The sequence below is a fragment of the Nocardia sp. NPDC057455 genome (assembly GCF_042802775.1).
In the GTDB taxonomy this organism is placed as follows: domain Bacteria; phylum Actinomycetota; class Actinomycetes; order Mycobacteriales; family Mycobacteriaceae; genus Nocardia.
Genome location: NZ_JBHVDM010000010.1, coordinates 1 through 111,841 on the forward strand (window position 1 = coordinate 1; position 111,841 = coordinate 111,841).

The window sequence follows — 111,841 nt, forward strand, 5'->3', positions numbered from 1 at the left end:
GAGCTTACTCGACAGCGTCGCGGCGTGGTTCATCCCGCGCCGCGGAAGATGAGGTGTCGGCAACGGCACAGCATCCCGCGTCGGTGAGCGTGAGGATCGCGTCCTCGATCTCCGTGACGACCGACGGCTGGATGCCCTCGGTCGGCTCGTCCAGGATGAGCAGCTTCGGCTCGGTGATCAGCGCTCGCGCGATGGCGAGTTGCTGGCGCTGGCCGCCGGACAGCAGGCCCGCCTTCCGGGCGAGCAATTCGCGCAGCGCGGGGAACAGGTCGAGCGATTCATCGACCAGCGCCTTGCCGCGTTTGCGGCCGTCCGCGACCACCTGCAGATTCTCCGCGGTGGTCAGTTGCGGGAAACTCTGCTGTCCCTGCGGCACGTACGCGATCCCGCGGCGCACCCGCCGCGACGGCGACAGTTCGGTGATGGTCTCCCCGTCGAACTCGATCCGGCCCGACTTCGTGCCGATCAATCCGACGGCTGTGCGCAGCAGTGTGGTCTTCCCCGCGCCGTTGTGCCCCATCACGGCGACCACGCTGTCGTCCGGGACGGTCACCGAAACACCGTGGATGACTTCGGTGCGGCCGTAGCCGGAGTGGATATCGGTGAGTTCAAGCATCGCTGTCCCCTTTCCGGGATGACTCCGGGCTCGGCGCGGTCGAGGCGTGCTCCAGTTCGGTTCCGACGGCCGCGGCGGTGCCGAGGTAGACCTCCTGGACCTTCGGGTCCGCCTGCACCTGTTCGACGGTCCCCTCGCTGAGCACCTTGCCGCCCGCGAGAACGGTGACCGAGGTGGCGAAGGAACGCATGAAATCCATGTCGTGCTCGACCACCACGATCACGCGGTCACCGCCGATGCGGCGCAACAGGTTTCCGGTCTCCGCGCGTTCCTCGGCGCTCATGCCGGCCACCGGCTCGTCCAGCAGCAGCACCGACGCGTTCTGCACCAGGAGCATGCCGATCTCGAGCCATTGCTTCTGCCCGTGCGCGAGTACCCCGGCGGGCTTGTCGCGAAGACCGGTCAGACCGGTGGTCTCCAGCGCCTCCTCGATCGCGGGGAGCACCGACTTGCGTCGGCGCAGCATGGTGAGCGCCGAGCGGCCCGCGCCGGCGGCGATGTCGAGGTTCTGCAGAACGCTGAGCTGCTCGAACACGCTCGCGGTCTGAAACGTCCGTCCGACGCCAAGCCGGGCGATTCGATGCACCTTCTCGCCGAGCAGTTCCACGCCGGTCTTCTGCGCCGATCCGGTCGCCGGGACCAGACCGGTGATCGCGTCGATGAGCGTCGTCTTGCCCGCGCCGTTGGGGCCGATGAGGAAGCGCAGATCGCCCTGCAAGACCGTGAGATCGACATCGGTGACGGCCTTGAAACCGTCGAAACTCACCGACAGGCCGCGAATCTCCAAGTACTCGCTGGACATTCCGGCGTTGCCGCCGAGCTTGGGTTCGTGTGACGTCTCGGTCATCGCGATTCCACCTTCTCCGTCGCGGATTCCGGCAGCGCCTCGACCACCACGGCCGCGGGCGGGTTCGCAGTACGCCGGAACCGGTTGTCCAGCAGCCCTTTCAGCATGGGCCACAATCCGGCCAGGCCCGCAGGGACGAATCCGACCACCACGATGAACAGCACGCCTTGCAGATACGTCCACCCCGAGGGGAACTCTTCGGACAGTGCCGTCTGCGCCCACGCCACACCGATCGCGCCGAGCACCGGCCCGAGCAGGGTGGTCCGGCCGCCGATCGCGACGCCGATGAGAAACGCGATGGACGGGACGACGCCGATATCGGCGGGGGAGATGATGCCGACGATCGGAGTGAACAGCGCACCGGCGACGCCCGCGAAGAACGCGGCGACCACATAGGCGACGATCTTCACGTTCGCCGGGTCGTATCCCAGGAAGCGCACCCGCTCTTCCTGGTCGCGCACCGCGACGAGCAACTCGCCGTACCTGCTGTGCATCAATTGCCGCACCAGCGCGACCACCACCAGTAGCGTGCCCGCTGCGATGAAGAACAGCATCTGCCGGTTGACCGGGTCGGACAGCTTGAACCCGAAGAACGCGCGAAAATCCGACAGGCCGGTGAATCCGCCGATCGCCTGCTGGCCGGTCAGCAGGATGGCCAGCGCGGCGGCGAGCGCCTGACTGAGGATGGCGAAGTACGCGCCCTTCACGCGGCGCTTGAACACGCCGTAGCCGAGCGCCGCCGCGACCAGCGCGGGCAGTACGAGGATGCCGAGTAGCGCCACCGGGGCCGACGCGAACGGTGTCCAGAACGACGGCAATTCGCGAATGCCCGCGATCTCCATGAACTCCGGCACGTCGTTGCCGAGCCGGGCGGCGTCGGCCATCTGCAGATGCATGGCCATGATGTAGGCGCCGATGCCGAAGAACACGCCCTGTCCGAGGGTGAGCATTCCCCCTCGGCCCCAGGCCAACCCGATGCCCACCGCGACGATCGCGAAGCACAAGAACTTCGCCAGCAGGTTGAGCCGGAAATCGCTGAGCACCGCGGGCGCGACCGCGAACAACAGGACCGCGGCGACGGCGAATCCGGCCAACGCGGTGAGCGAGGAATGCGCGCGCCACCGTTGTACGAGCGTGGTCATGCCAGACTCCTTGTCCGGACGGTGAACAAGCCCTGCGGACGGACCTGCAAGAAGATCACGATGACGACGAAGACGACGACCTTCGCGATGGACGCGGTGGTCGAGTATTCGATATAGGAATTGAGCAGGCCGAGCGCGAACGCCGCGATCACCGTGCCCTTGATCTGGCCCAGCCCGCCGATGACCACCACGAGGAACGCATCGATCAAATAGCTCTGGCCGATGGTCGGGCTGGTCGAGCCGATCAGGGTGAGCGCGACGCCGGCCACGCCCGCCAGACCCGAGCCGATGAAGAACGTGCTGATATCGGTGAAACGGCTCGACACACCCGAGGTTTCGGCCAGGCCGCGGTTCTGCACCACCGCGCGAATACGGCGGCCCAGCGGAGTCGCCTGGAGCACCGCGGCCAACGCGATCACCGCGACCACCGCCAGGACGAGGATGAAGATGCGCGTCTTCGGCACCACCGCCCCCAGGATCGTGACGCCGCCGCTGAGCCACTCCGGCGCGATGACGTTCTTGGCGGGTGCGCCGAAGGTGTCACGGGCCAGCTGTTGCAGTACCAACCCGACGCCGAAGGTGACCAGCAGTGTGTCCAGCGGCCGGTCGTACATCCAGCGGATCAGGCCCATCTCCAGTGCGGCGCCGAGCAGACCGCCGACCAGGAAACCGATCAGCAGCGAGACGACGAGCGAGAGTCCCGCCGACGAGATGAGCTTCTGCACAACGTAGGTCGTGTAACAACCGGCCATGATGAACTCGCCGTGCGCCATGTTGATCACGCCCATCTGCCCGAAGGTCAGCGAGAGACCGAGCGCGGCGAGCAAGAGAATCGATCCCAGACTCAGCCCGGTGAAGAGCTGTCCGATCACAACGTCCATGGAAAAGTGCTCCTGTGTTGTCCGGCTGTCCGATGCTGTCCGCGGCCCCCCTCATTGCGCGCTCCGCGTGAGCGCCCGGCGACTGCGTCGCCGGGCGGCCACCGGTAGCTGGGCCGCGGACAGCCGCGGACTACTTCAGGCCCTTGGCCCAGTCGTAGGACTTCAGGTAGGGATCCGGCGTGACGGCCTTGCCGGAGTCCCACACGGTGTAGATGAGCCCGTCGGGGCGGATCTCACCGATGCGGGCGGTCTTGGTGATGTGGTGGTTGGAGCCGTCGATGGTGACCAGGCCCTCGGGCGCCTCGAAGCTGACGCCGTCGGCGGCGGCCCGCACGTCCTCCACCTTGAACGACCGGGCCTTTTCGACGGTGTTCTTCCACAGGTAGACCGAGGCGTAGGCGGCTTCCATCGGGTCGGAAGTGGGCTTGTCGGTGCCGAAGGCGGCCTTGTAGTCGGCGACGAACTTCTTGTTCACCGGGGTGTCCACGGTCTGGTAGTAGTTCCACGCGGTGAGCTGCCCGGCGATGTGCTGGGCGCCGATGCCTGCCACCTCTTCCTCGGCGATGGACACCGAGATCACCGGCATGTCCGCGGCTTTGAGGCCCGCGTTGCTGTACTCGCGGAAGAACGCGACGTTGGAGTCGCCGTTGAGGGTGTTGAACACCGCGCCCGCCTTGGCCGAGCGGACCTTGTTCACGATGGTGGAGAAGTCGGTGGAGCCGAGCGGGGTGTAGTCCTCGCCCTTGATCTCGATGCCGTTGGCGGCGGCGTACGCCTTGATCTCCCGATTGGCGGTCTGCGGGAAGACGTAGTCACTGCCGACCAGGTACAGGGAGGTGATGCCCTTCTGCTTCAGGTAGTCCAGTGCCGGGACGATCTGCTGGTTGGTGGTCGCGCCGGTGTAGAAGATGTTCTTGCTGTCCTCCAGGCCCTCGTACTGGACCGGGTAGTAGAGCAGCGAGTTCAGGCTCTCGAATTTCGGCTTCATCGCCTTGCGGCTCGACGAGGTCCAGCCGCCGAACACCGCGGCGACGCAGTCGGAGCTGATCAGCTTCTCCGCCTTCTCCGCGAAGGTCTTCGGGTCCGAGGCGCCGTCCTCGAGCACCAGATCGATCTTCTTGCCGAGTACGCCGCCCGCGGCGTTGATCTGGTCGACGGCCAGCTTGGTCGAGTTCGCGACGGTGACCTCGGAGATGGCCATCGTGCCGGACAGGGAGTGCAGCGAACCGACCTTGATCGTGTCCTTCGAGGTGTCGACGCAGGACGCGGCGCCGGAGCCGGAGCTCGACGCGTCGTCCTTGGCGCCGCAGGCGGTCAGCAACAGGCCGGCGAGCGCGACGGCGGTGGGCACCGCCATGGCTCGGACCAAACGCCTGGAGCGATGGGGGGCACGGGAATCTGGCATGGGGCGAACCCTCTCCTCATCAGGTGTTGCCACGGCGTCGGCTGGGCGCCGCATCGAATACCGCCGTCTTCGCCCCGCTCACGGCTGTAGACGGGGCTGTATACAACGGCTGTATCCGTTCTGCGAACGGTAGATAGAAGTTGTTGCGCCGGAATATCTCTCGATGACAAGTCCGTTTCGTCTGTTTCGCCCGCGTGAACCTTTCCCGGAAACGGGCGGTGAACAGTTGTGAGGTTCTGGCAAACCCGCTGGCCGGGGCGGATGTGGCTACGGTTGCGTAGCGTCGCCGCGATGCGGCACGCTTCGACTCGTACGACATCTGAACCGTCCCAAGCCGCGGCGGCGGGCCGCGGACTCGAGTCGAGGAGGACCAGATGGGCCACTACAAGGCGAACTTGCGGGATATCGAGTTCAACCTGTTCGAAGTGCTCGAACTGGACAAGCTCCTCGATACCGGCGCCTACGGCGACCTCGATTCCGACACCGCCCGGGAGATCCTGTCGGAGGTCCGGCGCCTGGCCGAGGGGCCGGTGGCGGACTCCTTCGCGGCGGCCGATCGCGATCCGGTGGCCTACGACGCGACGACCTTCTCGGTCTCTGTTCCGGAGCCACTACGTAGGACCGTCGCCGCCGTGCGCGACGCGGGCTGGAGCAGGCTGGGCCTGCCGGAAGGCATGGGCGGCACCCCCGCGCCCGCGGCGCTGGTGTGGGCGGTGGCCGAGATGATCACCTGCGCCAATCCCTCGGCCTCGTTCTTCAACATGGGCCCGGTCATGGCATCCGTGCTGTACAACGTCGGCACCGAGCAGCAGCGGCAGTGGGCTGTGCTCGGCTTCGAGAAGGGCTGGCAGGGCACCATGGTGCTGACCGAGCCCGACGCCGGATCCGACGTCGGCGCGGGTCGAACCAAGGCGATCCGCCAGGAGGACGGTTCCTGGCACATCGAGGGCGTCAAGCGCTTCATCTCCGGCGCGGAGGTGGGTGACACCGCCGAGAATGTCTTCCACCTGGTGCTGGCCCGGCCGGAGGGCGCCGGACCCGGTACCAAGGGCCTGTCGCTGTTCTATGTGCCGAAGTTCCTCTTCGACCCCGAGACCTTGGAACTCGGCGAGCGCAACGGTGTGTATGTCACGGGCGTCGAGCACAAGATGGGCCTGAAATCCTCGCCCACCTGCGAGCTGACGTTCGGCGGCCACGGCGTCCCGGCCAAGGGCTGGCTGGTCGGTGACGTGCACAACGGCATCGCGCAGATGTTCCAGGTGATCGAGAACGCGCGCATGATGGTCGGCGTCAAATCCTCCGGCACTTTGTCGACCGGTTATCTCAACGCGCTCGCCTACGCCAGGGAACGTGTCCAAGGCGCGGATCTGACCCAGATGACCGACAAAGCCGCACCGCGCGTGGCCATCACCCGTCATCCGGACGTGCGTCGTTCGCTGGCCATGCAGAAGGCGTACGCGGAGGGCCTGCGCGCGGTGTACCTGTACACCGCCGCGCACCAGAACGCCGATGTGGCACAGCTCGTTTCGGGCGCCGACCCCGATCTGGCGCACCGGGTGGACGATCTGCTGCTGCCGATCGTCAAAGGCGTCGGTTCCGAGCGGGCCTACCGGTACCTCACCGAGTCGTTGCAGACCTTCGGTGGTTCCGGCTATCTGCAGGACTACCCGATCGAGCAGTACATCCGCGATGCGAAGATCGACTCGCTCTACGAAGGCACCACCGCCATCCAGGCGCAGGACTTCTTCTTCCGCAAGATCATTCGCGACAAAGGTACGGCGCTCGGTCACGTCAACGCGCGGATCGCGGCCTTCCTGGACGCGAAGACCGGACGGTTCGACGCCGAACGCGCCCTGCTGCGCACGGCCGCGGAGGACGTGCAGGCGATGGCCGCCTCGCTCACCGGCTTCCTGATGGCCGCCCAGCAAACGCCCACCGAGCTGTACAAGGTCGGCCTGGGCTCGGTGCGCTTCCTGCTCGCCGTCGGCGACCTGCTCATCGGCTGGCGCCTGCTGGTGCAGGCGGAGATCGCGGCCGCCGCCCTGGCCACCGACGCACCGGAGAAGGATCGTGCCTTCTACGCCGGAAAGGTCGCCGTCGCGAGCTTCTTCGCCAAGAACGTGCTGCCGAAGCTGGCCGCGGTGCGCGGGATAGTCGCCGCGCTCGACGACGACATCATGAACCTGGACGAAGCCGCGTTCTGAGTTGAACGGCCGCGACTTCGGCGCCGCGAACGGGCGCATGCTCGGTCTCGCTTCGCTCGAAACCGGGACTCGAGCTGCGCCGGGTTGCGTCGGCATTCGAGGTGTTGGACGACGTGGGCGCGCCCCGCGCGGGTGAAGGCCGCTGGACCGGCATCGAGCGCGCGGTCTGGGTGGTTGCGGGCTGCGCTGGCGTCGGCCCTCGACCGCGTGCCATGTCGACCATCCGGGGTGGTTTGCGGTCACCGGGTGGTCGGCGGGGGCGGCGTCGTGTCAGGTCTCCGACTGGGAGAGCAGTTTGAGCACCACGGGGCGAGACAGTGTGCCCGACACCTGTCTGGCGAGCTGGTTGGCGCTCGTGCCCGCGGCGTGGGCGGCTTTCAGGGCGGTGGCGAGTTCGGTGCGGGCGGCTTCGGCGGCGGCTTGGGCGTCGCGGAGTCGTTGAGCGGCGCGGTCCACGTCGGGCTGCTCGTCGTCACTGGTCAATCCATTGATCAGTTCGATCTCCGGGAGGCGGGTTTCCCGCTCGCCCGGGGACGCGGCGCGGCGCATCGCCGCCCTGGCGAACTCCATCAGGAACGCCCGGGTGGTGTCCCTGTCGCCGGCGGCCTCACCGAGCAGCAGTTTGGTGGTTTGCGGAACCGCGAGTGACCAGTTGGCCAGGCCGCACAGGGCCAGCAGCAGGCGGCCGGCGTCGGCGGAGTCGACGTCGAACTGCTCCTGTGCGCGGTCGAATTTGCGCACGTAATGCGCGGCGCGCCAGCCATCGATGTCGTGCGCGTCGGCGCCGCGATGCAGCGCCTCCCAGAGCATCAAGCGCAGCAGTTGCGGGTTGTCCCGGTGGTAGTCGTACAACTTGCCGACATACGCGCCGGGTTCGGTGTCGGCCAGCGGTTGCACCACGTCGATGAACTCGCGCAGCGTGTCGATCAGGATGACGTCGAACAGCTTGTCCTTGCTGCCGAACAGTCCGTAGATGCGCTCCTTGTTGACGCCGGCCGCCTCCGCGATCCGGTCCACCCGCGCGCCGGCCAGCCCATACTGCGCGAACTCGTCGCGGGCGGCGCGCAACAGGGCCTGCCTGGTCGCGTCACTGCGTTTCATCGTGGCCGTCATAGCGGCCACTTTACCATCGCATTAAACCAACTATTTGGTTGACAGACGCTCGGCGCAGGCCTACCTTCGAGCCATGGCAATGTCCACCTTTCAGTCCGCGGCTCCGGCCCGGACGCGCCGCCAGGCCACCTCGGCGCGGGCCCACACCGGACGCACCCTGCCCTTCTTCGTCCTGGCCGCATTGCTGGCCACCGGCCAGATGTACGTTCCCATCCCCCTTTTCACCGCCATGCAGGCCGACTGGGGTGTCGGTTCGGCGGTGACGACCTGGATCATCAGCGCGTTCGCCTTCGGCTACGCCGGTGGCTTCGTCCTGTTCGGGCCGCTGTCGGATCGCTACGGTCACCGCCGGGTGCTGGTCATCGGGATGCTGGTGGCGGCAGTGGTCACACTATTGACCGGTCTGGCGTTCAGTGCCCCGCTGGCCGTCGCCCTGCGGGTGGCGCAGGGTCTGGTGGTCGGCTCGATTCCGCCCGCGATCATGGCTTACGTGGCGACCCGCATCGCTCCCGCGCACCGCGCCGTGGCCACCATGTCGGTGGCCACGTCGTTCCTCGCGGCGACGGTGATCGCGCAGATCGTGTCGCAGTGGATGGTCGGCGCGTTCCCGTGGCGCACGGTGTTCGTCGCCTCCGCGATCGTTTTCGCCGTACTGGCGCCTGCGTTGCGCTCCGCATTGCTGGCCGACGCGCCTACCGGCCGGGACAAGCCGCTGCGGCACAGCTACGCCGCGATTCCCGCGGTGCTGCGCATCCGAGCGCTGGTGCCGATGCTGATCGCGGGCGCGATGAGCATGGCGGTGATGGTCGGGGTCTACACCGGCCTCGAACTGACCGGGGTGGTGCGGGGCTCGGGTGAACTGCTCGCGCTGCGCGCGGGCGCGCTGCCGGTGATGATCGCGCTGCCCCTGCTCGCGGTGCCGCTGGCCCGGCTGTCCAAGCACGGTCAGATCGTGCTGGGCGTACTCATCGCCGCGACGGCGATGGTAATCGCGACCTTCGAGGGGACCCATCCGCTCGTGCTGGCCGTCCTGCTGGCCGTGCTGGTCGGCGGGCTCGGCATCATCGCTCCGGCCGTGCTGCAGAGCGCGGGCGAACTGGGCGGTGAATCCCGCGCCGCCGCCATGTCGGTCGCGATGTTCAGCTTCTACGTCGGCGCGACCATCGGCCCGCTGGTCGCCGCCGCCGCGGCGCCTCACGGCTTCGCGACCCTCGCCTGGACGCTGGCGCTGTTGCTGGTCGGCGCGCTGGGTATGACGGTGGCCGGTCTACGGATGCAGCGAAGGGCGCGAGCCGCCTGACCGAACATGACGCTACTTCAGCACATAGGGCGATACGGAACTGCGATGTTCGCTGATGTCGAGCACCTTGCCCAATGGCGGGAACGCGCGCTGCGGGCAGTTGGCCCGTTCGCAGACTCGGCATCCCGCACCGATCGGCGTCGGCTGCACTTCGTCGAGGTCGATGCCGTCGGCGTAGATCACCCGGGCCGCGTGCCGCAGTTCGCAGCCGAGCCCGATGGCGAAGGTCTTGCTCGGCTGGCCGAACCGGGTGGCGCGGCGTTCGACCGTCCGAGCCACCCACAGGTATTTGCGGCCGTCGGGCATCTGGGCGATCTGTGTCATGATCTTGCCGGGATAGGCGAAGGTCTCGTAGACGTTCCACAGCGGGCAGGTCCCGCCGCTGGCGGAGAAGTGGAAGCCGGTCGCGGACTGGCGCTTGGACATGTTGCCCGCCCGGTCGACCCGCACGAACGAGAACGGCACCCCGCGCAGCGACGGTCGCTGCAGCGTGGAGAGCCGATGACAGATGGTTTCGTAGCTCTGCGTGAAGAACGCCGACAGCCGCTCGATGTCGTAGCGGAAGTCCTCGGCCACCTCGTGGAAATGCGTGTACGGCAGCACCGTCGCCGCGGCGAAGTAATTGGCCAGTCCGAGCATGGCCAGCTTGCGGGCGTCCTCGGACGCGAAATTGCCCTCCTCGACCAGCTTCTCCAACAGCTCGCCGCATTCGAAGTAGGCCAGCTCGGCGGCCAGTTTGAAGGTGCGCTGCCCGCCGGACAGATGCGGCGCGATCTCCAGGGTGCGGGTTTGCGGGTCGTAGCGGTGCAACACGCCCTCGCCGAGATCGATGCGTTCGGTGATCCGCACGTCGTGCGCGCGCAGGATCCTGGCGATCTCGCTGTTCACGTCGCCGCCGTGGAAACGGATGCGCGCGGTGAGGTCCTCCGCGGCGGTGTCCAGCTCGTGGATGTAGTTCTGGCGCTGGTAGAAGTAGTCGCGCACTTCCTCGTGCGGTTTGCTGATCGCGCCGCTGCCCGCGCTGTCGGCGAAGCGGTCCTCGGTGGCCGCCGCCAGCTGGGCGGAGGTGTTGCGGTAGCGGTTGTGCATGTTGACCAGCGCGCGGGCCATGCTCGGATGCGCCGAGACCATGTCCGCGATCTCCTGGGCGTCGGCCTCGATGCCCAGCTCCTGGTCCATCACGACCTCTTGGAGTTCCGCGATGAGCCGGGTGTCGTCCTGCGCGGAGAAGAAGGTCGTGTCGACGCCGAACACGTCGCTGATCTTCAACAGCACCGGGACGGTGAGGGGGCGCACGTCGTGCTCGATCTGGTTGAGGTAGCTCGCCGAGATCTCCAACTGCTGGGCCAGCGCGATCTGGCTCAGCCCGCGTTCGGTCCGCAGCTGACGCAGCCGAGCGCCGACGTAAGTCTTGGCCATGCGTCCAGTTTATGGATGGTTTCGCATCCATGCCAATCAGCGATTAACAGTCCTCGCAGGCACGTGTCATACCCGGCGGCTACCGTCGGCAGGGTGTTGTTCGCGGATGTCGTCGTGGCCTCGGAGACCGTGCGCGCGACCAGGTCACGCAAGACGAAGATCGTCACGCTGGCCGGGCTGCTGGCCTCGGCCGCTCCGGACGAACTCGCGCCCGTCGTGGCGTGGGCGTCCGGCGAGCTACCGCAGGGGCGGATCGGCACGGGGTGGCGCACGCTCACCACGCTCGACCGCCCGCCCGCGCCGGTGGCGACGCTGACGGTAGCGGCGGTGCACGCCGCGCTGAGCGAGCTGGCCGGTACCTCCGGCGCCGGGTCCGCCGCCCGGCGCAAGGAGCTGCTCGGCGCGCTGTGGTCCGCGGCGACGGCGGGCGAGCAGAGCTTCCTGGTGCGCCTGCTCACCGGGGAGCTGCGTCAAGGAGCACTTACCGCCGTGGTCGCCGAAGCCGTCGCCGTCGCCGCGGGCGTGCCGCCCGATCTGGTGCGCCGGGCGTACATGCTGTCGGGGCGGTTGCCGGTCACCGCCGTCGCGGCGCTGACCGGCGGCGTCGCCGCGCTCGCGGAGTTCCGGCTCGAAGTCGGCCGTCCGATCCAGCCCATGCTGGCCTCGCCCGGTGCGACGCTGGACGAGGCGCTGATCGAGTTCGAGGGCGAGGTGAGCGTCGAGCACAAGCTGGACGGCGCCCGCATCCAGGTGCACCGGGACGGCGACCGGGTCCGGATCTTCACCAGGACGCTGCGGGAGATCACCGCGGGCGTGCCCGAACTCGTCGAGCTGGTCGCCGGCCTGGACTGCACGAGCGTCGTGCTGGACGGGGAGACGCTGGCGCTCACCGACGCCGGGCGGCCGCGTCCGTTCCAGGAGACGATGAGCCGTTTCGCCGAGGTGAGTTCTACCCGGGAGCTGCTGCTGCATCCGTACTTCTTCGACTGTCTGCACCTGGACGGCCGGGACCTGCTCGACGCTCCGCTGTCCGAGCGGCGCGCCGCGCTGACGAAGGTGGCGGGTGCGCACGCCATTCCGGCGCTGCTGCGGCCGGATGCCGAGGCGGCCGCCGAATACTTCGACGGCGCGCTGGCCGCGGGCCACGAGGGCGTCATGATCAAGTCGTTGACCGCGCCGTACGCGGCGGGCAGGCGGGGCCGGGCCTGGCAGAAGATCAAGCCGACGCACACGCTCGACCTGATCGTGCTCGGCGCGGAATGGGGCTACGGCCGCCGCACCGGCTACCTGTCGAACCTGCATCTCGGCGCCCGCGACCCGGACGGCGGCGAGCCGGTGATGGTGGGCAAGACCTTCAAAGGACTCACCGACGCGCTGTTGCACTGGCAGACCGCCGAATTCCCGCGCCACGAGCGCTCGCGCGATCAGCACACCGTGTACCTGTGGCCGAGGCTCGTGGTCGAGATCGCGTTGGACGGCGTGCAGACCAGTCCGCGCTATCCCGGCGGTGTCGCGTTGCGCTTCGCACGGGTGGTGCGCTACCGCCCCGACAAAGAACCTGCCGACGCGGACACCATCGACACCATCCGCGCGCTGCTGCCGTGACCGTCGCGGCGATGTGAAGCGCGCTCGCTCCCGCGCCGGGTGCGTGTCGGGCGTGCGCGGCGAATCCCGCCACTGTAAGGATGGCAGCGCAAGGTTCCGGATGGCCGCCACGATGCAATGGTCCGGCCGGTTCGTACCTCCGGACAAGGAATCGGCGGGTGGGTGGGACGATGCGAATTGTGCTCTGCGGACGTTATGTCCGGCTGGTAGCGGCGTTGCTGGGCGCTTTGGCGGTCTGCGCGGTCGGTACGCCCGTACTGGCGAATCCGATCGAGCAGTTCCTCACGCCTTCGCGCGAGTACTCCGGGATCCTGCCCACGCCGCTGGGCGATCCGTTCTACACCCCGCCGCCGGAATTCGAGAACACCCCGCCGGGGACGGTTCTCGCGTCCCGTCCGGGCGGTACCGGCCTGACCGCGTTCCCGTTGCACTCGACCGAACTGCTGATCCGGTCCACCGACTCCAAGGATCATCCGGTCCCGGTGGTCGCGACGTTGCTCGTACCGCGAACGCCGTGGACCGGGCCGGGGCCGCGACCGGTGCTGTCGCTCAATCACGCGATCGACTCGCTCGGGCATCGGTGCGCACCGTCCTACGAGCTCAAGAACCAGTTGTGGGCCGAGTTGTGGGGCGCTCAGATTCCGTTGTCCAAGGGCTACGCCGTGCTCGTGCCCGACCACCAGGGCCCGCGGCAGGCGTACGGGGCGGGGCTGATGGCCGGGCACGCGGTGCTCGACTCGATCCGCGCCGTAGTGCGAACGCCGGAGCTCGGATTGCGACCGGATGCTCCGACGTTGGTCACCGGATACTCCGGCGGCGCCATCGCCAGCGGATGGGCCGCCCAGCTGGCCCCGGCGTACGCGCCCGAGCTGAATCTGGTGGGCGCGGCGTTCGGCGGCGTGCCCGCCGACTTCGGCATGCTGCTGTCCACCATGAACGGCCGCAACGCCGCGTCCGGCGTCTTCTTGGCCGCGACGCTCGGCTTGGCGCGGGAGTATCCCGAGCTGCTGGGCCTGATGAACGACAACGGCTGGCGACTGGCCCAGATCGGCAAGGACCTGTGCATGACCGCGGAGGAGTTCGGTGGTGTCGTGGCGCCGATTCCGGTACAGGCGCTCACCCATGCCGCCGCGCCCACCGAACTGCCGATGGTCAGGGAGATCCTGGCCGCCAATCGGCTGGGCGCGAGCGCGCCGACGGTGCCGGTGTTCCTCTATCACGCCACGCACGACCCGTGGGTGCCGCTGACCGGGGCGGAAAAGCTGTACGCGGACTGGTGCGGCGCCGGGACGCCGGTGGACTTCCAGGTCTATCTCGGCGAACACTTCCTGGTCGGCCTCAGCGGCATCCCCGGCGCGAACTCCTGGATCGACGATCGGTTCGCCGGCAGGCCGGTCGCCGCGCGGTGCACCCGATCCGGCTGAACAGGGCGAACCAGACTGGTCCAGGTCGATCCGCGGCAGTTTCGGTGACCGACATGGTCCTGCCATCCGGGGGTGCAGCACACTGGAGGCGTGACCGTCGAATTACTGGTTCTCCTGATCGTCATCGTCACGGCGCTCGCATTCGATTTCACGAACGGTTTCCACGACACCGCCAACGCGATGGCGACCTCGATCGCCACCGGTGCGCTCCGGCCGCGGGTGGCGGTCGCGCTCTCGGCGGTGCTGAACCTGGTCGGCGCGTTCCTCTCGGTGGCCGTGGCCGCCACCGTGGCGAAGGGCATCGTGCGACTCGACGCCGTCGGCGGCCAGGATCTGATCGTCATCGTGTTCGCCGGTCTGGTCGGCGGGATCCTGTGGAACCTGCTCACCTGGCTTTTCGGTCTGCCGTCGAGTTCGTCGCACGCGCTGTTCGGCGGCCTGATCGGGGCGACGCTGGCCGCGCTCGGCTGGAGCGGGGTGATCTGGGCGTCCGGGTCGGACGGCGTGCTCACCAAAATCATTCTCCCCGCTGTGCTCGCGCCCGTCATCGCCGCGCTGGTCTCCGCGATCGGCACCTGGCTGGTGTACCGGATCACCCGCGGCGCCGACGAAGGGAAGGTCACCGAGGGCTTCCGCTGGGGTCAGATCGGCTCCGCCTCGCTGGTCTCGCTGGCGCACGGCACGAACGACGCGCAGAAGACGATGGGCGTGATCTTCCTCGCGCTCGTCGCGCACGGGACGCTCACCAAGGACGACGACCTGCCGCTGTGGGTGATGGCCGCGTGCGCCGTGGCCATCGCGGCGGGCACCTACCTCGGCGGCTGGCGGATCATCCGCACGCTGGGCAAAGGCCTGGTCGAGATCGACTCGCCGCAGGGCCTCGCGGCGGAATCCGCTTCGGCCGCGATCATCCTGACCTCGGCTCATTTCGGATTGCCGCTGTCCACCACGCAGACCGCCACCGGCGCGATCCTCGGCACCGGCCTCGGCAAGGGCGCCGAGGTGCGCTGGGCCGTGATGGGGCGGATGGTGGTCGCATGGTTGCTCACGCTGCCGCTGGCCGCGGTAACCGGGGCGATCTGCTGGGCCATCGCCCACGTCATCGGCGGGCTGGCCGGTGTGCTCGTGGTCTTCGGCATCCTGATCGGGCTGTCGACACTGATGTACCTGCGGTCGCGGCGTGATCCGGTGCACACCGGCAACGTCAACGAGTGGCCGGGCGACGGGAACGATCCGCCCACGCCCGCCCCGCCCGCCGCAGGTGCGACGTCGGCGGACAAGAACCGTTCGGCCCAGGTGTAGGAGGATTCAGCGTGCACACTCTCGTCACGAATCTGAACTCGCTGTGGAAAGTCGTCGTCGCAGGGCTGGTGCTCGGCGCGGGCCTGCCGATGATCTTCGCGATCGGGGTGCGGTTCTGGTCCATGGCCGTGACAACCGACGCCGGTACGGGCACTGTGCGGCGCAATCATCCCGCCCTCGCGGTCGCGGTGGCGTGCTTCGCGCTGGTCGTCGTGGCGATCGTCAGCGGCATTCTCTACACGGCGAAAGCGTTCATCGCGACCAGATTCGGCATCCATTTGTTCGGGCAGGCGTGAGGAGTGCCAGTGTGACCGATCCAGTGAAACCAGCTCCGCTCCGGCCGAAACTGCTCGGCAAAGTCGTGGGCTGGCTGCGCGCGGGTTACCCGCAGGGTGTTCCGCAGTCGGATTATGTAGCCCTGTTCGCTGTGCTGCACCGGCACCTCACCGACTACGAGGTGGTGGCGATCGCCGAGGAGCTGGTCGCTTCGAATCCGGACAGCACGATCACTCACGCGGAGATCGAGCAAGCCATCGCCCGGTTCGCCAAGGAACAGCCGGACGAGGGCGACGTCGCTCGCGTCGCCTCCCATCTGGCCGCGGGCGGCTGGCCGCTGGCCGATCCGCCCGCCGACTCCGACTGACCGAGCCGCCGCCGATGCCACCCTTCCTGCACGCGATCATCGGCTGGCTGCGTACCGGATACCCGGACGGCGTCCCGGAATCCGATTACATCCCGCTGCTCGCCCTGTTGCGCCGACGCTTGTCCGACGAAGAGGTGGCCCGAATCGCCGCCGAGCTGACCGGCTTCGGTGGGATGGACATCGACCAGACCGACATCCAGGTGCTGATCACCAAGATCACCAACGACATGCCGTCCGAAGCCGACGTGGCCCGGGTGCGCGCCCGGGTCGAGGCCAATGCCTGGCCGAATCCGGACGATGCCTGAGTCATGGCTTGTCGCGCGGGCCGCTGAGGTAGGGCAGGCGGCGCACGCCCGCCGCGACCTCGTAGGCGAGATCCTCGTAGCCGAGGGCGAGTTCGGCGAGGCGCTCCCAGGCGTTGTGCACGGCCCATTCCGGTGCGCCGGAAAGGATCTCGTACGCGCAGGCGGAGAACTGGGCGAGCCGGTCGACCACCATGCCCACGGTTTCGGTGTGCATGTGCGCGCCGCCGTGTGGCGGCGGCGCCTCGGTGGCGACCCAGCGGTCGATGACCAGGACGAGGCGGGCGCGGTGCCGGTCGATGTCGTTGGATCCGCTCGGGTCACAGCGCAGGCGGCGTCGATGTAAACCCGCGAGTAGGTGGGCGGATTCCAGGATCGGGTGTGCCCGACGCGGCGCGGTGCGGCAGGCATGCAGGACGAGTTCTTTGGTCGGCAGTGGTTCCACTGCGATAACCCCCTGGATCGAATGGTCGCGCCGGGCGTCACGCGAGACGCGAAGAATCATCGACGATGCCGGCCGCCCGGACGCGGCAATCGGTACCGAGTGCGCAACGGCCCGGTGTCCCAAGGCGATTCGAGGACGACGAGGCCGACGGCCTCCAGCGGCGTGAGCCCGATGCGGCGCACCAGCTCCTCCGTCAGCGAAACCATCTCCGCCGCTTGGATAGCCGCCGTCGCTTGCTCCGTGGTCACCATCCGCCCACGCAGATAGGACACCACCCACGCGTCGTCACTGACCCGCCGCGCCTGATGCGGCGTCTGGTCACTCACCATCCACATCCGGTCGACGACATGCACAGACATCAGAACCCCCTTCATCCCCGCCGAGCGGGGTCGTTCGAGAAGCCCCGCTGTGATGCGCAACACAAGCAGCGTAGGTGCGAGACCACTGATAGGTCAACTTGACCAGTCAATTTGACAAGCTTGCCTCCCTGTGAATGCGGGTACGGTCATCTGCACGAACAGCCGGAAGGACTCATCGGACGATGGCGCCACTCTCGCCCACGGTCGCGCGCTGGGAGCTCATGCTCCGAATCAAGCGCCGCCGCAACGAGTTCGACGTATCCGCGTCCGTCATCGCCAAAGAGCTCGGCTTCACGCTGTCGTACTGGTCGAAGGTGGAGAAAGAACGCGTCCTGGCTGAGGACAAACTGCGAAATCTGATGAGCCTGCTCGAATTCGACCCGCAGGAGCGCGAGGAGATGTTGCGGCTGCGCGACATCGCGAAGCGACGCGGGTGGTGGTCGGAGTACGCGGGGTTGCTGTCGGACGAGGTGATACGACTCTACGGATTGGAGCACGGGGCGCAGAGCATTCGTAGTTACACGAGCATCTTGATTCCCGGTCTCTTGCAAACCGAGGACTACGCGCGGGCGGTGATCGCCAACGACCGGGCGCGAGTGCGGCAGGTGGAAATCGAGCGTTGGGTCGAAGTTCGCATGCGACGTCAGCAGCGGCTCACCGGATCGGAGCCGCTACAGGTCGCCGCGATCGTCAACGAGGCCGCGCTGACCCAGCGCACGGGAGGTGTGGCAGTGCTGAAAAATCAGCTGTCTCATCTTCTTTCGGTTACCGATACGCACGTCGACACAGTCGACGTTCGGGTTGTACCGTTCGACGCGCCAGGTGGTGTACTGCTGACCGGTGCGTCGTTCCACCTGCTCGGGTTCGACAGCGCACTCCTTCCCGACGTGGCGTGGACCGAGACACTGGTCCATCTCGGAGTGATCGAGGAGAGCGAACCGGTGCGTCACCTCGGGACCATGTTCGCCACCACTCTCGCCGAGCATGCGCTCTCGCGGAACGAGTCGATAACGTTGATCGAACGCAGACTCGCCGCGCTGTAGCGTGATCGGTATGGGGAGCGCGGTCGGCTGGTTCAAGTCATCACATTCGAACGACAGCACCGCCTGCGTCGAAGTCTGCTTCGACGGCGGTCGAGTCCTGGTGCGAGACAGCAAGTTCCATGAGTCGCCGAAAGCATCGCCTATCCTGGCGTTCACGCCGACCCAGTGGGCAGCATTCACCGCAGCGATCCGCACCCAACTCCCCTGACACACCTCCCAGCCGACTCTCAGCTCCACAACACCGAGCACTCAGCTCCACCGGGAAGAGTGTCCCCGTCGATGCGAAGCGATCCATCGACATCTCCACCGGTGGACAACTGCCCTGCCCACCACCGAACCGGCCGACGGCGCGCAAACCCCTCGCACGCGCCGCCGGCCGTTTCCTTCCGCGAGTGGCACATGGCTGTGGCAAAACGCGAGAGGGCCGCACGATGGTGTGCCACTCGTCAGAGATCGGCACCGTGGCGGCGGAGGGCTGCACGGGCTCGGGCGGTGATGGTGTGGGGGCGGTGGGTGAGGAGAGCGGCGCTTACGCGGATGAGGGTCCAGCCGAGGGATTCGAGGGCGGCGGTGCGGTCGATGTCCCAGGCGCGCTGGTCGCGGTTGGTCCAGTGGTGGGCTCCGTCGTATTCGACGCCGACTCGCCATCTATGCCAGCCCATGTCGAGGCGTGCGAAGGTCATTCCGTCCGGGCCCGGAACGCGAATCTGGGTTTCCGGTGCGGGTAGTCCGGCCTGCCGGAGCAACAAGCGCGTGCGCGTTTCCTGAAGAGACTCCGCACCGCCGTCGATATAGGGCAGCGTCCGGCGCAGGCTCGTAGCGCCGCGTGCACGCGGGTGACGATCGGCCAGCCGCTCGATGTCCGGGATAGTCAGCCGGGTGGCGTTGCAGAGGGCATCGACGACTTCGACCGCCTCGCCGAAGTCGAGTCGTCGTGCAAGGTCGAACGTGGTCCGAGCCGGTGTGGTGCAGCGGAAACCGCCCACCGTGCACACTTCGCCGGCGGGGATGGCGTCCCGGTAGACCAGCACGTGCCGTGGCGGCCGGGCGCGAGTGGGTAGCGTGATCTCGGCAGGCTTGTCATCCAGCCACAGCGTCCCGTGCATAGCCGCCGCGGAGAACCCGACCAAAACCCCGGAGCCTTTCGCCCAATGCCCGGCCGCTTGTGCGCGGCCCCGCGCATCCAGCCGAATCCCCCTCCGGACATACACATCCGGATGCACCCGCTCGAAATCCTTCCGCAACTCCCAGGCACTCACCACCCCCGCCCGTACCGCCCAACTTCCCGGAAAAACCTCCCCGACTTCCCCCATACCCCCATCCTCCCCACCACCCCCGACATATCTGGCGAGTGGCACATGGCTGTGCCAAAACGCGAGAGGGCCGCACGGTGGTGTGCCACTCGTGGACGTCAGGCGGTGGGCATCCAGAGGAGGTGGAGGAAGTGTTCGACTTCCGATTGGACGGCGACGCGGGCGGGGGTGAGGTATTTGCGTGGGTCGGAGAGGTCGGGGTCGGTTGTCAGGCGCTCGCGGATGGCGGACGTCATGCGGATATTGAGGCGGGTGGCGATGTTGATCTTCGTCATGCCGTGGTCGACGGCGGCGCGCAGGCCGTGATCGGGGACGCCGGAGGAGCCGTGCAGCACCAGGGGGACGGGGACCTTCGCGGCCAAGTGGGCGATCAGGTCGTTGTCGAGTTCGGCGGTGCGAGTCTGCATGGCGTGCGAGGAGCCGACGGCGACCGCGAGTGCGTCGACGCCGGTGGCGTGTACGAACTCGACCGCCTCGTCGGGATCGGTGCGCGCGCCGGGCGCGTGAGCGCCGTCCTTGCCGCCCACCGCACCGAGTTCGGCTTCGATGTGCACACCGCGTTCGTGGCACCACGCGGTGATCGCGGCGGTGGCGGAGACGTTGTCGGCGTAGTCGAGGGCCGAGCCGTCGTACATGACCGAGCGGATGCCGAGATCCACCGCGATATGGATCAATTCGGCGCTGGTGGCATGGTCGAGATGGACCGCGACCGCCGCGTCGCTGTCGGCGGCGATGCGCAGGCAGGCGAGTGCGAGCGGGGCGATGCCACCGTGATAGAGCGCGGTGTTCTCCGATAGTTGTAGGACCACCGGCCGTTTCGCCGATTCCGCGGCGGCCACGATCGCCTCGGCGTGCTCGAGGGTGATCACGTTGAACGCGCCCAGTCCGCCCGGACGGGCCGCGGCGATCAGTTCGGGGATCGAGGTCAGCGGCATAGCGCGTGCTCTCGCGAGAATGCGCGGCCCGTCCGCGCTTGCGAACCTTCCTGGTTGGTTCGGCTCCGTCGGAGTGTGAAGGTGTGGCGATGTGCGAGCGGAAAAGGTCCGCCGATCCCGCGTCCGGCGCGGCGCGCCACCGGCCACGATCGCGGCGGTACGGGCGAGGCCGTACCGTTCGTAGTCGGCTTGCCGCAGGCTGGGAACGTGGTCGTCGGAGTGTCGACGCTGCGCCGCGTTCGCCACGCGAACCGTGCTTGTGATGGTGGGGTCGGGATTCCGTAGTTCGGTCGTGTCGCTCGAGCAACCCGCTCGCCACCGTGGCTTGTCGGCTCGCACGGCCGGCGGCCGACCAGAAAGGAGTGGTGGACGGCTGTCACGGGGCGGCCTCCTGCGGTGCTGGTAGATCCAGTTCTCGAATCCGGACGGTCGGGGTGAGGCGGGTGCGCAGGCAGCGGTCGATCTCACCGGCCACCGGGACGACCACGGCAGCCGCGGAGGTCGCGACCGCGTCGGCGAGCAGGGCGGGCCAGTCGGTGCGTGATTCGGACGAGAGGGCGGCGATCACGGCCGCCACCGCGGCATCGCCCGCGCCGGTGGGATTGCCTGCGAGCGGCTCGGCCAGTGCCGCCGACCACGCGCCGTCGGCGGTCACGGCGGTGATCCCCTCGGGGCCGCGGGTCGCGATCACGGCGCGCACGCCCTGATCGATCAGCGGCTGCACGGCGCTGACGATGTCGTCGGCGGTCACGGGCTCCGCGCCGGTGAGGCGCTGGAGCTCGCTCTCGTTCGGCGTGAGCACGATGCCCGGCACCTGGGCGGCCAAGCGCAGCGCGTCACCGTCGACGTCGCAGATGGTCGGCACGTCCGCCGCGATGGCGGTGCGGGCGATCTCGGCGGGCAGCGAGGGGTCGATGCCGCCCGGCAGCGAACCGGAGATGACCAACCCGGCGATGTCGGTCAGCAGGCCCGCCACCCGGACGGACAACTGCTCGGCGGCGTGCGGATTGGAGACCCGCGCGCCCGGCTCCCACAGCGCGGTGGCGGTGCCGTCCTCGGACTCGCTGATCACTACCGTGCGGCGCACCCAGGGCAGCGCGTGCACGAAGTCGACCGGCATCTCCAAATCGGCGGCCGCCGCGAAGGCGTGATCGGAGAACCCGGTGGCTCTGGCGTACTTGCCGAGCTGATTCAGCACCCGGGTCACGTTGATGCCCTTGCCGCCGATGCGTTGCTCCACCGACCGGACCCGGTGGGCCTGCCCGCGTTCGAAACGTTCGACGCGATAGGTCATGTCGTACGCGGGATTCATTGTCACGGTGAGGATCACCTCAACCACTGTCCTCGTCTGAGCACCCTGCGCAAGTGGAGATTGTCACTGACTGTCAATATATCGGCGAACTGGCCGGGCCGCAGGTCACCGACATCGGCGAGCCCGAGCGCGGCGGCCGGAACCGAGGTGGCCGCCGGCACCGCGTCCCGCAACGGGACACCCGATTCGCGTACGGCGCGCGCGACGCACTCCAGCAGGGTGCTGACGCCGCCCGCGATAGACCCGTTGGCGACCCGTGCCACTCCGTCGCGCACGGTCACCGGCTGCGGGCCGAGCCGGTATTCGCCGTCGCCGAGGCCTGCCGCCTGCATGGCATCGGTGACCAGCGCGACGCGCCCCGGCGCGGTCGCGAACACCAGCGCGGCGAAGCCGGGGTCCACGTGCACGCCGTCGCCGATCAGCTCCACGATCGCGTCGCCCGCCGCAGCGGCCACCAGAGCCGCGGCGATCGGGCCGGGGTGCCGGTGGTGCAGCGGCGGCATGCCGTTCGCCAGATGCGTCACGAGGCTTGCCGATCCATTGGGTCGCAGAGCATTCCGGAAGGACGCATAGTCGGTGTCGCTGTGGCCGAGCGCGACGACCACACCGTTGTCGGCCAGCCGCTGTGCGACGGCCGCGTAACCGGGACGCTCCGGCGCGAGAGTCATCGCGCGCAGATGCGCGCCGCCCGCGCTCAGCAGCCGGTCGGTCAGTTCGGGATCGGGGTCGCACAGGTATCGCGGATCCTGCGCTCCGCAGCGCGCTTCGGACAGGAACGGCCCCTCGATGTGAATACCGCCGAGCACGCCTTCCTCGGCGAGTTCGCGCAACGCGGCGGTCTGCGCCACCATGTCCTCGACAGGACCGGTGACCACGCTCGCCACCACTGTGGTCGAGCCGTGCGCATGGTGCGATTGGGCGGCGGACCGTGCGTGCGCGCCGTCGACGGTATCGAATCGATAGCCGAATCCGCCGTGATTGTGAATGTCCACAAGCCCCGGCAACACGGTCCCAGAAAATGGCGGCTCAGGTAAATCGCGATGCGCCGCGCGCCACTGCGCGAACGACCGCACCGCCTCGATCCGCTCCCCGGAGATCATCACCACGCCGTCGTCCAGCGCGACGCTCGCCGAGACGATGCGTCCCCGGATCGTCAGCTCTGTCATGTCAGTGCCTCTCGGCTCGCGGTTCGGATAGCGTTCGCCGGGCGGAAGCGGTCGGCGGAGTACGCGCGCGGTGGTGGCTTCAGCCGTACGCGACGGTCAGCGTGCCGCGCGGCGGATGCACCCGTCGCACCACGGCGGGTCGGCGGTTGAACGATCGCGCCGCCCGGATTCGAGTCCGAGAAGTTTCCGCCATCTCGTCGACCGTCGGACCCACGGACTGGACGTGGACGCAGATCACGTTCGGCATCGGCCCGGTCGGCTCGGCGACGAAATCGACCCCGTTCCGACCAACGCCCGGGAAGGTGCCGGTCACAGATCGGTTTCCGACGTGGTGTCATGCCAATGCTCCGTGGCGGGCGAAGAGGGCGGCGCCCGCGAGGCCCGCACGAGCGCCGAACTCGCCGAGCACCACTCGGGGCGTGGGGACCAAGCGGAGGCGGTCGGATAGTGCACGGTGCAGTGGGTCGGTGAGCGCCGCGCCGGCTCCGGCGAGCCCGCCGCCGAGGACGACCAGTTCGGGGCAGGCCGCGTGCACGATGCCGACCAGCCCGTCGGCGAGCGCGTCGACCGCGTCCTGCACCACGGCGGCCGCGTCCGGGTCGGTGGACACGAGCGCGAAGACTTCCGCCGCGCCACCGCTCTCGCGCCCGGTGCGCCGGGTGTAGGCCCGCGCGATGGCCGCCCCCGAGGCGACCGTCTCGACGCAGCCGGTATTGCCGCAAGGGCAGGGCAATCCGCCCACGCGCCGCACCGGCACGTGCCCGTACTCGCCGACCTGCCCGTAACTGCTGCGCACCAGCCGTCCACCGACCGCCAGCGTCCCCGAGATGCCGGTGCCGAGGATGACGACGCACACGTTCTCGTAGCCCTGCCCGGCGCCGTACCGCCATTCCGCCCAACCGGCCACGGCCACATCGTGTTCGATCAGCGTCGGCATACCCCAGAGCTCGGCGAAGCGGTCGCCCACGTGCACGTCCCGCCACCCGACATTGCTGCTGAACACCGCGATCGACCGGGCGGTGTCGACGATGCCGGGAAGGACGACGGCAGCCCGGCGCACCCGACGACGGTCGGCTTCCGGCAGTTCCGCCAGCAATCGTTCGCCCAGTTCACCCACCGCGTCGAAGGCTGCCGGACCGTGTGGCGTGGCGACCGTGCCCACGGCCGAGGCCGCGCCCGCGGCATCGGTGACTTCGCCTTTGATGGTGGTGCCGCCGACATCCAATCCGAGGACGAGCGCGTCGCCCGGCAGCGCAGCCGCATCGGCCGCTGTGCTCGGCACTGCGGTGCGCTGCCCGGCCGAGCCCCGCCGTGTGGTCAGCCGGTCGTCGGGGCGCGCGCGGTCCGCCCCCGCACTGCGCGGTCCGGAGACGGACTCGCCCGCCGACGTCCGCGGCTGTTCGGTTCCCATTCTCGGCACAGTAGCTCGTGCCGACTCCTGCGCCCTTGCGCGCGCGGCCTGCGGAGATGTCGTGCCATCGTGCGAGGATTCGGTCCCCACTCCCGGGGCCGGTGATGCTGGGCGTTCGGATCGACCCACGGATGGTGGTGTGATCGTCGGCGCGGCGGTGTGGTCGGTGCCTGCGACCGGTGTGATCGCGGGCTGTCGCGGTTCGACGCGCTGGGGCGGCGTGGCGGTGCGCGTGGCCGCGAGCGGCTGGTGCATCACGGGCGGCGTGGCGGTGCGCGCGGCCGCGAGCGGCTGGAGCATCACGGTCGGCGGTGCGAGTCGGCTGTGCGGGTCGCGCTTCGCCGGGTCCGCCATCTGCGCTACCCGCCCCCGGCCGACGTTCACCGCACGCCCGCGATCATGACTTCAGGACCACCGAGCGATTCAGGCCGCGCGGGTGGTCGGGGTCGAGTCCCGAGTCGGCGGAGCGCAGGAGACAGAGCCGGTGCACCCGGATCAGGTCTGCCATCGGGTCGATGTCGCGGTGTTCCAGGTGGGCGCCGGTGGCGGTGACGTCGGTGGCGAAGCCCGGCTCCAGTGCTCCGAAGGCCCAGACCGCGCGTCCGGGCGCGGAGATGGCGATCGGGCCGTGGCGGTACTCGGTCGCCGGATACGCCTCCGTCCAGGACTGGCAGGATTCGCGCAGCTTGAGCGCCGCCTCGTCGGCGATGGCAGCCGCGAATCCCATGCCGACGAAGCTGATCTGCTCGGCGCTACGAACCGCCGCCAGCGATTCGGCGGGATCCTCGGCGAGCACCGCGCGAGCCTGGGCGATCACCGGCGTCAGATCCTCGCCCAGGTGGCTGCGCAGGATGGCGAGGGTGGTCGTCGCGAAGCGCGTCTGCACCACCGACCGCTCGTCGACCCGGTCGATCAGGATCGGGTCGCCCAGGTCGAGCACGGGCGTGCCGGGACTGGAGCAGATCACCGCGCGGGGGACGTGCGCCGGGATGTCCCGCATGGCGCGCACCACCTCGGTGGTCGTGCCGGAGCGGCAGATCACGAGGTAGCGGTCGTATCCACGCGGGCGGACCGCGCTGGCGGGCCAGGCGTCGGTGATCCCAGCGCCCGCGCCCTCCCGCAGCGCCGCGATCGCACACGACATGAAATACGAAGTGCCGCAACCGATCACAGCGACGCGCTCGCCCGGCCTCGGCAGCGCGGCGTGATGATCGGCGGCGATGGTCGCGGCGTGCGTCCAGTCGTCCGGCTGGGTGGCCACCTCGGTGGCCAGATGCGGCTCTGGTGTGCGGGCAGAAGTAGGCACCGGAACAGCTAAATCCTCGTGATCGTTTATGTCAAATTTACGAGCAAATCGGTCACATATGATCACGATCCGGGCTAGATTGAGGCGCACGGACCGTGCGTCCTCCCATCATCGGCGGCTCCGCTGGCGCCGTGTGGGTAAATCTGAAAGGTTCTGCTCGTGAAAAGACCATTTCGTCGCGTACTTGCCGGAGTCGCGCTGGTCACCGGCGTCGCGCTGACCCTCTCGTCCTGCGGGTTCGGTTCGAAAGACGCCGCGGACTCCGCCACCACGATCAATTTCCTCGCACCCGCCTACAGCGACGGCGCCACGGGCACCAAGGCGCTGTGGGACGGCATCATCGCCGAATTCCAGAAGCAGAACCCGGGCGTCACCGTCAACTTGCAGATGGAGTCGTGGAACTCGATCAACGACGTGGTGCGCACCAAGCTCCAGTCGCCGTCGACCACCCCGGACCTGCTCAACATCGACGCCTACGCCAGCTTCGCGGGCGACGGCCTGCTCTACCCGGCCACCGACATCGTCTCCGCGCCGGTGCTGGCCGACATCCAACCGGCTTTCGCGCAGAACGCGGCACTCGACGGCACCCAGTACGCGCTGCCGCTGTTCGCCTCCACCCGCACGCTGTTCTACAACGCCGAGCTGTTCGCGCAGGCGGGCATCCCCCGGCCGCCGAAGACCTGGGCCGAGTTGACCGACGCGGCGAAGAAGATTCAAGCGCTCGGCGGCGGCGTCTCCGGGTACGGGCTTCCACTCGGCAGCGAGGAGGCGCAGGGCGAGACCTCCATCTGGACCTTCGGCGCGGGCGGGTCCTGGGCCGACGGCGACCGGATCACCGTGGACACCCCCGAGAACCTGGAGGGTGTACGGGCCATGCGTGAACTCATCGATGCCGGTGCGACTCAGCCCAATCCGGGCGCGACCGACCGTAAGGACGTGATCAACGCCTTCATCCAGGGCAAGATCGGCATGATCGAAGCGCTGCCGCCGACCATCGGCCAGATCCTCGCGAAGAACCCCGGCCTGCGGTACGCGACCGCGCCCTCCCCGACCAAGACCGGCACACCGGTGACGCTCGGGGTAGCCGATCACCTGATGGCGTTCAAGAAGGACGGCGCCAAGGCCGAGTCGATCAGGAAGTTCCTCGACTTCTTCTACTCGGCCGCGGTGTACGCGGACTTCGTCAAGCACGAGGGCTTCATCCCGATCACGCACAGTGCCGCGACCGCGCTCGCCGAGGACCCGGTGACCAAGGCATTCGCCGCCACGCTTCCGGTGGCGCGGTTCTATCCGAGCAACAACCCGAAATGGGCAGCGGCTCAAGGCGCCATCCGCCAGCAGATGGGCACCATCGGGCAGGGCGCGGACCCGGCCCAGGTCTTGCGCCGGATCCAGGAAGCCGCGAACTGACGTGCGGCGCAGAGGAATAGTGGCGGCGTTGCCGTGGATCGGACCTTCGCTGGTGCTGATCGCGGCCGTCGTCGCCTTCCCCGCCTGCTACATGGTGTGGACCAGCACCAGGGACCTCAGCGCCTACGGCCAGGACCGCGGCAACGCCGGACTGGCCAACTATCGGACCCTGTTCGGGATCTCGGAACTCGGTTCGGTGCTGGCTCACACGGTGGTCTGGGTGATCGGCGTCGTGCTGATCACCCTGGTGCTGTCCGCGGCGCTGGCCCAGTTCCTGAACAAGGATTTCCCCGGACGCACCGCGGTGCGGATGGCGATTCTGGTGCCGTGGGCGGCGTCGGTGGTGATGACGACGACGATCTTCTACTACATGCTCGATCCGGACGTCGGCATCGCGAACCGGTTCCTGGTCGACATCGGGCTGCTCGACCGCGGTTACGGTTTCACCAAGCAGCCGACGCAGGCGTTCCTCGTGGCGATGGGCGTGGCGGTGTTCGTGTCGGTGCCGTTCACGACCTACACGATTCTCGCCGGGCTCCAGTCGATTCCGGCGCAGATCGATGAGGCGGGGCGAGTCGACGGCGCGGACGCGTGGCAGCGCTACCGCTACCTCACCCTGCCGCAGTTGCGTCCGGCGATCGCGGTGGCGACCATCATCAACATCATCAACGTGTTCAACTCGCTGCCTATCCTGCAAGTGATCACGGGCAGCATCGCGGGGTTCTCGGCGGACACCACGACGACGCTCACGTTCAAGCTGATCCGGCAGAACCAGCAGATCGACACCGCGGCGGCGATGAGCGTGCTGAACTTCGCGCTGATCATAGTCGTCATCGCGATCTACGTTCGGCTGGTCCGCCCGACCCGGGAGATCGACCGATGACGGCGCAGGCCGAGGCCATCGAGCAGGCCGTCCCGTCGGCGACCCGCGCCGGACGACGCCGCTGGGAGCTCACCGCGATCGGCGTGGTGCTCGCCGTGCTGTTCCTGCTGCCGTTCGTCGTGATGGTGCTCGGTTCGCTGAAGAGCAGGGCAGAGATCCTGCGCATCCCGCCGACGTATCTGCCGCAGTCCTGGCATCCGGACAACTACGCGACGATGTGGGACACCCCGGAGACGCCGCTGCCGTTCAACCTCGTCAGCACGATCATCATCGCGGTCTGTGCCACCGCGCTGGTGCTTGCCGTGGCGATACCGGCGGGGTATTACACGGCGCGGCACCGGTTTCCGGGGCGCGCGGTATTTCTCGGTGTGGTGCTGGTGACCCAGATGTTGCAGCCGACGGTGCTGGTCACCGGGTTGATCCGCGAGTTCTTCGCGCTCGGCATCAACGACACCTGGCTGGCGATGATCCTGGTGAACGCGGCGTTCAACCTGTCCTTCGCGGTGTGGATCCTGCACAGTTTCTTCGCCGCGATCCCGGTGGAGATCGAGGAGGCCGCGATGCTCGACGGACTCGGCCGCGCGCAGACGCTGGTCCGGGTGAGCCTGCCGCTGGTCTGGCCGGGCGTCGTCACGGCGACGATCTTCGTGGTGGTGGCGTGCTGGAACGAATTCGCCGCCAGTCTGGTCGTGCTGACCACGCCGGAGAACCAACCGCTGTCGGTGGCGCTGACCAAGTTCGTCGGCCAATACGACACCGCGTGGCAATACGTGTTCGCGATTTCCACTGTCGGCATCATTCCGGTGGTGCTGCTGTTCGCGCTCATCGAGAAGCGTCTGGTGGCCGGACTGACCGCGGGCAGTGTGAAATAACGTGCGAGCGCCGGACCGCCCGGATGCCGGAATCGCCACGGCACCAGCGTTCGACGCGCTGACCGAGGGTAGCCGCGCGGTAGCATCGAACGGTGACATGGCGGGAGCGCGGACCCAAGGACGGTCGCAGCTACGGCGGGCTGTCCAAGGAGCAGCGGGTTGCCCAGCGGCAGACCCGCCTGATCGATGCCGCCCTCGAACTATTCGGCACCCAGGGTTACGCGGCCACCTCGATCGAACGCCTCTGCGCCCTGGCGAACGTCTCCACGCGCAGTTTCTACGAGGACATGGGCAGCCGCGAGGCTCTGCTCATCGCCTTGGCGAATCGCATCACCTCCCGTGCGCTGGAATACGCGCTGGCGGCCCTGGCGGCGACCGAGAACGAGCCCTTGCCCATACGCGTGGTGGCGAGTTTCCGCGCGTACCTGGGCGTGACGTGTGCCGATGCCCGGTGCGCGCGCGTTTGCTATGTCGAAGTGGTCGGCGTGAGCGCCGCGGTGGAGGAGTGGCGCAGGCAGCAGCGCCGCTTGCTGTCGTCGTTGCTGATCAGCGAGGCAGAACGCGCCGTCGGGCGGGGCGAGACCGGCCCGCGGCGTTTCGACCTCTTCGCGCTGGCCGTGATCGGGGCGGTCACCTCGCTCGCCCAGGAATTGGTTCAGAGCACCGAGCCGGAGGCGACGGTGAGCCTGGACGAGATCTGCGCGGAGATCGCCTACTTCGTGAATTCCGGCCTCTCCGGCACGCGCGTCGATCCGCCGACGGAAACCGGGGCCGGGCGAATCCCCGTCGCGCTTCCGCAGCGACCCTCCGTCGAGGCCGATGTGTCCTGAGCCGGTCTGCCGCGGTCGTGGGGGATCGCTCCGGTCGGCACACGCGTGTGGTCAGATTGTTCGCGTGCTCGCCGAAACAGCAGGTTTCCCGCGCGACCGGGGCGGTGTGAGATGACCGGACCGCCCGATCGTCCGCAACGGTGGAACCGGTTGCTGGAACTGCTCGCCGAAGCCGGACGCCTCTCGGTGGAGGAAGCCTCCGAACGGCTCGGCGTGTCCGCCGCGACGGTGCGCCGGGACTTCACCGCGCTCGCCGAACAGCAACTGGCCACCAGGACGCACGGCGGCGTGGTGGCCACCTCGGTGGCCTACGACCTACCAGCGCGATACCGGCAGAGTGCGGGCGAGGCCAAGCAGCGCATCGCCGAACACGCTGCCGCTCTGGTGAATCCGAACGCCGTGGTGGGCATGAACGGCGGCACCACCACCACGGCGGTGGCCAGGGCACTGGCCGGGCGCACGGATCTCGGGTCGACCGCTGACGAGCAGTTGACCATCGTCACCAACGCGCTGAACATCGCGGGCGAGATGGTGCTGCGGCCGCACATGCGCACGATCGTGCTCGGCGGGGTGGCCCGGCGGGAGTCCTACGAACTGCACGGGCCGCTGGCCGAACGGGCGCTGGCCGAATTGCGGCTCGACGAACTCGTGCTCGGCGTGAACGCGATCTCGGTCGCGGGTGGCGCCCAGTGCAGGCACATCGACGAGGCCGGGGTGACCACCGAGATGGTGCGGCGTTCCGGCCGGGTGATGGTGGTGGCCACCGGCGACAAGCTCGAGCGCACCGCCCTGGCCCGCATCTGCGGCATCGAGCAGGTGCAGGTGCTGGTCACCGACACCGGTGCGGATCCGGCGGCGGTGGAGACGATCCGCGCGGCGGGTGTACGGGTCGACGTGGTGTAGGCGCGGGAATTCGGTGGGACGCCGTCCGAAAGCTGCCGGCACTGCCGGCTTGTGGCGCGACCAGGATGTCGGGGGAACCGTTCGCCGGCCGGTGTTTCGGCGAATCTACTTCGCGGCTGCCGGTGCCAGGGACCGCGAAACCTCGGCGGCGGGGCGGATGCTGCGTCGCCAGACCAGGAACCCCCAGGCCACGAAGCCCGCGTAGACGAGGTACAGGGCGGCCGACGGGTAGTAGCCCGCCCGCACCAGCAGCGGAATACCGACCAGGTCTACCGCGATCCAGATCAACCAGAATTCGGCCAGCCCTCGGGCCATGCCGTAAGTGGCCAGGACCGAGCCGGTGAAGATCCACGCCTCGGCCCACGGGCCGTAGGAATCCAGCCACGCGAAGAGTTGGGCGAAAACCGCCGTGCCCGCGAGCATCGCGGCCACGAGGATCACGCGTTCGCGCGTGCTCGCCCAGCGCGGGTCGACGCCGCGATGCTCCAGGCCGGTTTCCCGCGCCGCGTGCCGGTACCAGCTCCACCAGCCGTACACGCTGACCGCGACGAACATCAGCTGACGTCCGGCCTGCCCGGCCATATTCAATTGCTGCGGGGTGTGGAACACCCCGCCGACGAACACGGTGAACAGTAGGGCGTTCCCGGCGATGCCGACCGGCCAGGCCCAGACGCGCCGCCGCATGCCGCCGATCGCGGAGGCCAGGCCGAAGCCGTTGCCGATCACTTCGCGCCAGAGGATCTCCGAGCCCGCGATGTGCAGCTTGGCGTCGAGCAGCGTGAGGATCGGGTTCACCTGTCGTGTAACCCGCGGCGAGGCGTATCTCATCCGATCGGATCGCCCCGATTCGAAATCCACCCCGCCGCCGCGGTGCGGACCGTAACGATTGCGCAATCCGGCGACGCGATTCGCAACGTCCGTGCAATGGGGTGCTCTTATCGTGGCCGTCATGAGCACGGAGAGCGGTACCGCCGGGGGGACCGGAATTCATCTCAGCGGATTGACCAAGTTTTTCCGGGTCGGGCGGAAGACCGTGCAGGCGCTGGCGAGCGTCGATCTGCACACCGAGCAGGGCGCGTTCCTGTCGCTGCTCGGCCCGTCCGGCTGCGGCAAGTCGACGGTGCTGCGCATCCTCGCCGACCTGGAGACGCCGACCGCGGGCACGGCGCTGATCGATGGCGCGACGCCCGCCGAGTTGCGCGGCCGCCACGCGTTCGGCATCGCGTTCCAGGATTCGGCGCTGTTGGCGTGGCGGTCGGTGGCCTCGAATATCGCCTTACCGCTGGAGGTCGCGGGTATCAAGCCGGAGCCGGGGCAGATCGATGACCTGATCCGGCTGGTCGGACTGGAGGGCTTCGAGAAGGCCAAGCCCGCGCAGCTGTCGGGTGGGATGCGTCAGCGCGTCTCGATCGCGCGGGCGCTGGTGGTGCAGCCGACCGTACTGCTGCTGGACGAACCGTTCGGAGCGCTCGACGACATGACCAGGCAGCGGCTCAACCTGGAGTTGCTGCGGATCTGGACCGAGAAGCCCGCGACGACGCTGATGGTCACCCACGGCATCGCGGAGGCGGTGTTCCTGTCCGACGTGGTGGCCGTGATGAGCCCGCGGCCGGGGCGGGTGCTGGAGCTGGTCGAGATCGATCTGCCGCGCCCACGGCTGCCGGAGATGATGCGGACCCCGGAATTCCACAAGCTGCACGACTATCTGTCGGAACTGCTGTTCGGGACGTCGGGAAAGGGAGGAGTCGCGTGAACGCGCCGCAACCGGAACGCTGTCTGCGATACGGCAAGCCGGGGCGGCAGCGGCCCGGTGCGCACACCAGGCCGGTGCGCCGACATTCGCCGGGATGCTGTATCCGTCGAACGGGCGGTGTGGCATGAAGCGCTTCGCGGGCGTGCTCGGCGTACTCGGACTGGTCGCGGGGTGGTGGGCTCTCGCGGCGCTCGAGGTCGCGGGCGGCACCATACCCAGCCCCTGGCAGGTGCTGCACACCATGTACACCGACGGATGGGACCTGTACGGCCCCAATTTCCGGATCACCGCGCTCGGTGCGCTGCAGGGATTCGTCTGGGGCAACGGCTTGGCCATCGCGCTGGCCGTCCTGATCGTGCTGGTCCCGCCGATCGAGTCGCTGGCCACCCAGCTGGCGATCCTGAGTTATTGCACACCGCTGCTCGCGCTGGGCCCGATCATCCTGGTGGTCTTCGGCGGACGCACGCCGACAGTGTTCCTCGCCGCGATGTACTGCTTCTTCACCACGATGGTCGGCACCGTCGCCGGATTGCGTTCGGCCGACCGGACCAGCCTGGACTTGGTGCGCGCCTACGGCGGCGGGCGCGGGCAGCAGCTGTACCGGGTGCAGGCGATCTCGGCGCTGCCCAGCACGTTCGCGGCGTTGAAGATCGCCGCGCCGTCGGCCGTGCTCGGCGCGATCATCGGCGAGTACCTCGGCGGTGTGGACAGCGGAATCGGGGTGGCGCTGACCGCCGCGCAGACGTCCTACAACGTGCCACGCACCTGGGGCATGGCGCTGGCCGCCGCGGCGCTGGCCGGACTCGGCTACGCGCTGGTGGCGCTGGCCGCCCGGCTGGCCGCGCCCTGGACCGGGCGGGAGGCGCGATGAGCATTCGGACGCAACAGGTTACGGAGGACGCCCGATGAATCTCCTGCGACGGATCGGCCTCTTCCTGTTCCCGCTGGCCACCTCGCTGCTGCTGATGCTGGTGATCTGGTACGTCTTCCTGAAGATGTTCCCGCAGGTCGGCCCTCGGGTCGGCAAGACGCCCGGCGATATCTGGACCTACTTGGTGACGGCGCCCAACGCCGCCACCGCGCGGCAGGCGATCCTGGATGATCTGCAGATCACCTTGCGCGACGCGGCCATCGGGTTCGGCGCGGGCATGCTCGCCGCGCTGGTGGTCGCCGCGCTGTTCGTGTCGTTCGCCGCGGTCGAGCAGACCTTCCTCCCGGTGGCCGTGCTGCTGCGCTCGGTGCCGCTGGTGGCGCTCACGCCGATCATCGTGCTGGTGTTCGGCCGTGGCCTCGCCGGCGTCGCGGTGCTCGCCGCGATCGTGGTGTTCTTCCCCGCCTTGGTCATGATCATGGCGGGGTTGCGCAACGCGCCGCGGCAGGCGCTGGAACTGGTGGCCGCGTACGGCGGTTCCCGCTGGACCGGGTTGCGCATGGTGGCCGTGCCCGCGGCGTTGCCCTCGGTGTTCGCCGCCGCGCGGATCTCGGTGCCGGGCGCGCTGATCGGCGCGCTGCTGGGGGAGTGGCTCGGCAGCGGGACCGGCCTGGGCGCGGGTCTGATCCGGGCGATTCCGACGTTCCAGTACAGCAAGTTGTGGGCCTCGATCGTCATCGTCACGTTGGTCTCGGTGGTGCTCTACGCGATCGTCGGTGTGGTCGAGAACCTGGTGCTCGCACGGTTCGGTCCGGAAGCGGGACGACTCTGACCGAGCGGCCCGGCCCGGCGATACCGCGCGAATCCGCGCCCGGAACGCCAAAGTAAAGAAAATGAAACGCGCTACACCTAGATTCGGCCCATGACACCCGCGCAACGCTCCACGTCCGGGCACCTGAACCGACGCTCGTTCCTCCGTTACTCCGCGTTCACCGGCGCCGCGCTCGGTGGTGCGGGGGCGCTGGTCGCCTGCGGGAACGCGGGCGACTCGTCGGGCGGCACCACCGAGGACGGTTCGAAGTACGGCGGCGTCGCGGTGCAGCTGTCCTGGCTGAAGAACATCGAATTCGCCGGCGAATACTTCGCCGATTCGAAAGGCTATTTCAAGGAAGCCGGTTTCGGCTCGGTCGACCTCGTCGCGGGCGGCGCGGCCAGCACTTCGGTGGAGGCCGGACTGGACACCGGGAAGGTGTGGCTGGGCTTGTCCGCGCCGCAGACCACCGCACCGGCGATCCTGGAGGGGCTGCCCGCCAAGATCGTCGCCACCACCTATCAGAAGAATCCGTTCGCGATCGTGTCCGCCGCTGCGCGACCCATCCACTCGCCCCAGGACATGAAGGGCCGCAGGATCGGTGTGCAGGACACCAACCAGCTGATCTTCCAAGCGCTGCTCACCGCCAACGGGCTGAAGCCGGGCGATGTCACCGTCGTGCCCGCGCAATACGACCCGACGCCGCTGGCCAACGGGGAGGTCGACGGATGGGTCAGTTACGTGACGAACGAACCGATCACACTGGCGGCCAGAGGTTTCCAGAACACGCACTTCTTGTTCGCCGACTTCGACCTGCCGCTGGTCGCGGAGACGCTGACGGTCGCGCAGTCCACCATCGACAAGGAGCGCGACAAGCTGAAGGCCTTCCTGGCCGCCGAGATCAAGGGCTGGAAGGACGCGGTGGCCGACCCGGCCGAATCGGCCCGGCTCGCGGTCGAGGTGTACGGCAAGGATCAGAAGCTCGATCTCGCCGAGCAGACGAAAGAGGCTCGCGCGCAGAACGATCTGGTGGTCTCGGCGGACACCGCCGCCAATGGTTTGCTCTCCATGACCGACGCGCTGATCGAGCAGAATATCGTCGCGCTGCGCGCCGCGAAGATAGATATCAAGGCCGCACAGCTGTTCGACCTGTCCGTGCTGCGCGAGGTGTACGCCGAAAACCCCAGCCTGAAATAGTCAGATGCTCAGTCCGACAGCGGTTCGCGATGTGATCGGGAATTCACCGCTGTGCGGGTCGGCCGCTCGCGCCGGTTGCGCGGCGCGGGCGGCCAGCAGTTCGGCGGCGATCGCCACGGCCATCTCGGGGGCGGTGCGCGCGCCGATGTCCAATCCGGCGGGCGAGTGCAGCCGTGCGAGCGTCTCCGGGCCGAAACCGCCTGCCTGGAGATCCTCGATCCGCCGTAGGTGCACCTGGCGTGAGCCCATGGCGCCGAGATAACCGAGCTCGGGTAGTCGGAGCGCCACGGTGAGCAGCGGGATTTCGAACATGGGATCGTGCGAGAGGACGACTATCGCTGTGCTGCTGTCGATCTCACCGGCCGCGGTAAGTGTGTTGAGGTAGCGGTGCGGCCAGTCGACCACTACCTCGGCGCCGGGAAACGATTCCGGGGTGGCGAAATTGGGGCGCGAGTCGCAGATCGTCACCCGGTAGCCGAGCAACCCGGCCTGCACGGTCAGTGCGGCGGCGAAAGAATTCGCGCCGAAGATGATCAGCCGCGGCGGCGGGGCGAAGGAGGACACGAAGACGTCCGAATCCGGTAGCGCGACCAGTTCGGTGGCGTGTCGCTTGTCGGTGATCAGGTGCTGGCCGATCAGGTCGGAGTCGGAGTTCCAGACCACCGTGAAGACGGTGACCCTGCGGTGCGCCGCGATCTCGGCGGCGACATCCGGGAACTCCGGGAAGTGTCTTCGCGAGAACGGTTCGGTGAAGACGTCCATCATCCCCTCGCCGTTCCCGCCCGCCTCCAGGCCGGTGGCTACGCCGAAGCGGTGCATCGCGCGACGGCCGGTGCGTGCCGCCTGGAGCACCGCCTCGTACGCGATCTCCTCCAGTCCGCCCGCGGCGACCGATCCGTAGACGCCCCCGTCGGGGTCGACCAGCATCGCCGAGCCCACCGGTAACGGGGCGGCGCCCACGGTGCGCACGATGGTGCCGAGCCCGCCGGTCCGGCCCGAGTGCCACACCCGCAACAGGTCGTCGACGATGTCCCGCATCAGCTAGCTCCGATCACCGTGCGGTCGTGGCCGGGAAGTCACGATCGACGCCCGTCGCCAAATCGTCGCACGTGACGCACACCATATCGTTTCTGCCGGTCAAATAGGTCCGGGCTCCGGAATCTCCTGCTGCCGACCCACAAACCGCATTCCAGTGCTTGTGAGCTATAACAACAGGGTGTCCGGGTGTGTGATGGAACACAGCACGTGCCAGGCCGCCGGGGGACGCCAGCGCGGCGGAGAGCACCCGGGCGACCACGTCGGCTCCGACATCGGGAGTGTCCACCGGCATGATCGCGGCGTAGCGTGCGGGAGTCCCCGCCGCGGCGATCAGGCCCGCCCGCAGCGATGCGCTCATGCCGGTGGCCCAGTCCGCGGCCCACACGTGCCGCACGCCCGGCGGCAGGTCGACGATCCGCGGCGTCGGGCCGGTCGCGCCGAGGACCACGATGACCGGGTCACACCCGCCGTCGCGCAGCGCGGTGACGGTCGCTCGCAGCCAGGCGCCGCCCTCGGCGAGCACCTTGGGTTTTCCGTAGCGGGTTCCGGCGCCCGCGGCGAGGACGACGCCCGCGCAGGGCGCGACGGCGGGACGATCGAGATCGGCCATGGCTGAAACGGTAATACCGCGCGGTCTGCGCCGCACGAGTTGCCGGTGCTCAGACGCCCGCGCGAGCGACACGCCGAAGGCGCTCCCGACCCTTCCGGTGGCGGCCCGGTTGGTCGTATCCGATGCTGGTCCGATGACGGATCAGCGATCCGGGCTCGCGGGGTTCGACGCGCTGTCCGAGGATGCGGCCTACCGGGCGGTGCTCGGCTGCTGCTCGTCGCCGGGCTTCGCGCGGTCGCTGGTCGCCGGCCGTCCGTACCGGAGCGTCGACGCGTTGCTCGACACGGCGGACGAGGTGTTGGCGCGGCTGCCCGAGTCCGAACTCGACCTCGCCCTGGCAGGGCATCCCAGGATCGGGGAGCGGCCGCGATCGACGGCTTCGGCGCGGGAGCAGGCCGGGGTGGCGGGAGCGGCCGACGCGGTACGCGCGGCGCTCGCGGAGGGCAACCGTGCCTACGAGGAGCGGTTCGGGCACATCTATCTGGTGTGCGCGAGCGGAAAGTCGGGCGAGGAACTGCTCGCGCTGCTCACCGCCCGGCTGCGCAATGATCCCGAAACCGAAAGGCGAATCATGCGAACAGAATTGGGCAAGATCAACCGGGTCCGGGTGCACGCTCTGCTGGCGGAGTGGTCGTGAGTGAGTGTAGCGAGCGAACGGCCGGCGCAGCCACGTTCGTGGCCATGACGGAGCCGAGCGCCGGCGAGGCGCAGTCATGAGCACGCTGAGCACACACGTGCTCGACGCGGTGCGCGGTGCGCCCGCCGCGGGCGTCACCGTGACGTTGTACCAGCGGGACCGGCGGCTCGATTCAGGCGAAACGGATGCCGACGGACGGATCGGCGCACTGGGCGAAGCGCTCGAACCCGGAACCTATCGGCTGGTGTTCGACACCGGCGCCTATTTCGCGCAGCGGGAAGTCGAAACCTTCTATCCCGAGGTGAGCATCGCGTTCGCCGTGACCGAGCAGCGGCACTATCACGTCCCTTTGCTGTTGTCGCCCTTCGCCTTTTCCACCTATCGAGGGAGCTGAGCCGAGCATGGAACTGACCGGGCCGATCGTGCTGACCGACCACCGATACGGCAAGGCGGAGAACCGGATCGTCCGGATCCACCGGCAGACCGCACGCCACGAGATCCGCGACGTGAACGTGTCCACGGTGCTGCGCGGCGACTTCGCCGACGCGTACGTCGCGGGCGACCAAGCGAAGGTGCTGCCCACCGACTCACAGAAGCAGACCGCCTACGCCTTCGCGAAGCAGCCGGGACTGCGCGCCATCGAGGACTACGCGCTCGCGCTGGCCGATCATTTCGTCACCGAGATCGAACCGGTGCGCAGCGCGCGCGTCGAGGTCGACGAATACGCCTGGCAGCGCGTCTCGGTCGGCGGCGTGGAGCACGACCACACCTGGGTGCGCCGAGGGCCCGAAGTGCGCACCGTGGCGGTCACCGTGGCCGGGAGCGGCAGCGAGCGGCGGGCCTGGGTCGTGGGCGGGGTGAAGGATCTGACCATCCTCAAGTCGACCGGGTCGGAGTTCGCGGACTTCCTGACCGACGAGTTCACCGTGCTCGCGCCGACCCATGATCGGATGCTGGCCACGTCACTGATCGCCGAGTGGCGGTTCGCGGACAGCGCGGGCGTCGACTGGGACGAGGTCTACACCGGAGTGCGCGCGCGGTTGGTGGAGACCTTCGCGACGCTGCACTCGAAGGCTATGCAACAGACGCTGTTCGAGATGGGCAAGGCCGCGCTCGCCGCCTATCCGGTGCTGGCCGAGATCCGGCTCGCCGCGCCGAACAAGCACAACTTCGACTACGACCTGACCCGCTTCGGCATCGAGAACCGCGGCGAGGTGTACCACGCCGACGACCGGCCCTACGGGCTCATCCACGCCACCGTGGCGCGCGCGGACGCACCGGAAGCGGGGCCCGCGTGGACCAGGTGACCGTCGTCGCGAACTGCGCCGTCGCGACGGTCGACGCGGACGGGACCGAGTACACCCGCGGCCACGTCGTCGTGCGCGGCAACCGGATCGACGCGGTCGGTGCGGGGGATCCGCCGGACCTGGGCCCGGACGCGCGGCGGATCGAGGGGCGTGGCTGCCTGCTGACTCCCGGGCTGGTGAATACCCACCATCACCTCTACCAATGGATCACCCGCGGCCTGGCCACCGACCACACCTTGTTCGAATGGCTCACCACGCTCTACCCCGTCTGGGCGGGTATCGACGAGGACGGAGTGCGCGTGGCGGCCACGGGTGCGCTCGCGGCTCTCGCGCGCACCGGGTGCACCACCACCACCGATCACCACTACATATTCCCGCGCGACGGCGGCGACCCGCTCGCGGCCGAGATCACCGCGGCGGCGCGGGTCGGCCTGCGGTTCCACCCCTGTCGCGGCTCGATGGATCTGGGGGCGAGCGCGGGCGGGCTGCCGCCCGACCACTTGGTGGAGCGCTTGGACGACATCCTCGCCGCGAGCGCGGCGGCCATCGCGCGCTGGCACGACCCGTCGTTCGATGCCATGCTGCGGATCGCGCTGGCGCCCTGCTCGCCGTTCTCGGTCACGGCGGACCTGCTGCGCGAATCGGCGGCGCTGGCTCGCGCCACCGGTGTCCGGCTGCACACCCACCTCGCCGAGACCGTGGACGAACAGGACTACTGCGCCGACACTTTCGGCTGCACACCGGCGCAGTACATGGAGCGGTTGGGCTGGTTCGGTTCCGACGTCTGGTACGCGCACGCCGTCCACCTGGACGATGACGCGATCGCCGCCATGGCGGGAACCGGCACCGGCGTGGCGCATTGCCCCACCTCGAACGCGCGGCTCGGCGCGGGTGTCGCGCGCACCGCCGACCTGGTGCGCGCGGGCGTCCCGGTGGGGCTCGGCGTCGATGGTGCGGCGAGCAACGAGGCCGGTTCGATGATCGAGGAGCCGCGCCACGCGTTGCTGTGGGCGCGCAACCGGGGCGGGCCGCGAGCGATGACCGTGCGTACCGCGCTCGAACTGGCCACCATGGGCGGCGCGCGAGTGCTGGGCCGGGCCGCCGAGATCGGATCGATCGAAGTGGGCAAGCTGGCGGACCTGGCGTTGTGGCGCCTGGACACGGCCGCGCACGCCGGGATCGAGGATCCGGTGACCGCGCTGGTGCTCGGCTCGGCCCCCCAGCTGGCCGCGCTGCTGGTGAACGGACGCGAGGTGGTGCGCGACGGCGAGGTGCGGACGGTGGACACGGAGGTGGTCGCGGGCGAGGTGGCGCGCGCGCAGGCGGCGTTGGCCGCGAAGGCGGGTTGAGCGGCTCGCGCGGATCGGTCACCGGCGAGCCTGCCGAAAAGCGGACCGGCTTACCCGGACGGGGTGCCGTCGTCGCACGGTCCGTGCTGGTCGAGGTAGGCGGGGCGGACAGCTCGTCCACCTCCTCGACCGTGTGGTCAGCAGCACCCAGCGCACGGTGGCGCTGTCGGCGGCGGCGAGGACGGGAAGAGGCTGTCGGCGCGCGACTGTCCGGTACCCGCGGCGCAGGATCGCAGCGCCGATCTGGGCGAGGTGTCGTGCCTGGTCAGGCGGGACGAGCAATACTGAAGCAAGGTCGGCTCGGACGGCCCGTCGATGCGGGCGGAGCTGTGGTGTTGTGGATGGCACGCCCGCTCGGCCGGGGTGGTTCCCGGCCGCGGACGGCCGTCGTGCGGCGAGGTAACGGCCGCGCAATCCGACGCGCGTCGCGCGCAATATGGCGGCAACCGACTGGCTCTACGGTGACGGAGAGGCAGGAACGAGGTGAGACGTGGACCTGGACACGATCCGCGAGGTGGTGATCGCCCGCGAGCGGGAGGACCTGGCCGTGCTCGGCGCTTCGACTGCGGTGCTCGCCGGAGGGACCTTCCTGTTCTCCGAGCCGCAGGATCAGCTGGTGCGCCTGGTCGACATCACCGGCTTGGGATGGCCCGCGTTCGAGATCGGGGACGACGGACTGGAGATCGCCGCGACCTGCACCCTGGCCGAGTTCGCCGGCGCCGCGCCGGGACGTGAGCTGGGGATGCCGGTGTTGCACGACCCGTGGCCGGGGACCGCGCTGTTCGCGCGATCCTGCCGGGCGCTGCTGGCCTCGCACAAGATCTGGCGCAGCGCTACCGTCGGGGGCAACGTCTGCCTCGCGCTGCCCGCGGGCGCGGTGCTCGGCGCGCTGGTCGCGCTCGACGGGATGGCGATGGTGTGGGCGGCCGACGGCGCCGATCGGCGTATCCCGATGCGAGAGTTCGTCCTCGGTCCGGGGCGCACGGTGCTGCGGCCCGGTGAGGTGCTGCGCTCGATTCGCCTGCCTCGGTCGAGTTTGCTGGCACGCACCGGCTTCCGGAAGATCGCGCTCGCTCCGCTCGGCCGGTCGGGCGCCGTGGTGATGGGGCGGCGGGAACGCGACGGCCGCAGCGCGGTCACCATCACGGCCGCCACGACCAGGCCCGTCGTCCTGGATTTCGCCGCCCCGCCCGGCGACGGTGCGGTACGCGACGCTCTGAGCATGATCGATCCCGCGCTGTGGTTCGACGATCCGCACGGGTCGCCGGAGTGGCGCGAGCACGTCGCGGGGATGCTCGCCCGTGAGGTCGCCGCGGAATTGCGGGAATTCTGATGCGATTCGAGGTGGACGGCAGGACCGTCGACATCACGGCGCGGCCGGGCCAGTGCCTGCGGACAGCGCTGCGCGAGAACGGCGTCCTCGCGGTGAAGAAAGGGTGTGACACGGGCGATTGCGGGGCCTGCTCGGTGCTGGTCGACGGAATGACGGTGCACTCCTGCGTCTTTCCCGCCTATCGCGCCGCCGGACGGTCCGTCACCACCGCCGCCGGGCTCGGAACGCCCGAGCACCCGCATCCGGTGCAGCGCCGGTTCGTCGACAACGCTGGATTCCAATGCGGGTTCTGCACCGCGGGCATGGTGGTCACGGCCGCGGGATTGGGGTGCGGCGACGACGAGCGGATCGCCGTGCCGGCTGACGAACTCGCGGAGTTGCTGAAAGGCAATCTCTGCCGCTGCACGGGCTACCGCGCCATCCGTGCCGCGCTGGGCGAGCCGCCCGATCCGGGCGACTCTGCCGCCTTCGCTCCTGATGGGACCGTGATGACCGCCGGTGGCGCGGGAGTCGGCGTGTGGGCCGGGGTGCCCGGCGGCGAGCCGCGTACTTCGGGCGGTTCTGCGGCTTGCCCTCCCGATGGGATCGTGACGACCGCCGGAGGTGCGGGAGCCGGAGTGTCGGCCGGGGCGCGTACTTCGGGCCGTTCTGCGGCTTGCCCTCCCGGCGGGACCGAGACAAGCACCGGAAGTGCGGGGGTCGGCGTGCCGGGCGGGGTGCCCGGCGGCGAGCCGCGTACTTCGGGTGGTTCTGCGGCCTTCCCTCCCGGTGGGATCGTGACGACCGCCGGAGGTGCGGGGGCCGGAGTCGGCGCGTTGGCCGGGCCGCGCATCGTCTCCGGGAGCGAGCCGTTCACGCTGGACCTGCCGGAGGTCGGCTCCCCCACCGAGGACCTACCGCGAACGAACGATGCCGCCACCGTGCCGCCGATCGCCCCGCTGCACATCGCGGTGCTGACCAGTCCGTACCCGCACGCGCGCATCCGCTCGATCGGTGTCGCCGCGGCCGTGGCGCTGCCAGGCGTGCACGCGGTATTCACCGCTGCCGATGCGCCGGACGTGCCGTTCTCCACCGCACGACACGAACTGCGCACCGATGATCCCGACGACACCTACGTGCTCGACCGGACCGTTCGGTTCGTGGGGCAGCGGGTGGCCGCGGTGGTGGCCGACAGCGTCGGGATCGCCCGCGAGGCGTGCCGCCTGCTGGAGGTCGACTACGAGGTCCTGCCCGCGGTATTCGATCCGCGCGACGCGCTGCGCGCCGAGGCGCCGAAACTGCACGCGGACAAACCGGTTTCGGCCCGGATCGCCGATTCCGGCCGCAACCTCGTCGCCGAGCTGCACGGCGAGGTGGGCGACGTCGCGGCGGGACTGGCCGCCGCGGCCCACGTCGTGCGCGGCGTCTGGCATTCGCCGCGGGGGCAGCACGTGCACCTGGAGACACACGGCGGGGTCGGCTGGCTGGATGACGCCGGACGGCTCGTCATCCGGTGCAGCACCCAGGTGCCGTTCCTGGTCCGCGATGAATTGTGCCGCCTGTTCGGGCTGTCGCCGGGGCAGGTGCGGGTGTTCGCGGCCAGGGTCGGCGGCGGGTTCGGCGCGAAACAGGAGATGCTGGCCGAGGACTTGATCGCGCTGGCCGTGCTGCGGACCGGCAGGCCGGTGCAGTACGAGTTCACCCGCGCCGACGAGTTCGTTTCCGCGACCTGCCGCCATCCGATGCGAGTCGAGGTGACGGCGGGGGCCGACGCCCACGGTGTGCTGACCGCCTTGGCCGTAGACGTGCTCGCCGACACCGGCGCCTACGGCAATCACAGCGGTGGGGTGATGTATCACGGCGTCGGCGAGTCGGTGGAGCTGTACCGCTGTGCCAACAAGCGGGTCGACGCGCGAGCGGTGTACACCAACAATGTTCCTTCGGGCGCGTTCCGCGGCTACGGCCTGGGCCAAGTGATCTTCGCGGTGGAGTCGGCGCTGGACGAACTCGCGCACGCGCTCGGCGTGGACCCGTTCGCATTGCGCCGCCGCAACGTCGTGGTGCCCGGTGACCCGTTCGTCGGCGCCGCGGTGAACGAGAGCGACCTCATGTTCGGCAGCTACGGTCTGGACCAGTGCCTGGACCTCGCCGAACGCGCGCTGCTGCGCGGCAACGACGTGCACGCGCCCGGCCCGCAGTGGCGGGTGGGCACCGGCATGGCCGCCTCGATGATCGCGACCGTCCCGCCGCGTGGTCATCGGTCGTCGGCGACGGCCTCGCTGTTGCCCGACGGCCGCTACGAGATCCGGGTCGGCACGGCGGAATTCGGCAACGGTACGACGACGGTGCACGCGCAGCTCGCGGCCACCGCGCTGGATGCCGACCTCGCCCGCATCGTGGTCCGGCACGCCGACACCGACCTGGTGGACCACGACACCGGCGCGTTCGGCTCCACCGGCATCGTGGTCGCGGGCAAGGCGGTGTACGCGGCGGCCTGCGCGTTGCGCGGCCTCATACTGGCCAGGGCGCGCGAATTGACGGGTGTCCCGCAGCGGGACTGCGTGCCCGCCTCCGGCGGCGTGCGCTGCGGCGACCGGCTGCTCACCGCGGCCGAACTGCTGACCGGCGGCGACCTCACCGCCCACGCCGAGCACGGGGGCAGCCCCCGGTCGGTGAGCTTCAACGTGCACGCCTTCCGCGTCGCCGTGCATCCCGGCACCGGGGCCGTGCGTATCCTCCAGTCGATCCAGGCCGTCGACGCGGGCACCGTGCTCAACCCGGTGCAGTGCCGTGGGCAGGTCGAGGGAGGTGCGGCGCAGGCCGTCGGCACGGCGCTGTACGAGGACATGCGCAGCGCGGACGGCGTGGTGGGCGCCCAGACCCTGCGGCACTATCACGTGCCGCAATTCGCCGACGTGCCGCGCACGGAGGTCTACTTCGCCGAGACTTCCGACGCGCTCGGTCCGCTGGGCGCCAAATCGATGAGCGAGTCGCCGTACAACCCGGTCGCCCCCGCGCTGGCCAACGCGATCCGCGACGCGGTCGGCGCGCGGCTGTACGGGTTGCCGATGACCGCGGACCGGGTCTGGGCCGCGCTGCGGGAGAAGGGGTCACGATGACGAAGGTGCCGGAGAACGTCCGTGCGCGGATCGAGTCGATGCTCGACACGGTCGATACCGAGCTGCGCCGCAGGTATCCCGGTTCGAACGGCCGCGCGCAACCGATCCACACCGTGTACGTCCCGGCCGACCGGGTCGCCGAGGAGACTCCAGGGGAGTGGGGCGCGGCCGCGGTCGAACTGCTCGACCGCCACCACGATCTGCTGACCGCGCTCGACGCGACCGGCTCGCTGCCCGACGTGCGCAAACGGCTGGAGGCGAGTCCGGTTCAGGATCTGCGCATCGACTTCGAGGACGGCTACGGCCTGCGCGCCGACGCCGAGGAGGACCGCGCGGCCACGGCGGCGGGCGCGGTGCTCGCCGCCTGGGCGCGGCGCTCCGGAGGGCCGGCGAACAGTGGCATCCGGATGAAGGGCCTGGGCCGCGGGGAGCGTCGTCGTGCGCTGCGCACGCTGGATCTCGTGTTGGCGGGCGCGGGCGGTGTGCCTGCGGGATTCGTCTTCACCGTGCCGAAAGTACGTGCAGCGCAGCAAGTTCCGCCTCTGGTGCAACTGTGCGTGGGGCTGGAGCGCGCGTACGGCATCGCCGAGGGCAGCCTGCGCTTCGAACTCCAGATCGAGAGCCCACAGGCGATCCTGGCGGCGGACGGCACCGCGCCCGTGGCCGCCATGCTGACTCTGTCCGAAGGCCGTTGCAGCGCGTTGCATTTCGGTACCTACGACTACACCGCCGCCTGTGGCGTCGCCGCGCCGGACCAAGCGCTCGACCATCCGGCCGCCGATTACGCCAAGACGGTCATGCAGGTGGCGGCCGCGCAGACCGGGGTGTGGGTGTGCGACGGTTCCACCCAGATCGTGCCCGACGCCGACCCGGAAGCCGCACTGCGCAACCATCACCGGCTGGTCGCCCGGGCGTTGCGGCGGGGGTACTACCAGGGCTGGGACATGCATCCGGGCCACCTGGTCACACGCTGGCTGGCCACCTACGACTTCTTCCGCCGGGCGATCGATGTCGCGGCGCCGCGCCTGCGCGACTATCTGGCCCGGCGCGGCGGCGACGTCGTGGACGAACCCGCCACCGCGGAAGCGCTCGCCGCCACCGTGCTGCGGGGTATCGAGTGCGGCGCTCGCCCGGACGCGGGGGCGCCGGAACTCACCGAGGCGGTCCTGCGCGCGCTGGTGGCCCGCGCGCCGATCCCGACGGAGGCGACGTGATCGGCCATCCGAACGGGGCGGTCCCGAAAGACACAGGAGGCGCGATGCGGGGCGACGACGAGGAGATCACGCTGTTGCCGGATCTGGCGGTCCGGCCGCTCGGCGGTTCGGTGATCTGGGCGAACGACGAATTCTTCGCGGACAAGGAGAATCTGATCAGCCCCGGTCCCGCGCAGTACCAGCCATCCAGTTTCGGGCACAAGGGCCAGATCTACGACGGCTGGGAGACCCGCAGGCATCGCGGCCGACCGGGCGACGATTCCGCGATCGTGCGGCTCGGTGTGCCGGGCGTGATCCGCGGCATCGTCGTGGACACCGCGTGGTTCAAGGGCAACTACCCGCCCGCCGTCTCGGTGTCCGCACTGGAGATCGAGGACTATCCGCCCGCGGAGAGCATTGCCGCGCGCGACGATTGGGTGCTGCTGGTCGATCGCTCCCCGGTGACGGGCGACAGCCGCAACCTGTTCGCGGTAGAGAACGAGAAGCGCTGGACACACGTGAAGCTCACCATGCACCCCGACGGCGGCGTCGCCAGGCTGCGGGTGCACGGCGAGGGGCGGCCCGATCCTCGCCTGCTCGGACTCGGCCCGCTCGATCTGGCCGCGCTGGAGAACGGCGCGCTGGTACTGGACTGCTCCAATCGCTTCTACAGCTCGCCCAACCACATGCTGTACCCCGGCAACGCCCGGTCCATGGGCGAGGGGTGGGAGACCGCCCGCCGCCGGGACGACGGCAACGACTGGGTGCGCATCCGGCTGGCCGGACCGGGACTGATCCGGCTCGCCGAACTCGACACCTCCTACTTCCTGGGCAACAGTCCGGGCGCGGCTCGGCTCACCGGCCGCACCAACGACGGCACCGAGCTGGAGCTGCTGCCCCGCACCGCGCTGCAACCCGACACCAGGCACCGGTTCCCGGTCGCGCCGATGGCGGCGTCCGTGGAAGAGGTGCGCCTGGATATCTACCCGGACGGCGGGCTGGCGCGGCTGCGCCTGTACGGCGAGCTCGGCGCATGAACGAGCGGAAGTCGATACCGCGCATCGCGTCTGCCGGATTCGAGTGTCGGGCAGGTGCAGTGGTGAGGCATGTGCAAGGGCGGGTGGTGGAGTGTCGGGCAGGTGCAGTGGTGAGGCATGTGCAAGGGCGGGTGGTGGAGCGTCGGGCAGGCGCAGTCGGGTGCAGCGGGGCCCGAGGGTGGCGGCGGAGTGTCGGCGGCGACCCGTCGTGAGCGGCCAGGTGCGAAGGCGGCAGCGGAGCGTGGATGAGGCGCAGTCGTGAGCAGGCAGGACCGCGGGTGGCGGGACGTAACAGTCGAAGGCGCAAGAGATTTCGTCGGTTACGGCCCGAACCCGCCGGACCCGCGCTGGCCGGGTGAGGCGCGGATCGCGGTTCAATTCGTGCTGAACTACGAGGAGGGCGGCGAGAACAACGTCCTCGACGGTGACGAACACGCGGAGACGTTTCTATCGGAGATGACGCCTGCGGAAGCGTTCCCGAACCGTCATATGAGCATGGAGTCGCTCTACGAATACGGCTCCCGCGCCGGGCTGTGGCGGGTGCTGCGCGTCTTCGAGCGACGCGGGTTGCCGCTGACGATCTTCGCGGTCGCCCGCGCCGTGCAACGCAATCCGGAGGCGGTGACCGCCTTCCGTGAACTGGGCCACGAGATCGCCTGCCACGGTCTGCGCTGGAAGTCCTACCAGCTCACCGACCGGTCTACCGAACGCGCGCACATGGCCGAGGCGGTGCGCATCCTGACCGAGCTGACCGGCGCGGCGCCGATGGGCTGGTACACCGGCCGCGATTCCCCGCACACCAGGGAATTGGTGGTGGAGCACGGCGGTTTCGTCTACGACGCGGACTCCTACGCCGACGACCTGCCCTACTGGATGCGCGTGCGCGGCCGCGACCACTTGGTGGTTCCCTACACCCTGGACACCAACGACATGCGCTTCGCCTCACCCGCAGGCTTCCCCACCGGCGAGCAGTTCTTCGTCCACGTACGCGACGCCTTCGACGTCCTCTACCGCGAGGGCGCCGAAGGCAGCCCGAAAATGCTCTCGATCGGCCTGCACTGCCGCCTCATCGGCCGCCCCGCCCGCACCGCCGCCCTGGAACGCCTACTCGACCACATCCAGTCCTACGACCAGGTCTGGATCACCCGCCGCATCGACATCGCCGACCACTGGCGCGCCACCCACCCACCCCCTTCCTCCTCCGATGATCCATGAGTGGCACAAGGCTGTGGCAAAACGCGAGTAAGGCTCTCGCTGATGTGCCACTCGTGAGCCGAGGTCGCGGCGTGGGTCGGGCCGGGCGCGTCATGGTGGACTCAGCGCGGCCCGCATCGGCCGGGGATGCCTTCAAGGGGCGTTCGGAGTTAGCTGCGGGGGTCGCGGGGCCGAAGGGTGACCATCTCGATGTCGCGCCGCTGCGCCGGTCGCCGGTGCGCATCGTTCCCGCCTGTGGGCGCGCCACACCCCGGCAGGTCTTCGATTATAAGGCGGCACAGGAACTCGCTGCCCTGTGCGGCGAGCCGGTGGTGGAATTCCCCGGCGGGCATAACGGCAACCTGACTCACCCGACCGCGTACGCCGCCAGGGTGTGCGAGATCTTCGGGGAGCCGGAGTAGGCGTGCGTACCGCCTCGCGGGCGGGCCTCCGCGTATCGGGCCCGCTCGCCGACGGGTGGCCTGGCCCACACGATGGGCACCTGCCAGGACTTGTGAAGGTGCTCACAGTGCGGAATGCCGGGCCCGGCCGAGGCGGGGCCGCCCGTCGATCGCTAACAGTACGAGCGTTACGCTAAAACCCCACGTCAGCGCTACCGGCTAGTAGATTGCACCTTTGCAATTTGGTGGCAAATTTTGCAGAGTTAGCAAAGGCAGCCGAAAACCTAGCTCAGATTCACACTAACAACAGGTAGACGGCTATTTCTTCGTGTGCCATCGTGTGGAAGTACACCCCAAGGGCCTAGCAAGCCTGCAAATTGCCGCTCCAGCAGTACGAGCTGCCTCGTAGCTCGACCGGGCGGCATGGACCGAACTAAGAAGTGGAGTCACAGATGTCGACCACCGGCACCCCGAGGACCGCCGCGGAAATCCAGCAGGATTGGGACACCAACCCCCGCTGGAAGGGCGTCACCCGTAACTACAGCGCGGAGCAGGTGTCGAAGCTCCAGGGCACCGTCGTCGAGGAGGCCACCCTCGCCCGCCGCGGCTCGGAGATCCTGTGGGATCTCGTCAACAACGAGGACTACATCAACTCCCTCGGCGCCCTCACCGGCAACCAGGCGGTCCAGCAGGTCCGCGCCGGTCTGAAGGCCATCTACCTGTCGGGTTGGCAGGTCGCCGGTGACGCGAACCTGTCCGGCCACACCTACCCCGACCAGTCGCTGTACCCGGCCAACTCGGTTCCGTCCGTGGTCCGCCGCATCAACAACGCGCTGCTGCGCGCCGACGAGATCGCCAAGGTCGAGGGCGACACCTCCGTCTCCAACTGGCTGGCGCCGATCGTCGCCGACGCCGAGGCCGGCTTCGGTGGCGCGCTGAACGCCTACGAGCTGCAGAAGGCCATGATCGCCGCCGGCGCCGCCGGTGTGCACTGGGAGGACCAGCTCGCCTCCGAGAAGAAGTGCGGCCACCTGGGCGGCAAGGTGCTGATCCCGACCCAGCAGCACATCCGCACCCTGACCTCCGCGCGTCTGGCCGCCGACGTCGCCGACGTGCCGTCGGTGATCATCGCCCGCACCGACGCCGAGGCCGCCACCCTGATCACCTCGGACGTGGACGAGCGCGACCGTGAGTTCCTGGACGGCACCCGCACCCCCGAGGGCTTCTTCGGTGTGAAGAACGGCATCGAGCCCTGCATCGCGCGTGCCAAGGCCTACGCGCCCTACGCCGACCTCATCTGGATGGAGACCGGCGTGCCGGACCTCGAGGTCGCGCGCAAGTTCGCCGAGGCCGTCCGTAGCGAGTTCCCGGACCAGCTGCTGGCCTACAACTGCTCGCCGTCCTTCAACTGGAAGGCCCACCTGGACGACGCGACCATCGCGAAGTTCCAGCGTGAGCTCGGCGCGATGGGCTTCAAGTTCCAGTTCATCACCCTGGCCGGCTTCCACTCGCTCAACTACGGCATGTTCGACCTGGCCTACGGCTACGCCCGCGAGGGCATGACCGCCTTCGTCGACCTGCAGGAGCGCGAGTTCAAGGCCGCCGCCGAGCGTGGCTTCACCGCCATCAAGCACCAGCGTGAGGTCGGTGCCGGCTACTTCGACACCATCGCCACCACCGTGGACCCGAACACCTCCACCGCGGCGCTGAAGGGCTCCACCGAAGAGGGGCAGTTCCACTGAGTCGCGCCTCCGCGCGGCGTGTCCGCGGCCCTGTGCATCTCGCGGGCCGCGTACGACGCTCGATGGCCTCGCGTGTGGGTGGTTGCGTAAGCAGCCGAACTCATGAGCGGATGCCTACAACTGGTGCTCGCTAGGGAAGTGAGGTTCCCGACGTGAATACCGACATTCCTCTACTCCGGTAGGGGTGTACTGCCCTCCCCGCTGAACAGCCCCGGCGGGGAGGGCATCCCTATACCTTGGACCATCGAAGGGCGCGCTCACACCGGAGCGACACCTTCGCAGACCAGCCACCCCAGAGCCAGACAACCCAGCAGGAGCGGGACGTGAGCAGCGAAAAGATCCAACGCGTCGGCATTATCGGCGCCGGCCAGATGGGCGCAGGAATCGCGGAGGTGTGTGCCAGGGCGCACGTCGATGTGCTCGTGTTCGAGCAGACCCGGGAACTGGCCGCGGCCGGTCGCGCGCGCATCCTCCGGTCCCTCGATCGCGGCGTGAGCAGCGGCAAGATCACCGAGCGCGAGCGCGAACAGGCCGCCTGGCGTCTGCGATTCACCTCCGACCTCGGCGACTTCGCCGACCGCCAGCTGGTGGTCGAGGCGGTGCTGGAGGACGAGAAGGTCAAGACGAGCATCTTCGCCGAACTCGACAAGGTCGTCACCGACCCCTCGGCCGTGCTGGCCTCCAACACCTCGTCCATCCCGATCATGAAGATCGCGGTCGCCACGGCGAACCCCGAGCGCGTGGTCGGCATGCACTTCTTCAACCCGGTCCCGGTGCTGCCGCTCGTCGAGCTGGTCACCACGCTGAAGACCAGCGAGTCGGTCTCCGTACGGGCCGAGGCATTCGCCGGTGAGGTGCTCGGCAAGCAGGTCGTGCGCTCGGCCGACCGCTCGGGTTTCGTGGTCAACGCGCTGCTGGTGCCGTACCTGCTGTCGGCGATCCGCATGGTCGAGTCCGGCTTCGCCACCAAGGAGGACGTCGACAAGGCGATGGTGCTCGGCTGCGCCCACCCGATGGGTCCGCTGGCACTGACCGACCTGGTCGGCCTGGACACGGTCAAGTCGATCGCGGACTCCATGTACGGCGAGTTCAAGGAGCAGCTGTACTCGGCTCCGCCGCTGCTCATGCGCATGGTCGAGGCGGGACTGCTCGGCAAGAAGACCGGCGCGGGTTTCTATCAGTACAGGGCCTGATCTGCGGCGCCGCGTGTTCGCGGCCCCTGGGTGTTTCGCGTCCGAGCGTCCGCTGCTCGCGCCTGCGGCGCATGCGCAACGGACACTCGGACGCGAGATGGGCCGCGAACGGTGCTCGTAAAACTCGCACTCGACGGGGCGGGAAGGCGAGAACCTCGCGATTGCTGTCGAAGTGCGCCGAGGCAATGGCTCGCTGCGGTGGCCGCGGCGCTGCCCGACCTCGATGCGGAGTCGAGCAGAAGTAGGTGTTGCCGAGCCGGTGACGGCAATCGGCATAAGCTGCACAACGACCGGGCCATGTCGACGGCTCGGCTGGGTATCCACAGCGCAGTGCCGGATCGACCCGTCGATCTCGGCGGGCCGTGCAGGTGATCGAAAGAAGGTATCCCGCTCATGGTGAACGTGACCGACGGCTACGGGTCGAGCATTCTCGGCTATCCCAGGATCGGGCCGCACCGCGAGCTCAAGCGGGCGCTGGAGGCCTACTGGCACGGATCGCTCGACCGCGAGGAACTGCTGGCGGTGGGTCGCGAGATCCAAGAGACCCAGTTCAACGAACTGGCCGCCACCGGCCTGACCCAGGTGCCGGGCAACACCTTCTCGTTCTACGACCACGTGCTGGACAACGCGCTGCTGTTCGGTGCGGTGCCCAGGCGCTTCGAGCCCTACCGCGACGGCCTGGACCCGCTGGACTTCTACTTCCTGATGGCGCGGGGCCGTCCGGATCTGCCGCCGCTCGAGCTGGTCCGATTCTTCGGCACGAACTACCACTACCGCCAGCCGGAAGTGGACGCGGGCACCGAATTCTCGCTGCATCCCGAGGCGTTGCTCGACGAATTCGACCGAGCGAAGGCGGTCGGCATCGAACTGCGGCCGGTGGTGCTCGGCCCGGTGTCGCTGCTGCTGCTGTCGAAGGCCGGGCACATCCCCGGTGAGTCCGGCGGATTCGACACCCTGAGCCTGCTGGACAAGCTGCTACCGGTCTACGAGGAATTGTTCGAGATCCTCGCCAAGCGCGGCGCCACCTGTGTGCAGCTGGACGAGCCCGCGTTCACCAGCGAGCGCACACCCGCCGAGCTGGCCGCGTTCGAGGCCACCTATCACCGGCTGGGCAAGGCTCCGCTGCGCCCGCGCATCCTGGTCACCGGCCAGTACGGCGATTTCGGCGAGGCGCTGACCATCCTCGCGAGCACCAACATCGAGGCGATCGGCCTCGACCTGGCCAGCTTCCGGATGCGCCCGGAGGATCTGGCCGAGGTGCCCGGCATCCGCCGCAAGCGCCTGTACGCGGGCGTGATCAGTGGCCGCAACGTGTGGCGCGCGGACCGCTACGTCGTGCTGGAATACCTCAACGAACTGGCCAAGGTGTGCCCCGACCTGGTCGTCTCGACCGGGACCACGCTGCTGCACGTGCCCTACGACCTGCTGATCGAGTACGACATCGAGGGACACGTCGCCGACCGGCTCGCGTTCGCGAAACAGAAGGTGGGCGAGGTGGTCTCGCTCGCCAAGGCGCTCACCGAAGGCCCGTCGGACAAGTGGCGCAAGCGGCCCACCGAAGTGCACTTCAAGCAGAAGCACGCGGTGCGGCAGCGGGTCTACGCGGTCACCCCGGACATGCGCTCGCGGGAGCCCTATGAGGTGCGCCGGGAAGCCCAGCAGCGCAAGCTGAACCTGCCTCCGGTGCCCGCGACCACGCTCGGCTCCTTCCCGCAGACCGCCCGCATCCGCCAGGCGCGCTACGAACTCGGTGAGGGCCGGTTGTCCTACGAGGAGTACCGCAAGCGGATCGAGGCCGAGATCGAGGCGACCATCCGGTTGCAGGAGGACATCGGCCTGGACGTGCTGGTGCACGGCGAGCACGAGCGCAACGACATGATCCAGTACTTCGCCGAGCTGCTCGACGGCTTCGCGACCACCCGCTTCGGCTGGGTGCAGGTGTACGGATCCCGCTGTGTGCGGCCGCCGATCATCTACGGCGACGTGGCGCGCCCGGCCCCGATGTCGGTGGAGTGGATCAGCTACGCGCAGTCGCTCACCGACAAACCGGTCAAGGGCATGGTCACCGGGCCGGTCACGATGATCGCCCGATCCTTCGTCCGGCAGGACCAGCCGCTGCACGAGACCGCCGATCAGGTGGCGCTGGCCATCCGCGACGAGGTGGTGGATCTGGAGAAGGCGGGCATCGCGATCATCCAGGTCGACGAGCCGGCGATCCGGGAGATGCTGCCACTGCGCCCGGAGGGCCGCGCCGAGTACTTGCGCTGGGCGATCGGCGCGTTCCGGTTGGCCACCTCCGGGGTGCGAGCCGAGACACAGATCCATACCCACATCGGTTACTCCGGCCGCGCCGAGGTGGTGGAGGCGATCGAGGAACTCGACGCCGACGTCACCGCCATCGTGGCGACCCGCTCGATCGAGTGGGTGCTGCGGGCGCTGAAGGAAGACTGCGCCTCCGGACACGGACTCAGCCACGGCGTCGGCCCCGGCGTGTACGAGAGCCGGTCCGCGCGCATCCCGGACATCGACGAGCTGGACGAATTGCTCACCGCGGCAGCCGAAGCAGTGACACCGCAGCGATTGTGGGCCAATCCGGACGGCGGTCTGAAGACCCGGCACTACTGGCAGCTCGAGCCGTCGCTGCGCAATATGGTCGCCGCCGCGCGCCGCATCCGCAGGCGAGTGGAATCCGCCGACTAGGCGCCACCGCGCACCGAGGGCCGTCTCCGTTCGACCGAACGGTGACGGCCCTCCGCCTTTCGCCGCCCATTTCAGTTCAGTACGTACTGTATTGTTTCGAGTATGCACATCGACGACAGCTGGCCGGACGCACTGCGCGTCGTGCAGGTCCGGATCGCTCGCCCCACCGACCGGCTCGACGAGGTGGTGCGCTTCTACGTCGAGGGGCTCGGCCTGCGCGAGCTCTACCGATTCCAGAACCACGCCGGTTACGACGGAATGATGCTCGGTTTGCCCGGGGCCGGATACCACCTGGAATTCACCACGCATGTGGACGGCAGCCCCGGCGACGCGCCGAGCGAGGAGAACCTGCTGGTGCTCTATTTCGCGAGTGAGTCGGACCTGTACGACGTGGCACAGCGGCTCGGTGAGTTCGGCGTCGAACCGGTGCCCGCGGAGAATCCGTTCTGGGCGGCCAACGGCGGCTTGACCTTTCCCGATCCGGATGGCTGGCGGGTCGTCCTGATGCCGCGGCCGGTCTTCTGATGGCGGGACGAACCCGCGACGACCGCATCGACGCCGCGGTGCTCGACGCCGCGCGCGAGCTGCTCGACGAGGTCGGGTACGCCGACCTGTCCATCGGCCAAATCGCGGGCAGGGCGGGCCTGCACCGTCCCGCGATCTACCGTAGGTGGCCGTCGAAGCGGCACCTGGTGGTCGACGTGGTCGCCGGTCTGCTCGGCCTGCAACCGACCCAGGACACCGGTGACCTGCGCGCCGACCTGACCCGCGCCATGCGTGATCTCGTCGCCGCACTGCGCGACACCTCGCTGCACCGCGTGCTGCCCGCACTGGTCGCGGATCTGGCGGGTGACGAGCGGTTGCGCGCCCACTTCCTGGCCACGGTCTTCGAACCGCGGCGGCGGACCACCGCCACGGCGCTGCGCTCGGCCATCGCGCGCGGCGAAGTGGATCCCGGCATCGACCTGGATTTCGTGCTGGACTCGGTCGCCGCGCCGATCTACTACCGCGCGTTGTTCGGACATCTGCCCTTGACCGACGAACTCGCCGAACAGTCGGTCGCGGCGGTGCTCAGCGCGATCTCCCGCTGACGGGGGGCAGTGCGCTCAACGTGGCGAGCACGTCGGTAGCGGCATCGGCCACCGCGTCCGCCTCGGCGATGGCCAGCGCGGCCGCGGTGGCGGCCCGCACGCGCGGCAGCAGCGCCAAGCAGGCCGCGGCCGCGGCGCGGTCGGCCGTTGTGATTTCGGCGTCGTCCTCGGCGGCGGATTGCCATGCCGCGGTGGCGATCACCTCGTGCAGCCAGTTGAGCAGCTCCACGCGCAGCGGTTGCGGCTCGCGCAGCCAGGCGCGGGCGTAGGTCACCTCGGTGCGCTCGTGCAGCAGGGCGCCGAGGACGACTTCGGTGGCGGGCGCGGTGACGGAGTAGATCGACCCCTGGTGCAGGACGGCGGAGAACAGGAAGACGACGCCGCGCACCTGGTCGTCGACGTCCGCGCCGATCAGATCGGCGAGGATGGCCGGAGCGTCGCCCGCGGACCCGTTGGCGTGCGCCAGCTCCGCCCAGTCCGTCTCGTGCAGCACGGTCGCGGCGCGTTCGTGATAGGTCGGCGCGAGCGCGGCCGCCGCACGGGTGCGGGCTTCGGCATCCGCCGAATCGAGCGCACGCTGGAAGGCCGCCAGCGCCACGTCCGGCTCGCCGAGCCGCTCGCTGAACACCCCGACTTCGAAACTGGCCCGCGCGGCGATTACGGGATCGTCCGATTCCGCCATGGTCCGGCTGACCTCCCTGGCTCCCGCCCAGTCACCCGCCTCGCCGAGATGCTGGACCAGATCGCCCGCGACGACGAGCGCCTGATCCGCGGGCCAGCCGTCGATGACGGCGCGATAGGCGGCCTGCACACCCGCCAAGTCGTCCTCGGTGCGCAGGAGGTAGGCCAGGTTGGACAGGGCGAGACGTGCGATATCGCCGGGCCCGGCGTCGATGGCGTGCTGGTAGGCCGTGCGCGCCGCGTCCGAGTCTCCGCGCTTGGCCCGCGAGTAGCCGAGATTGATCCAAGCCCGGGGTGCGGCATCGGTATGGCCCGACGCGGCGGCGCGCTCGTACATCGCTTCGGCCGCCGCGGTGTCGCCGCGCTCGGCCAGCAGCAAGCCGAGGTTGTAGGCCGCGCGCGGCGCCGCGTCTTCGTGGCCGGAGTCGACCGCGACGTGGTAGGCGCCTTCCGCGGCCGGCTTGTCACCCGACGCGCTGAGCAGCCCGCCGAGCTCCGCGGCGGCCAGCGGCGCCCAGTTCGGATGGCCGGAGGCGATGGCGATCTGGAACGCCTCGCGCGCGGCCGCCACGTCGTTGCGCCTGCGGTGCATCTTGCCGAGGTCGAAGGCCAGGTCCGGCGGCCGCTTCAGCATTGTTCCCATCCAGCCTCGGCACCGAATGGTGCGAATCGTTTCCGAGAAGTTGTACATCGGCGCGCGATCCCTGGCTACCCATGGTGTGGGATGCGCCGGTCACCGGCCCCGGGTTCACTCCGCGGGCGGGTTGTGGCGGCCGGCCAGGCGAAGGGTCAACTGTCTGGCGAACTTTCGCCGCCGCCTGGGCGGACCCGAACGCTCGATGTCGGCCTCCACCTCGGCCGGGACGTCGTAGCGACGGATATAGGCGCCGGCGAACGCCTGTACCGTTGCGGTGACCGGGATGGCGAGCAGTGCGCCGGTCGCGCCGAGTAGCGCCGCGCCCGCCAGTACCGCCCCGAACGCGACGGCCGGGTGCATGTCCAAGGTGGTCGCGGTGATGCGCGGTTGCAGCACGTAGTTCTCGAATTGCTGGTAGAGCAGGATGAACCCGAGAATCCACAGCGCGGTGCTCGGGCCGTGCACCAGCCCGACGATCACCGGCAGCGCACCGGCGAGATAGGTGCCGACCGTGGGGATGAACTGGGAGACCACGCCCACCCACAGCGCTAGGGCGAACGCGGACGGCACGTCCAAGATCCGCAGCATCACGTAGTGCGCCAGCGTCGAGACGAGCGCGAGCAGTGCGCGGGAATAGATGTAGCCGCCGGTCTTGTCCACCGCGATGTCCCAAGCGCGCAACACGTGCCGCTGGCGTCGCGGCGGCAGCAGCGAACAGACGGCCGTGCGGATCCGGGGCCCGTCGGCAGCGAAATAGTAGGTGAACAGCAGGATGCCGAGGCCCTGGAAGAGTGCGCCGAGTGCGGCGGTGCCGATGCCCCAGACATTGCCCGCCAACCCGGTGAGGTATCCCTCCAGGGTCGAACTCCAGTCGGTGGCGTACTTCTGGATGTCGGTGCTGGACAGATCCTGATGGAAGGTGTGGTTGATCCACTCCACGCCCCGGTCGGCGTATTCGGGGGCGTTCTTCACCAAGGTGGTGACCTGCTCGACCAGCAGGGCGCCCAGCGTCCAGAGGAAGCCGAAGACGAGGGCGGTCAGGACGAGGAACACCAATCCGGTCGCGGGACCACGCCGCATGCCGCGCCGTGCCAGCCAGTTCACCGCGGGTTCGATCGCGAAGGCGAGGAACAGCGAGACCAGCAGAACCGTCAGCAGGCCCCGCAGCCGCTCGAGCACCCAGAAGGCCGCCAGCAATCCGGTGATCGTCGCCGCGGCGAGCAGGAACGCGCGCGGCAGCCACGGCGGCATGCCGCGGGCGCCGTCGGCGGCTGGCGTCTCGTCCTCGTCCTGCACAGGCACACCGCCAAGGTACCCACGCCGCGACCGGTTGACGGCCGGACATCGCCGGGCCGCGCCGGTACGGCGAGCAGGCTCACATGGTCGAGACGTCGATGACGAACCGGTAGCGCACGTCGCTGGCCACGACCCGGTCGTAGGCGCCGTCGATCTCGTCAGCGGCGATCAGCTCGATCTCGGCGCCGATGCCGTGCTGGGCACAGAAGTCCAGCATCTCCTGGGTCTGCGCGATGCCGCCGATCGTCGAGCCCGCCAGCGAGCGGCGGTACCCGGCGAGGTTGAACGGTTTGACGCTCATCGGGTGCTCGGGGAGACCGAGGATCACCAGCGTGCCGTCCAGGTTCAGCAGGCGCAGGTAGTCGTCGATGGGCAGGTTCGCCGACACGGTGTTGAGAATGAGGTCGAACCGGCCGCGCAGCTCGCGGAAGGTCTGCTTGTCGCTGGTCGCGTAGTAGGCGCTCGCGCCGAAGAGCTTGCCGTCGTCCTGTTTGCTCAGCGAATGGCTCAGCACGGTGACCTCGGCGCCCATGGCCGCCGCGAGCTTCACCCCGACGTGGCCGAGCCCGCCCATCCCGATGATCGCGACCTTCTTGCCCGGTCCGGCCCCCCAGTGCCGCAACGGCGAGTACACCGTGATGCCCGCACACAGCAGCGGCGCGGCCACATCCAAGCCGATGCTTTCGGGGATGGCGACCACGAAGTTCTCGGTCACCACGATCTGGGTGGAGTAACCGCCGAGGGTGTGCCCGCCGGGCTGCACCGCCGGGTCGACCGTGCTGTTGTAGGTCATCGTCGCGCCCGCGGTGCAGTACTGCTCCTCGTCGGCGAGGCACGGCGCGCAGACCCCGCAGGAATCGACCATGCATCCGACGCCGACGCGGTCGCCGACCTGATGCCTGGTCACCGCGGCGCCGACCGCGGCGACCACGCCCGCGATCTCGTGGCCCGGCACGCAGGAATAGCGGGTTCGGCCCCACTCGTTACGGGCGGTGTGGATGTCCGAGTGACAGATGCCCGCGAATGCGATGTCGATCAGCACGTCGCGCGGACCCAGGTCCCTGCGTTGGATCGTGACCTTCTCGAACGAGCCATCAGGGGTGGGCAGGGCGTAGGCGGCGGCTGTGCTCATGAGGACATGCCTACCGTCGCATGGGTGCGATTGCCAACTGTGACACGAAAAAGACCCGCTCACGGCATATTTTTCGGCGCGGTCCCCGGATCGGTGATCTTCGGCGGCGTTCTCCGGCGACAATGTATTCGGTGAGCGGTTCGGCCGAGGCGGGAGTGCCATGGACGATCAACGGCAGCAGTGGACCGGGACGCGGCGCGCGCCGCGTGGGGGCCGGGTGCTCGTGCTGGCCGTCACCCTCATGCTCGCGGTCGCCGCGTTTCTCGGATATCGCGGCGAAATGGCGGATCGCGATCGGCCCGGCCCCGCCGGGACCGCGGCCACGGTCGCATTCGCTCCGCCCGAGGCGCTGGACCCCGGGCTCGTCACCGCGGCGGTGCGACCGGCGCTGGTCAACATCAATGCCTCGACCGAGCGGTCCGGACCCGGCGCGGCGGGATCGGGCATCGTCCTCACCGCCGACGGCGAGGTGCTGACCAGTCATCACGTGGTCAAGGGCGCGGACACCGTGACCGTCACCGACGTGGGCAACGGCAAGGTCTACGACGCGGAGGTGCTCGGCTACGACGCCGAGGCCGACATCGCGCTGCTCGACCTGGCCGCGGCCACCGAACTGCCCACAGCCACCATCGGCACGTCGGCGGGACTGCGCGTGCGCGAGGAGGTGCTGGCCATCGGCAACGCGGGCGGGACCGGCGGTACGCCGACCGCGGTGCACGGCCCCCTCACCGATCTGGACAGCGCGATCGTGGCGGTCAACGCCGCCGATCTGTCCCGCAAAGCGCTCAGCGGAATGCTGGAGGTCGCGGCGGCGGTCACGCCGGGCCAGTCCGGGGGAGCCCTGGTCGATAGGAACGCCTCCGTGGTCGGCGTCATCGCCGCGGCGTCGGGCGACGGAGCGCGTGCGGCCGATCATCCGGCGAACGGCTACGCGGTACCGATCGACGCCGCGATGCGGGTGGTCCACCAGATTCGCTCCGGCAGTCCGACCGACACCGTGCACATCGGACCCACGGCCACGCTCGGTGTGCTGGTCTCCAACGCACTGCCGGTCGGTACCGGCGCCCGCGTGGACGCGGCGCTCTACGGCATGCCCGCCTATGCCGCCGGTCTGACCTCCGGTGACGTGATCATCTCGATCGACGACCGCGCCGTCACCAACGCGCAGTCCCTGCGCAGCGCGCTGAACACACACAAGCCCGACGACACCATTCGATTGGGCATCACCGGCGCGAGTGGCCGGCGCACGGTACCGGTGACGCTGGTCGCGGGCCCGCCGAACTGACTCGGATCAGACCAGCGACAACCAGTAGTCCTGGAAGCGCAGGAACACCAGCAGCAGCACGACCGCGAAGAACAGCGCGACGATGGTCCAGCGCCACTCGGCGAGCACGCCGAGCGGACCCCGGGAACGCCCCCACAGCTGATCGGTGCTCACCGCGAGCAGCGGCGTGATGATCGCCCAGACCACCATGCAGTACGGGCACAGCGCGTTGATCCGGTACAGACTCTCGAAGATCAGCCAGCAGATGAAGCCGAGCCCCAGCAAGTTGCCCAGCCACAGTCCGCCCCAGACCCAGCGCGGGAAGCCGACCCCGGCCACCGACAACGCTGCCAGCGTGACGACCACCGTGAACCCCACGACGCCGATCAAGGGGTTGGGGAACCCGAAGACCGCGGCCTGGTCGGTCACCATCACCGACCCGCAGGACAGGATCGGGTTGATGCTGCACGACGGCGTGTAACCGGGATCGGTGAACAGCTTGAACCGTTCCACGGTCAGCGCCACCGCGGCCAGCCAGCCGGCCAGCCCGCCGATCAACAGGACCCAGGCGGCCCGGGGCCCCGCGGTGATCATTGCCCCGCGGCGGCGCTGATCACGGGGGCGAGAGCGCCGGTGCCGAAGATGTCTTGGCTGGACTCGATCTTCTTGCCGTTGACGAACACCGAGGGGGTCGACTGGATGCCGCTTCCCAGCACTTCCTTGGTGTTGGCTTGGATGTACTTGTCGTACTTGTGGTCGGTGATGCACTGGGCGACCGCGTCGTCGGTGTAGCCGGCGCTCTTGGCGATCTGGACCAGCTGGTCGTCGGACAGACCCGCGCCGCCCTCCGGCGGCTGCTGCGCGAACATCGCCTTCAGCCAAGCCTGGTACTTCGACGGGTCGGCCTCGGCGACGCAGTAGGCGGCGTTGGCCGCCCGCGAGGAGTACCGCGTGGTGGAGGCCTTGTCCAGGAAGGCGATCACGTTGTATTCGACGACCGCCGTGCCGTTGGTCACCGCGTCTTCGAGCACCTGTCCGTTGGCGGCCTCGAAGGCCTTGCAGGCGGGGCACTGCAGGTCGGCGACGACGCGCACGGTGACCTTCGCGTCCGGCTTCCCGATCCGGACGGCGCCGTTGTCGGTGATCGAGGCGGGCACGGCGCCCGCGTTCGTGGTGCCCGTCGCCGCGATGGACGGGGTGGGGCCGGGATCGTCGTTGCGGGCCTTCTTCACCGCGATACCGATGCCGATCGCCGCGATCAGCGCGACGAGCACGGCGGCGACAGCCACCTGGATCAAGATCTTGCGGTTGCGGTCGGAGCGTTCCGCCGCCAGCAGCGGGTTCGACTTCCCACCCTGGTTTTTGCTCACCGTGCGCTCACCACGCCTTTCGCTCGCCGGACGGTTCCTGCCGCCACGATCGTAGATGCGCAGGCCACCTGCCCGCGTGATCGGCCCACAGTGGTCATCATGGTCGGCTTACCTGAGAGATTCCGAAACATTCGTCCCGCCACCGGTGATACCGGTCCTCTCACGCCGGAGGCGGCGTTGTCCGGCGCGGCGTGAGGCCGGTGAGGATCAGATCCACGGACTCCCGAGCCAGGCCGGGCGGCAGCTCACCGCCCAGTTGTGTGACGTGCAGATGGACCAGGCCGCCCAGCGTCAGCATGATCAGCCGGGGGTCCACCGTCGCCGCCACGTCCCCGCGGGCGATGGCCCGCCGGACGATCTCCTCCGACGACGACAGCCGCCGGAACCAGAACTCGCGCCGGATCGCCTCCACCTCGGGGTCGGCCTCGGCGGTCACGGTGCCGCGGATCAAGCCCCCGCCCGAGGGAGTTTCCGCGAAGCGGATCAGATCGCTCATGAACCGCTCCAGATCGCCGCGCAAGGACCCGGTGTCCGGGAGTGGGATCTGTTCGCCCACCCGCGACAGCAATGCGTCCAGGAGCAAACGGGGCAGCGATTTCCACCGTCGGTAGATCGAGGTCTCGTGCACACCCGCGTCCGCCGCGACATCGGCGATCCGCACTCCGCCGATGCCGGTCGACTCGATGCGGGCCAGCGTCGCATCGAGCACGGCCTTCTGTAACCGCGCACCGCGGATCTGTGCGGGGGAATCACCCATGCGGCGATTATCGCAAGTGCTCTTGCGTTCCTCGGTCGCGGAGCCCTAGCGTGGATATCGCAAGTCGACTTGCGATAGAAGGTGAGAGTGGCATGGAGCATGGGTTGGCGCCCTCGGGACGCTGGCGTGGCGAGGCCCGCGGTGCGGTCGTGATATTCCGCGGAATTCCCTACGCGCGGGCCGAGCGGTTCGGCGCCCCGGAGCCGGTCGCGGCGCACGACGGGGTGTACGAGGCGACGCGCCGGTACGCCATCGCACCGCAGTTGCCGGGACGACTCGAGGGAGTGATGGGGCGGGCGGACGCTCTGCAGCAGTCGGAGGACTGCCTCGCGCTGACCGTCACCACCCCCGTCGGCGCCGAACCGGGCAGCTGCCCGGTGCTGGTGTGGTTGCACGGCGGCGCCTACCTCGCGGGCAGCGGGCAATGGAATCTGTACGACGCGGACCGGCTGGTGCGGGAGACCGGCGTCGTGGTGGTGTCGGTGAGCTACCGGCTCGGCGTGCTGGGCTACCTTCGCGCACCGGGCCTCTGCGCGGGCAATCTCGGTCTGCGCGACCAGATCGCGGCGCTGCGGTGGGTGCGGGAGCACATCGCCGAGTTCGGCGGCGACCCGGAGCGTGTCACCGTGGCGGGACAGTCGGCGGGCGCGCAGTCGGTCGTCGCGCTGCTGGGGATCGCGGAGGCTCGGCGGTTGTTCGCCCAGGCGATCGTGCAGAGCGCGCCGTTCGGCGTCGGTTTCCAGAGCCACCGGCGGGCCGAGCGGGTCGGGGCGATGTTCCTCGCCGAACTCGACGCCGATCCGCGCACCGCTCCGGTGTCCGACTTGCTCGCGGCGCAAGGACGAACGGTCCGCCGGATGGCCGGACCCGCCGCGCTGAACGCCGCGCCGCCCTTCTTGCCCGTGGCCGATGCGGGCCCTCTGCCCGACGAGCACGCCTGGCGGCAAGCGGTACGAGACGCGGCCACCGCTGTGCCGGTGCTGCTCGGGTGCACGGCAGAGGAGTCGCGAGCGTTCTACGGCGGCCCGCATCCGGTCTTCGGCAGGTTACGGCGACTGCCGGTGACGGGCGCCCGGCTCGACGCGGCGGTACAGCACCTCATCGGACGAAAGGCATTCGAGCGCGGGCTGTTCCGTTTCGCCGACGAATTGGCCGATGCCGGGGCGCGCGTGTACTGCTTTCGGGTGGGACGGCTCCATCCCGCGAATCCGTACGGCGCCTGCCACTGCATCGATCTGCCACTGCTGTTCGCCGACGGGGACGCCTGGCACACCGCTGCGATGCTGGCGCCCCTGACGGCGGCGGAGATCGACGCGCTCGGCCGCCGCACCCGCGGCTATTGGGGCGAATTCGTGCGCACCGGACGGATCGATGACACCGGCTGGACGCCGCACCGGTCGGGCTCGCGCACCGTCGGGCAGCTGCCCTGAGCGGGCATGCGCTCCGACCAGCGCTAAGCCTGCGCCAAGCGCCGCTTCTGCTGCTCCACATCGAACGTCGGCAAGGGCCAGTCGAGCCGCAGCCGTTCCAGGGCCGCGATCAGCAGTTCGGTCACCGCGAGCCGGGAGAACCACTTGCGATCGGCGGGCATCACATGCCAGGGCGCGTACTCGGTGGACGTGCGGTCCAGCATCGCCTGGTATGCCTCCTGATAGGCGGGCCAGTACGCGCGCTCGTCGATGTCGGCCGGGTTGAACTTCCAGAATTTGTCCGGGCGTTCCAGCCGCTCGGCCAGCCGCCTCTTCTGTTCGTCGAGCGAGACGAACATGGCCACCTTCACCAGCGTGGTGCCCTCGTCCACCAGTTCCCGCTCGAACGCGTTGATCTCGTCGTAGCGTGGCTCCCACACCGTCGGGGGCACCAGGTTGTGCACCCGCACCACGAGCACGTCCTCGTAGTGCGAGCGATCGAATACGCCGAGCTGACCCGCGCGCGGCAGCGCTTTGCGGATGCGCCACAGATAGTGATGGCGCTGCTCCTCCTGCGTCGGCACGCCGAACGCGGCGTGGTCGACGCCTTGCGGGTCGACCGAACCGATGACGTGCCGGACGATGCCGCCCTTGCCCGCGGTGTCCATGCCTTGCAGGACCAGCAGCACGCTGCGCCGTTCACCGGACCGGCCGTTGGCGTACAGCTTCTCCTGGAGATCCGACAGCACCTGGCTGCGTTCGGCGAGCAGGGCGACGCCCGTCTTCTTGCCACCGGTGAACCCCGGCGTCCCCGAGGTGTCCAGCTCGGCTACTCGCAAGCCGTCGGCTTTCATGGCCTCGGCCGGACACACCGTCCACTGTTCAGGCATAGTCCTCACCCTAACCACGCGGTCGTTCCGCCCGGTCACACTTGCGCGAGCCGCAGCAGCTGGGTGGCGAACTCCTCGTCCGACACGGGGGTGAGGATGAGATCGTGCGCGGTGGTGAGCAGGTAGCGACCGTCGCCGGTGAAGTCCAGCCAGGTGCGATGGCGGGTGGGCGGGGACATCGGATTCTCGGGCTCCACCGTGACGGTGATGAAACCGCGTCCGTCCACCGGCTTGCGCAGTGTTTGGCGGAATTTCGCCGCCCCGCGATGTCCATTGGTGACGAACGGCTCGGTGCGGTCCGGACTCAGCACGGCGTCCTGCGGCTCGCGCATCGGGGCGAGCTTGCCCGGCCGCGCCGAACCGATGATCTGCACCAGGCGTTCGCCCACGGCACGGGCATGGCACATCTGTACGGTCACCCGGTCCGGGGTGGCGACGAGGATGCCCGCGTGGTTGTGCACCACCGCGGCGAACGCGAGAATCCGTTCGGCCTCGGCGTTGTCCCCGTCGCGCGCGAGCGCGGAGCGTTCGCCGGAGACGGTGATGGTGGTCGCGTCGTTGCGCGCGCAGAGCATCAGTGCGGCGGCCAGGTCGGGGTCGGCTTGCCGGGCGAAGCGCTGCGGCAAACGCAGGGCGTGGTACTCCGATTCGGTCCGCGCCGTGGCCGAGGGGACTATGTTGACCGGGTAGGGCCTACGGTCCAGGCTTGTTTCGTTCGTCCAGACATGCGTGAACTCGTCCGGGGTCAGCACCCATTTCACCGCGCGCCGCCTCCACGGACGGAGTTCGGATCGCCGGATGCGTTGTCGGCCGCCGAACCTTCGTGCGGCCGGGGGAATCGGGGAACGCGGTCGCCGGTGGCGGGCATCGTCGGGGTATAGACGTAGGTCATCGTGTCCCGGACATCCGCCTCGATGTCTGCCGCCGCACTATCGTGTTCCATCCTACGTTTTCCACCGTAAACCGCCTCGGCGGCCGGGTCCGCCAGCGGCCGATACCGCTGCGGCGGCGCGATCGCGCCCCGGACCGTTTGCGCGGCATCGCTATTCAACTCCATCAGCCGAGCGACCGCCCGACACACGTCGTGCGCGTCTCCGCCCGCGCGGACGAACTGCCTGGTCGCGCCCACGGCGGCGTCGGCTGCCCGGCCGGACCAGCGCGCGAATTCCCGGTTGGTGGCATCGGAGAAGGCTTGGAACGCTTCGGCCACCGCGGCGGCGTTCGCCTGCCATGCCTCGGCGATACGGCCGAGCGCCGCCGGGTCGAGCGGTTCGTGCACCAGATCCCAGATCTGCTGATGGGTGTAGGCGCCGAACAGTTCCCGATCCGGCGCGTAGGCGGGATCGGTCGCCCCGTCGCTGAATCCGGCCAGCTCCTGCCGGATATCGTCGGCGGCGGCGCGTGCCGCGGAGTCTGCCATCCGTCGTCCCCCTCAGTCGGTCCCGGCGCGCGGGTGCGTGTTCACCTGGGCTCCAGGTAATCGGCGATCAGCCGCAGTGCGGCCTGATTCGCCGCTTCGGCCTCGGCCAGCCGGTTGGCCGCGGCGAGATACGCGGCCTTGAACAGCAGCGCCGTCTCTTGGAACGCGGCCAGGGTGTCCAGGTACTGACGTCCTTTCGCGGCGAAACCGCGGGTCAGGCCGTGGCCGGTGGGCAGGTCGGGAAAGCCGGTCACGTCGGTGACGAGGTGTTCACCGGCCATCGCGCGACCCAGATCGTCGACCAGTTTGTCGCACGCGGCGGCGAGGTTCTCCGCGACCGCGGTATCCAGCTCGAACTTCTCGCCCCCGCCCGCGCCGATGGCCGCCGCGTACAGCTCTCGCGCCGTCCCCTGTCCGGTATCGGGTACCGCCACCTGGAAGCCCCCTTCCGCTCGGTCCTGTTCGTACCGCGCTGTACTGGATCCGCACTTTACCGGTCGGTACAGCGCGCCGTACCGCCTCGGTCCGGGCTTGTGTGGAGGCCCCGGTGCCCGGATCCACCGTTGTTACACTGACCAGCGGTCCGAGGGGCGGTGTTCGCAGGGGAAGGCGACCGGTGGCCGAAAACGACGACGTAGTCCCGAAATACCTGCAGATCTCGGGACATATCCGCGCGCTGATCGAACGCGGCGAGCTGGCGCCCGGCGCCGAGGTGCCGTCGGAGCGGGAACTCGCCGCACGCTGGAAGGTGGCCCGGCCCACGGCCGCCAAGGCGTTGAACACGTTGCGCCAGCAGGGGATCGTCCGGTCCCGCCGCGGATCGGGCACCTATGTGGCCGAACGGCCTGCGCTGCTGCGGGAGAGCGCGCCCCGATACGGAACGCCCGCGCCAGAAAGCCGGTCGGTCACCGTACTGTGCGCAGCAGTGGTGGAAGGACCGCGGGAGGTCACCGACGCGCTCGTCCTACCCGTTTCGAGCTCGGTGATTGTGCGAAAAACGTTGTGGGTGGGCATATCCGGATCGGTCGAATTGACCACCTGCTGGTACCCGGGCGGTTTCGCCGGAACCGCCGCCCTGCTGCTCGAATCCGAGGTCGTGCCCGGCGGAGTCGCACGGTATCTGGAAGCCGCGACCGGACGTGCCGCCACGGTCGTGCGCGAGAGCGCCGGCGCTCGGCTGGCCACCGAGGACGAATGCCGCCACCTCACGCTTCGGCACCCGGCGGCGGTGCTGGTCGTGCGCCGCACCTGCTCGGACGCTCACGGCGTCCCGCTCGAGTATCGCGAGACCGTCCACCCGCCCGGTGGATGGACCATGTCGCATGAGTATTCGGCCAGCTCAGCGGCCGATTTCCGCCGTTGACACCCCGTCGCCACAACTGGCATAGTCCACTTATCGGAAGTGTCGAAGGGTGGGAGGGGCGATGTCCGATCAATTGACCATGGGCGGCTGGGTGATCGTGGGGGAGCAATGCTCGGTCCGCCTGGCCCCGGTCCCTCGCGACGACTACCTCGCGTTCGTCTTCGAAAGCGGCGGAACCGAATTCGAATTGGCCCTGGCTCCCGCGATCCTGCACCGCATGGTCGACCTCGGCGCCGGGCCGCCGGCGGCGTGACACTCCGAGGCCGGAGCGCGACGCGCCGGCATCCCGCCGAATGCCAGCTAGCCTCACCCGACAAGATCGCGTATGCACGGCAGAGGACCACCCGCTATGAACAGCCCCCTACCTACGACCGCGTCCATGTCCATGTCCATGTCCACGCGAGCGGATTCGACCGGCGATCTGCTCAGGGGGAGGACCGCTGTCGTCACCGGAGCCAGCCGGGGCATCGGCCGGGCCATCGCGATCAGGTTCGCGGCGGAGGGCGCGAACGTCGCGATGATCGCCCGGACTCAGGAGCCGCACCCGAAGCTGCCCGGCACGATCCATACCGCCGCGGCCGACGCGGCGGCCGCGGGCGGCGACGTACTGCCGCTGGTGGCGGATGTGCGCGACGACAAGGCACTGGCGGAGGCGGTCGATCGGATCGTCGAGCGCTTCGGCGGCATCGACATCCTGGTCAACAACGCCGGATCGGTCGATCTCACCGGTGCCGAGCAGATCGGCATGCGGCGCTACGACCACATGCAGGCTGTCAACGTCCGCGCCCCGTTCCTGCTGTCGAAGCTGGCGTTGCCGTACCTGCGCATCTCGGCGCAAGCCGGACGCAACCCACACATCCTTGCTCTCTCTCCGCCGCTCAACATGAGCCCCGAGCACGTCGGCAACGGCGTTGCCTACACCGTCTCCAAATACGGTGTCAGCATCGCCACCATCGGCTTGGCACACGAATTCCGGTCCTACGGCATCGCCGTGAACTCGTTGTGGCCCCGTACCAAGATCGACACCGCGGCGGTGCGCAACCTGCTCGGCGGCGAAGAAGCCGTCGCCGCGTCTCGCACCCCCTTCATCTGTGCCGATGCCGCTGTGCTGATCGTGACCAGTCCCGCGTCGGCCTACACCGGTCAACTGCTCTTGGACGAGGATGTCCTCGCTTCGCGCGGCAGCATCGACCTGGACCGATATCGGGTCGTGCCGGGCGCCGGTGCGCTCGCCAACGACCTCTTCGTCGACGGGTAGACCTGCGCGGAGTAAGCCGCTTACCTGCGCGGTAGACTATGACAGTCGTCATGATCGAGGGAGGAGCAGCGTGGCCGAGACTCCGCAGGCGCGGGAGCGGATGGTGGCCGGCGCCGCCGACATGATCCGCCGCCGGGGTCTGAACGCGACCAGCGTGCGGGAGCTGGCCAAGCACGCCCAGGCCCCGCTGGGCTCCACCTACCACTACTTCCCGGGTGGCAAAGCGCAGCTGGCGGCCGAAGCCGTGCAGTTCGCCGACGCGCTGGCCGCCCGCACACTCGGGAAAGGGCTGCCCGCCGGGCCCGTCGCCGGTCTGCGGTCGTTCGTGACCATGTGGCGGAAGGTGCTGTTGGACAGCGATTTCCAAGCGGGCTGCCCGGTGCTCGCGGTCTCGATCGAAGACCCGGGCGAGGACGACGGGCCGCAGCGGTCCGCCGCGGCCGCGTTCGAGAACTGGACCGGCCTGCTGGTGCGGTCGTTGCGCGACCACGGCGCGAGCGAGGTCGACGCCGAGCAGACCGCCACGCTGATCGTCGCCGCGGTCGAGGGCACGGTGGCGATGTGCCGGGTCGAACGCAGCACCCGCCCGCTCGACCGGACGGTGGACAAGCTCGAGTTCCTGATCAAAGCCGTCACCGACGAATGAGCACCGAACCAGGGCCCAGCTCCGGCACCGAAACTAGGCGGGTTTCGTCGCGCTGACGTACTGGAGCAGGCGATGCACCCGCTGGTCGATCTCCACCAAACCCTGCTCGGCGAACAGGGTCGGAAAAGTCCGCGTGCCGAACACCCGCAGACCGCTCAAACCGCCGACCACTCGGCTCACCTCGCCGACGGGGTTGGCGGCTCGATGACTGGTGGTGATCGCGATGCGGCCGCCGGGGGCGAGGACGCGGATCATCTCGCGGGCGGCGACGAGCGGGTCGGGAATGAGGTAGAGCGCGCCGAAACAGCAGACGGCGTCGAAGGTGCCGTCCGCGAACGGGAGAGACCGCGCGTCGCCGCGCAGATATCCGACGCGTGGTCCGGCGTTGTCGGCGACGGCGCGCGCCAGCATCGGCTCGGAGTAGTCCAAACCGATGGCGTAGCCGTCACCCGACACCGCCTCGCTCAGGTACCGGGTGAAATTGCCCGGCCCGCAGGCGATGTCGAGCACCTTCTGCGCGCCGCCCAGCCGCAGGGTGGCGACCGCGTCACGCCGGTCCGCCGCGGTCGTCCGTCCGCTGGCGAGATAGAACAGCGTCGGCCGCCAGGCTCGCTCGTACACCGCCGCGAGGGCGGGGGCGTTCATCGTTTTTCGTGCGAGGTTCACCGGGTGCGTCTCTCTCAGGCGCGGTCCACGGTGATGGTCATGCCCGCCGCGCGCAGCCGCTCGGTGAGCGCGTCGCCCATCGCGGCGGCAGGCGTGAGGATGCCCGTGAGCTCGGGTTGCTTGTCGGTGTCGAACGCCAGGCACAGGCCGCTCTCGCCGAGCAGCACCGCGGTGGCCTGGTAGCCCGGGTCGCCGGTGCCGGAGAAGGTGGCCACGTACTTCGCGCCCGAGGTGGTGTGCGCGAACGTCTTCATGGTGAACCAGCCGCTCTTGCGCGCCTTTTCGTCCGGCCCGGTGCCCGGCTTCGGCAGCACACGGTCCAGCAGCTTGCGGCCGGCGGCGGCCCGCGACAGCAGCGCGCCCGCGGTCAAGCCCGCCACGATGCCGCCCGCCATCCCTGCCGCGACCAGCGGCGCCACCCGCGACCTGCCCGCGCTCATCACTTCGCGGTAGCGGAAGTTCTTGCCGTACACCCAGCCGAGCAGCCCGTTGGTGCGGCGCACGATCTTGGTGTTGTGCGCGGCCATGACGAACGTGCTCACCCACCCGTCCAGGCTCGGGTCGATGGCATTCGCCCGGGACAGGGCCTGATCGGACTGACGGCCGACCTCGGGATCCATCGACTTGTCCGGGCTCAGCGAATACGGATGCGACAGCACCTTGCCCTTGGCCGGATCGGCGGCGACCGCTTCCATCATGGCGCGGCCGGAATCGATGGTCCCACCGCTGACGCCGCCCTTGAGCGAGGCGACCAGCGTGGTGTCGACGAGCTCGCCGGTGTTGTCCTCGACGGTGCGGCGGTAGAGCCGATAGACGCTCAGATCGGACGGAATCGAGTCGTAGCCGCAGGAATTGACGATTTTCGCACCCGTGGCGACGGCCTGTTCGTGATAGGTGTCGATGGCGTCGCGGATGAACAGCGGCTCACCGGTGAGGTCGGCGTAATGGGTGCCTGCCTTGGCGCACGCCGCCACCAGCGGCAACCCGTAGCGCAGGTACGGGCCGACCGTGGTGACCACGACCTTGGTGCGCGCCGCCAGCTCGTCCAGCGCGGTTTGGTCTTTCGAGTCGGCCACCACCAGGCCCCAGCCGGCGGCCTTCGGGCCGAGGTCGTCGCGCACTGCGGTCAGCTTGTCCAGCGACCGTCCCGCCAGCGCGATACGCGCGGATTCCGGGGCGGCCCCGAGCAGGTACTCCGCGGTCAGCTTGCCGACGAAGCCCGTCGCGCCGAAGAGGACTAGGTCGTATTCCCGAGTGTCTGCCATGGTCTTCCGTTCTGCGGTCGTGCCGCCGGTCGGCGGCTACTTCGTGGTCTTCTTGCGCGGACGTTGCGGCGCGGTCTGTGGGCGGTCGGCGAGCCAGGCGTGATGGACGCGGCCGAGCTCGGTGGCCGGTGGTTCGTCGTAGAGCCATTCGCGGGCAATGCGATGCCAGTTAGCGGTGCAGCCGAGCTGACCGAGCATGCCGAAGGTCAGGAAGTCGGCGCGGCGGGAGAAAAGATGTTCCGGCGGCAGGTTCTGCTGCTTCATGCCGGTGAACTCGCTGGCCCTCGGGTCCACCGCGAGCAGGAAGGCGCCGCTGGCCAGCTCCGGGGTGATGGTCAGTTCCTCGTCGACCAGACACCATTCCGAGGCGGCGAGCACGTATTCCAGGCACTCCTCGGCGCCGATCTCCTCCGGTGAATCGATGACACCGCGCCGGATCATCAACTCGCGCAGATCTTCCGCGCGGTCTTCCGCGGCGGCACGCAGACAGACCAGCTCGAACTGCACGTGCTCGGGATCCATCCGGTTGAACAGCCCGAAATCCAGGAAACCGACCCGGCCGTCCGCGGCCAGCAGCACGTTGCCGGGATGCGGGTCGCCGCAGAACTCGTTGAAGGTGAACAGCGACCCCATATAGAACCGGTAGATGATCTCGCCGATCCGGTCGCGCTCCGCCTGGGGCATCTGCCGGATCTCGTCGAAACCCTTGCCCTGGACGTACTCGGTGACCAGGACCCGCGTGGTGGAGAACTCCGGCAGCGAGCGCGGCACGATGACGAATGGGTGCTCGGCGTAGAGCTCGGCGAGCTGCAATTGGGTGGCCGCCTCGGCCCGGTAGTCGAGTTCGGCTTCCATGTTCAGCCGCAGCTCGTCCAGTACCGCGGGCGTCACCCACGGCATCGCGGACTGCAGAACGCGCCGGAACATGGCGAGATTCTTCAGGTCCGCGCGCACCGCGGCGTCGATGCCCGGGTACTGCACCTTCACCGCGACTCGGCGGCCGTCGTGTAGTCGCGCCCGGTACACCTGGCCGATCGAGGCGGCGGCGACGGGCTCGGCCTCGAACTCGGCGAAGACGGCGTCCAGCGGCTTGCCGAAATCATCCTCGATCACCTGGCGCATGGCCGCGAACGACACCGTGGGGGCCGCGTTGCGCAGCACGGCCAGGCGTTTCTGGAACCGCTCCCGGTGGTTTTCGGGCACCAGATCCAGATCCAGCACCGACATCATCTGGCCGAGCTTCATCGCGACGCCCTTCATGGTGCCCAGCACCATGACCACTTGCTCGGTGGTGCGAATCATGGATTCCTCGGCCATCTTCGCCCGGACGGCCTCGGATCTGCCCCGCATGGTCAACCGCGTGCGCTGGGTGCGAAGCACCGAACTGGCTGCTACCGCACCCAGCTTGGTGCCACGAGCAAGCCGAGAGGTCGGTACTTGCTTCGCCATCGAGGTACCTCCGTTGGTGCCGCGGTCGGAGCGACGGACGCGCAAGCGGCAGCGTGCGAGCCGTCGTGCCCGCGCGGACCGCCGTCGAGTACCGGCGCCGGCGGTGACGCAGCGCACTGGGCGCACCGCTCGGGTTCAGACTAGCCAAGGTTTCGGCAAAGTCGAGAGTGCCGGTGAACTTCAGCAAGCGGTCCAGCTAGCACCTGGGTCCACGGCCCCGGTCAGTCCTGCGCGGGTGCCTCGGGGCCGGGCAGCACATGCTGCTGCGCGTTGAACTTCGCGGGCGAGCCGCCCGCGCGGGCCATGCCCTCGATGGCGCTCCAGGCGAGCATGGTGAGGTAGTCGATCACGTCCTCGCGGGACAGCGACTTGTTGGTGGTCCACCAGTGCGTCGCCAGCTGAATTCCGCCGACCAGCACGTACGACGCCAGCGCGGCGCCCTCGGTCGCCACGCCCCGCTCCTGGGCGCGCTCGGTGATGACGGCGCACACCACCTCGGCGAAGAGCTTCTCGAACTCCGCGAGCGAGGATTGATCGGCCGAGCCGTTGCCCATGATGAACCGGTAGACCTCGGGGTCTTCGTCCACCGTCCCGACGTACTCGGCGAGCGCCGAGCGGACCAGCTGGTATTCGTCGGCGTCCAGGCTGATCGCGCCGTACACCCGCGGCATCAGGGTGGTCTCGATGAACCGCTGCATGGTCGCGTGGACCAGGTCGTTCTTGTCGGAGAAGTAGCGGTAGAGCACCGTCTTGGAGACGCCGATCTCCGCGGCGATCTCGTCCATGCCCGCGTTGCTGCCGCGGGCACGCACCGCGGCGAGGGTGCCGTCGACGAGTTCCTCGCGGCGGTCGATCTTGTGTTGCCGCCACCGGCGCTTGCGGCCGTCCGTCCGGCCGCCGCGCACCGCCGACGGTCGCTCGCCGATATCGACAAGGTCTTCGGTGGACAGCGTGGGCTCCCTCGTTCGTATGTGCTCGGTGGCTACCAGCTTAGGTCCCCGCTACCCGTGATATGCGCTTTTGAGCCCGGATGCGGTATGAACCACAGCATCGGGCGCGTCCGGGGTGTCCACATCGCGCTCGCCCGCTCGCCCACTCCGCCGCGCACAGCAGAATGGGAGGCATGGAGAAAGCTCCCGGCAACACCGCGGTGGTGGATGCCCCCGCCGGGCCTGCCGCCGCGCCCTTCGGCTTCGCTGCCGTACTCGACGAGGCGGCCAAGCGTCGTGACCTCTGGCGGATGAAGGCGTTCGCCACCGGCATGCTCGCCCTGGCCACCGCGATCTATCTGTTCTGTCGCTGGACCGAATCGCGGGGGGCGGGCGGCGACTGGGTGGGCTATCTGCGGGCCGCGTCCGAGGCGGGCATGGTCGGCGCGCTGGCGGACTGGTTCGCGGTGACCGCCCTGTTCCGTCATCCACTCGGCCTGCCGATTCCGCACACAGCGATCATCCGGCGCAAGAAAGACCAGCTCGGCGCCAGCCTCGGTACCTTCGTCGGCACGAACTTCCTGGCGCCCGAAGTGGTGTCGGCGAAGGTGAGCTCCGCGCAGGTCTCCTGGCGGGTCGGGCGCTGGATGGCCGATCCCGGTCATGCCGCACGGGTCGCACAGGAGAGTTCGACGATCCTGCGGGCCGTCGTCGGCGTGCTGCGTGACGAAGACGTGGAGCAGGTGATCGACAACACCATCGTCAAGCGGATCGCCGAGCCGCTGTGGGGTCCGCCGATCGGGCGGGTGCTCGCGGAACTGCTCGCCGACAACCGGCAGCTGGCGTTGCTGGATCTGCTCGCCGAGCGGGCGCACCAATGGGCGCTGGGTTCGCAGGAGACGATCGACCGAATCGTGCTGCGGGACGCGCCGCAATGGGCGCCCAAGTTCGTCAACATCCTGCTCTCCGAACGGATCTACCGGGAACTGGTCGAGTTCACCTGGAAGATCCGCTCCGATCCGGAGCACGAAGTCCGCCTCGCCGCGAATCGTTTCCTGGAGGAATTCGCCGAGGACCTGCAAAACGACGACGCCATGATCAAGAAGGCGGAGCGCATCAAGGCGCAGATCATGGGCCGGGAGGAAATCACCGGGCTGGCCTCGGCCACTTGGCGCGCGGCGAAGCGGCTGATCCTGGAGTCCGCCGACGATCCGCGCAGCACGCTGCGGCGCAAGGTCGCCGAGAACGTGCAGCAGCTCGGCGAGCGGTTGCGCGACGACGCGGACATGCGCGCCAACGTGGACGGCTGGATCGACCGCGGCGCGCGCTACTTGGTGGAAAACTATGCCGGTGAGATCAGCACCCTGGTCACCGACACGGTTGCCAAGTGGGATGCCGAAGAGGCGAGCAAGAAGATCGAATTGCAGGTCGGCCGGGATCTGCAATTCATCCGCATCAACGGAACCGTCGTCGGTTCGCTTGCCGGACTGGCGATCTACACGATTTCCCATCTGATGTTCGGTGGTTGAGCCGCGGCACGCGGTCCGTTTGCCCGAACACTGCTAGCAGACTGCTTGCAATAGCTAGCACCCTGTCCTAGAATCGAACTCGTACAACCGCCAGAAGGTGAGTGATGGCAGACCAGCCCGAGGTTTCCGCCGAGTACACCGACAGATCGGACGAGCACTCGTCCGGCGTCGGCGAACGAGGGGGTCGCGTCGTCAGTGCGGCGCACGACATCGGAGGCTTCATCAGGGCGCAGCGAGAAGCCGCGCAAGTCTCGCTGCGACAGCTCGCCCAGCTGGCGGGGGTGAGCAATCCGTACCTCAGTCAGATCGAGCGCGGATTGCGCAATCCGTCCGCCGAAGTGCTCACGCAGATCGCGAAAGCGCTGCGGGTCTCCTCGGAGGTCTTGTACGTACGGGCCGGCTATCTCGAGCAGCGGCCGCACAGTCCGGTCCGGGACGCCCTGCTTGCCGACACGTCCATCAGTGAGCGGCAGAAGCAGGTGCTACTGGACATCTATGAATCGTTTCGCCGGGAAAACGGAGGAAACGAGGCAGGGGGGGATGTATGGGACAGCGACGTTCCGCGCACGACAACCGACACTCCGCCACGCCAGGAGAACGAAACATCATGACCGAGAAGAACGCCCCCGTCACCAAGCCCTTGCTCGCCACCGTCGGCGCGGGTGACGCCCTCTACGCCGCCGTCAACGACGTGGTCGCCCAGGTGCGCGACCGCGCGGCCACCACCGACGTGCAGGCCCGGGTGGAGGAGGCGCGCGAGCGCTTCGCCAACGTCCCGGCCGATGTCCAGGCGCAGTTCGAGTCGCTGCGCGAGCGACTGTCCGGGCTGCCGTCGGAGCTGCCCGAGGACCTCGCCGAGCTGCGTGAGAAGTTCACCGCCGAAGAGTTGCGCACGCTGGCCGAGAAGTACTACCGGCAGGCGCTGGACCTTTACGCCGACCTCGCCGTCCGCGGTGAGGAGGCCATCGATCGCCTGCGCGCCAACCACCTGGTCGAGGAGCGGATCGGCAAGGTCGAGACCATCTACGGCGACGCGGTGAGCCGCGCCGAGGACGTGTTCGGGCGCGTCAACGGGCTGTTGGGCCGCCCGGCCAAGGTCGAGGACACCGAGACCGAGGCCGAGACCGAGGCCGCGCCGGTCGTCGAAGCCGAGGTCGTCGAGGTGACCACGGAGGCCACCCCGGCTCCGGTGACGAACGGTGCGCCGAAGAAGGCCCCGGCCAAGAAGGCGACCACCACCACCCCCGCCGCCGCGGCCAAGAAGGCGCCGGTGAAGAAGGCCGCTCCCAAGAAGGCCTGACCCTCCGCCGTTCCGGCTGTCCGACGCCCTCGCACACCTCTGGTGTGCGGGGGCGTTGCTTCTATGATGGGTGGGGTGAATATGGTGCACGGATTGACCGGGATGATCTTGCTGGTGCTGTGGCTGGCGGCGCTCGGTGCGACGATTTTCGCGCTGATCCACGCCGTGCGTCAGCGTCCGGACGCGTTCACCGCGGTGGACAAGCTGACCAAGCCGATCTGGCTGGCGATTCTCGGGGCGGCTGTGCTCGTGCTCGTCCTCTCGCCCGCGGGTCTGGGCCTGCTCTCTTTCGCGGCGATCATCGCGACCGGCGTCTACTTGGCCGACGTCCGGCCCAAGGTCGACGAAGTGCAGCGGGGTCCGCGCTGGTGAGGGCGGAGATCGCCGACTGATCAGGGTGCTTGCACTAGCAAGCGGTGCGAATCGGGGTTACTGTATCTAGCAGTAACACAAAGGAGTGTCCGATGCGTGCCATGCTGCCGACCGCGTTGACGAGCTTCCCGGGGCTGCTCCGGAGCTTGCGCGACGCGCACAGCGCCGACTTGCGTTCCCGTACCTACCGGACCGCCGCGTTCAACCCGCCGACCGTGCCCCATGAGGTGATCCCGGTCCGCGCCGGGGACGGCGCCCGGCTGCGGGTACACGCCTACGGTCCGTCGGACAAGCCGGCCATCGTGCTCGTGCACGGGTGGACCTGCTGCCTCGAATACTGGAATCCGCAGATCAATGCGTTCGCCGGGGATTACCGAGTGATCGCCTACGATCAGCGCGGCCACGGTGAGAGCGATTACGGCCCGGGCGACCTGAACATGGACCTGCTGGCCGACGACTTGGCCGCGGTGCTCGACGCCGCGCTCGCGCCCGGACAGCGGGCCGTGCTGGTCGGTCACAGTCTCGGCGGCATGACGTTGCAGGCGTGGGCGGGACGCTACCCCGAGCGGGTCGCGCGCCAAGCGCACGCGGTGCTGCTGACCAATACCGCGGCCGACCGGCTGATCCTGGAGACCACGGTGGTGCCGCTGCTGAACCGGCCGTGGCGGCTGCTGCAGTTGAAGGTGCCGCTGCCGTTCCTGTTCGGCAGGCTGGGGCTCGGCACCCCGATCGTCTTCCCGCCGATCGCACCGGTGCGCTGGATGTTCGCGCGACAGATCCTCAGCACCGCGGCCAAAGGTGAGCTGCTGGACTTCAGCATGGCCATCGTGCGATCGTGCCCGGCCTGGGTCCGCTCCAAGTTCGGCTTCCTGCTCGCCACGATGGATGTGGGGGAGGCGGCGCGCAATCTCGTGGTACCCACCACGGTTCTCTCGGGACAATTCGACGACATGACCCCGCCGGTCCACTCCGAGCGGATCGTCGAGTTGCTGCGGCAGACGGGCAGTCTCGTGCGCTACCAGGTGCTGCCGACCGGCCATCTCGGCAATGTGGAGGCCTACGAGCGGTTCAACGAGGAGCTCGGGCGCGTGCTCGCCGAAGTGGGCAAGCGCACCCGCGCCGACCTCGCGGGCTGACGCGTCGGGGCGGCGTTCGCGCCGGTCAGGAGAAGACGACCGTCCGGCGGCCGTGCACCAGCACGCGGCCCTCCAGATGCCAGCGCAGCCCCCGCGCCAGGACCACCCGCTCGATGTCGCGGCCTTGGCGGACCATGTCGCGCACCTCGTCCGCGTGGTCGATGCGGATGACGTCCTGCTCGATGATCGGGCCCGCGTCCAGCTCCGCGGTCACGTAATGGCAGGTGGCTCCGATCAGCTTCACGCCGCGGGCGAATGCCTGATGGTAGGGGCGAGCGCCGACGAACGACGGCAAGAAGCTGTGATGGATGTTGATGGCTTTGCCCGCCCAGTGCTCACACAGTTCGGCGGGTAGCACCTGCATGAACCGCGCCAGCACCACCGCGTGCGGGTCGTGCGCGTCCACCAGGGCGCGGACCTCCTCGAACGCTGGACCGCGCTCGGCCGGGTCCTTCGGGAACGGCACGTGATGGAATTTCACCCCGTGCGCCTCCGTCATCGCCGCGAGATCCGGGTGGTTGCCGATCACCGCCTCGATGGTGGCGGGCAGCTCACCGCTGGCGGCGCGCCCGAGCAGATCGTGCAGGCAGTGGCCGTCCTTGCTGACCAGCAGGACGGCGCGGCGGCGCGCGCGGGAGTCCAGCAGTTGCCATTCGGTCTTCGGGCCCAGGTCGGCCGCCACCCCGGCGAACCGGTCACGCAGTTCCTCGATCTCGAACGGCACCGTCGCCGCTTTGATCGCCTGGCGAGTGAAGAACCAGCCCGTCTCCACGTCGGAGTGGTACCCCGCCTCCACGATCGACCCACCGAACTCGGCGATGAACGACGTGATACCGGCGATGATGCCCGGACGATCCGGGCAGCCGAGCGTCAGCACATAGCGGCGGTCGTCCAGGACGGGCGGAGCGGAACTCATGCGTTCATCCTCCCAGGTGCGCCACGCGGGATGCGCCGCGCCTCGGCACAGCCTTCGAGAGGGTTCCAGGGCAGGTTGTCGGTTTGCGAGGTGAGTTCCGACCTGGCCGCATCGACCGCGTACGCCGAACTCATGGCCACCGCCCGCGCCGGCGGGCCGCGATCGGCCCGGCTACTTCGCCGCGACGGCGGGCGCCACGAACATGGCCGTGGCCACACGCGATACCGCGCCCTTCCAGGCTGCCGGAGTACCCGTCATCGACCCGTAGGCTCAGTGCCCCGCTATGCGCTCGGCTCGGGCGGGCCGAACTCCACCCGGTCGGCCATGAGTCGTCATCGCTCGACTATTCGTGTCGTGTGTCAGAGGTGGTAAAACGGTTCCGCGTAGTGGAATTCGCCGACTAGCTGGGAGTCGTAGGCCGACAGGGAGCGGACCTGGAAGTGACTGATCCAGGCCGGGTCGTCCGGTGTGATGCCGAGACGGGCGGCGGGGACGAAACCGAAGCGCGGGTAGAACTCCAGGCTGCCGAGCAAGCCGATCAAGGGCTCGTCGAGGGCGTCGGCGGCGCCGAGAGCCGCGTGCATGAGGGCCGAGCCGACTCCAGAGCCTTGATGGTCGGCGAGAACACCGATCGGGCCGAGCGCCAGCACGGGGAACGGGCCGACGGCGGCTCTGGTCAGGCACAGGTGGCCGACCACGCTGTCGTGCTCGATCGCCACCAGGGAGAGCGTCGGTATCCAGCCCTCGTCGCTGCGCAACTGCGCGACCAGGTCCACCTCGGGCGGGTCCGCGCTGTCGCCGGACACGCCGGCACCATCGCAGTCACCGGTAGTGGCATAGCGCGGTCCGAATGCGCTGCGATGCACCGCGGCGATCGCAGCGGCGTCGTCGGCGCGTTCGCGACGGATCAGCACAGTCGTCTCCTCCCGAACGAAGTAGGGCCCATCCGCACACGTTAGTCGGTCGACCGTGGCGAGACGTTCTCCGATGCGCCATCAGCTACGAGTGTGCGGGAAGTGCCGATAGGCGCGCAACGGAATTCACCTCCGGTGTGCCAGACTCTCACCCCATGGCTAGTTCCACGTCGCTGACCAGGGCCGAAGTGGCCGCCATGACCGATCACACGCTGCTCGCCCCGGAGGCGACGCCCGGCGAGGTCGACGCGCTGATCGAGGACGCGCGGGCATTGGGCGTACTCGCGATCTGTGTGTCGCCGTCCATGTTGCCGGTGCGCGCGCCCGGACTGGTGGTCGCGACGGTCGCCGGATTCCCTTCGGGAAAACATCATTCGCTGGTGAAGGGCGCCGAGGCGCGGCTCGCGGTGGACCAGGGGGCGGCCGAGGTCGACATGGTGATCGACGTCGGCGCGGCCCGCGCGGGTGACTACACGGCGGTGCTCGCCGACATCGTCACGGTGCGCGAGGCGGTCGGCGATCGGGCGCTGCTGAAAGTGATCATCGAATCCGCTGCGCTGCCGGACGAAGCGATCGCGCAGGTGTGCCGGGTCGCCGAGCGTGCGGGAGCCGATTTCGTGAAGACTTCCACGGGATTCCATCCCGCCGGCGGCGCTAGCGTCCACGCGGTGCGGTTGATGGCCGAAACGGTCGGCGGGCGGCTCGGGGTGAAGGCCAGCGGCGGGATCCGGACCGCGGATGCGGCCGCGGAGCTGATCGCGGCGGGTGCGACTCGGCTCGGGCTGTCGAGATCTCGCGAGGTGCTCGACGGCTTCGCGCCCTGACCGGCAGTCGAAAAACGTTCGCGGATCCGGGGTTCGCCCCGAAGCGCCGCCGCGACGCCCGAAGACGTTGCGGCAGGACGCGTTCAGCAGCGCATGTCGGAGCTGTCGCCCGCGGGTTCGAGCTGGGTGCGGCCACCAGCCAGGTGGACCGCGAGGCCGGAGTCGGTGACCTGGAGTTCGGTCGCCGCCATGCCGAGCGGGTAGCTCTGCAAGCTTTGAGTGAAGAGGTCGACGATGCTCTGCACCAGGTCGGCGGGCAGGCCCATGCCGAGCAGCTCCGCCGACATGGTCTCCACCTGCACCGCCCCGTTCACGATCTGCGGCTTCAGCTGGAGTTCGGCGAGGCCGCCGAGCACCGACAGGGTGAGCAGGCCGGTACTCGCCGAGGAGCTCACGTCACTGACCATGCCGCCGAGGGTCTCCTTGATCCCCTCGTTGCTCCAAGTGACATCGGCCGAGGAGCTACCGATCTCGCCCCCGCCGTGGTCGGCGAGGTCGACATCCCGGAAGACGGCGTGCACCACCATTCCGACGGCGGGACCGAACTTGCTGTCGTCGCTGTTCACCCGCACCGAGGGCACCTTGCCGTCGATCCAGGTGATCAGCATCGGCTTCGGGCCGAAGCCGACGTCGATCTTCGATCCCATCTCCTTCTCGAATTGCGAGCTGATGCACTTCGACACCGTGTGCCTGGCATAGGCCTCGCCGCCGACCAGGATCGTGGCGAGCAGAACAGCTACCACGGTCAGGGCGATCAGCAGGGCTCGCCGGTTGATCGTCTTGGTGGAGGTTGTGTTCGTACTCATGGCGAAAATTCTTCCCGACCTTTCTGTGCCGTCTCTGAGGAGGCAGTGAGGGGTTCGAATGTGACATGAAGCACAAAAACCGAGCGTAGCCTGATGCCCATGGCTGGCGATGCGGCAAGCCGCGCGATCGGATCCGCGGAACAAGGATGGCGTGTTCTGCGCCGCTGGGCCGGTCGGCACGCCGGTTTCTTCACCACCAGGCAGGTGCTGCGCACGGGATGTGGGTCGCGAGTGCGGGCTGGCCTCGGCGACGGCTCGGTGACCAGGGCCGGAATCGGCGTGCTGCGCTTGGCCGAGTGGCCGGAAGGTCCGCTCGACGAATACGCGATGTGGGCGGCCTGGTTCGACGGCGCCGCGGTCGTCTCCCATCAGAGTGCGGCGGAGTTGCACGGGTTCGGCAGCCTGTGCCCGCGGTTCCTGCACCTGTCGGTGCGCGCGGGACGCCCACCGGTGACGCCGCGGCTGGCGGTCGTGCGCCGGTCGCTGGCCGGCGCCGACGTGGAATCGGCGGGACCGTTCCTGGTGACGACGCCGGTGCGCACAGTGCTCGACCTGGCTGAGGGCGATATCGGGCAGGCGGCTTTGAATGAGGTGGTCGCCGACGCGGTCGCCATCGACCGCTGCGCGGGCCGGGAGATCACCGATGCGGGTGCGCGCCTCTCGCCCCGCGCCGCGCGACGGATGTACCAGGCGCTAGCCGTAGCGTGACGAAACTCTTGCTAGCCCGGGCCGAGCGGCGCGACGGCCGACCACGGCACCGAGAGCACGTTGTCGCGCAGGCGACGGCGGTAGGGGCGGATCGGGATGCCTTCCGCGCGCAACGCCTGGGCGGCCGCACGCCAGCGGACACGCGGTCCGAAAGGCGTCATCGGCGCGGCATGGGCCCACGCACGATCGGCGGCAGCGAGCAGCGCGTGAATGGGTTCACCGGGAATGTTGCGGTGGATCAACGCCTTGGGCAGGCGTTCGGCGAGGTCGGAGGGCCGCTCGACGGTGAACGGGTCCCAGGCCAGCGTGAGCGAGCGCGGCCCGTCGCGGTCGAGCAGGATCCATGCGCAGCGTCTGCCCAATTCGTCGCAGGTGCCGTCGATCAGCAGTCCGTCCGGCGCCAGCCCCGCCAGGACGGTCGACCAGGCGTCCGGGACCGCCGATTCCGGGTACTGCCGCAGCACATTGAAGGCGCGCACCAGAACGGGTCGCAGTCCGGCCAGTTCGAAGCCGCCGCGTGCGAAGGTGACGCCGTCGCGGCCGGGCACCACGCGCTGCGGATCGATCTCGAGCCCGACCACCCGCACGTCGGCGCGGATCGTGCGCAGGCGCGCGGCCAGCTCGAAAGTGGTCCATGGGCTCGCGCCGTACCCGAGGTCGACCACCAGCGGATCGGGCGCGCGGGTCAGCCGGTCGGCGACGAGGTCGTCGTTGATCAGCCTGCGGTCGCTGCGGCGAAGGCGGTTGACGGCGGTGGTGCCACGGGTGATGGTGCCGACCGGTCCGGTCAGCGAGTGGGGTGCTGTTCTTCCAGCCACTGAACCGTGAATTCGGCCTCGCCGCGGAACAGGTCGACCAGGTTCACCAGCATCAGCTGTTCCAGGCGCGGCCCGACCATGGGGATGAACACCTTCGCTTCCGAGGAGAAGCGCATGGTGCATCCGGTGTCGGTGGGGAACAGGCGGATGGTGCCGCCGAGGCTGCCGGGGCCCGCTGGAATGGCCGCCGAGTACTTGCCGGTGATCTCGTCCGGGGCGAACGGGCTGTAGCTCTCCTTGCGGGTGATCACCATGTCCTTGCGGATCACCGTCTGGGCGATCTCCGGCAGCATCTCGCGGGGCAGGACGTGGTGCAGTTCGACGTCGATCCCGCCGTCGCCCGCCTCCAGCCGGACCACCTCGTTGCCGGGCGAGTACTTCCTCATCTCTTGCATCCGCGCGTCCCAGTAATCGCGGTTCGACAGCGCCGCGTACAGCTCTTTTGTGGTGTGCAGCGGATAGCGGGCGGAGTAGTCCAATCGGCGTGCCATGGGCTCACACGTTACTGGGTGCGGTGCCGCCGACCTCGGCGGGCGGGTGGAGTGCGGACGTGCCACGAACGCGGGGCCCGCACGGTGTGACGTCGAACAATGTCCGCTTCTCCCGCGGGGCTCAGTGCTTGGCGAGCCAGTCGCCGGTGAATTCCGCCTCGTTCTTCAGCAGCTCGGTGAGGTGCTCCGCGATCGCCTTCTCGATCTTGCTGCCGAACAGCGGGATCTTCACCTCGATGGTGCCTTCGACCGTGGCGACGGCACCGGAGCCGTCGGCGGCCAGGGTGACGGTGCCGCGCACCTCGGCGGGCGCGCCCTCGACGCGGGCTTCGAAGTCGGCCCGATCACCGGTCCAATCTTCGACGCGCGGGATGACCAGATCGCCGGGGCGCACCGCGGTGACCGCGGCGGGCAGCTGTTCGGCGGGGATGGCCTGCACCATCTCTACGCGCACCTGGTCACCGCTGACGGTGACCGAATCCAGCCGGGCATTGGGGCCGCCGACCGCCGCGATGCGATCCTTCCAGTACTGATCGTTCGCGAATGCCGCGCGTACCGCGGCGGGCGGAGAGGAGTAGCGGGCCGTGTACGCCAGCGGTGTAGCCATGGGTGCACACGCTACCGTGCAGCACCGGAACCACACGAGTGGTGCCGGTTGATCTGCGCACAGGCTGAATACGGCTCGCGTAGCCATCAGCGCGAACGCTCCCGTGTGACGCTATCCGTTCGCGGCGGAATACGCCGACCCGTGGCCACCGACACGCACGCTACCGTGTAGCACCGTGCGAACTTCACGAGTGGCGCCGTCGGACCTCCTCGCCGGTACCGGTGCGCGGCTGCGCGCCGATGTGCGGCTGGCGGAGCTGACCACACTCCGGGTCGGCGGGCCCGCCCTGGTCGCCGAATGCGCGACGACCGAGGCCCTGGTCGCGACCGTGCGCGCGCTGGACGCGGCGGGCGTCCCGGTACTGCTGCTCGCGGGCGGCTCGAATCTGCTCATCAGCGACGACGGCTTCGACGGCGTGGTGGTTCGGATCGCCACCACCGGCGTCGAGATCGGCGACGGCGGTGTGGTCGCCGAGGCGGGCGCGAACTGGGACGCCGTGGTCCGTGCCACGGTCGAGGCCGGTCTCGGGGGTCTGGAGTGCCTGTCCGGCATTCCCGGCTCGGCGGGTGCGACGCCCGTGCAGAACGTGGGCGCTTACGGCGCGGAGGTGGCCGCCCTGCTGCGCCGGGTGCGCCTGCTGGACCGCGCGAGCGGGGAGATCCGCTGGGCGGAGCCCGGCGAACTGAGCTTCGGTTATCGCACCAGCGTGCTCAAGCACCGTGACGATGCCGTCGTGCTCGCGGTCGACTTCGCGCTGCGCCCAGACGGTTCCAGCGTGCCGCTGCGTTACGGCGAACTGGCCTCGGTGCTGGGCGCCGGGGACGGTGAGTCCCGGCCCGCGGCGCAGGTCAGGGACGCGGTGCTGCGGTTGCGCGCGGGCAAAGGCATGGTGCTCGATCCCGCCGACCACGACACCTGGAGCGCCGGTTCGTTCTTCACCAACCCGGTGGTCGCGCCGGAGCGGGTGGCGCAGGTGCGCAGCGCGATCGCCGCGCACCTGGGCGATGTCGCGGTGCCGACCTACCCGGCGCCGGACGGGGTCAAGTTCTCCGCGGGCTGGCTGATCGAACGTGCGGGTTTCGCCAAGGGCTTCCCCGGCGCCGAAGCACCCGCCCGGCTGTCGACGAAACACACTCTGGCGCTGACGAATCGCGGTGCCGCCACGGCGGCCGATCTGGTGGCGCTGGCTCGGACGGTCCGCGACGGCGTCGCCGAGCGCTTCGGAATCCGGCTGGAGCCGGAGCCGGTCACCGTGGGCGTCACGCTCTGACGCGCTGAGGCCGACACCACACGCCGCGGAAACGAGTCGGTCCGCGCGCCGCGCGTAGATTCGACGAAGTGAACCACCGCACCATGATCCGCCGATCGGTTGCCGTGGTGTCGGCCGTCCTGCTGGTGGTCGTCGCCCTGGTGACCGGTTGCACGATAGGCCGCGACTCCGGCCCGTCGAGCCGGGACGCCGGTCCGATCGCCGAAGTGACGTTGACCCCCGCCGACGACGACGCCGACGTCAACCCGACCGCGCCTGTGTCGGTGACGATCAGCGACGGCACGATCGATCAGGTCGCGCTGACCAACGCCGCGGGCAAGCAGGTCCGCGGCGAACTCGCGCCGGACCGGCGCGGCTATACCATCACCGAGCCGCTCGGCTACGACGCCACCTACACCTGGTCGGGCACCGCTGTCGGCACCGATGGCAAGCCGGTCCCGATCGATGGCTCGTTCCGCACCCTCGCACCCAAGAGCACTGTCCCCGCGACCCTGAACATCGGTGACAACCAGGAGGTCGGCATCGCGGCGCCGCTCATCCTGCAGTTCAAGTCCTCGGTCGTGAACAAGGCGGCGGTGGAGAAGGCGCTGACGATCACCACCGACCCGCCCACCGAAGGCGCGTGGGCCTGGTTCCCGGACGACGGCGGCTCACGCCTGCACTGGCGTCCGAAGAACTACTGGACCCCGGGTACGAGCGTGCACGTCTCGGCCCGGCTCTACGGACTGGACCTGGGCGGCGGCAATTACGGCGATTCCGATCTGACCACGGATTTCCGCATCGGCCGCAGCCAGATCGTCAAGGCGAGCGCGCCGAGCCACCGCATCCAGGTGGTGCGCGACGGGCGGATTGTGTTCGATTTCGCGGCCAGTTACGGCGAGGGCAACGAACCACGCAACGTGACTCGTTCCGGCGTTCACGTGGTCACCGAGAAGTACGAAGACTTCATGATGTCGAATCCGCCCTACTACACCAATGTTCGCGAGCGCTGGGCGGTACGCATCTCCAACAACGGCGAATTCATCCACGCCAACCCGGAATCGCTGTCGGCACAGGGGTCGGCGAATGTCACCAACGGGTGCATCAACCTGTCACCCGCAGACGCCCAAGCGTATTTCCCCACGGCTCTGTACGGCGATCCGGTCGAGGTGACCGGAACCTCGATCCCGCTCTCGGCCGCCGACGGCGACCTCTACGACTGGACCATCGACTGGAGCACCTGGAAAACCATGTCGGCGTTGCAGGGTGCGCCATCGGCCGTGGTCTCCGCCACGCCGTTGCCGCCGCAGCCGGCGGGAGCGCGCTGAATCGGTGCTAGCGCGCCTTCACGTTCTGCTCGTCGAGTTCGCTGTCGGCCGAGTGTTCCGCTTCGATCTTGCGGTCGGCGGACTGCTGGGCACGGACCGCCTCGTGCCGCTCGGCGAGCAGGTCGCGGATCTCGGTCAGCAGCTCGATCTGGGTCGGCTCGGCGACCTTGGGGGTGCCGAAGCGGTTCTTGATCGTCTTCATGGGCAGGATCAGCGCGAAGTACAGCACCGCGGCGACCATGGCGAAATCGATGGCGGCCGTGATGATCGGGCCGACGGCGATGAAGGTGGCGGGCTTGGAGGGGATCAGTTGAACGCCCAGCCCGAGTTCATTGGTGTCGCCGAACACCGCGAGCAGCGGATTGATGACGCCCTTGGTCACCGAGGTCACCACGGAGGTGAATGCGGTGCCCATGACGACGGCGACCGCGAGGTCGATGACGTTCCCGCGCATCAGGAACTCTTTGAAGCCCTTGAACATGAGCCGAATTACTCCCATCCGATGTCCTTACGCTGACAGCTGCTCGGATGCTAACGGCTCGGGTCGAACAGCGAAGGCCGAGCAATTCGCGGCCGGGCTCAGGTCATCGACCCAGTAATGCGGTTCAGCTATGAATAGTTCAGGTGCGGCGGGCGAATCGGCCCGCGTCGGCCTGGTCACGCGGTTTGATGATGATCTGATCCAGGTTCACATGCGCGGGCCGCGACGCGACGAACCCGATGACCTCGGCGATGTCTTGGGCGACCAGCGGGTCGATGCCGTCGTACACCTTGGCTGCCCGCTCGGCGTCGCCGCCGAATCGCACCAGCGAGAACTCGGTTTCCACCGCGCCGGGGGCGATCTCGGTCAGGCGCACCGGCTGCCCGAGCAGCTCCCCGCGCAGCGTGCGGTGCAGTACGGCCTGCGCGTGTTTGGCGGAGGTGTAACCGGAACCGTTGTCGTAGGCGGTGAACGCGGCCACCGAGGTGACGGTGACGATCAATCCGTCGCCGGAGGCGATCAGTTTCGGCAGCAGGGCTTTGGTGACGCGCAGCGTGCCGAGCACGTTGGTCTCCCACATCCAGCGCCAGTCGTCCAGATCGGCCTCGGCCACCGACGCGAGGCCCTTGGCGCCGCCGGCATTGTTGACCAGCACGTCGACGCGTCCGACCGCTTCGCCGAACGCTCGCACGGACTCGTCGGAGGTGACGTCGAGTTCCACTGCGGTGCCGCCGATCTCCGCGGCGAGGCGACGCAGGCGATCGACCCTGCGCGCACCGACGTAGACGTGATAGCCCTGCTTCGCCAGCTCCCGGGCGGTGGCCTCGCCGATGCCCGAGCTGGCTCCGGTGACGACGGCGCTGCGAGTGCTCATGCCGGTAGATCCTAGGTGCGCGAGGTTTGCCGGATCGCCTGCGGTCACCGGAACGGCGGTTAGCCTCGGTGCATGGCTATTCGGGACGTGGTGAGCGCGGACGGTACGAACATCGTCTATCGGGTGAGTGGTCCCGCGCACGGTCGCCCCTTGCTGCTGCTGCACGGCTGGTCGGCGAACCTGCGCTGCTGGGGCGGAGCCGCCGACGATCTCGCCGCGCGCTACCGGGTGATCGCCGTCGACCTGCGCGGCCACGGCTACTCCGACGCGCCCGCGGCGGGCTACGACGATCCGAAGAACTGGGCGGCCGACCTCGCGGCGGTACTGGCGGCCGAGGGGATCGCGTCCGGCGCGGTGCTGCTCGGCTGGTCCTACGGGGGGATCGTGCTGTCGGACTACTTGACCGCCTACGGCACGGACGCCGTCGCGGGTGTCGTCTACACCGGCTCGATGGCGAACATCGGACCCGGTGTGCCGGGCGCGGCGACCGGCCGCATGATGGGCGAGGCCATACCGGGGGTCTTCGAGGAGAGCGCGGGGCGGGCCGTGCGTGCCTTCGGTGTGTTCGGCAACGCCAACACCGGACCGGGCGCGGACAAGGGGCCGGACGCGCAGCGTCTGTTCGGGGCGAGTCTGGCCACCCCGCCCGCGGTGCGCAAAGCGCTGTTCTACCGGACCGTCGACAACACCGAGACACTGCGCGCGCTGGACGTTCCCGTGCTCGTCCTGCACGGGACCGCCGACCAGGTCGTCCCGATCGAGAACGGCCGCTACATCGTCGAGGCCGCCCCGGATGCGCGTGCGTCGTTCTGGGAAGGCGCCCAGCACGGGCTGTTCATCGAGGACCGTCCCCGCTTCGTCGCCGAGGTGAGCGCGTTCGTCGAGAGCCTGTGACCGGATTCATGTCCGGCCTGTGATAGCTCTCACTTGCCGCGGATAGCGTGTCTGGGCCGGGGAACGCAACGTGCACTATGGATAGTGTGAGCCAGCGCCCGGGCCTACGGCCGAACCGTATCGCCGTGTTATCGGTGCACACCTCACCACTCGCGCAGCCGGGCACCGGCGACGCGGGCGGCATGAACGTCTATGTCCTGCAAACGGCCGTCGAGCTGGCCCGCCGCGGCACCGAGGTGGAGATCTTCACCCGGGCCACGGCATCGAACGTCCCGCCCGTCCAGGAGGCGGCGCCCGGCGTGCTGGTGCGCAATGTGGTGGCAGGCCCGTTCGAGGGGCTGGACAAGCACGATCTGCCCACCCAGCTGTGCCCCTTCACCGCGGAGGTGCTGCGGCAAGAGGCCCGGCATCTGCCCGGCTACTACGACCTGGTGCACTCGCACTACTGGCTGTCCGGCCAGGTCGGCTGGCTGACCAGGGACCGGTGGCGGGTGCCGCTGGTGCACACCGCGCACACCCTGGCGGCGGTGAAGAACCTCGCGCTGGCCGAAGGTGACTGCCCTGAACCGGCGACCCGCGAGATCGGCGAGAAACAGGTGATCGCCGAATCCGATCGGCTGGTCGCCAACACCGCCGAAGAGGCGCGCCAGCTGGTCGAACTCTACGGCGCCGACCCCGAGCGCATCGACGTCGTACCGCCCGGCGCCGATCTGAGCCGCTACCGCCCCGGTGACAAGGCTGCCGCCCGCGCCGAACTCGGGTTGGCCGCCGACGAACGGATCGTCGCGTTCGTCGGCCGGATCCAGCCGTTGAAGGCGCCCGATGTGCTGGTGCGCGCCGCGGCCGAGGTCTTACGCGCCGACCCGGAGCGCAAGTTGCGCGTGCTGATCGTGGGCGGTCCGTCCGGCAGTGGATTGGAGCGGCCGCACGCGCTGATCGAGCTGGCCGCCGAGCTGGGCATCGCCGAGCGGGTCAGCTTCCTGCCCCCGCAGCCGCCGCAGCGGTTGGTGCAGGTCTACCGCGCCGCAGACCTGGTCGCGGTGCCGAGCTACAGCGAGTCCTTCGGCTTGGTCGCCATCGAGGCGCAGGCCAGCGGCACCCCGGTGCTGGCCGCCGACGTCGGTGGTCTCGGCACCGCCGTGCGGCACGACGTGTCCGGTCTGCTCGTCCCCGGACATCGCACCGCGGACTGGGCGAACGCGCTGGGCCTGCTGCTGGACGACCCCGACCGCCTGCACCGGATGAGCGAGCGGGCCGTCAAGCACGCGGCCAATTTCTCCTGGGCGCACACCGCCGACGGGCTGCTCGCCAGCTACGCCGCGGCCCTGGCCGGATTCCGGGACGAACGCACGGCGCTGGGCGGCCGCGGTCTGGCGCACAGCGTCGTGCGGGAGGATGCGTACGACCCGGCTTCGGCCGACCGCACCGGCCCGGCCGGTGAGCTGACGGCCGCCCTGCTCGGCGAGACCAGCCAGGCCAGATCACGGGCGCTGTGGCGGCGCCGGATGGGAGTACGCCGGTGAACGAGGTACAGGCAACCGCGCAGCTCATCGACGAGACGCTGCGCGATCGGGAGATCGAGTACACCCGGCCGGGGGAGGACACCTTCGTCGTCGTCCTGCCCGGTGAGCGCAAGCTCAAGACCACGGTGATGCTCACGGTGGGCAAGCACGGGGTCCGCGTCGAATCGTTCGTCTGCCGCAAACCGGACGAGAACTTCGAAGGCGTCTACAAGTTCCTGCTGCGCCGCAACCGCAGGCTCTACGCCGTCGCGTACACCCTCGACCGGGTGGGCGACATCTACCTGATCGGCCGCCTGTCCGCGCATGCCGTCACCCCCGACGAACTGGACCGGGTGTTCGGGCAGATTCTCGAGGCCGTCGACGCCGACTTCAACGTGCTGCTGGAACTCGGCTTCGCCGAATCCATCCGGCGGGAATGGAAGTGGCGCGTCTCGCGCGGCGAATCGCTGCAGAACCTGCGCGCCTTCGAGCATCTGGTCGACTCCGCCGACAAGCCCTGACCGGTCGCCGGATCCGGCCCGCCATGGCACCGGCCGGGTGACAATCGCGGACGGCTCGGATCGGCGAAGGGATACGGCGTTGGCGGTTCTCGCTCTGGACATCGGCGCGACGAAGTTCGCGGCCGGGGTAGTCGGCCCCGGTTCCGAGGTGCACGAAGTACGCCGGGTGGACGTGCCGGAGGCGGGTGTATGGGAGGCCTGTCGCGGACTGCTGCTCGCGGTGGCGGGGCCGGAGCCGGTCGGTGCCGTGGGGATCGGTGCGGCCGGTCCGGTGGACGCGCGGACCGGCGTCACCGGTCCGTTGAACATTCCCGAGTGGAAAGCGGGCTTCCCGGTCGTCGCCGCGGTGCGAGAGCTGTTCCCCGACGCCACCATTCGCTTCGCCATCGATGGCGCCTGTCTCGCGCTGGCCGAACACCGCCTCGGCGCACTGCGCGGTGTGCCCGACGCGCTGGCCATGACGGTGTCGTCGGGGATCGGGGGCGGGATCGTCGCCGGGGGCAAGGTGCTGCTCGGACGCACCGGCAATGCCGGGCACGTGGGGCACATCGTCGTGCCCGGCTGGGACACACCCTGCGGTTGCGGCGGTCGGGGCTGCGTCGAGGCGGTCGCGAGCGGCATGTCGTCGGTGCGCTGGGCGCGCGAACAGGGCTGGTCCGGTGGCACCGGTATACAGCTGGCCGCGGACGCGCGGGCGGGCGACGAGATCGCGGTGGCCGCCCTGCACCGGGCAGGCACCGCGCTCGGCGCGGCGATCGCCTCGGCCGCCGCCCTGCTGGACGTCGACCGGGTGGTGATCGGCGGCGGCTTCGCACAATCCGGTGCGCCGCTGTGGGATCCGCTGCGCGCCGCGGTGGACGCGCACGCCGGGCTGAAATTCCTGCACGGCTTGCGGGTGGAGCTCTCCGCGATCACCCAAGGTGCCACGCTGGCGGGCGCGGGTGTGCTCGCCACGGAGCGCACCGCGGACGAACCGGCCTGACATCGCGCTTTCCCGCGCGGGTGGTGGCGGACGGGGCGGGAACCGATGCGACCCGGACGGGCGCGCATGGGAGGATGGCCGCATGACGTACACCCTCGTGCTGCTGCGCCACGGCGAAAGCGAATGGAACGCCCTGAACCTGTTCACCGGCTGGGTGGACGTGCATCTGACCGACAAGGGCATCGCCGAGGGCAAGCGGGCCGGAGAGCTGCTGGCCGAGCACGGCATCCTGCCGGACGTCGTCTACACCTCGCTGCTGCGCCGGGCGATCTCCACCGCGAACATCGCGCTGGACGCCGCCGACCGGCACTGGATCCCGGTGATCCGGGACTGGCGGCTCAACGAGCGCCACTACGGTGAGCTGCAAGGCAAGAACAAGGCGCAGGTCCGGGAGAAGTACGGCGACGAGCAGTTCATGCTGTGGCGCCGCAGCTACGACACCCCGCCGCCGCCGATCGACCCGGCCAACGAGTACAGCCAGGAAGGCGATCCGCGCTACGCGGGCATCGACGTACCCAAGACCGAGTGCCTGCTCGACGTGGTCGACCGGATGGTGCCGTACTGGGAGTCGACCATCTCCAAGGATCTGCTGTCCGGCAAGACCGTGCTGGTCGCCGCGCACGGCAATTCGCTGCGCGCACTGGTCAAGCACCTCGACCGGATCTCCGACGAGGACATCGCCGGCTTGAACATCCCGACCGGCATCCCGCTGCGCTATGAGCTGGACGAGAACCTCCGCCCGGTTCGCCCGCACGAGTACCTGGATCCGGAGGCGGCCGCCGCGGGCGCCGCCGCCGTCGCCGGTCAAGGCGGTAGATAACCCGCACACCGCGAACTACGCAACGCGCTGCCATCCGCTCGGGTGGCAGCGCGTTGTCGTTCCATGACGGACTCAGAGGTATCGCCGGGCGACACGCCGGTGGAGCGCCGTCTACCAGCGACGCGGCATCGGCTGATTAAGTTACCCACTGTTTTTACCGGCAAGTAGGTCGGTACACTCTGGTCGTTCGACCAGCCGAGAGGTGGATCACGTCCGATGAAGCACGCGTTGCGGGCCACGGTGGCGGCAGTCGCCGTCACGATGCTCGTTCCCTTTCTCGCCGGCGGCGCGGACGCCGTCGCGCCGCCCACCGGCCCGGACGGCGGCGCTGCCGGAGCGGCCTGGGCGGCCACGCAAGACAGCCCCCAGCAGTACCCCAACATCAATATCCAGTGGGACGTCCCCATCACGATGAGTGACGGCACCGTGCTGAAGGGCAACGTCTACCGCCCCGCGGACCCCTCCGGCCGGCCCATCGACACGCCCACGCCGACGATCGTCAACCTCACGCCCTACACCAAGCTGGTGTCGAACCTGGCCGATCACGCGCAGTCGATCCCCGGCCTGTCCGACGCGCTGATCGAGCTGTTCCGCCAGATCGATATGAGCGGCACCCCGCTGTCCGGCGTCACCGACCTGACCAAGGCGTTCGGCGGCGGCGAACTGCGCAACTTCACCGTCGACCGGCAGCTGATCAAGAGCGGCTACTCGCAGGTGGTCGTGGACGTGCGCGGCACCGGTTTCTCCCAGGGCGTCTGGGACATGCTGCGTGAACGCGAGCAGCAGGACACGGTCGAGGTCATCGACTGGGCGTCGCGGCAGCCGTGGTCCAACGGCCGGATCGGCATGAACGGCATCTCCTACTCCGGGATCAACCAGGTGCAGGCCGCCCAGCAGCGCCCACCTGCCTTGCAGGCGATCTTCCCGGTCGTGCCGGGCAGCGACCTGGTCAACGACGTGCTCGCGCCGGGCGGCGGCTTCGGTTTCAACTTCATCCCGCTGTGGCTGACCGCGATCAACGGTCTCAAGCTTCTTCCCGACCTGGCCTCGGTGCTCAACGGGCAACTGGACACCACATGGCTGGCCGACCGCGCCCGCGATCCGTTGACGTTCATGGATGTCCTGCTGAACGTCTACACCACCGCACGCATCGAGGATCTCGACCCGCGCGCCAAGGAACTGCTGACCGACGGGTCCCGGCCGCGGCAGGACTGGCTCGGTGACCCGAGCGCGATCCGGACGCCGACCTTCGTCACCGGCGGCTGGCACGACCTGTTCGCCTACTCGGAATCCAAGATCTACAACGAGATCCCGCTGCCGCCGGGCCAGAAGCAACTGCTGATGGGCAACACCTACCACCTCAACTCCGGCAACGAGTACGGCAAGCCGGGCCTGCCGCCGCGGCTGGACGTGTTGCAGCGCGCGTGGTTCGACAGGTGGCTCAAGGACGCGGACAACGGCATCGACCAGTACGGCCCGATCACTCTGCGCCAGCAGGGGGGCGGCTGGATCACCACCGACTCGTTCGCCGCGCCGACCCCCGCGGCGGATGCCCAGCAGGCGGTACATCGCCGGATGTACCTGTCCGCCGCGCCGAGCGGTACCGCGGGCAGCGTCTACGACGGTTCGCTCAGCCCCGAGGGCAGCGGCGAGCCCGCCCGCCTGACCGTCGCGCCCGGTCTGACCAGTCTGTGCTCCAACGACGCCGCGCAGGGCACCGCCGGTGTGCTGTCGGTGATCGACGGTTGCGCCAAGGACTCCAGAATCGAGGAGTTGAACGGGCTGACCTTCACCAGCGCCCCGGTCGCCGAGCCGACCTCGATCTCCGGGCGGATCGCCGTGCGGCTCAACACCGTGCAGGACGCGGCCGACGGCTACTGGGTGGTCACCGTGAACGACGTCGCGCCGGACGGGCAGTCCAGCGTGCTGTCCTCGGGGCAGCTCATGGCTTCGCTGCGGGCGATCGATGACGCGAACAGCAGCAAGTCGGCCAACGGCGACTACACCGATCCGCGGCCGTTCACCTCGCTGGAGCAGCGGCAGCCGACGGTCCCCGGCGAGGTGACCACGCTGGACATCGCACTGCCCGCCACCGAGGCGATCCTGCAGCCGGGCCACCGCCTGCGCGTCGACGTGTACGCGGGCAACTTCCCCAAGGGCCTGCCCATCCTGCCGATGCTGATCGACACCGGCCTGCGGCCACAGCATCTGGAGCTGGATCCCGACCGTCCGAGCTTCGTCAACATCCCGGTCAGAGGTAATCCGGGCTGGTAGGTCCGGGCGTGTGCCCCTCGCGCATCAGGATCGACGCCGCGGGGTATGGGCGAGGGCACACGCTCCGATCGAAGGTCTGGCGAACCGGGTCGAAAAAAAATTCGGCGCGTCTGTCGATCTCCGACATCCGCCGTTCGACCTATGGGTGAGAGGGTCCAGAGAGAGACCCGGACAGCCAGGGAGACAACCATGAAGTACATGCTGATCATGCGCGCCACCGACGCGGCCTTCGCGGAGATGGCGAACATCGACTTCGACCAGATGCTCGACACCATGGGCAAATTCAACGACGAGCTGATCCGAGCAGGCGTGCTGCTCGCGGCGGAGGGGTTGGAGGACGCCGCCGAGGGCGTGGTCGTCGATTACTCCTCGGAGACACCCGTCGTCACCGACGGCCCCTACGGCGAGACGAAGGAATTGTTCGGCGGGTTCTACATCCTCAACGTGGCTTCGAAGGAGGAGGCGATCGAATGGGCCAAGCGGATGCCGATGGCCGGCCCCGGCTTCAAGACCGAGATCCGCCGCGTCCCGACGATCGACGAGTTCCCGCAGGACAATGTGTGGATCCAGAAGGAGCGGGCGTGGCGCGAGGCCACCGGCCAGCTCTGAGCGGATCGAGCGGCGATGGGCGAGCACACCGGCCGTGAGGCCGTCGCCGCGGTCTGGCGGATCGAGTCCGCCCGGATCGTCGGCGCGCTCGCGCGGTACACCGGCGAGTTCGCGCTGGCCGAGGATCTGGCGCAGGAGGCGCTGGCCGAGGCACTCGTGACCTGGCCGCGTGACGGCGTGCCGCGCAATCCCGCCGGGTGGTTGCTCACCGTCGGCCGCCGCCGCGCGATCGACGCGTTCCGGCGGCGCTCCGCCCTCGACGAGCGGTACACCGCCCTCGCCCGGGACCTGGGCGAGGGCGGCGCCGTCTCGGGAGGACCGCCGGCCGATCCGGCCCGGGATGCCGAGGACGTGCTGTGGGATCCGGACCGGATCGATGACGACCTGCTCGCGCTGATGTTCGTCTCCTGCCATCCCGTGCTGTCGCGGGAGGCGCGCGTCGCCCTCACCCTGCGGGTGGTCGGCGGTCTGACCAGCGACGAGATCGCCAAGGCGTTCCTCGTTCCGGCCGCCACGGTGCAGGCCCGGATCACCAGGGCGAAGAAGACCCTCGCGGCGGCCCGAGTGCCGTTCGAGGTGCCGCCGGCCGAACAGCGGACCGAGCGCCTCGGCTCGGTGCTCAATGTGGTCTACCTGATCTTCACCGAGGGGTCCTCGGCCAGCTCCGGTACGGATCTGATCCGGCTCGACCTCGCGAGCGGGGCACTGCGCCTGGCCCGGGTGCTGGCCCGGCTGGTGCCGGACGCGCCCGAGGCGCACGGCCTGCTGGCGCTGCTCGAGCTGACCGCGGCGCGCTTCCCCGCCCGCACCGGGTCGGACGGCGAGCCGGTACTCCTCGAGCATCAGGACCGCCGCCGCTGGGACCGCGCCGCGATCCGCCGGGGCCGAGCCGCCCTGACCCGTGCCGGGCAGGTCGGCCGTGGCCTGGGCGCCTACGGGTTGCAGGCGGCGATCGCCGAGTGCCATGCCGTCGCCCCGTCGGTCGACGCGACGAACTGGGAGCGGATCGTGCTCATCTACGAGGCGCTCGGCAGGCTCGCGCCCTCACCGGTGGTGGACCTCAACCGGGCGGTGGCCGTCTCCATGGCGCAGGGACCGGCCGCGGCACTGCCGATCGTGGATGAGCTCGCCGCCGCCGCGTCGCTGTCGCATTCCCATCTGCTGCCGAGCGTTCGCGGGGAACTGCTCCTCCGACTGGGACGCACGAAGGAGGCGCGCACCGAATTGGAGCGTGCCATCGGGTTGTGCGGCAACCAGCGCGAGCGGGTGGTGCTCGAGCGCAAGCTCACCGACCTCGGCTCGGTCGATCCGGCCTGAATCCCGGCCGGTCAGTCGGTGACGGCGAACGCGGCATCCAAGGGCGGAAACATCGCGCGGGCGTCGTGTCCGGCGAACCAGAGACCGACGGTGAACACCGACAGAGCTTCCAGATAGCGGGCCCGGTGCAGCCCGCCCGCCGGGATCGGTTGCAGGCCGAGGTCTTCGGCCAGCTTCGCGACCGCTCGCACCGCCGCCTCGTCGTCGCCGCACAGTGGCACCGCCAAGCGGCGGCCGTCGAAGATCCGCCCCTTCGCCTCCCACACCTCGGCGGCACAGAGGTTGAACGCCTTCACCACGTGCGCACCGGGCGCCCGCGCCGCGATCCCCTCCGCGACAGCGTCTTCGGCGAGTACGAACGCGGTGGTTCCCTCGGGCGCCGCGGCATCCGGGGCGAAGGCGTTCGTGCAGTCGACGATCGTGCGGCCGACGAGCTGGGTCCCGACGGCGTCCAGCACCTCCGGCAACGCCTGGACCGGTAACCCGAGCACAACGACATCGCCGAAACCTGCCGCGTCCGTGATCGTTCCGGCGCGCGCGTCGATAGTGGCGGCCAGTTCCTCTGCGGCGGCGGCGGACCGGGCGCCGATGAGCACCTCGTGACCCGCCGCACTCCAGCCGCCGCCGAGCGCCCGCGCCATCGCGCCCGCGCCGATGATTCCGATTCGCATACCAACTCCTGACTCGAAAACTGTTCGCCCGCGACGTTAGGAATTCCGATGGGCACTCCGCGGTGCGCAACGGCGCTGGCAAGCTGGACCCGTGAGCGCAGCACCGATCGAACCGGTCGCCGCCGAGCGAGTGGATTTCGCGCCGTACGGCGACTTCGAATCCGACTGCCCGGCCCGGACGGGTGTGGACATCTTCGGCAACTCCTGGTTGCCGGTGATCGTGTACATGCTGCGCGAGGGGCCCATGCGTCCTGGCGAGCTGCGCACGACCATCGGCGGGATCAGCCAGAAGATGCTGACGCAGACACTGCGCCGGATGGAACGGATGACGCTGGTGCGCCGTCACCGCTACGCCGAGGCGCCGCCGCGGGTCGAATACGAGCTGACCGCCGCGGGCGCGGACCTGCTGATCCCGATCTACGCCCTCGGCGACTGGGTGGACAAGCATGGCCACGCGGTGAACGAGGCACTCGCCGACGCCGACGACGAAGCGGACTGACCGCCCGGTGAATACGCTGCCGGTACGCCATGTCGAACAGTGCGTAAACATGCGGCTAACGGGGCCGGAAGGGCCTGTGACCTGCGCGAAACTTCGCGTACCCGGCGTTGGCCGACAGGTCGGCGACCGTACGATTCAAGTGTGAGTGTTCCCCAGGCCGTGCTGCTGGCCATCTTGGCGGCTGTCGTCGGCCTGGCAGTCGGCGGGCTATTGATCCCGTATGTGAATGCCAGGCAGGCCGCCCGCAGGCAGGCCGAGTCCGGTCTCACCATGTCCCAGGTCCTCGACCTGATCGTGCTCGCCTCCGAGAGCGGAATCGCGGTCGTCGACGAATACCGCGACGTCGTGCTGGTCAACCCGCGCGCGGAGGAACTCGGACTGGTCCGCAATCGCCTGCTCGACGAGCGCGCCTGGGCCGCGGTGGAGAAGGTGCTGGCCACCGGCGAATCCGCCGAGTTCGACCTCACCGCGAAGAATCCGGTCCCCGGCCGCGGCCGCATCGCGGTCCGCGGCGTGGCCAGGCAGCTGTCGCGCGAGGAGACCACCTTCACCGTGCTGTTCGCCGACGACGATTCCGAACAGGCCCGCATGGAGGCCACCCGCCGCGACTTCGTCGCGAACGTCAGCCACGAACTCAAGACCCCGGTCGGCGCGATGAGCCTGCTGGCCGAGGCTCTCCTGGAAACCGCTGAGGACCCCGACGCCGTGCGACACTTCGGTCAGCGTGTGCTCGGTGAATCACGCCGCCTCGGCAAGATGGTGACCGAGCTCATCGCGCTCTCCCGCCTGCAGGGCGCGGAGAAATTGCCGGAACTCGAGGTGGTGGACGTGGACACCGTGGTGACGCAGGCGGTCGATCGTTCCCGCACCGCCGCCGAAGCCGCCGGGATCACGGTCAGCACCGACCGCCCGAGCGGGCTCGAGGTGCTCGGCGACGAAACCCTACTGGTCACCGCCCTGTCCAACCTGGTGGAGAACGCGATCGCCTACTCGCCGGCCGGTTCGCACGTGTCGGTGAGCCGCTCACTGCGCGGCGATCACGTGGCGATGGCGGTCACCGACCGCGGCATCGGCATCGCCAAGGAAGACCAGGAGCGGGTGTTCGAGCGATTCTTCCGGTCCGACAAGGCGCGTTCGCGCCAGACGGGCGGCACCGGGCTGGGCCTGGCTATCGTCAAACACGTGGCCGCCAACCACAACGGGGAAATCACCCTGTGGAGCAAGTTGGGCACCGGATCGACGTTCACCTTGCGCATACCCGCCCACCACGAAGCAGGCGCCGACGACGACCACGACGGCGCCGTGGTGAGCACGATAGAAACAAGCCCGCGTCCTACCGGACCGGGCCGACCGAATGGTGTGGAGGCACGCAGATGACGAGTGTTCTGATCGTCGAGGATGAGGAGTCGCTGGCCGATCCGCTCGCGTTCCTGCTGCGCAAGGAGGGTTTCGAGGTCACCGTGGTCGGTGACGGGCCGTCCGCGCTCGCCGAGTTCGACCGGTCCGGCGCGGACATCGTGCTGCTCGACCTCATGCTGCCGGGCATGAGCGGCACCGACGTGTGCAAGCAGTTGCGCACCCGCAGCGGCGTTCCGGTGATCATGGTCACCGCGCGCGACAGCGAGATCGACAAGGTGGTCGGCCTGGAACTGGGCGCCGACGACTACGTCACCAAGCCGTATTCCGCACGCGAGCTCATCGCGCGCATCCGCGCCGTTCTGCGGCGCGGCGCGGGCGACGAACTGGACGGCGCCAATGAGAGCGGCGTGCTGGAAGCCGGCCCGGTCCGGATGGACGTGGACCGGCACACCGTGATGGTGAACGGCAAGCAGGTCACGTTGCCGCTCAAGGAGTTCGATCTGCTCGAATACCTGCTGCGCAATTCCGGGCGGGTGCTCACCCGCGGTCAGTTGATCGATCGCGTGTGGGGCGCCGACTACGTCGGCGACACCAAGACTTTGGACGTGCACGTCAAGCGGCTGCGCTCGAAGATCGAGGCGGACCCGGCCAAGCCGGAACACCTGGTCACCGTGCGCGGCTTGGGCTACAAACTGGAGGCATGACCGCCCGAGCGGCGCGGGAACACGAACGGCCGAGAGCACTGCGGTGCTCTCGGCCGTTCTGTCGCGGACATCAGGGAAAGTAGATCCAGGTGGTGCCGAGCGGGGTCTCGGTCTTCTGCAGGGTGATCCAGCCCAGATCGTCTTCCTGCATGCAGTCGTAGAGGTCCGCGGTGTTGGTCCCGCGGCACGCGATGGTGTGCGAGGTGCCGTAGGGGCTCGCGATCAGCAGCTTGCCCGCCGCTTTGGCGTTCACCGCGGCCGGATCGGTGGCCGCGACGAATTCCGTGGTGAAGTCGTAGAACTTGTGCGGATCGCCGTTCGGCTCCGCGTGGGCTACTCCGGTCAGCGAGAGGGCGGCGCCCAGGGCGATGGTCGCCACGGTGAGAACTTTCTTGGACATAACGGCACATCAAACCCCATCCGGGTGAAGCTCGCATGGCGACGGGGTGAACCACACGCGGTATCGCACGGCGAACGGCCACCCTACCGGGCGCTCGGTCGGCAAACGATCAGGCGATCGGATCCGTGGAATCGCGCATCCGCTCGGCGTGCACCGTTGCCGGGTGGACGGCGATCAGGCCCAAGCCCTCGCGCCGCTTGCAATGCCGGGCCAGCTCGGCATAGGCGGGCGCGCCGATGAGTTCGGTCAGCTCGGGGCCGTAGGACTGCCAGACCGGCTTGCTCCCGACGTGCGCGTCGGGGGAGCCGGAGCAGTACCAGTCCAGATCGGCGCCGCCGGGCCCCCATCCGCGGCGGTCGTACTCGGTGATCACGGTGCGCAGGATCTGCACGCCGTCGGGCCGGTCCACCCAGTCCTGGGTGCGGCGGATCGGCAGTTGCCAGCACACGTCCGGCTTCACCTCCAGCGGCTCGATGCCGCGCCGCAGGGCCATGGTGTGCAGAGCGCAGCCGACGCCCCCCGCGAAGCCGGGACGATTCAGGAAGATGCACGCGCCCTCGAACCGGCGCGTGCGCAGCGCGGGCTCGTCGTCCAGTTCGTCGAGTTCCAGGTAGCCGCTTCTGGTGATCTTGCCCTGCGCGTCGGCCGCTTCGCCCCGCAGCTGCCAGTCCTTGGGTGTGAGCATCTTCACAGCGCGGCTCAGCCGTTTGCGGTCGTCCTCGTCGGAGAGGAACGCGCCGTGCGAACAGCATCCGTCATCCGGCCGGTCGGACAGGATGCCCTGACAGGCAGGGGTGCCGAATACGCACGTCCACCTCGACAGCAGCCAGGTCAGATCCGCGACGATCAGATGCTCGTCGTTTGCCGGATCCACGAACTCGATCCACTCACGGGGAAAGTCGGGATCGACTTCAGGGGCTGGGTCGATCTTCCCCGCTGGTCGGGGCCGGGTCGGGCTGCTCGGGGATGCGCCTACCGTCACGAAATAGGACGCTAACAGTTCAGTCGCCTGGGTTGTAGTGCCGCGTCACCCAGTACCGTGTCTATGTGCGGCTTGGGGTACTCGATGTCGGAAGCAATACCGTTCACCTGCTCGTGGTGGACGCGCATCGTGGCGGTCACCCCCTGCCGATGAGTTCGACGAAAGCCACCTTGCGGCTGGCGGAGAACATCGACGCCGCGGGTTGCATCACCGAGGCGGGCGCGCAGCGGTTGATCGACACCGTCGCCGAATTCGCCAGCATCGCCGAGACGTCCAAATGCGTCGAACTGATGCCGTTCGCCACCTCGGCGCTGCGGGAGGCGGCCAACTCCGAAGAGGTGCTCGGCCGCGTGCGCGCGGCGACAGGCGTCGACCTGCGGGTGCTGGCGGGCGTCGACGAGGCGCGGCTGACCTTCCTCGCGGTGCGCCGGTGGTATGGCTGGAGCGCCGGGCGCATTCTCAATCTGGACATCGGCGGCGGCTCGCTGGAAATGACCAATGGCGGCGACGAGGAACCCGATGTCGCGGTGTCCTTGCAGCTGGGCGCGGGCCGGTTGACCAGGGAATGGCTGCGTGAGGACCCGCCAGGCAAGCGCCGGGTGGCCGTGCTGCGCGACTGGCTCGACGCCGAATTGGTGGTGCCGGCGAAGAAGCTGCTCGAGCCGGGCAAGCCCGATCTGGCCGTTGGCACTTCTAAGACATTCCGGTCCCTGGCCCGGCTGACCGGAGCGGCGCCCTCGGCGGCAGGCCCGCGGGCGCGTCGTACACTCACGAGCTCGGGCCTGCGCCAACTGATTGCGTTCATCTCGCGGATGACGGCGGCGGACCGTGCAGAATTGGAAGGCGTAAGTTCCGATCGGTCACAGCAATTGGTGGCCGGCGCATTGGTCGCGGAGGCGAGTATGCGGGCTCTTTCGCTGGATTCCTTGGAGATTTGTCCGTGGGCGCTGCGTGAAGGGCTGATCCTGCGCAAACTGGATACCGATATGAATGGTGGACCCGAAGCAACGTACTCAGCGGGCACGGTGACCGGAGACGGTCGGCCGGCGTCCGGCGGTGGCGCACCTGCGCCGGGCTCGATCGGGACGGTGTCGTCATGAGTGAGGACTCCAAACAGCTGTCGGTGGCGGAACTGCTGGCGCGTAACGGTCAGCAGAGCGGCGGCTCGTCCGGCGGTGGCAGGCGCCGCCGCGGTGGCCGGGGCATCTCCGTCGCCGAATTGACCGGCGACCTGCCGGTCATCCGGGAAGGCGGTGGTCACTCCGCGCACGCGGCGCCCGATGCCGGAGCGGAGGAGCCCGCTTACGCGCCGCCCTCGTTCGACCCGCCCGCGCCGGAGCCGGCTTCCTACGCGCCCGAGCCGCAGCCCGAGCCGTCGTCGTATTCGCCCATGTCGGGCCCGATTTCGATGTACGACCCGCTGGCCGGCTACGCGCAGCCCGACCTGCCGTATGCCGATCCCCCGCCCGGTCGATCCAGCCGGGTCATGCCCGGCCGGGACATGCCTTCGGCGCGGCACGGCACGTCGTACGACCCGCTGTCGCCCGATACGCCGGTGTCGGACCTGTTTTCGGCCGCGCCCGGTCCGTACGTGCCGGACCTGCCGGGTGGCGTGCCCGAGACGCCCCCGCGTTCGGGGCGCAGGCGCAGGCGGGAGGAACCCGAGGAGGAGGCCACCGAGGTCCGGTCCTGGCAAGAGGTCCGGCCCGAGCCGTTCGGCCGGGACGCGTTCCCCGGTCGCGGCGCAGGCGAACCGGGCCGCAACGGCCACGCGGAGTTCGACGAGCCCGGCTTCGGCCGCACCTCCCTTCCTGAGCGCAACGGCGCCCAGGGCGGTCGCGCCGCGCGGCGCAGGGCGGCGGAGGCCGCGGAAGCGGTCGAGGATCTCGGCCCGTCCACCGCGGCATGGTCACCCGCCACCGGCGGTTTCGCCCCGGAGCCGGAACCGCTGCCCGTCGCGCCGCCGCCCGATCCGCGACCGAAGCGGGGTAGGCCCGTTCCTCCCGAGCCGCAGCCGGAGGCACATCGAAGACCAGCCCGCCGCGAAGGTGTCGGCGAGAACGGCCTACCGGCCTGGTCCGCCCGGCGGCACATGCCGCAGGCCGATTCCCCGCCGGAATCCGGCGGCATCTCGACGGCCGCGTGGTCGCTGGCCAACCAGGACCAGCAGTTGCTCTCCGGCCAGACGGTCGCGGGTGACCTGCTGCGCGATGGCGTCGACCGGGCCGAGCGCGGCGCGGCGAGGCGCAACGGTCGCGGTGGGCGCGGCGCCGACGTGGCGGAAATGGACGGCGTCACCGACGTCTACGAGCCGATCGAGCTGGACGAGGACGACGAGGACGATCTCGCCGACGAACCACGTGCCGCCACCAGGGCGCCAGCGGCGCGCCGGTCCAGGGCGGCCAAGAAGGCGGAGGACGACGCCAACCGGCGCCAGTGGATGATCCTCGGCGGTCAGAGCGTCGGCGCCGCCATCGCGGGCATGCTGCTGTTCAAAGGCTTCGAGCGCATGTGGGAGATGCTTCCGTGGGTCGCGCTGGCACTGGCGATGATCGTGATTCTCGGCCTGGTGGCTCTCGTGCGGATTCTGCGCAGGACAGACGACATCCTCAGCACTGTGATCGCCGTCGTCGTGGGCATCTTCGTCACGCTGGGGCCATTGGCATTTCTCCTCAGCACGAACTGAGCAGGGAGCAGTCGTGGGGAACATAGGGCAGGCGAACGAGACCGGGGTGGGGTCGCGCACGGGCGCGGGACCGCCGGGAGACGCCGGGGATCTGTCCCGGCCGAAACCGATCCAGGTGGGGCTCTCCACCGCCTCCGTGTATCCGCAGAATACGGAGGCGGCTTTCCGGTACGCCGCCGAACTCGGCTACGACGGCGTCGAGCTGATGGTCTGGGCCGAGCCCGCCAGTCAGAGCATCGCCACCGTGCAGGCCTACTCCCGCCAGTACGGTGTGCCGGTGCTCGCGGTGCACGCGCCCTGCCTGTTGATCTCGCAGCGGGTGTGGGGGTCGGACCCGGTGGCGAAACTCGAGCGAAGTGTGCGCACCGCCGAGGCGCTCGGCGCGAGCACGGTGGTCGTGCACCCGCCGTTCCGCTGGCAGCGCCGCTATGCCGCCGGGTTCGCCGCGCAGGTGGCCGAACTGGAAGACAACAGCCCGGTGATCGTCGCGGTGGAGAACATGTTCCCGATGCGAGCGGACACGCTGTTCGGCCGGCGCGAGGGCGCGGTGCGACGCCTGGAGCGGCGGGGCGGCCCGGGTCCGGCGCTCACCGCCTTCAGCCCCTCCTACGATCCGACCGACACCGGCTTCCGCCACTACACGCTGGATCTGTCGCATACCGCCACCGCCGGAGCCGACCCCTTGGCTCTGGCTGCCCGCATGGGTCCGGGTCTGGCCCATCTGCATCTGGCCGACGGCCGGGGCGCCGCGCACGACGAACATCTCGTCCCCGGCGAGGGCACCCAACCGTGCGTGGAGGTGTGCGCGAGCCTGGTCCGCACCGGTTTCACCGGTCAGGTCGTCGCCGAGATCAACACGCAGAACGCGCGAACCACCAAGGAACGGGCCGAGATGTTGCATCGCACGCTGGCCTTCGCCCGCGAGCATCTGGTCGTGGCGGCCGCGCCCACGCCGGCCGGCGCGAGCCGGAGGTCGCCCGAACCGCCGATGTGACGCTCGTCGCTACTCCGGTATGCGGCGATGGGATCCTGTCCGGGCCGCGTTGTACGCTGTACGAACCCCTCGGCGGCAGTGCGGGCTACGCACCCGCGAATACCGCCGTCGGGTGGAGTCGACGGAGACAGGAGTGAGGATGACGACGGAGCTGACGGCCGATATCGGCCCGGCGGCCACGACCGACGCACCGTTCAGCCGGGTGTGCGCGCTGGAAGAGGCGCCGCCCACCACCCCGGGAACCGGCCGCTATCTGGGCGTCATCGACGACATCTGGACCATCGGTCCGAAGGTGCACGGCGGGACGATGGTCGCGGCTAGCGCGGCGGCGGCGACCAATTGGCTGCGTGCGTCCGATCCCGCACTGGTCGGCATGGCGCCGATCGCCGCCAGCTCCGACTTCCTCGGCGCCCCCAACCCCGGCGAGATCGAGTACGAGGTGCGCGTCCGCAAGATCGGTCGCCAGATCTGCCTGGCCGACGCCGACCTCGTCCAGGACGGTCGCGTCCTGGTGCGCACGGCGCTCACGTTCAGCCGCCTCGACGACGCGGACCCGATCTACGCGCCGGAGCATTCCGGCATGCCCGTTGAGCCACCCGCCGACGCCATCGGTTACGAGCCCGGTTCCACGATGGGCGACATCGTGCACGTCGGCCGGGGCGCCGAGATCTACCTCGACCACGAGTGGGCCCGCTTCCTCGAGGGCGCGAAGGGCGAGCCGCGGCTGCGGATGTGGATTCGCCCGCGGCCGGGCGACGAACAGGACCCCGACGTCGCGATGTACTTCGCCATGATGAGCGCCGACATGAGTCCGCCGGTGCCGATGAATCTCGGCCATTTCGGCTGGGCCCCCACCGTGCAGATGACCACCTACCTGCGCCGCAGGCCCGCGCCGGGCTGGCTGCGGATCATCGCCACCACGCACGAGGTGGGCGGCCGGATGTTCGACGAGGACCAGCTGGTGCTCGACTCGACCGGCGCGGTCGTCGCGCAGAGTCGTCAGCTGGCGCTCGTTCCCCAGCGCTGAGCCTCGGCGCGCGCCGTCTAGCCTTGAGCCCCATGACGAGAATTGCGGTGATCGGTGGTGGGCGCATCGGGGAGGCGTTGGTCGCCGGGTTGCTGGAGTCCGGGCGGCTGACCAAGGACCTGGTCGTTGTGGAGACCCATCGGGAGCGGGCGCATCAGCTCGCCGACCGCTTCGGGATCCGGGTCACCGATGACCTGGCCGATGCCGCCATCGGCGCGGATCTGCTGGTGATCGCGGTGAAACCGGGCGATGTGGACGCCGTGCTCGCGCCGCTGGGCAAAGCGGAGATCGGCAGCGATCGCGATCAGATCCTGGTCTCGCTGGCCGCCGGTGTGCCGACCGCGCGGCTGGAGGGCAAGATGCCCGCCGGATTCCCGGTGGTGCGGGTGATGCCGAATACGCCGATGCTGGTGGGGCAGGGGATGAGCGTCATCGCGCCCGGGCGTTATGCGCGCGAGCAGCATCTGCAACTGGTCACCGAGATCCTCGGCGCGGTCGGCAAGGTGGTCACCGTGACGGAGAGCCAGATGGACGCGGTCACCGCCGTGTCCGGATCGGGGCCCGCCTATTTCTTCCTGGTCGTGGAGGCCATGGTGGACGCGGGCGTCGGGCTCGGGCTCACCAGGGATGTGGCGACCCAGCTCGTCGTGCAGACCATGGTCGGCTCGGCCGCCCTGCTGGACAGCTCCGGCCAGACCGCCGTGGAACTGCGCGCCGCGGTCACCTCGCCGGCGGGCACCACCGCGGCGGCGATCCGCGAGCTGGAGCGCGCGGGACTACGCTCGGCATTCCTGGAAGCGCTCTTCGCGGCCAAGCAGAGGTCGGTCGAACAGGGCGCCTCAGCGGAGTGACCGGTCTGTTCGAAATCGGAAAACCCGATTTCTCACTCCCGTCGCAGTAACACCACTGGTCCCGCTAAGCTTCAAGGAGCACGTGCGTGTCTGTTCCGCCGGTGGGGAAGCCGGCGGCGCGGACGTGCCGGAGGTCAATGGTGCAATGATGTCTGCGAACAAGATGTCTGCGAATTCCGGAGCGTCCGGCGGCTCCGGTCCCGCGGGCGGTCGGGGGAATTCCCGTACCCAGCGTGAGGCCGCGACGCAGGGGCAACCTGTGCTCGGCGGCGGCACCCAGTTTCTCACCGTCGCCGAAGTGGCGAGTCTGATGCGGGTGTCCAAGATGACGGTCTACCGGCTGGTGCACTCGGGCGAGTTGCCCGCCGTGCGCGTCGGCCGATCGTTCCGGGTACACGCCAAGGCGGTACACGACTATCTGGAAACGTCCTATTTCGACGCCGGATGAGGCGGTTTCGAGACCGGCGGGGCGTGCCGGTACGATAGACCCTCGGTTCGTGTTCGCCCGCCGGTGGCATCGCTGTTGGTTGCCTCGTGGTATCCGGCGGCGCGAACACGGGGCGTGAGCTTGCCCAGCGACCTCGGCCCGCCGGCCGGGGCCAGGGCGGTCGGACGTCCGGCAATCGCGCACGGGCAGCGTGCGCGCCGAGTAGAGAGAACGCGAGGACAACCCTATGGGTTCTGTGATCAAGAAGCGCCGCAAGCGCATGTCGAAGAAGAAGCACCGCAAGCTGCTTCGCCGCACGCGTGTTCAGCGGCGCAAACTCGGCAAGTAGGCATCGCTGCGTGTTCGCTGCGAGGGGCCCGTCACCAATAGGTGACGGGCCCTTTTGTTTGAAATTTTGAATTTTGAAATCGCCATTTGTATCACGTGACTGAAGTCATCGTTAGATCCTGGTTAATACTCTCGGTGAGCGGGTAGGCAGCCGCTACGCTGGGCACTGGGAATAATCACAAGGGCGGGCTGGCAAGGGAAAGGGTGCCGGTGGGTTCTGAGGGTCGGGAAGCGCACGCGCCGAAGGTGGTGCTGGTCACTGGAGCCAGCCGCTTCTTCGGCGGCACGGTTGTCGCTCGCCTCGCCCGGGATCCCGGGATCGAGCGTATTCTCGCCGTCGACACGATGACGCCGGGCCGAGAGTTGCAGCGGCGCATGGGCCGCGCCGAATTCGTGCGAGCGGACATCCGAAATCCGTTGATCCGTAAGGTAATCGATGGTGCGGAGGTGGACACCGTGGTGCACACCGCTCTGCGGACCCGCCCGCCCGCGGGCGGCGGCCGGGCGGTGATGAAGGATCACAACGTCCTCGGTGCGATGCAGCTGTTGGCGGTGTGCCAGAAGGTGGCTTCGGTGCGCCGGGTGGTGCTGCGCTCTTCGTCCGCGGTGTACGGGTGCAGCGCGAAGGACCCCGCGAAATTCAGCGAGGAAATGAGCGCCCGCACGCCACCGCGCGGCGGGTTTGCGCGCGACATGATCGATATAGAGGGTTATGTTCGCGGGCTCGCCCGGCGGCGCCCCGATATCGCTACGTCCATTCTGCGATTCGCACCGATCGTGGGACCGCGGCTGGCGGCGCGCGGTGTGCAATATCTGCGTTCGCCGGTGACCCCGACCGTATTCGGCCGGGACGCCAGGATGCAGCTGCTGCACGAGGAGGACGCGGTGGCCGCGCTGACCCATGCGGCGCGCCGTATGGCCAGTGGCACGTATAACATCGCGGGTGACGGCGCGCTGTCGCTGTCGCAGGCAGTCCGGCGGGCGGGCCGGATCGAGTTACCCGTTCCCTTCACGATGTTCCGCACCGCCGGTCGCCTCCTCATGGGCCCGGTGATGCGGGAGTTCTCCGCCGAACAGCTCGACTATTTCCACTTCGGCTGTGGCCTGGACACCACGCGCATGCGCACCGAACTCGAGTTCGTGCCGCGCTGGACGACAGTGCAGGCGTTCGACGACTTCATCGGGGGCGCAGCGTTGCGGCCCGTGGTCGATCCAGCGTGGATCGACGCCGCAGAACACAAACTGCTCGGCCTGCTCGGGGCCGGTACGGGAGCACACCAATGAATGACGTAGCGAAAGTCATCCAACTCCACGATCTTCAGATCGAGACGCGCCAGCGTCCGGCGCCACGCCGCCTGGCCGCTCCGAGTCCGGTGACCTCGCTGGTCGAGCGGCGCGCGGCGGTGACCCCCGCCGCGCCGCAGTCGCTGTCCGGGATGCTGCGCGGCGCACTCGGCAAGCAGATCTCCAAAACCGCGGATTTCGCGCGCCGCAGGCTCACCGGCGACTATCAGGTCGACGAATTCGGTTTCGACGAGCACCTGCTCGAGTCGGTCATCCTGCCCGCCCTGCGCCCGCTGTCGGATCTGTGGTTCCGGGTAGAGGTCAGCGGGATGGACAACCTTCCGGAGGCGGGTGGCGCGCTGATCGTGGCCAACCACGCGGGCACCGTGCCGCTGGACGGCCTGATGCTGCAGCTGGCCGTGCACGACCGGCACCCCAAGCAGCGCACGCTGCGCTTGCTCGCGGCCGACCTCATCTTCGAGACACCGGTGCTCGGTGTGCTGGCGCGCCGGGCCGGCCACACCCTGGCCTGCCGAGAAGACGCCGAACGACTGCTGCGCTCCGGCGAGCTGACCGGCGTGTTCCCGGAAGGATTCAAGGGCGTCGGCAAGCAGTACACCGATCGCTACAAGCTGCAACGCTTCGGCCGGGGCGGATTCGTCGCCGCGGCGGTGCGCGCCGGCGTGCCGATCATCCCGTGCTCCATCGTCGGCTCCGAGGAGATCTACCCGAAGCTGGCCGATCTCAAGCCGCTGGCTCGGTTGCTCGGCCTTCCGTACTTCCCGGTGACACCGTTGTTCCCGCACCTGGGCCCGCTCGGCGCGGTACCGCTGCCGTCGAAGTGGTACATCGAATTCGGCGCCCCCATCCCGACCACGCCCTACGATCCCGAGGCCGCCGACGACCCGATGACCATGTTCGAGGTCACCGACCAGGTCCGCGAGACCATCCAGCAGACGCTCTACAAGCTGCTCACCAAGCGCCGCAACGTATTCAGTGGTTGATTGCCGCGATTTCGTCGCGGCGTGTTCGCTCTCGCTTCGCTCGGAACCGGGTGAGGTCAGTGACCGTCGCGGTGGCGTGTGACCGCCGCGGCGACCGCGCCCCCTGCCGCACCGAGGGCCAGGGCGGTCGGCACGCCGATCTTGGCGGCCTTGCGGCCGGTGCGGAAGTCGCGGATCTCCCAGCCGCGGTTCTTGGCGACTTCCCGTAGATCGGAGTCCGGGTTGATCGCCACGGCGGTGCCGACCAGCGAGAGCATCGGCACGTCGTTGTGGCTGTCGGAATACGCGGTGCAGCGCTTGAGGTTCAAGCCCTCGCGGATCGCCAGGGTGCGCACCGCGTGTGCTTTGCCGAGGCCGTGCAGGATGTCGCCGACCAGTCGCCCCGTGAACGTCCCGTCCACGCTCTCGGCCACGGTGCCCAGCGCTCCGGTGAGCCCAAGCCGCTTGGCGATCACCTGCGCCAACTCCACCGGGGTCGCGGTCACCAGCCACACCTGCTGGCCCGCGTCCAGGTGCATCTGCGCGAGCGCGCGGGTGCCGGGCCAGATCTTGTCGGCGATGATCTCGTCGTAGATCTCCTCGCCCAGCTCGGCCAGCTCGGCGGTCGAGCGCCCGGCGATGAACGCCAGCGCCTTCTCCTTGCCGCTGGCCATATCGGTGCTGCTCTCCTTACCGGTGACCCGAAATTTCACCTGTTTCCAGGCGACGTCCACCAGATCGGAGGTCTTGAAATACTTGCGCGCCGCCAGACCGCGGGCGAAATGCACGATCGAGGCGCCCTGCACCATGGTGTTGTCGACGTCGAAGAACGCCGCCGCGGTCAGGTCGCGCGGCGCCTCCGGACCCGGTGCCAACGCCTCGCCCGCGGCGAGTTCGGCGTCGTGCAAGGTCAGCGCCGCATCGGCGCTCGCCTCACCGGCCAGATTGGCCCGCAATTCCTCTTCACTCGGGCCGAAAGGGCTGCGCGAGATACGGGCGAGCTGGTCCTGCAGACCCTGGCCCATCTGGCTCAGGTTCCACCGCGCCGGAAACTCACCGAATCGCCCCGCGATGAATCCGGCCCTCGCCACCTTCGATCGTTCCGGCACCAGTACCTCCGCCCGTCGCGCGAACCATGTCAACAGTAGCCGGATCATGCGACAGTCACGGCAGAAGGCGGCGCGCGACACAATCGCGTGGCGCACGCCGAGCTCGCGCGGTGTTCGGCCCGGTATTAAATTCCGGTCATGACCAATCCCACACATTCGGTGACATTGCTGACTCGCGCCGGGTGCGGGCTGTGTGCGACGGCGCTACGACAGCTGCGTGTGATCTGCGCCGAATTCGGTATCGAACCGGGCACCGTCGACGTCGACGAAGCCGCCGCTACCGACCCTGGCCTGCGCGCGGAGTACGGCGACCGGCTTCCGGTCGTCCTGCTCGACGGCCGCGAACACAGCTATTTCGATGTCGACGAGACCCGATTGCGGGCGGACCTGAAGCGCTGACTACGCCGTTTTCCGTCCGATTCGGCCGCTGTGCTGGTCGCGGCGGAAAATGAGGCCAATTTCACCGACTTTGTGCAGGGCTTCACAAGCAGTTACGGTGGTGGCACGCGACCCGCATGCCGAGGCTGCGGAGCCGCCCCGAAATCCGAAACTTCGACACCATGGCACCGGACCGTCCCCGGGTCAGCGGGTCGAGCGACGAACCGGAGCCCGAGGCCCGGGACGAGGAGCCGACGACGTGACAGAGCAGCATGAGGCGCCAGGTGGCGTCTCCGGCAGGGCTCTGCAGAAGGACATCCCGCAGGCCACCGTCGCGCGGCTGGCTACCTATCTCCGGGTTCTCGCCATGTTGGCCGATGACGGTGTTGCCATCGTATCTAGTGAGGAACTGGCTGTCGCGGCGGGTGTCAATTCGGCCAAATTGCGCAAGGATCTTTCCTTTCTCGGCCCCAACGGAGTTCGCGGCGT

Annotated in this window: 115 protein-coding genes and 1 pseudogene (1 of these 116 cut by a window edge); 72 read left to right on the forward strand and 44 right to left on the reverse strand. The window is 69.0% G+C overall.

Annotated elements, in window-relative coordinates; all coding sequences use genetic code 11:
- Positions 1–73: 73 nt before the first annotated feature.
- The 5 genes and pseudogenes from ACFU5M_RS05935 to urtA all read right to left on the reverse strand — a co-directional run.
- A pseudogene (locus tag ACFU5M_RS05935) lies at positions 74–616 on the reverse strand (ATP-binding cassette domain-containing protein); the annotation flags it as partial.
- Positions 609–1,463 (reverse strand): urea ABC transporter ATP-binding protein UrtD, encoded by an 855-nt coding sequence (urtD, locus tag ACFU5M_RS05940; RefSeq protein ID WP_379044424.1) that lies wholly within the window; start codon positions 1,461–1,463, stop codon positions 609–611. The pseudogene ACFU5M_RS05935 and the gene urtD, both read right to left, overlap by 8 nt.
- Complete coding sequence (urtC, locus tag ACFU5M_RS05945) at positions 1,460–2,605, reverse strand: urea ABC transporter permease subunit UrtC (protein WP_379044427.1); 1,146 nt, start codon at positions 2,603–2,605, stop codon at positions 1,460–1,462. The genes urtD and urtC overlap by 4 nt, the downstream gene beginning before the upstream one ends.
- On the reverse strand, positions 2,602–3,486 hold the full coding sequence (urtB, locus tag ACFU5M_RS05950; protein ID WP_379044430.1) for an urea ABC transporter permease subunit UrtB: 885 nt from the start codon (positions 3,484–3,486) through the stop codon (positions 2,602–2,604). Before urtB ends, urtC begins: the two co-directional genes overlap by 4 nt.
- A gap of 130 nt (positions 3,487–3,616) precedes the next feature.
- Positions 3,617–4,891, reverse strand: coding sequence for an urea ABC transporter substrate-binding protein (urtA, locus tag ACFU5M_RS05955; protein ID WP_379044433.1), 1,275 nt, complete (start codon positions 4,889–4,891; stop codon positions 3,617–3,619).
- A gap of 374 nt (positions 4,892–5,265) precedes the next feature.
- On the opposite strand from urtA, the gene ACFU5M_RS05960 reads away from it, so the two are divergent.
- Positions 5,266–7,095 (forward strand): acyl-CoA dehydrogenase, encoded by a 1,830-nt coding sequence (locus tag ACFU5M_RS05960; RefSeq protein WP_379044436.1) that lies wholly within the window; start codon positions 5,266–5,268, stop codon positions 7,093–7,095.
- Positions 7,096–7,365: 270 nt separating this feature from the next.
- Here the strand turns inward: ACFU5M_RS05960 and ACFU5M_RS05965 are convergent, their stop codons facing one another.
- Positions 7,366–8,208, reverse strand: coding sequence for a TetR/AcrR family transcriptional regulator (locus tag ACFU5M_RS05965; RefSeq protein WP_379044439.1), 843 nt, complete (start codon positions 8,206–8,208; stop codon positions 7,366–7,368).
- Between the two features lie 73 nt (positions 8,209–8,281).
- Between ACFU5M_RS05965 and ACFU5M_RS05970 the strand changes: the two genes are divergently transcribed.
- Positions 8,282–9,508, forward strand: coding sequence for an MFS transporter (locus ACFU5M_RS05970; RefSeq protein ID WP_379044442.1), 1,227 nt, complete (start codon positions 8,282–8,284; stop codon positions 9,506–9,508).
- A gap of 12 nt (positions 9,509–9,520) precedes the next feature.
- Here the strand turns inward: ACFU5M_RS05970 and ramB are convergent, their stop codons facing one another.
- On the reverse strand, positions 9,521–10,927 hold the full coding sequence (gene ramB / locus ACFU5M_RS05975; protein WP_379044445.1) for an acetate metabolism transcriptional regulator RamB: 1,407 nt from the start codon (positions 10,925–10,927) through the stop codon (positions 9,521–9,523).
- A gap of 93 nt (positions 10,928–11,020) precedes the next feature.
- Between ramB and ACFU5M_RS05980 the strand changes: the two genes are divergently transcribed.
- The 6 genes from ACFU5M_RS05980 to ACFU5M_RS06005 all read left to right on the forward strand — a co-directional run bounded on the left by ACFU5M_RS05980 (position 11,021) and on the right by ACFU5M_RS06005 (position 16,206).
- Positions 11,021–12,532: an ATP-dependent DNA ligase gene (locus tag ACFU5M_RS05980; protein WP_379044448.1), complete on the forward strand. Its 1,512-nt coding sequence runs from the start codon at positions 11,021–11,023 to the stop codon at positions 12,530–12,532.
- A 170-nt stretch (positions 12,533–12,702) separates the two neighbouring features.
- Positions 12,703–13,956 carry a lipase family protein gene (locus ACFU5M_RS05985; protein ID WP_379044451.1) on the forward strand — a complete coding sequence of 418 codons (1,254 nt, stop codon included), beginning with the start codon at positions 12,703–12,705 and terminating at the stop codon, positions 13,954–13,956.
- A gap of 90 nt (positions 13,957–14,046) precedes the next feature.
- Positions 14,047–15,258: an anion permease gene (locus tag ACFU5M_RS05990; RefSeq protein ID WP_379044454.1), complete on the forward strand. Its 1,212-nt coding sequence runs from the start codon at positions 14,047–14,049 to the stop codon at positions 15,256–15,258.
- Between the two features lie 11 nt (positions 15,259–15,269).
- Positions 15,270–15,554: a hypothetical protein gene (locus tag ACFU5M_RS05995; protein ID WP_379044457.1), complete on the forward strand. Its 285-nt coding sequence runs from the start codon at positions 15,270–15,272 to the stop codon at positions 15,552–15,554.
- Positions 15,555–15,565: 11 nt separating this feature from the next.
- Positions 15,566–15,901, forward strand: coding sequence for a DUF3349 domain-containing protein (locus ACFU5M_RS06000; RefSeq protein ID WP_379044460.1), 336 nt, complete (start codon positions 15,566–15,568; stop codon positions 15,899–15,901).
- A gap of 14 nt (positions 15,902–15,915) precedes the next feature.
- Complete coding sequence (locus tag ACFU5M_RS06005) at positions 15,916–16,206, forward strand: DUF3349 domain-containing protein (RefSeq protein ID WP_379044463.1); 291 nt, start codon at positions 15,916–15,918, stop codon at positions 16,204–16,206.
- Position 16,207: 1 nt separating this feature from the next.
- Here ACFU5M_RS06005 and ACFU5M_RS06010 read toward each other — a convergent pair whose 3' ends face one another.
- Both ACFU5M_RS06010 and ACFU5M_RS06015 read right to left on the reverse strand, forming a co-directional pair.
- Entirely contained in the window at positions 16,208–16,648 is a 441-nt protein-coding gene (locus ACFU5M_RS06010; RefSeq protein ID WP_379044466.1) for a DUF4254 domain-containing protein, read from the reverse strand.
- A 56-nt stretch (positions 16,649–16,704) separates the two neighbouring features.
- A complete protein-coding gene (locus ACFU5M_RS06015; protein ID WP_379044469.1) occupies positions 16,705–17,007 on the reverse strand; it encodes a hypothetical protein in 303 nt (100 codons plus the stop codon).
- A gap of 182 nt (positions 17,008–17,189) precedes the next feature.
- Here ACFU5M_RS06015 and ACFU5M_RS06020 point away from each other — a divergent pair, with 182 nt between their 5' ends.
- Positions 17,190–18,050, forward strand: a complete 861-nt coding sequence (locus tag ACFU5M_RS06020; RefSeq protein WP_379044473.1) for a helix-turn-helix domain-containing protein — start codon at positions 17,190–17,192, stop codon at positions 18,048–18,050.
- Between the two features lie 10 nt (positions 18,051–18,060).
- A complete protein-coding gene (locus ACFU5M_RS06025) occupies positions 18,061–18,258 on the forward strand; it encodes a DUF397 domain-containing protein (RefSeq protein WP_379044476.1) in 198 nt (65 codons plus the stop codon).
- A gap of 238 nt (positions 18,259–18,496) precedes the next feature.
- Here ACFU5M_RS06025 and ACFU5M_RS06030 read toward each other — a convergent pair whose 3' ends face one another.
- From ACFU5M_RS06030 to ACFU5M_RS06050, 5 genes are all read right to left on the reverse strand, one after another.
- Positions 18,497–19,363, reverse strand: coding sequence for a DUF559 domain-containing protein (locus tag ACFU5M_RS06030; RefSeq protein ID WP_379044479.1), 867 nt, complete (start codon positions 19,361–19,363; stop codon positions 18,497–18,499).
- 98 nt (positions 19,364–19,461) lie between these two features.
- Entirely contained in the window at positions 19,462–20,298 is an 837-nt protein-coding gene (locus ACFU5M_RS06035; protein WP_379044482.1) for a class II fructose-bisphosphate aldolase, read from the reverse strand.
- Positions 20,299–20,674: 376 nt separating this feature from the next.
- The gene (locus tag ACFU5M_RS06040; RefSeq protein WP_379044485.1) at positions 20,675–21,616 is read right to left on the reverse strand and encodes a hexose kinase; all 942 of its coding nucleotides are present in this window, start codon (positions 21,614–21,616) and stop codon (positions 20,675–20,677) included.
- A gap of 8 nt (positions 21,617–21,624) precedes the next feature.
- Positions 21,625–22,776 (reverse strand): N-acetylglucosamine-6-phosphate deacetylase, encoded by a 1,152-nt coding sequence (locus tag ACFU5M_RS06045; RefSeq protein ID WP_379044488.1) that lies wholly within the window; start codon positions 22,774–22,776, stop codon positions 21,625–21,627.
- 334 nt (positions 22,777–23,110) lie between these two features.
- Positions 23,111–24,187, reverse strand: coding sequence for an ROK family protein (locus tag ACFU5M_RS06050; protein WP_379044491.1), 1,077 nt, complete (start codon positions 24,185–24,187; stop codon positions 23,111–23,113).
- 139 nt (positions 24,188–24,326) lie between these two features.
- Here ACFU5M_RS06050 and ACFU5M_RS06055 point away from each other — a divergent pair, with 139 nt between their 5' ends.
- Positions 24,327–24,590, forward strand: a complete 264-nt coding sequence (locus ACFU5M_RS06055; protein WP_379044494.1) for a hypothetical protein — start codon at positions 24,327–24,329, stop codon at positions 24,588–24,590.
- On the opposite strand, the gene ACFU5M_RS06060 is transcribed toward ACFU5M_RS06055, so the two are convergent.
- Positions 24,585–25,493, reverse strand: coding sequence for an SIS domain-containing protein (locus tag ACFU5M_RS06060; RefSeq protein ID WP_379044497.1), 909 nt, complete (start codon positions 25,491–25,493; stop codon positions 24,585–24,587). The two genes, ACFU5M_RS06055 and ACFU5M_RS06060, sit on opposite strands and share 6 nt — an antisense overlap.
- A gap of 159 nt (positions 25,494–25,652) precedes the next feature.
- Between ACFU5M_RS06060 and ACFU5M_RS06065 the strand changes: the two genes are divergently transcribed.
- From ACFU5M_RS06065 to ACFU5M_RS06085, 5 genes are all read left to right on the forward strand, one after another.
- Positions 25,653–26,903 carry an extracellular solute-binding protein gene (locus ACFU5M_RS06065; RefSeq protein WP_379044500.1) on the forward strand — a complete coding sequence of 417 codons (1,251 nt, stop codon included), beginning with the start codon at positions 25,653–25,655 and terminating at the stop codon, positions 26,901–26,903.
- A 19-nt stretch (positions 26,904–26,922) separates the two neighbouring features.
- On the forward strand, positions 26,923–27,786 hold the full coding sequence (locus ACFU5M_RS06070; RefSeq protein ID WP_379044504.1) for a carbohydrate ABC transporter permease: 864 nt from the start codon (positions 26,923–26,925) through the stop codon (positions 27,784–27,786).
- Positions 27,783–28,658 carry a carbohydrate ABC transporter permease gene (locus tag ACFU5M_RS06075; protein WP_379044507.1) on the forward strand — a complete coding sequence of 292 codons (876 nt, stop codon included), beginning with the start codon at positions 27,783–27,785 and terminating at the stop codon, positions 28,656–28,658. The genes ACFU5M_RS06070 and ACFU5M_RS06075 overlap by 4 nt, the downstream gene beginning before the upstream one ends.
- Positions 28,659–28,750: 92 nt before the next feature.
- Positions 28,751–29,488: a TetR/AcrR family transcriptional regulator gene (locus ACFU5M_RS06080; protein ID WP_379044510.1), complete on the forward strand. Its 738-nt coding sequence runs from the start codon at positions 28,751–28,753 to the stop codon at positions 29,486–29,488.
- A gap of 111 nt (positions 29,489–29,599) precedes the next feature.
- Positions 29,600–30,391, forward strand: coding sequence for a DeoR/GlpR family DNA-binding transcription regulator (locus ACFU5M_RS06085; RefSeq protein WP_379044513.1), 792 nt, complete (start codon positions 29,600–29,602; stop codon positions 30,389–30,391).
- Positions 30,392–30,496: 105 nt separating this feature from the next.
- Here the strand turns inward: ACFU5M_RS06085 and pnuC are convergent, their stop codons facing one another.
- Positions 30,497–31,186: a nicotinamide riboside transporter PnuC gene (gene pnuC, locus ACFU5M_RS06090; RefSeq protein ID WP_379044516.1), complete on the reverse strand. Its 690-nt coding sequence runs from the start codon at positions 31,184–31,186 to the stop codon at positions 30,497–30,499.
- Between the two features lie 154 nt (positions 31,187–31,340).
- On the opposite strand from pnuC, the gene ACFU5M_RS06095 reads away from it, so the two are divergent.
- From ACFU5M_RS06095 to ACFU5M_RS06110, 4 genes are all read left to right on the forward strand, one after another.
- A complete protein-coding gene (locus ACFU5M_RS06095) occupies positions 31,341–32,144 on the forward strand; it encodes an ABC transporter ATP-binding protein (protein WP_379044520.1) in 804 nt (267 codons plus the stop codon).
- Positions 32,145–32,268: 124 nt separating this feature from the next.
- Positions 32,269–33,015: an ABC transporter permease gene (locus ACFU5M_RS06100; protein WP_379044523.1), complete on the forward strand. Its 747-nt coding sequence runs from the start codon at positions 32,269–32,271 to the stop codon at positions 33,013–33,015.
- 34 nt (positions 33,016–33,049) lie between these two features.
- Positions 33,050–33,847, forward strand: a complete 798-nt coding sequence (locus ACFU5M_RS06105; protein WP_379044526.1) for an ABC transporter permease — start codon at positions 33,050–33,052, stop codon at positions 33,845–33,847.
- A gap of 90 nt (positions 33,848–33,937) precedes the next feature.
- Positions 33,938–35,023, forward strand: coding sequence for an ABC transporter substrate-binding protein (locus ACFU5M_RS06110; protein ID WP_379044529.1), 1,086 nt, complete (start codon positions 33,938–33,940; stop codon positions 35,021–35,023).
- Here ACFU5M_RS06110 and ACFU5M_RS06115 read toward each other — a convergent pair whose 3' ends face one another.
- Positions 35,024–36,061 (reverse strand): XdhC family protein, encoded by a 1,038-nt coding sequence (locus tag ACFU5M_RS06115; protein WP_379044532.1) that lies wholly within the window; start codon positions 36,059–36,061, stop codon positions 35,024–35,026.
- A 13-nt stretch (positions 36,062–36,074) separates the two neighbouring features.
- Positions 36,075–36,671 (reverse strand): NTP transferase domain-containing protein, encoded by a 597-nt coding sequence (locus tag ACFU5M_RS06120; RefSeq protein ID WP_379044535.1) that lies wholly within the window; start codon positions 36,669–36,671, stop codon positions 36,075–36,077.
- Positions 36,672–36,804: 133 nt separating this feature from the next.
- On the opposite strand from ACFU5M_RS06120, the gene uraD reads away from it, so the two are divergent.
- The 15 genes from uraD (at position 36,805) to ACFU5M_RS06195 (ending at position 54,946) form a co-directional block, all read left to right on the forward strand.
- Positions 36,805–37,308: a 2-oxo-4-hydroxy-4-carboxy-5-ureidoimidazoline decarboxylase gene (gene uraD / locus ACFU5M_RS06125; protein WP_379044538.1), complete on the forward strand. Its 504-nt coding sequence runs from the start codon at positions 36,805–36,807 to the stop codon at positions 37,306–37,308.
- A gap of 76 nt (positions 37,309–37,384) precedes the next feature.
- On the forward strand, positions 37,385–37,702 hold the full coding sequence (gene uraH / locus ACFU5M_RS06130) for a hydroxyisourate hydrolase (RefSeq protein WP_379044541.1): 318 nt from the start codon (positions 37,385–37,387) through the stop codon (positions 37,700–37,702).
- Between the two features lie 7 nt (positions 37,703–37,709).
- Positions 37,710–38,615, forward strand: coding sequence for a factor-independent urate hydroxylase (pucL, locus tag ACFU5M_RS06135; protein WP_379044543.1), 906 nt, complete (start codon positions 37,710–37,712; stop codon positions 38,613–38,615).
- Positions 38,603–39,964 carry an 8-oxoguanine deaminase gene (locus tag ACFU5M_RS06140; protein WP_379044545.1) on the forward strand — a complete coding sequence of 454 codons (1,362 nt, stop codon included), beginning with the start codon at positions 38,603–38,605 and terminating at the stop codon, positions 39,962–39,964. The genes pucL and ACFU5M_RS06140 overlap by 13 nt, the downstream gene beginning before the upstream one ends.
- A 490-nt stretch (positions 39,965–40,454) precedes the next feature.
- Positions 40,455–41,297, forward strand: coding sequence for an FAD binding domain-containing protein (locus ACFU5M_RS06145; protein ID WP_379044548.1), 843 nt, complete (start codon positions 40,455–40,457; stop codon positions 41,295–41,297).
- Entirely contained in the window at positions 41,297–44,395 is a 3,099-nt protein-coding gene (locus ACFU5M_RS06150; RefSeq protein ID WP_379044551.1) for a molybdopterin-dependent oxidoreductase, read from the forward strand. The genes ACFU5M_RS06145 and ACFU5M_RS06150 overlap by 1 nt, the downstream gene beginning before the upstream one ends.
- Entirely contained in the window at positions 44,392–45,609 is a 1,218-nt protein-coding gene (locus ACFU5M_RS06155; RefSeq protein WP_379044554.1) for a DUF6986 family protein, read from the forward strand. The genes ACFU5M_RS06150 and ACFU5M_RS06155 overlap by 4 nt, the downstream gene beginning before the upstream one ends.
- A 44-nt stretch (positions 45,610–45,653) precedes the next feature.
- Positions 45,654–46,625, forward strand: coding sequence for an allantoicase (gene alc / locus ACFU5M_RS06160; protein ID WP_379044557.1), 972 nt, complete (start codon positions 45,654–45,656; stop codon positions 46,623–46,625).
- Positions 46,626–46,883: 258 nt separating this feature from the next.
- Positions 46,884–47,840, forward strand: coding sequence for an allantoinase PuuE (puuE, locus tag ACFU5M_RS06165; RefSeq protein ID WP_379044560.1), 957 nt, complete (start codon positions 46,884–46,886; stop codon positions 47,838–47,840).
- 92 nt (positions 47,841–47,932) lie between these two features.
- Positions 47,933–48,241, forward strand: coding sequence for a hypothetical protein (locus ACFU5M_RS06170; RefSeq protein ID WP_379044563.1), 309 nt, complete (start codon positions 47,933–47,935; stop codon positions 48,239–48,241).
- 431 nt (positions 48,242–48,672) lie between these two features.
- Positions 48,673–49,962, forward strand: a complete 1,290-nt coding sequence (aceA, locus tag ACFU5M_RS06175) for an isocitrate lyase (protein ID WP_379044566.1) — start codon at positions 48,673–48,675, stop codon at positions 49,960–49,962.
- 323 nt (positions 49,963–50,285) lie between these two features.
- The gene (locus ACFU5M_RS06180; protein ID WP_379044569.1) at positions 50,286–51,155 is read left to right on the forward strand and encodes a 3-hydroxybutyryl-CoA dehydrogenase; all 870 of its coding nucleotides are present in this window, start codon (positions 50,286–50,288) and stop codon (positions 51,153–51,155) included.
- Between the two features lie 393 nt (positions 51,156–51,548).
- Positions 51,549–53,855, forward strand: coding sequence for a 5-methyltetrahydropteroyltriglutamate--homocysteine S-methyltransferase (metE, locus tag ACFU5M_RS06185; protein WP_379044572.1), 2,307 nt, complete (start codon positions 51,549–51,551; stop codon positions 53,853–53,855).
- Positions 53,856–53,957: 102 nt separating this feature from the next.
- On the forward strand, positions 53,958–54,380 hold the full coding sequence (locus ACFU5M_RS06190) for a VOC family protein (protein ID WP_379044575.1): 423 nt from the start codon (positions 53,958–53,960) through the stop codon (positions 54,378–54,380).
- Entirely contained in the window at positions 54,380–54,946 is a 567-nt protein-coding gene (locus ACFU5M_RS06195; protein WP_379044578.1) for a TetR/AcrR family transcriptional regulator, read from the forward strand. Before ACFU5M_RS06190 ends, ACFU5M_RS06195 begins: the two co-directional genes overlap by 1 nt.
- On the opposite strand, the gene ACFU5M_RS06200 is transcribed toward ACFU5M_RS06195, so the two are convergent.
- From ACFU5M_RS06200 to ACFU5M_RS06210, 3 genes are all read right to left on the reverse strand, one after another.
- A complete protein-coding gene (locus ACFU5M_RS06200) occupies positions 54,927–56,270 on the reverse strand; it encodes a tetratricopeptide repeat protein (RefSeq protein ID WP_379044581.1) in 1,344 nt (447 codons plus the stop codon). The two genes, ACFU5M_RS06195 and ACFU5M_RS06200, sit on opposite strands and share 20 nt — an antisense overlap.
- A 105-nt stretch (positions 56,271–56,375) precedes the next feature.
- Positions 56,376–57,566 (reverse strand): AI-2E family transporter, encoded by a 1,191-nt coding sequence (locus ACFU5M_RS06205; protein ID WP_379044584.1) that lies wholly within the window; start codon positions 57,564–57,566, stop codon positions 56,376–56,378.
- Positions 57,567–57,639: 73 nt separating this feature from the next.
- Positions 57,640–58,692, reverse strand: coding sequence for an NAD(P)-dependent alcohol dehydrogenase (locus tag ACFU5M_RS06210; protein ID WP_379044587.1), 1,053 nt, complete (start codon positions 58,690–58,692; stop codon positions 57,640–57,642).
- Between the two features lie 160 nt (positions 58,693–58,852).
- On the opposite strand from ACFU5M_RS06210, the gene ACFU5M_RS06215 reads away from it, so the two are divergent.
- Entirely contained in the window at positions 58,853–59,977 is a 1,125-nt protein-coding gene (locus tag ACFU5M_RS06215) for a S1C family serine protease (protein ID WP_379044590.1), read from the forward strand.
- Between the two features lie 6 nt (positions 59,978–59,983).
- Here the strand turns inward: ACFU5M_RS06215 and ACFU5M_RS06220 are convergent, their stop codons facing one another.
- The 3 genes from ACFU5M_RS06220 to ACFU5M_RS06230 all read right to left on the reverse strand — a co-directional run bounded on the left by ACFU5M_RS06220 (position 59,984) and on the right by ACFU5M_RS06230 (position 62,083).
- Positions 59,984–60,550, reverse strand: a complete 567-nt coding sequence (locus ACFU5M_RS06220; protein ID WP_379044593.1) for a vitamin K epoxide reductase family protein — start codon at positions 60,548–60,550, stop codon at positions 59,984–59,986.
- Positions 60,547–61,326, reverse strand: a complete 780-nt coding sequence (locus ACFU5M_RS06225; protein ID WP_379044596.1) for a DsbA family protein — start codon at positions 61,324–61,326, stop codon at positions 60,547–60,549. The genes ACFU5M_RS06220 and ACFU5M_RS06225 overlap by 4 nt, the downstream gene beginning before the upstream one ends.
- Positions 61,327–61,486: 160 nt before the next feature.
- Positions 61,487–62,083: a TetR-like C-terminal domain-containing protein gene (locus tag ACFU5M_RS06230; protein WP_379044599.1), complete on the reverse strand. Its 597-nt coding sequence runs from the start codon at positions 62,081–62,083 to the stop codon at positions 61,487–61,489.
- Positions 62,084–62,175: 92 nt separating this feature from the next.
- On the opposite strand from ACFU5M_RS06230, the gene ACFU5M_RS06235 reads away from it, so the two are divergent.
- A complete protein-coding gene (locus ACFU5M_RS06235; RefSeq protein ID WP_379044602.1) occupies positions 62,176–63,513 on the forward strand; it encodes a carboxylesterase family protein in 1,338 nt (445 codons plus the stop codon).
- Positions 63,514–63,536: 23 nt separating this feature from the next.
- Here the strand turns inward: ACFU5M_RS06235 and ACFU5M_RS06240 are convergent, their stop codons facing one another.
- Genes ACFU5M_RS06240 through ACFU5M_RS06255 form a run of 4 tightly spaced genes read right to left on the reverse strand, consistent with a single transcriptional unit; the run spans position 63,537 to position 66,236 of the window.
- Positions 63,537–64,382, reverse strand: coding sequence for a polyphosphate kinase 2 family protein (locus tag ACFU5M_RS06240; RefSeq protein ID WP_379044605.1), 846 nt, complete (start codon positions 64,380–64,382; stop codon positions 63,537–63,539).
- Positions 64,383–64,417: 35 nt separating this feature from the next.
- Positions 64,418–65,143 (reverse strand): ESX secretion-associated protein EspG, encoded by a 726-nt coding sequence (locus tag ACFU5M_RS06245; protein ID WP_379044608.1) that lies wholly within the window; start codon positions 65,141–65,143, stop codon positions 64,418–64,420.
- Positions 65,140–65,802 (reverse strand): hypothetical protein, encoded by a 663-nt coding sequence (locus ACFU5M_RS06250; RefSeq protein ID WP_379044611.1) that lies wholly within the window; start codon positions 65,800–65,802, stop codon positions 65,140–65,142. Before ACFU5M_RS06250 ends, ACFU5M_RS06245 begins: the two co-directional genes overlap by 4 nt.
- A gap of 41 nt (positions 65,803–65,843) precedes the next feature.
- Positions 65,844–66,236 (reverse strand): hypothetical protein, encoded by a 393-nt coding sequence (locus tag ACFU5M_RS06255; protein WP_379044614.1) that lies wholly within the window; start codon positions 66,234–66,236, stop codon positions 65,844–65,846.
- A gap of 182 nt (positions 66,237–66,418) precedes the next feature.
- Here ACFU5M_RS06255 and ACFU5M_RS06260 point away from each other — a divergent pair, with 182 nt between their 5' ends.
- From ACFU5M_RS06260 to ACFU5M_RS06275, 4 genes are all read left to right on the forward strand, one after another.
- The gene (locus ACFU5M_RS06260; RefSeq protein WP_379044617.1) at positions 66,419–67,165 is read left to right on the forward strand and encodes a GntR family transcriptional regulator; all 747 of its coding nucleotides are present in this window, start codon (positions 66,419–66,421) and stop codon (positions 67,163–67,165) included.
- A gap of 61 nt (positions 67,166–67,226) precedes the next feature.
- Positions 67,227–67,418, forward strand: coding sequence for a hypothetical protein (locus ACFU5M_RS06265; RefSeq protein WP_379044620.1), 192 nt, complete (start codon positions 67,227–67,229; stop codon positions 67,416–67,418).
- 96 nt (positions 67,419–67,514) lie between these two features.
- Complete coding sequence (locus ACFU5M_RS06270) at positions 67,515–68,423, forward strand: SDR family oxidoreductase (protein WP_379044623.1); 909 nt, start codon at positions 67,515–67,517, stop codon at positions 68,421–68,423.
- A 100-nt stretch (positions 68,424–68,523) separates the two neighbouring features.
- On the forward strand, positions 68,524–69,069 hold the full coding sequence (locus tag ACFU5M_RS06275) for a TetR/AcrR family transcriptional regulator (RefSeq protein WP_379044760.1): 546 nt from the start codon (positions 68,524–68,526) through the stop codon (positions 69,067–69,069).
- A 33-nt stretch (positions 69,070–69,102) separates the two neighbouring features.
- Here the strand turns inward: ACFU5M_RS06275 and ACFU5M_RS06280 are convergent, their stop codons facing one another.
- The 4 genes from ACFU5M_RS06280 to ACFU5M_RS06295 all read right to left on the reverse strand — a co-directional run bounded on the left by ACFU5M_RS06280 (position 69,103) and on the right by ACFU5M_RS06295 (position 73,354).
- On the reverse strand, positions 69,103–69,714 hold the full coding sequence (locus ACFU5M_RS06280) for a class I SAM-dependent methyltransferase (RefSeq protein WP_379044626.1): 612 nt from the start codon (positions 69,712–69,714) through the stop codon (positions 69,103–69,105).
- 35 nt (positions 69,715–69,749) lie between these two features.
- Positions 69,750–71,000 (reverse strand): saccharopine dehydrogenase family protein, encoded by a 1,251-nt coding sequence (locus ACFU5M_RS06285; protein WP_379044630.1) that lies wholly within the window; start codon positions 70,998–71,000, stop codon positions 69,750–69,752.
- Positions 71,001–71,036: 36 nt separating this feature from the next.
- Entirely contained in the window at positions 71,037–72,449 is a 1,413-nt protein-coding gene (locus tag ACFU5M_RS06290) for an ABC1 kinase family protein (protein WP_379044634.1), read from the reverse strand.
- Between the two features lie 221 nt (positions 72,450–72,670).
- Positions 72,671–73,354, reverse strand: a complete 684-nt coding sequence (locus ACFU5M_RS06295; RefSeq protein ID WP_379044637.1) for a TetR/AcrR family transcriptional regulator — start codon at positions 73,352–73,354, stop codon at positions 72,671–72,673.
- Between the two features lie 218 nt (positions 73,355–73,572).
- Between ACFU5M_RS06295 and ACFU5M_RS06300 the strand changes: the two genes are divergently transcribed.
- From ACFU5M_RS06300 to ACFU5M_RS06320, 5 genes are all read left to right on the forward strand, one after another.
- Positions 73,573–74,907, forward strand: a complete 1,335-nt coding sequence (locus tag ACFU5M_RS06300; protein WP_379044640.1) for a DUF445 domain-containing protein — start codon at positions 73,573–73,575, stop codon at positions 74,905–74,907.
- A gap of 104 nt (positions 74,908–75,011) precedes the next feature.
- Entirely contained in the window at positions 75,012–75,518 is a 507-nt protein-coding gene (locus tag ACFU5M_RS06305) for a helix-turn-helix domain-containing protein (protein WP_379044644.1), read from the forward strand.
- Positions 75,515–76,207, forward strand: coding sequence for a heparin-binding hemagglutinin (locus ACFU5M_RS06310; RefSeq protein ID WP_379044647.1), 693 nt, complete (start codon positions 75,515–75,517; stop codon positions 76,205–76,207). Before ACFU5M_RS06305 ends, ACFU5M_RS06310 begins: the two co-directional genes overlap by 4 nt.
- 81 nt (positions 76,208–76,288) lie before the next feature.
- The gene (locus tag ACFU5M_RS06315; protein WP_379044763.1) at positions 76,289–76,579 is read left to right on the forward strand and encodes a DUF2516 family protein; all 291 of its coding nucleotides are present in this window, start codon (positions 76,289–76,291) and stop codon (positions 76,577–76,579) included.
- Between the two features lie 92 nt (positions 76,580–76,671).
- Positions 76,672–77,715 carry an alpha/beta fold hydrolase gene (locus tag ACFU5M_RS06320; protein WP_379044650.1) on the forward strand — a complete coding sequence of 348 codons (1,044 nt, stop codon included), beginning with the start codon at positions 76,672–76,674 and terminating at the stop codon, positions 77,713–77,715.
- Between the two features lie 25 nt (positions 77,716–77,740).
- On the opposite strand, the gene purU is transcribed toward ACFU5M_RS06320, so the two are convergent.
- Both purU and ACFU5M_RS06330 read right to left on the reverse strand, forming a co-directional pair.
- Entirely contained in the window at positions 77,741–78,631 is an 891-nt protein-coding gene (gene purU / locus ACFU5M_RS06325; RefSeq protein ID WP_379044654.1) for a formyltetrahydrofolate deformylase, read from the reverse strand.
- 359 nt (positions 78,632–78,990) lie between these two features.
- Entirely contained in the window at positions 78,991–79,545 is a 555-nt protein-coding gene (locus ACFU5M_RS06330; protein ID WP_379044657.1) for a GNAT family N-acetyltransferase, read from the reverse strand.
- Positions 79,546–79,700: 155 nt separating this feature from the next.
- Between ACFU5M_RS06330 and deoC the strand changes: the two genes are divergently transcribed.
- Positions 79,701–80,369, forward strand: coding sequence for a deoxyribose-phosphate aldolase (deoC, locus tag ACFU5M_RS06335; protein ID WP_379044660.1), 669 nt, complete (start codon positions 79,701–79,703; stop codon positions 80,367–80,369).
- An 83-nt stretch (positions 80,370–80,452) separates the two neighbouring features.
- Here the strand turns inward: deoC and ACFU5M_RS06340 are convergent, their stop codons facing one another.
- The gene (locus tag ACFU5M_RS06340) at positions 80,453–81,175 is read right to left on the reverse strand and encodes a DUF2993 domain-containing protein (protein WP_379044663.1); all 723 of its coding nucleotides are present in this window, start codon (positions 81,173–81,175) and stop codon (positions 80,453–80,455) included.
- 99 nt (positions 81,176–81,274) lie between these two features.
- On the opposite strand from ACFU5M_RS06340, the gene ACFU5M_RS06345 reads away from it, so the two are divergent.
- Positions 81,275–81,883, forward strand: a complete 609-nt coding sequence (locus tag ACFU5M_RS06345; RefSeq protein ID WP_379044667.1) for a hypothetical protein — start codon at positions 81,275–81,277, stop codon at positions 81,881–81,883.
- An 11-nt stretch (positions 81,884–81,894) separates the two neighbouring features.
- On the opposite strand, the gene ACFU5M_RS06350 is transcribed toward ACFU5M_RS06345, so the two are convergent.
- The 3 genes from ACFU5M_RS06350 to ACFU5M_RS06360 all read right to left on the reverse strand — a co-directional run bounded on the left by ACFU5M_RS06350 (position 81,895) and on the right by ACFU5M_RS06360 (position 83,799).
- The gene (locus tag ACFU5M_RS06350) at positions 81,895–82,701 is read right to left on the reverse strand and encodes a class I SAM-dependent methyltransferase (protein ID WP_379044670.1); all 807 of its coding nucleotides are present in this window, start codon (positions 82,699–82,701) and stop codon (positions 81,895–81,897) included.
- The gene (locus ACFU5M_RS06355; protein ID WP_379044674.1) at positions 82,671–83,192 is read right to left on the reverse strand and encodes a DUF2505 domain-containing protein; all 522 of its coding nucleotides are present in this window, start codon (positions 83,190–83,192) and stop codon (positions 82,671–82,673) included. The genes ACFU5M_RS06350 and ACFU5M_RS06355 overlap by 31 nt, the downstream gene beginning before the upstream one ends.
- Positions 83,193–83,313: 121 nt before the next feature.
- On the reverse strand, positions 83,314–83,799 hold the full coding sequence (locus tag ACFU5M_RS06360; protein WP_379044677.1) for a DUF2505 domain-containing protein: 486 nt from the start codon (positions 83,797–83,799) through the stop codon (positions 83,314–83,316).
- Between the two features lie 190 nt (positions 83,800–83,989).
- On the opposite strand from ACFU5M_RS06360, the gene ACFU5M_RS06365 reads away from it, so the two are divergent.
- Together ACFU5M_RS06365 and ACFU5M_RS06370 are read left to right on the forward strand one after the other, a co-directional pair.
- Positions 83,990–85,069, forward strand: a complete 1,080-nt coding sequence (locus ACFU5M_RS06365; RefSeq protein ID WP_379044766.1) for a UDP-N-acetylmuramate dehydrogenase — start codon at positions 83,990–83,992, stop codon at positions 85,067–85,069.
- Between the two features lie 83 nt (positions 85,070–85,152).
- On the forward strand, positions 85,153–86,376 hold the full coding sequence (locus tag ACFU5M_RS06370) for an Ig-like domain-containing protein (protein ID WP_379044769.1): 1,224 nt from the start codon (positions 85,153–85,155) through the stop codon (positions 86,374–86,376).
- Between the two features lie 7 nt (positions 86,377–86,383).
- Here ACFU5M_RS06370 and mscL read toward each other — a convergent pair whose 3' ends face one another.
- Positions 86,384–86,875 carry a large conductance mechanosensitive channel protein MscL gene (gene mscL / locus ACFU5M_RS06375; protein ID WP_379044680.1) on the reverse strand — a complete coding sequence of 164 codons (492 nt, stop codon included), beginning with the start codon at positions 86,873–86,875 and terminating at the stop codon, positions 86,384–86,386.
- 121 nt (positions 86,876–86,996) lie between these two features.
- Positions 86,997–87,731 carry an SDR family NAD(P)-dependent oxidoreductase gene (locus ACFU5M_RS06380; protein ID WP_379044683.1) on the reverse strand — a complete coding sequence of 245 codons (735 nt, stop codon included), beginning with the start codon at positions 87,729–87,731 and terminating at the stop codon, positions 86,997–86,999.
- Positions 87,732–87,803: 72 nt separating this feature from the next.
- On the opposite strand from ACFU5M_RS06380, the gene ACFU5M_RS06385 reads away from it, so the two are divergent.
- From ACFU5M_RS06385 to ACFU5M_RS06420, 8 genes are all read left to right on the forward strand, one after another.
- A complete protein-coding gene (locus ACFU5M_RS06385; protein WP_379044686.1) occupies positions 87,804–88,625 on the forward strand; it encodes an alpha/beta fold hydrolase in 822 nt (273 codons plus the stop codon).
- A 77-nt stretch (positions 88,626–88,702) separates the two neighbouring features.
- Positions 88,703–90,148: a D-inositol-3-phosphate glycosyltransferase gene (mshA, locus tag ACFU5M_RS06390; protein WP_379044689.1), complete on the forward strand. Its 1,446-nt coding sequence runs from the start codon at positions 88,703–88,705 to the stop codon at positions 90,146–90,148.
- Positions 90,145–90,648, forward strand: a complete 504-nt coding sequence (locus ACFU5M_RS06395; protein ID WP_379044692.1) for a YbjN domain-containing protein — start codon at positions 90,145–90,147, stop codon at positions 90,646–90,648. Before mshA ends, ACFU5M_RS06395 begins: the two co-directional genes overlap by 4 nt.
- 79 nt (positions 90,649–90,727) lie before the next feature.
- Positions 90,728–91,630, forward strand: coding sequence for an ROK family protein (locus tag ACFU5M_RS06400; RefSeq protein ID WP_379044695.1), 903 nt, complete (start codon positions 90,728–90,730; stop codon positions 91,628–91,630).
- A gap of 82 nt (positions 91,631–91,712) precedes the next feature.
- Positions 91,713–92,450 (forward strand): phosphoglyceromutase, encoded by a 738-nt coding sequence (locus ACFU5M_RS06405; protein WP_379044698.1) that lies wholly within the window; start codon positions 91,713–91,715, stop codon positions 92,448–92,450.
- A 216-nt stretch (positions 92,451–92,666) separates the two neighbouring features.
- A complete protein-coding gene (locus tag ACFU5M_RS06410; protein WP_379044701.1) occupies positions 92,667–94,724 on the forward strand; it encodes a CocE/NonD family hydrolase in 2,058 nt (685 codons plus the stop codon).
- A 189-nt stretch (positions 94,725–94,913) separates the two neighbouring features.
- Complete coding sequence (locus ACFU5M_RS06415; RefSeq protein WP_379044704.1) at positions 94,914–95,333, forward strand: YciI family protein; 420 nt, start codon at positions 94,914–94,916, stop codon at positions 95,331–95,333.
- Between the two features lie 15 nt (positions 95,334–95,348).
- The gene (locus ACFU5M_RS06420; RefSeq protein ID WP_379044707.1) at positions 95,349–96,650 is read left to right on the forward strand and encodes an RNA polymerase sigma factor; all 1,302 of its coding nucleotides are present in this window, start codon (positions 95,349–95,351) and stop codon (positions 96,648–96,650) included.
- A gap of 11 nt (positions 96,651–96,661) precedes the next feature.
- On the opposite strand, the gene ACFU5M_RS06425 is transcribed toward ACFU5M_RS06420, so the two are convergent.
- Positions 96,662–97,321: an NADPH-dependent F420 reductase gene (locus ACFU5M_RS06425; protein ID WP_379044710.1), complete on the reverse strand. Its 660-nt coding sequence runs from the start codon at positions 97,319–97,321 to the stop codon at positions 96,662–96,664.
- Between the two features lie 91 nt (positions 97,322–97,412).
- Here ACFU5M_RS06425 and ACFU5M_RS06430 point away from each other — a divergent pair, with 91 nt between their 5' ends.
- The 3 genes from ACFU5M_RS06430 to ACFU5M_RS06440 all read left to right on the forward strand — a co-directional run bounded on the left by ACFU5M_RS06430 (position 97,413) and on the right by ACFU5M_RS06440 (position 99,883).
- A complete protein-coding gene (locus ACFU5M_RS06430) occupies positions 97,413–97,820 on the forward strand; it encodes a winged helix-turn-helix transcriptional regulator (RefSeq protein WP_379044713.1) in 408 nt (135 codons plus the stop codon).
- Positions 97,821–97,961: 141 nt separating this feature from the next.
- The gene (locus tag ACFU5M_RS06435) at positions 97,962–99,197 is read left to right on the forward strand and encodes a sensor histidine kinase (protein ID WP_379044716.1); all 1,236 of its coding nucleotides are present in this window, start codon (positions 97,962–97,964) and stop codon (positions 99,195–99,197) included.
- Complete coding sequence (locus ACFU5M_RS06440; RefSeq protein ID WP_379044718.1) at positions 99,194–99,883, forward strand: response regulator; 690 nt, start codon at positions 99,194–99,196, stop codon at positions 99,881–99,883. Before ACFU5M_RS06435 ends, ACFU5M_RS06440 begins: the two co-directional genes overlap by 4 nt.
- 70 nt (positions 99,884–99,953) lie before the next feature.
- On the opposite strand, the gene ACFU5M_RS06445 is transcribed toward ACFU5M_RS06440, so the two are convergent.
- Both ACFU5M_RS06445 and ACFU5M_RS06450 read right to left on the reverse strand, forming a co-directional pair.
- Positions 99,954–100,283, reverse strand: a complete 330-nt coding sequence (locus tag ACFU5M_RS06445) for a hypothetical protein (RefSeq protein ID WP_379044721.1) — start codon at positions 100,281–100,283, stop codon at positions 99,954–99,956.
- Between the two features lie 109 nt (positions 100,284–100,392).
- Positions 100,393–101,211 carry a hypothetical protein gene (locus tag ACFU5M_RS06450; protein ID WP_379044772.1) on the reverse strand — a complete coding sequence of 273 codons (819 nt, stop codon included), beginning with the start codon at positions 101,209–101,211 and terminating at the stop codon, positions 100,393–100,395.
- A 119-nt stretch (positions 101,212–101,330) separates the two neighbouring features.
- Here ACFU5M_RS06450 and ACFU5M_RS06455 point away from each other — a divergent pair, with 119 nt between their 5' ends.
- From ACFU5M_RS06455 to ACFU5M_RS06495, 9 genes are all read left to right on the forward strand, one after another.
- The gene (locus ACFU5M_RS06455) at positions 101,331–102,365 is read left to right on the forward strand and encodes a hypothetical protein (RefSeq protein ID WP_379044724.1); all 1,035 of its coding nucleotides are present in this window, start codon (positions 101,331–101,333) and stop codon (positions 102,363–102,365) included.
- Positions 102,362–103,951 carry a hypothetical protein gene (locus tag ACFU5M_RS06460; protein ID WP_379044727.1) on the forward strand — a complete coding sequence of 530 codons (1,590 nt, stop codon included), beginning with the start codon at positions 102,362–102,364 and terminating at the stop codon, positions 103,949–103,951. Before ACFU5M_RS06455 ends, ACFU5M_RS06460 begins: the two co-directional genes overlap by 4 nt.
- Positions 103,952–104,066: 115 nt before the next feature.
- Positions 104,067–104,945 carry a sugar phosphate isomerase/epimerase family protein gene (locus ACFU5M_RS06465; RefSeq protein WP_379044775.1) on the forward strand — a complete coding sequence of 293 codons (879 nt, stop codon included), beginning with the start codon at positions 104,067–104,069 and terminating at the stop codon, positions 104,943–104,945.
- Positions 104,946–105,084: 139 nt separating this feature from the next.
- A complete protein-coding gene (locus tag ACFU5M_RS06470) occupies positions 105,085–105,972 on the forward strand; it encodes a thioesterase family protein (RefSeq protein ID WP_379044730.1) in 888 nt (295 codons plus the stop codon).
- 32 nt (positions 105,973–106,004) lie between these two features.
- On the forward strand, positions 106,005–106,823 hold the full coding sequence (gene proC, locus ACFU5M_RS06475; protein WP_379044733.1) for a pyrroline-5-carboxylate reductase: 819 nt from the start codon (positions 106,005–106,007) through the stop codon (positions 106,821–106,823).
- Positions 106,824–106,968: 145 nt separating this feature from the next.
- Entirely contained in the window at positions 106,969–107,271 is a 303-nt protein-coding gene (locus tag ACFU5M_RS06480) for a helix-turn-helix domain-containing protein (protein ID WP_379044736.1), read from the forward strand.
- Between the two features lie 226 nt (positions 107,272–107,497).
- On the forward strand, positions 107,498–107,599 hold the full coding sequence (locus tag ACFU5M_RS06485) for a 30S ribosomal protein bS22 (protein ID WP_003402602.1): 102 nt from the start codon (positions 107,498–107,500) through the stop codon (positions 107,597–107,599).
- 209 nt (positions 107,600–107,808) lie between these two features.
- Positions 107,809–108,882 (forward strand): NAD-dependent epimerase/dehydratase family protein, encoded by a 1,074-nt coding sequence (locus ACFU5M_RS06490; protein WP_379044739.1) that lies wholly within the window; start codon positions 107,809–107,811, stop codon positions 108,880–108,882.
- Positions 108,879–109,886 carry a lysophospholipid acyltransferase family protein gene (locus ACFU5M_RS06495; RefSeq protein ID WP_379044742.1) on the forward strand — a complete coding sequence of 336 codons (1,008 nt, stop codon included), beginning with the start codon at positions 108,879–108,881 and terminating at the stop codon, positions 109,884–109,886. The genes ACFU5M_RS06490 and ACFU5M_RS06495 overlap by 4 nt, the downstream gene beginning before the upstream one ends.
- A gap of 56 nt (positions 109,887–109,942) precedes the next feature.
- On the opposite strand, the gene ACFU5M_RS06500 is transcribed toward ACFU5M_RS06495, so the two are convergent.
- Positions 109,943–110,890 (reverse strand): HAD family hydrolase, encoded by a 948-nt coding sequence (locus ACFU5M_RS06500; protein ID WP_379044778.1) that lies wholly within the window; start codon positions 110,888–110,890, stop codon positions 109,943–109,945.
- A gap of 222 nt (positions 110,891–111,112) precedes the next feature.
- On the opposite strand from ACFU5M_RS06500, the gene ACFU5M_RS06505 reads away from it, so the two are divergent.
- Together ACFU5M_RS06505 and ACFU5M_RS06510 are read left to right on the forward strand one after the other, a co-directional pair.
- Positions 111,113–111,373 carry a glutaredoxin family protein gene (locus ACFU5M_RS06505; RefSeq protein WP_379044745.1) on the forward strand — a complete coding sequence of 87 codons (261 nt, stop codon included), beginning with the start codon at positions 111,113–111,115 and terminating at the stop codon, positions 111,371–111,373.
- Between the two features lie 238 nt (positions 111,374–111,611).
- On the forward strand, positions 111,612–111,841 hold the 5' end (the start) of the coding sequence (locus ACFU5M_RS06510) for a redox-sensing transcriptional repressor Rex (protein ID WP_379044748.1). Its footprint extends 631 nt past the window's final position; the window shows 230 of its 861 coding nt (coding positions 1–230); it begins with the start codon at positions 111,612–111,614; the stop codon falls past the right edge of the window.

Bases quoted from the DNA above. Each gene is read 5' to 3' on its own strand.
- urtD (WP_379044424.1), bottom strand. From the start codon at position 1,463: ATGACCGAGACGTCACACGAACCCAAGCTCGGCGGCAACGCCGGAATG.
- urtC (WP_379044427.1), bottom strand. From the start codon at position 2,605: ATGACCACGCTCGTACAACGGTGGCGCGCGCATTCCTCGCTCACCGCG.
- urtB (WP_379044430.1), bottom strand. From the start codon at position 3,486: ATGGACGTTGTGATCGGACAGCTCTTCACCGGGCTGAGTCTGGGATCG.
- urtA (WP_379044433.1), bottom strand. From the start codon at position 4,891: ATGCCAGATTCCCGTGCCCCCCATCGCTCCAGGCGTTTGGTCCGAGCC.
- ACFU5M_RS05960 (WP_379044436.1), top strand. From the start codon at position 5,266: ATGGGCCACTACAAGGCGAACTTGCGGGATATCGAGTTCAACCTGTTC.
- ACFU5M_RS05965 (WP_379044439.1), bottom strand. From the start codon at position 8,208: ATGACGGCCACGATGAAACGCAGTGACGCGACCAGGCAGGCCCTGTTG.
- ACFU5M_RS05970 (WP_379044442.1), top strand. From the start codon at position 8,282: ATGGCAATGTCCACCTTTCAGTCCGCGGCTCCGGCCCGGACGCGCCGC.
- ramB (WP_379044445.1), bottom strand. From the start codon at position 10,927: ATGGCCAAGACTTACGTCGGCGCTCGGCTGCGTCAGCTGCGGACCGAA.
- ACFU5M_RS05985 (WP_379044451.1), top strand. From the start codon at position 12,703: ATGCGAATTGTGCTCTGCGGACGTTATGTCCGGCTGGTAGCGGCGTTG.
- ACFU5M_RS06005 (WP_379044463.1), top strand. From the start codon at position 15,916: ATGCCACCCTTCCTGCACGCGATCATCGGCTGGCTGCGTACCGGATAC.
- ACFU5M_RS06015 (WP_379044469.1), bottom strand. From the start codon at position 17,007: ATGTCTGTGCATGTCGTCGACCGGATGTGGATGGTGAGTGACCAGACG.
- ACFU5M_RS06020 (WP_379044473.1), top strand. From the start codon at position 17,190: ATGGCGCCACTCTCGCCCACGGTCGCGCGCTGGGAGCTCATGCTCCGA.
- ACFU5M_RS06025 (WP_379044476.1), top strand. From the start codon at position 18,061: ATGGGGAGCGCGGTCGGCTGGTTCAAGTCATCACATTCGAACGACAGC.
- ACFU5M_RS06030 (WP_379044479.1), bottom strand. From the start codon at position 19,363: ATGGGGGAAGTCGGGGAGGTTTTTCCGGGAAGTTGGGCGGTACGGGCG.
- ACFU5M_RS06035 (WP_379044482.1), bottom strand. From the start codon at position 20,298: ATGCCGCTGACCTCGATCCCCGAACTGATCGCCGCGGCCCGTCCGGGC.
- ACFU5M_RS06045 (WP_379044488.1), bottom strand. From the start codon at position 22,776: ATGACAGAGCTGACGATCCGGGGACGCATCGTCTCGGCGAGCGTCGCG.
- ACFU5M_RS06050 (WP_379044491.1), bottom strand. From the start codon at position 24,187: ATGGGAACCGAACAGCCGCGGACGTCGGCGGGCGAGTCCGTCTCCGGA.
- ACFU5M_RS06075 (WP_379044507.1), top strand. From the start codon at position 27,783: ATGACGGCGCAGGCCGAGGCCATCGAGCAGGCCGTCCCGTCGGCGACC.
- ACFU5M_RS06085 (WP_379044513.1), top strand. From the start codon at position 29,600: ATGACCGGACCGCCCGATCGTCCGCAACGGTGGAACCGGTTGCTGGAA.
- ACFU5M_RS06095 (WP_379044520.1), top strand. From the start codon at position 31,341: ATGAGCACGGAGAGCGGTACCGCCGGGGGGACCGGAATTCATCTCAGC.
- ACFU5M_RS06100 (WP_379044523.1), top strand. From the start codon at position 32,269: ATGAAGCGCTTCGCGGGCGTGCTCGGCGTACTCGGACTGGTCGCGGGG.
- ACFU5M_RS06105 (WP_379044526.1), top strand. From the start codon at position 33,050: ATGAATCTCCTGCGACGGATCGGCCTCTTCCTGTTCCCGCTGGCCACC.
- ACFU5M_RS06110 (WP_379044529.1), top strand. From the start codon at position 33,938: ATGACACCCGCGCAACGCTCCACGTCCGGGCACCTGAACCGACGCTCG.
- ACFU5M_RS06115 (WP_379044532.1), bottom strand. From the start codon at position 36,061: ATGCGGGACATCGTCGACGACCTGTTGCGGGTGTGGCACTCGGGCCGG.
- ACFU5M_RS06120 (WP_379044535.1), bottom strand. From the start codon at position 36,671: ATGGCCGATCTCGATCGTCCCGCCGTCGCGCCCTGCGCGGGCGTCGTC.
- uraD (WP_379044538.1), top strand. From the start codon at position 36,805: ATGACGGATCAGCGATCCGGGCTCGCGGGGTTCGACGCGCTGTCCGAG.
- uraH (WP_379044541.1), top strand. From the start codon at position 37,385: ATGAGCACGCTGAGCACACACGTGCTCGACGCGGTGCGCGGTGCGCCC.
- pucL (WP_379044543.1), top strand. From the start codon at position 37,710: ATGGAACTGACCGGGCCGATCGTGCTGACCGACCACCGATACGGCAAG.
- ACFU5M_RS06150 (WP_379044551.1), top strand. From the start codon at position 41,297: ATGCGATTCGAGGTGGACGGCAGGACCGTCGACATCACGGCGCGGCCG.
- ACFU5M_RS06155 (WP_379044554.1), top strand. From the start codon at position 44,392: ATGACGAAGGTGCCGGAGAACGTCCGTGCGCGGATCGAGTCGATGCTC.
- alc (WP_379044557.1), top strand. From the start codon at position 45,654: ATGCGGGGCGACGACGAGGAGATCACGCTGTTGCCGGATCTGGCGGTC.
- ACFU5M_RS06170 (WP_379044563.1), top strand. From the start codon at position 47,933: ATGGTGGACTCAGCGCGGCCCGCATCGGCCGGGGATGCCTTCAAGGGG.
- aceA (WP_379044566.1), top strand. From the start codon at position 48,673: ATGTCGACCACCGGCACCCCGAGGACCGCCGCGGAAATCCAGCAGGAT.
- metE (WP_379044572.1), top strand. From the start codon at position 51,549: ATGGTGAACGTGACCGACGGCTACGGGTCGAGCATTCTCGGCTATCCC.
- ACFU5M_RS06190 (WP_379044575.1), top strand. From the start codon at position 53,958: ATGCACATCGACGACAGCTGGCCGGACGCACTGCGCGTCGTGCAGGTC.
- ACFU5M_RS06195 (WP_379044578.1), top strand. From the start codon at position 54,380: ATGGCGGGACGAACCCGCGACGACCGCATCGACGCCGCGGTGCTCGAC.
- ACFU5M_RS06200 (WP_379044581.1), bottom strand. From the start codon at position 56,270: ATGGGAACAATGCTGAAGCGGCCGCCGGACCTGGCCTTCGACCTCGGC.
- ACFU5M_RS06210 (WP_379044587.1), bottom strand. From the start codon at position 58,692: ATGAGCACAGCCGCCGCCTACGCCCTGCCCACCCCTGATGGCTCGTTC.
- ACFU5M_RS06215 (WP_379044590.1), top strand. From the start codon at position 58,853: ATGGACGATCAACGGCAGCAGTGGACCGGGACGCGGCGCGCGCCGCGT.
- ACFU5M_RS06220 (WP_379044593.1), bottom strand. From the start codon at position 60,550: ATGATCACCGCGGGGCCCCGGGCCGCCTGGGTCCTGTTGATCGGCGGG.
- ACFU5M_RS06230 (WP_379044599.1), bottom strand. From the start codon at position 62,083: ATGGGTGATTCCCCCGCACAGATCCGCGGTGCGCGGTTACAGAAGGCC.
- ACFU5M_RS06235 (WP_379044602.1), top strand. From the start codon at position 62,176: ATGGAGCATGGGTTGGCGCCCTCGGGACGCTGGCGTGGCGAGGCCCGC.
- ACFU5M_RS06240 (WP_379044605.1), bottom strand. From the start codon at position 64,382: ATGCCTGAACAGTGGACGGTGTGTCCGGCCGAGGCCATGAAAGCCGAC.
- ACFU5M_RS06250 (WP_379044611.1), bottom strand. From the start codon at position 65,802: ATGGCAGACTCCGCGGCACGCGCCGCCGCCGACGATATCCGGCAGGAG.
- ACFU5M_RS06265 (WP_379044620.1), top strand. From the start codon at position 67,227: ATGTCCGATCAATTGACCATGGGCGGCTGGGTGATCGTGGGGGAGCAA.
- ACFU5M_RS06270 (WP_379044623.1), top strand. From the start codon at position 67,515: ATGAACAGCCCCCTACCTACGACCGCGTCCATGTCCATGTCCATGTCC.
- ACFU5M_RS06275 (WP_379044760.1), top strand. From the start codon at position 68,524: ATGGTGGCCGGCGCCGCCGACATGATCCGCCGCCGGGGTCTGAACGCG.
- ACFU5M_RS06280 (WP_379044626.1), bottom strand. From the start codon at position 69,714: ATGAACGCCCCCGCCCTCGCGGCGGTGTACGAGCGAGCCTGGCGGCCG.
- ACFU5M_RS06285 (WP_379044630.1), bottom strand. From the start codon at position 71,000: ATGGCAGACACTCGGGAATACGACCTAGTCCTCTTCGGCGCGACGGGC.
- ACFU5M_RS06290 (WP_379044634.1), bottom strand. From the start codon at position 72,449: ATGGCGAAGCAAGTACCGACCTCTCGGCTTGCTCGTGGCACCAAGCTG.
- ACFU5M_RS06300 (WP_379044640.1), top strand. From the start codon at position 73,573: ATGGAGAAAGCTCCCGGCAACACCGCGGTGGTGGATGCCCCCGCCGGG.
- ACFU5M_RS06305 (WP_379044644.1), top strand. From the start codon at position 75,012: ATGGCAGACCAGCCCGAGGTTTCCGCCGAGTACACCGACAGATCGGAC.
- ACFU5M_RS06310 (WP_379044647.1), top strand. From the start codon at position 75,515: ATGACCGAGAAGAACGCCCCCGTCACCAAGCCCTTGCTCGCCACCGTC.
- ACFU5M_RS06315 (WP_379044763.1), top strand. From the start codon at position 76,289: ATGGTGCACGGATTGACCGGGATGATCTTGCTGGTGCTGTGGCTGGCG.
- ACFU5M_RS06320 (WP_379044650.1), top strand. From the start codon at position 76,672: ATGCGTGCCATGCTGCCGACCGCGTTGACGAGCTTCCCGGGGCTGCTC.
- purU (WP_379044654.1), bottom strand. From the start codon at position 78,631: ATGAGTTCCGCTCCGCCCGTCCTGGACGACCGCCGCTATGTGCTGACG.
- deoC (WP_379044660.1), top strand. From the start codon at position 79,701: ATGGCTAGTTCCACGTCGCTGACCAGGGCCGAAGTGGCCGCCATGACC.
- ACFU5M_RS06340 (WP_379044663.1), bottom strand. From the start codon at position 81,175: ATGAGTACGAACACAACCTCCACCAAGACGATCAACCGGCGAGCCCTG.
- ACFU5M_RS06345 (WP_379044667.1), top strand. From the start codon at position 81,275: ATGGCTGGCGATGCGGCAAGCCGCGCGATCGGATCCGCGGAACAAGGA.
- ACFU5M_RS06355 (WP_379044674.1), bottom strand. From the start codon at position 83,192: ATGGCACGCCGATTGGACTACTCCGCCCGCTATCCGCTGCACACCACA.
- ACFU5M_RS06360 (WP_379044677.1), bottom strand. From the start codon at position 83,799: ATGGCTACACCGCTGGCGTACACGGCCCGCTACTCCTCTCCGCCCGCC.
- ACFU5M_RS06370 (WP_379044769.1), top strand. From the start codon at position 85,153: ATGATCCGCCGATCGGTTGCCGTGGTGTCGGCCGTCCTGCTGGTGGTC.
- mscL (WP_379044680.1), bottom strand. From the start codon at position 86,875: ATGGGAGTAATTCGGCTCATGTTCAAGGGCTTCAAAGAGTTCCTGATG.
- ACFU5M_RS06380 (WP_379044683.1), bottom strand. From the start codon at position 87,731: ATGAGCACTCGCAGCGCCGTCGTCACCGGAGCCAGCTCGGGCATCGGC.
- ACFU5M_RS06385 (WP_379044686.1), top strand. From the start codon at position 87,804: ATGGCTATTCGGGACGTGGTGAGCGCGGACGGTACGAACATCGTCTAT.
- mshA (WP_379044689.1), top strand. From the start codon at position 88,703: ATGGATAGTGTGAGCCAGCGCCCGGGCCTACGGCCGAACCGTATCGCC.
- ACFU5M_RS06405 (WP_379044698.1), top strand. From the start codon at position 91,713: ATGACGTACACCCTCGTGCTGCTGCGCCACGGCGAAAGCGAATGGAAC.
- ACFU5M_RS06410 (WP_379044701.1), top strand. From the start codon at position 92,667: ATGAAGCACGCGTTGCGGGCCACGGTGGCGGCAGTCGCCGTCACGATG.
- ACFU5M_RS06415 (WP_379044704.1), top strand. From the start codon at position 94,914: ATGAAGTACATGCTGATCATGCGCGCCACCGACGCGGCCTTCGCGGAG.
- ACFU5M_RS06420 (WP_379044707.1), top strand. From the start codon at position 95,349: ATGGGCGAGCACACCGGCCGTGAGGCCGTCGCCGCGGTCTGGCGGATC.
- ACFU5M_RS06425 (WP_379044710.1), bottom strand. From the start codon at position 97,321: ATGCGAATCGGAATCATCGGCGCGGGCGCGATGGCGCGGGCGCTCGGC.
- ACFU5M_RS06440 (WP_379044718.1), top strand. From the start codon at position 99,194: ATGACGAGTGTTCTGATCGTCGAGGATGAGGAGTCGCTGGCCGATCCG.
- ACFU5M_RS06445 (WP_379044721.1), bottom strand. From the start codon at position 100,283: ATGTCCAAGAAAGTTCTCACCGTGGCGACCATCGCCCTGGGCGCCGCC.
- ACFU5M_RS06460 (WP_379044727.1), top strand. From the start codon at position 102,362: ATGAGTGAGGACTCCAAACAGCTGTCGGTGGCGGAACTGCTGGCGCGT.
- ACFU5M_RS06470 (WP_379044730.1), top strand. From the start codon at position 105,085: ATGACGACGGAGCTGACGGCCGATATCGGCCCGGCGGCCACGACCGAC.
- proC (WP_379044733.1), top strand. From the start codon at position 106,005: ATGACGAGAATTGCGGTGATCGGTGGTGGGCGCATCGGGGAGGCGTTG.
- ACFU5M_RS06480 (WP_379044736.1), top strand. From the start codon at position 106,969: ATGATGTCTGCGAACAAGATGTCTGCGAATTCCGGAGCGTCCGGCGGC.
- ACFU5M_RS06485 (WP_003402602.1), top strand. From the start codon at position 107,498: ATGGGTTCTGTGATCAAGAAGCGCCGCAAGCGCATGTCGAAGAAGAAG.
- ACFU5M_RS06495 (WP_379044742.1), top strand. From the start codon at position 108,879: ATGAATGACGTAGCGAAAGTCATCCAACTCCACGATCTTCAGATCGAG.
- ACFU5M_RS06500 (WP_379044778.1), bottom strand. From the start codon at position 110,890: ATGGGCCAGGGTCTGCAGGACCAGCTCGCCCGTATCTCGCGCAGCCCT.
- ACFU5M_RS06505 (WP_379044745.1), top strand. From the start codon at position 111,113: ATGACCAATCCCACACATTCGGTGACATTGCTGACTCGCGCCGGGTGC.